Here is a 115,343-nt window from a genome sequence, read left to right on the forward strand (position 1 = left end):
ATCCAGAGTACGTTAAAGAGCTTGTGACTCATCATGTCGGCGGTTATCTGAAAATAGCGCCTGAACATACAGAGCGTGGCCCCCTTGATCATATGATGAAGCCAGGTATCGGTACTTATGATGCCTTTAAAAAGATGTTTGAACGTTTCTCAAAAGAGGCGGGCAAAGATCAATACCTCATTCCTTACTTTATCGCGGCGCACCCTGGCACAACTGATGAAGACATGATGAATTTGGCGCTCTGGTTAAAAAACAATGACTTCAAAGCGGATCAGGTTCAGGCCTTCTATCCATCACCGATGGCGACGGCGACGGCGATGTACCACACCGGTCGAAACCCATTAAAACGTCAGACCTACAAAAAGAGTGCTGAAAAAGTTGAGACTGTTAAGGGTGAGAAACAGCGCCGTCTACACAAAGCATTTTTACGTTGGCATGACCCAGAAAATTGGCCATTACTTCGCGAAGCTTTGAAAACGATGGGGCGTGCAGATCTTATCGGTGAGGGACCTAAGTGTCTGATACCATCGAAACAACCAGAAAGTGAAGCTTATCAAAGTCCTCGCAGAAAGAATTCGGTCGCGGGCAAAGGAGTGAAGCGAGGTCGTGTTCTTACTCAGCACACCGGTTTACCTCCAAGAGCGGGAAATAAGTCGCAGCATTCCAAATCTCGGAATACAAAAACGCGTCAACGTTAAATAATAGTTGTATTCGGCTAGGTTTGGACTAAACTGTCGTCAGCGTAAATAGTTACTAGCCTATCCGGCTCAGGGAAAAGTTTGCGAGAGAGTGTTTTTGTACCACCGGTTCTACCGTCTGATCAATCTTCCTCTACTGCTTCTGTTTTACTCTGCTGTACAGCTTAACTAGGAATGTTAGGCGACTGCTGTTGTAACAATTCTGTTACAGGCGTTCGTTATAAAGGTTTGGCTTATGTTCGCATAGGTCCAAAAAGCGACTTCGGTCGTAAGAAGGTTTAGCACATACGGTGTTAAACAGAATACCCCATTTGGGGCGCACAAATGTTCCACAGTGGAACACAGAAATAGAGGCAAAAGATGTCACAGATTCTTACCGGTACCGTTAAATGGTTTAACGATGAAAAAGGCTTTGGTTTTATCAAGCAGGAAAACGGCCCAGACGTGTTCGTACACTTCCGTGCTATCAACGGTACTGGCCGTCGTTCACTGGCTGAAAACCAGGAAGTAACTTTCGAAGTTACTCAGGGCCAGAAAGGACCGCAGGCTGAGAACGTTACTGTAGTAGCGTAAGCCACCTTGATTTGAAAGGGCGCCTTAGGGCGCCTTTTTGTTTTCTACAGAATCGATTTACAGGTGAATAGAGGGTATTGGAATGTCTAATCTATTGATTGCTGTTGGTACTGTTTATGGCTCAACGATAGATCTAGCAGAGGAGGCGATAGAGGTTTTGGCCGCCATGGGGCACTCGGCTGAGATGTTCATGGATTTCCAGACCAATCAACTCAACTCTGACTCAATTCTTTTGATTATGACCGCCTCCACCGGTATGGGGGATATCCCGGATAACCTGATGGGCTTCTATTGCGACCTTTTAGATGAAAAGCCCGATCTTAAGGATCAACGCTTTGCGATAGTGGGTTTGGGGGATTCTGGTTACGACTATTTCAACGGTGCAGCTAGACGTCTTAATGAGCTGCTCTTAGAACTTGGCGCTCAGCCTGTTGCCGAGACTCTGCTGGTCGATGCAAATGAGCACCCAGACCCAGCAGAACCTATCGCTAGCTGGTTGGCGACGTTTAACGCGTATTAAAACCCTGTCCGTTGAGTGATTTCATAAGGGTTGGTCGCGACTCTTTGCTTAGGCGTTTAGCCATCTGTTCACTCCAGGCTTCACTTACATCCCCATTGGTTCGTTCAATATAGTAGTCGCGCGTAGTCTTATCATAAGCGTTGCTATGCTCTGAGTAGCGATCGGCTTGGTAGCCATTGCTATGCAGTACCGCATTGAGTGGAAGTCGAGGCTTCAGGCCTGGGTCTTGATCTGGATAGCCGAGACACATTCCAAATAGTGGGTAGACATGCTTAGGAAGTGATAGCAGCTCAATCACTCGTTCAGGGTTATTGCGAAGTGCGCCAATATAGACCCCACCAAGTCCTAATGACTCCGCAGCGATAAGTATGTTTTGTGCTACCAATGCTGCATCAATCGATGAGTTGAGTAGCTGCTCTGCGTAGCCCGCATCTGGTGATAGACCAGCTTTTACTGCATTACCAATCAGACGGCTGTTATCAGCACAGAAGACTAAGAATCGTGGGGCTGAGCCAACATATGCCTGGTTGCTGGCACACTCCATCAGTCCGTTTCGAAGGGTCTGATCGGTGATGTCGATGATTGAGTAAGCTTGAATGAAACTTGAACTCGAAGCTGCCTGTCCTGCAAGAACGAGTTCCTGAAGTGTCTCATCAGAGATTGCATCAGGTTTGAATTTACGGATTGAACGGTGGCTCTTTAGGAGTTCGATTGTACTGTTCATGGCTGCTCTATATTGTAGATATATCGAAAGGTCAGATTAATTCTTGGCTGGCTTACTCGCAAGCGTTTTGGCAGTGCGTGTTGCCACTGTTGTTGCAGTTCAGGTCCCATGATTAGAAGGGATCCAGAGGCGAGCTCAATATCTATTCTCTGTTTTGGTGAGCGTCGATTTCGAAGTTGGAAGGTTCTCTCAGCCCCGAGTGAAAGCGAAGCAATCACCGGTGCGGCGCCTAACTCTCTCTCGTCGTCACTGTGCCACCCCATATGGTCTTTACCGTCTCTATAGAGATTCGCCAAAAGGGCGTTAAACCTTGAATTTGTAATAGATGAGATACGGTTTTTAAGTGTCTGAATGTAATCAGGAAATCCCGATCCATACAAAGTAAGACCAGAGTAGGTGTAGGTTATGCCCTCATCAGCAATAAATGCCTGCAGTCTGGGGATAGGGTATTGCTTACCATAGACACTGATTTTATCTTGGCGCCAGTCGATTGAACTCTTTAATTGATTAAAGAGCTGCTCGGCCTCGGACTGCGCTAGAAACTCTGGGATGTATTGGTAATCAGCTTGGTTGTTCAGCACGTTATTTTAAATAGTGGTTAATCTTCTCTGCCAAGGTGTACGTCAGATCCAACTTGTTAGATGAATGCGCAATGCTATTACAGGTAATCACTTCAGCTTTTTTAGCAAGTAATTTGTAAGCATCGCCAGCAAAAATCCCGTGAACCCCAATAATTAGCGCTTTAGGCATATCTGCACTTTCCAAGTGCTCTAGGGTCTTCAGCATGGTACGCCCACTGGAGATGATGTCGTCGACCAGTACCGGCCTGTGATTTGTCCAGTGGCTTAGATGGGGTGTTGAGACCTCTACATCGTAATCCCCAGAGCGCTCTTTAAGGAGAATCTCATACGGGAGTGATGCATCACTTGCGATCGTCGAAACCCACTGCTCACTTTCAGAATCTGGTCCGATCAAGAGTAGGGGATCATCTAGAGTTTTAAGGTATTCAACTATGACTTGGCGGGCAGTAGTGACCATCCCTTCAAGCGTGTATATGCAGTCAAGCGTTGGGTAACGATGAAGGTGAGGGTCAACGGTTACTAGGCCATCAAAAGCGAGTGAGAGGTGTTTAGCAAAATGGGCAGAGGTGATCGACTCTCCTGGATTAAAGCGTTTGTCTTGGCGCATGTAGGGTAAATAGGGGGTCACCAACAGGTTGCGCTTTGCACCAAGCTCACGGGCATTGTGTGCAAAGGTAAGTAACGGAAACAGTTTCTCGTTGGGTTGGTAAAGATCACAAAAAATGATCACATCCTGGTCAGTTACATCGGTAAGGATGCGCAAATAACTCTCTCCGTCCGGAAAAAGGCGCGTATCAAAGCTGCCGATGCTGGCACCAATATTTGAAGCTAATTTTTCACCAATCGGGTGGCCTGGGGATAGGTTAAAAAAGGTTCTTGGCAACATTTAAATCCCCTCGATTTTAACAATTGAAAGATGTTCAAGCAGGTAATCCACCGCGTAGTTTAGCTCTCCTACATGCTCTGCATGTACGGTTAGAAGGGGTTGGTCTTTAGCAACTTGATGTCCACACTTTACATGTAGATCAACGCCTGCGGCCAAATCTGCTGGCGCGCCTGCAAGTTTTGCAACCTTGGCAAGCAAGCGATTATCAATTTCAGAGACAACGCCTGCCACTTCGGAAAGCATCTCATATCGATAGTGGGCAACAGGTGGAGAGGTGAACTTCCCTTGAGCCTCACAGATCTTCACAAATTGGCTCCAGGCCTGTCCGTTTTTGATCAGTTCAAGCGCAAGGCCTTTCCCCTTGCCAGCAGCCACTTTCCCAGAGAGTTCAAGCATTGCACCCGCCAATAGGGTTGCTCGATCAAGTAGGTCTTGTGGTGCCTCCTCCTGGTTCTGCAGCACACGTAAAATATCGCGTGCTTCAAGTGCAGGGCCAATACCCTCACCAATAGGCTGCGATCCATCAGTTTTTAAGATGGCCAGTTTGATACCTAAGTTTTCGGCCACCCGTGAGAAGCTAGATGCTAATTGATCTGCCGCTTGTTGGCTGCGAACCTTAGCCGTTGGTCCGACTGGAATGTCGATGAGTACGTGCGTAGCACCTGCTGCGACCTTCTTAGAGAGTACCGAAGCGATTAGTTGACCTTCGCTGTCGATATCCAGCGCTCGTTCAACCTGAATGAGTAGGTCGTCGGCGGGGCTCAGTCTTACTGAACCGCCCCAGGCTAAGCATCCCCCTTGACTATTCACAACATCGCGCATCTGCTCCAGCGTTAGGCTGACATTCGTAAGTGTCTCCATTGTGTCCGCAGTACCAGCAGGTGAGGTGATGGCGCGAGATGATGTTTTGGGGATGGTGAGGCCGGCAGCCGTTAAAATTGAGACTACAATTGGAGTGGTCCTGTTACCCGGTAGGCCTCCAACACAGTGCTTATCAAGAACTTGATCCAAGCCCCAATCAATGGTGCTGCCTGCGTTGATCATGGCTCGAGTTAAATCTGTAATCTCTTGGTCATCGAGTTTGTCATCACCGCAAGCTGTGATGAATGCAGCTAGGTGGACGTCAGCATATCGCTCATCAACGATATCATTGATGATCTCTTGGAACTGTTCTGCATTGATACGGTGACCATACACTTTTGAGCGTACATAGGAGAGGGACTGCACTGGACGAGGGTGAGAGATCCAGATCGACTCTCCTCCTGTTAGCCCCATGCGCTCCCAGGCTGACTCAGAAAAGCCAACATGCCCCTCTTCAATGAGTGATTCTGTAACGATATTAAGTGTGGCGATGATGTGTTGAGATTCGCTGGCAACTAAAACTCGGGTCAGGCTATTAAAACCCTCCGACTTACAAACAGGGCTGTCACCTCTTAAGTAGATGTAGGGTTCATGATGGGTATCGATCCCTAAACGGCAAGCTCTAAGGGGATTCATCTTCTCTGGAAGCATGGCTTATCTCAACGACTTCTAACTCAACGACTAGCTTTCAGTGTAACTCACTCAATAAGATTAGCCAGTGACGTTTTTAAACTGTTTTCCCCAAACAAGCGCTGGTAAACTGTTAGGCCAATTTTGAGAACTGCCCATGCACCCGAACGAAAACCTACCTTTAACAGTCAATCCTCAGAAAGCACTCGCCTTTGGTGTCGAGAAAGCGCTGCTTGTTGAGTTGTTAGAGCAGTTCGCTGTGTTAACGCCAGATTCCCGTTTTACTATTTCTACCTCTCGGATTCAGCAACGTTGTCCTTTTTGGAGCAGCGCGCAAATCGCTCTGTACTTAGAGGAGCTTCTGCAGGCGGGAGTCTTTTCCGCATCGTCTGAGGGGGAGCTTTGGCACATCAGTTTCAATGATCAACTGCCTGTTCAGAGCGACTCTGTTGTAAGTTCACATCTTTCTGAAAATAGAGAGCGAGAGCCAGTTCTTAAGCCTGAACCTGTGGCTCCATCAGAAAAGATTCAGAAACCGCAAAGATCAAAAGTTCCGAGTTTTGGTGGCGGTTATCGTCGTTCTGCCAGTGAGTTGGATGAGATATTTGCCGCGGCAGAAGCGAAGAAGCGTCAGCAGATACGCATGGAGTTAAGCTGGCAGCCGACACAAGCATTTTTTGAACAACTGCAGATGCATGGCATTCAGAATGAGTTTGCCCAATCTTGCCTGCCAGAGTTCACGCTTTACTACCTGGATCAGTCTGATTCAGAGACGACTTGGAACCAAAAGCTTCTCGCTTGGGTGCGTCGTGCGGTTCGAGATGAGCAGAGCCGCACTTCAAAAGAGCAGCGTTTGAACAACCCTTCACATTCCGGTGGACACAATGAAAAAGGTCGACGAGATACTCGCGAGAACCGAAAGCGGGTTACCGCAGCAGTCATGGACCTCAAAAACCTCGACTGGTGATCTTTCCGAGGTAGCTGAAGAGTCTACTACACGTCGAGTGATCAGTGATCAGACCAAAGCCTTGGTCAATATGGTCTTTGCTCGCTTCATGGCTATCTATGGCCATAAGTTCAAAAGCGCCTTTGAGACTGAGCAAGAGATTATGCTCGCTAAGCGTGAATGGGCGATGAGCATTCAGCGTTACAGTGAAAATGAGCTGGTGGCTGCAGTAAATCGCTGTAAAGCAGAACTTGCTTGGATGCCCTCCATATCGGAATTTCTAAAATTGTTGAATGAGGTAGGTGGTGATCATGGCTTACCTTCTGCCTTCGCCGCTTATCAAGAGGCGTGCAAATCTGCAGAGCACCCTTTGCAGCACAGTTGGTCGCATCCCGCTATCTACTTTGCTGGTCGTGAGACGGGTTGGTTTGAGCTTCGTAGCGAATCTGAAAGTGAAATCTTTCCACGTTTCAGCTACCACTATGATCTACTCTGTCGACGCGTTCGCGAGGGTGAGCGACTAGATATCCCTAACCCTATTGCCATTGAGCAGAAGAGTGATGTGACGCAAGCTAACCAAATGCTTGAGTTTGCAAAGCGCTATCAGATTGATGAGAGTGAGGCGTGTCAATTGCTCTACTATTTGACCCTGCCTAAGGGCTCTAAAGTGCGCGCTCGTCAGTTTGCACTAAGTCAAGAAACTGCCAACACGCATGGGTGGCAGTTACCCACTGAGGCCTAACAGCCTCAGTTAAAATGCACTGCCGAACATTGCCGCCGTTGCAGACTTTAGCTCGGTGCTGGTCTCAGCTGATCGCAAAGCCTGAACAATCAATACACGATGTACCGGAAGATACATCAAATCCGCAAGAATTCGACTGAACCCCGTCTGCCCAGATTCCCCAACCGCTAGGCGCTCGAGGAAAAGTTTCAGCGTGCTAGGATCCATCAGGGCAGCTTCGCAGCGAGTCGCAATAGCTGATAGCACCTCTGCACTTTTTCCAGCTTCTGAATTCAGCACCTGTTGTAAGGAATCAATCAAAAGGGCGCTCACTTTGCTGCCGGAAAGTGCGCGCAGTAGCAGCGAAATTTTTATCGGATCACCACTGTTTTTAAGTGCATCTGTAAGGAGTTCAGCAAGCTTACTACTCAGTTCCTGGTCTGGTTGAGCATGTTCCAATAACGCTAGAATCTGAGCTGTTAATGCCTCCGGTAGGTTGGCAATTGAGCGCGCTAAGTTACTCTGATTATCAGTGGCATCGAGACGTACAATAAAGTCAGCGAGCCCCTGAAGAGATAGGTTTTCCCAGCCTGTAGTTAGCGTAGGATCTGCTATGAATTGTTGAACGGGTTCATAAAAAGCAGACGCAGCTAAGCCCTGATCGAGTGCCGCTTTTGCATGGAATATCGCCATCTTCTCATCCGATGGCTTGAACATGAATGGGTTCTCTTTAAGGCTGTCTTCAACTGGAACCCCATCAACACTATGTTGAACATTAGTCAGTAGACGATTGACAATATCATCGCGAACAGCGGGAATCATGAAGCCCTGTTCATCGAGAGGAAGCTTAAGGAACCAAACTGCGTTTTCACTGTTCTGCTTTGGATTCCATAGCACTAGAGCAATCCAGGCGTGGTGTAGATATGGAGTTGGGTAGGGGGTGGCGATCGCCTCTATACGTTCAAACTCATCGCGACCTAAACTGCGAATGCGACGCCCTAGGTCATAGATGCGCATTGCTGTTCCAGATTTGTTGAACAGTTCAGTTAGTGTGATCGCGTTTTCGCTCATCGCTCGACTCCAAATTCAGTGCCGGCGATTCTAACACTATCCAAAAACAGATGCAGTTTAGCCGAGCAAAAGTCGCTCTTCAGCAAGCTCAACTTCACTGGGTGAACCGGAGATGATTAGAGTATCTCCTGCAGCTAACACGCTTTGCAGGGAAGGGTTTTCTGTCTCTTCCCCTGCATGAATCAGTGCCACAATCGCTAGGTCGAAATCGAAATCTTCAATTCGCTTGCCACAGGCAAAAGCCGATTCACTGATCACAACAGCATGACGTTGGATGACCAAGCTCTCTTCGGTCGATAGCTTCTTCGAGTGGTCACCATGAACAAAACCGTGCAGGATTTGGTAGCGTTGACTACGAACCGTGCGAATACGCTCTTTGATCTCCTCTGTGGGTACGCCTAGAAGAGTCATGACGTGAGAGACGAGCATAAGACTTCCTTCAAGGGCCTCTGGAATCACCTCTGCCGCACCTGAACTTTGGAACTGCTCAAGGTGACTGTCATCTTGGGTTCTAACTAATACCGGTATGTTGCCAAATTCACGCTTAATGTTACGCAGTATCTCAAGCGCTGATTTAGGTGCAGGTATGGTTAAAATTACTAGTCGTGCTCGTTCCGTGCCGAGATTACGCAGAATATCGACACGCTTTGCATCTCCATAGTAAGCCGGCTCGCCGGCGGTAGAGGCCTCGCGGATTCTTACAGGATCAGGATCAACTGCTATGTAGGGGATATTCATCTGCTTTAAAAAGCGAGCAATGATCTGTCCAACACGGCCATAGCCACAGATGATTACATGCTTGTTAAGGTGAGCAAGTTTTGACTCAGATAGAGAGTCTACGCGCTCGATCTCACCATCCTGCTCAGTTGTGCTTAGAGGGAAAAATCTATTTGCCCAGCGTTCGGCCATATTCATGAGGGTAGGTGTTAACACCATAGATAGGATAATCGTCGAGACCAAAACAGCATTCAGGTCGGTATCAATCACCTGATAACTGAGTGCAACAGCCAGTAGTGCAAATCCAAACTCGCCACCCTGAGCAAGACTCACCGATGCTCGGAAAGCGGTGTTCGCTGGATGTTTAAAGAGTACGCCGACCATCAACACGACAACCAGTTTAGCGGTGATGAGAAGCAGGGTGGTTAAAACTACCCAATGTATATTCTCAACAAGAGCTGATAGATCGAGCTGCATCCCAACTGAGATAAAAAAGAGTCCGAGCAACACATCACGGAAGGGGCGTATATCACTCTCTAGCTGGTGTTTGAAATGGCTCTCGCCAAGCATCATGCCAGCCAAAAAACCGCCCAGCGCCATTGATAAGCCTGCTGCGTGTGTAAGCCAGGCGGCACCCATCGCGGTAACAAGCGCAACTAGAACGAACAGCTCATCAGAGCGCTCACGAGCGATCTCGTTAAATAGCGCTGGCAGTAGCTTATGGCCTAAAAAGAGGAGAGTTAAAAGAAGCCCACCACCTTGCATGAACACTAACCAAAGGGGCTCTGCATTATCCTCTACTGCGCTTGTGCCAAGTGCAGGTACCAGAATGAGGAAGATGACTGCGGCTACGTCCTGAAATAGTAGAATACCAAAACTTAACTGACCATGCGGCTCACTGAGATGCTGCATGCGAATCAGCTCTTTGGTCACTATCGCTGTAGAAGATAGCGCTAGGGCGCCAGCAATAACGATTGAAGCGTTAAAGTCCATTCCCATGAGGAGACTCATGCCAATGAATACTAGTGATGTAAGTAAAACCTGTGCAGATCCTAACCCCAGTACGGTTCTCCGCATGGCGATCATTTTAGGCAGTGAAAACTCGAGTCCCAGCATGAAGAGCAGGAAAACCACCCCCATCTCAGAGAGGAGTGCCATATTGCCGGGGTGCGAGAGTTGCATCGCGAAGGGGCCAATAAGGGCACCCAGAGCTAGGTAGGCAAGTATAGGCGGAAGTTTTAGTCGTCTAAACAGTGCTGTACCAACTACTGCACCGATTAGCATTAAGAGAATCTGCTCAAAGAGCCCGTAATCTTCCAAGCTGTAACCCTACCTTAAGCGGATGTAGATGTGTCTGGCGTAGCGCTGCGAATGCCTTTCAATGTTTTGAAACTTACATCACGTGCGGTAGCAAGGAAATCTGTCATAAAGTCAGAGTTTTGTTGGTCCTCTCGGATAGCTGCATAGAGGGTGCACCATAGACCTTTCTCTCCAAGCGGCCTCGCTTGAATGAAGTCACGCTCTAAGTACTCATGCATTGCCCAGTTGGGTAGGGCGGCAACGCCTCGGCCACTGGCCACAAGCTGCACCATCATGACCGTTAATTCGGCAGTGCGAATCTCTGCGGGTTCCACTTCAGCTGGATCAAGAAAACGGCTAAACAGATCGAGTCGGTTGGTATCAACGGGATAGGTGATGAGTGTCTCTTCTGCAAGATCGTCAGGTTGAATGAACTTACGAGCTACCAAACGGTGTTGTCGACTTAAGCCAAGCAGCGATTCATAACTGAAGAGGGGTTCGTAAACTATGCCGTTGCGTGGTTCTGGATCTGAAGTAATAACAAGATCTATATCGCCACGTGCCAATGCAGGTAGGGGTTGAAAACTAAATCCTGTGGAGAGATCCATCTCAACCTCTGGCCAGTTTTGGCGGAAGTGATCGATGGTCGGCATCAACCAGTCGAAACAGCTGTGACACTCGATGCAGATGTTCAGACGACCAGCCTCTCCGCCAGCTAAGCGAGCAATATCCCGCTCGGCTGTTTTGATCATTGGCAGTATGTCATCAGCAAGAGTTAAAAGACGTTGGCCAGCTGCGGTAAAAGTGATTGGCTTGGTTTTACGAATAAAGAGCGAGCAGTCGAGACGCTCTTCAAGGTCTTTAATCTGGTGTGAGAGAGCCGATTGGGTTAGATGAACACGCTCCGCAGCTTCAACTAGGCTACCTGCATCACGCAGTGCGGCAAGTGTTTTGAGGTGGCGTAGGTCGATCATTTCTGACTCCGAGCAGGTTTCTCTGGTCAGTATAATATAGAAAAGGCGCGACGATCACGTTACGCCTTTATATTGTTTTGGATTATTAATACCCGACGAGCAGAAACTCGAGTAGCGCTTTTTGCGCGTGAAGACGGTTTTCCGCCTCTTGGAATGCAATGCAGCGAGGATCATCCATCATATCTTCACTAACCTCTTCACCACGGTGCGCAGGCAAGCAGTGCATGAAGAGTGCATCTTGGTTTGCAAGGTCCATAAGTGCAGGATTGACCTGGTAGCCGTCAAAGCGCTTCATGCGAAGACGCTCTTCATCCTCTTGTCCCATTGATGCCCAAACATCAGTAACAACAAGGTCGGCACCCACTACTGCGGTGTCTGGATCTTGGAAAATATTAACGCGATCTGCGTTCTTAGCCACAAGCTCTGCGTTAGGCTCAAAACCTTTCGGACAGGCGATATTTAGGGTGAAATCAAATTGGCGAGCGGCGTTGATGTAGCTGTTACACATGTTGTTGCCATCGCCAACCCATGCGACTGTCTTGCCCTTGATAGAGCCGCGCGCTTCGAAGAAGGTCTGCATATCAGCAAGTAGCTGGCAAGGGTGGTAGTCATCGGTTAGAGCATTGATAACTGGCACTTGTGAATTAGCTGCGAAGTTCTGAATCAATTCATGGCTAAATGTGCGAATCATCACGACATCGACCATGCTAGAGATAACGCGCGCACTATCCTCGATAGGTTCGCCGCGACCCAGTTGGGTGTCACGTGGAGAGAGGAACATCGCATGGCCGCCAAACTGTGCCATGCCTGCTTCAAATGATACACGTGTACGGGTTGAGGCCTTCTCGAAAATCATCGCCATAACGCGGTTTTTCAGAGGCTCGTAAATTTCGCCAGCATTGCGCATACGCTTAAGTTCGATGGCGCGCTGTATAACTCGGTTTAATTCTTCTGGCGTTAGATCCAAAAGGGTTAGGAAATGTCTGGTTCCCATAAAAAATAAAGCGCCAGCTGAATTCAACTGGCGAGTTCCTGTATAAAGTTTTATTTGCTAGCAAACAGCGTATGTACGATGTTCGAAAGTGACTCGATGAGCTGCTCTACTTCTGATTCAGAGATGTTAAGTGCTGGAAGTAGACGGATAACCTTACCGCCTCCGTTCACATTGATCAACAACTGGTTATCAAGAGCCAATTTTGCCAAAGGTGCGATGTCAGCGTTGAACTGACAGCCAATCATGAGGCCCTTGTTACGCACTTCAACAAATTCAGGTATGTCGGCAAACTTAGCACGCAATCCCTGGCACAGTTGTTCACTGCGCTGTTTCACGTTTTCCATTAGGTTTTCTGACTTAATGGTGTTGTAAACAGCAAGACCTGCGGCACATACAAGTGGGTTACCACCGTAGGTTGAGCCATGGTTGCCCGGACCAAAGATATCCGTTGCCTTACCTGAAACTAGACAAGCACCAATCGGTACACCGTTGCCAAGACCTTTAGCCGTTGTCAGAACGTCAGGCTTAAAGCCCTCTTGCTGGAATGCAAAGTAGGTGCCAGTACGGCCATTACCTGTTTGCACTTCATCAAGCATCAATAGCCAATCGTTTTGATCACAGATCTCGCGAAGTGCTTTTAGGTAACCTGCATCAGGTACATGCACACCGCCTTCACCCTGAACAGGTTCAACCAAGATTGCTACAACGTTCTTGTTGTTGGCAGCGACAGTTTTAACTGCTTCAACATTGTTGTAAGGCACGCGTGAAAAACCAGAAACGAGCGGTTCAAATCCAGCTTGAATAGCACGGTTTCCAGTTGCACTTAATGTCGCCATGGTACGACCGTGAAAGCTCTGTTCCATCACGATGACAGATGGGTTTTCGATGCCGCGGCTATTGCCGTATTTGCGAGCAATCTTAATCGCAGCTTCGTTAGATTCAGCGCCAGAGTTACAGAAGTAGATCGCATCCATGCCACTCTCTTGGCAAAGTTTTTCACCAAGCTGCTGCTGTAGGGTGATCTCATACAGGTTAGATGTATGGATTAACGTACTTGCTTGGTCTGCAATCGCTTTAGCAACAGCTGGATGAGCATGCCCCAATCCTGTTACTGCAATGCCACACAGAGCATCAAAGTAACGTCGGCCCTCAGTGTCGTACAACCAGCTTCCTTCGCCTTTAGCGAATGCGACAGGTAGTCGAGCATAGGTGGGCATTACGGGGGTCATTGTCATTGCTAAATCTCCAAAAAACGCAAAAAGGCAGCCGAAGCTGCCGCTGAGGGGTAATAGTATTTTGAGTTGGGCAGGTTGGCAATCACTGGAGTGGCTAAATTGTGTGAATTTTGAACATTTTTAGCTTTTGCTGATGTGGATTAAATAAACCTGAGTATCTTAGTTGGTTTTGAGGTAATATCTGCGCACAGACTTTTTGATCAATCCAAGATTTATGAGGTAGGAAATGAGCGTAGTCGATACGATCAAAGAACAGATTGATAGCAACACTATTCTTCTTTACATGAAGGGTACTCCACGTTTTCCTCAGTGTGGTTTCTCTTCACGTGCTGTGGAAGCATTGATGTCATGTAATGAGCGTTTTGCTTTTGTAAATATTCTGGAAAACCCAGAAATTCGTGCAGAGCTACCAAAGTATGCAAACTGGCCTACATTCCCACAGCTTTGGGTGAATGGTGAGCTAGTTGGCGGTTGTGACATCATTTGTGACATGGCTGCATCTGGCGAGCTTCAGACACTTGTAGCGGAAGCTGCAAAAGCGGCTGACGACCAAGCCTAATCCCGCGTGATGCCCAGCTTGTGTTACACATGAGCTGGGCGTTACGAATTTACTCCTCTGCTTCCTCTTCACGCAGAGCAAGAACCAAATCCCATCCCCCCATCTCTTTCCACTGGTTAACCACAGAACAGAAAAGCTCGGCAGTTTTGGTGGTGTCGTAGAGTGCTGAGTGCGCTTGTTTATTATCAAACGGGATGCCCGCAATCTGACAGGCCCTGGCTAGCACGGTGTGGCCGTAGGCCAGGCCTGCAAGGGTTGCAGTATCAAAAGTTGAGAATGGGTGAAAAGGGTTGCGTTTGATGTCACACCTTTCAGCAGCCTGCGTCACAAAGCTGTGATCGAAATTTGCATTGTGGCCAACGAGAATAGCGCGTTTACAGTCGTGCGCTTTCACCGCTTTGCGAATAGGCTTAAAAATTCTCTCAAGGGCAAATAGCTCAGGTTCCGCTTCACGATCAGGGTCCCAAGGATCTATTCCGGTAAAATCTAGCGCGGATTGTTCTAGGTTGGCGCCTTCAAAAGGCTCAATGTGAGCCTCGATCGATTGGTCGATCATTAGGTAGCCACTCTCATCCATAGTAAGAGTTACTGCAGCGATCTCGAGAAGGGCGTCAGTTTGTGCATTAAACCCAGCGGTTTCGACATCAACGACCACGGGTAGGTAGCCTCTGAATCGGTCTGCCATTGGATGGCGCTGATTCGAATTGGACACAAAGTTTCCTTAGTTTTGAGCCTGTGATGACCCAGTGTACCAAATCCGGCTGATAAGGGGAGTGCAAATCTAGATCGCTTCATAATTAATCAGCTATCCCTCTAAATTAATGGATCAATTTCTGCTATTATTTTGCGCCATAAATTTAAGAGTTCGATTTTATCGGGCTCATGCTAGGTAAAAACGCCCTGTATTAGGGTTATAAACGGAGTTGGAGACGGAAATGTCCGACATTAAAAAGGTAGTTCTTGCGTATTCAGGTGGCCTTGATACCTCTGTAATCGTGCGTTGGTTACAAGATGAGTACAACGCTGAAGTTGTTACTTTTACAGCTGATATCGGTCAGGGTGAAGAGGTAGAGCCAGCGCGTGCAAAAGCACAGGCGCTAGGTGTTAAAGAGATCTACATCGAAGATCTTCGTGAAGAGTTTGTTCGCGATTACGTTTTCCCAATGTTCCGTGCAAACACAATTTATGAAGGTGAGTACCTACTAGGTACCTCTATTGCACGTCCATTGATTGCTAAGCGTCTTGTAGAGATCGCTAACGAGACAGGTGCGGATGCTATCTCTCACGGCGCAACGGGCAAGGGTAACGACCAGGTACGTTTTGAGTTGGGTGCATACGCACTTAAACCAGGCGTGCACGTAATCGCTCCTTGGCGTGAGTGGGATCTTAACTCTCGTGAAAAGCTAATGGCTTACTGTGAAGAGCGTAACATCCCTGTTGATTTCTCTAACAAGAAGAAAAAGTCTCCATACTCTATGGATGCTAACTTGCTACACATCTCTTATGAGGGTGGTGTGCTTGAAGATCCGTGGACTGAAGCTGAAACTGATATGTGGCGTTGGTCTGTCTCTCCTGAAGAGGCACCAGATCAGCCAACTTACCTTGAGTTGACTTACCGCAACGGCGATATCGTTGCGATCAACGGTGAACAGATGTCACCTGCAACTGTTCTTGCTTACCTGAACAAAGTGGGTGGTGAGAACGGCATCGGTCGTCTTGATATCGTTGAGAACCGTTTTGTCGGTATGAAGTCTCGTGGTTGTTATGAAACACCGGGCGGCACAATCATGCTGCCAGCACACCGTGCTATTGAATCAATTACGCTAGACCGTGAAGTTGCTCACCTGAAAGATGAGCTAATGCCACGTTACGCTAAATTGATCTACAACGGTTTCTGGTGGTCTGAAGAGCGTAAGATGCTCCAGACAATGATCGATGAGAGCCAGAAGTATGTGAACGGTGATGTTCGCGTTAAGCTCTACAAAGGTAACGTTACTGTTGTTGGTCGTCGTTCAGAAGATAGCTTGTTCGATGAGAGCATTGCGACATTCGAAGATGATGCAGGTTCATACAACCAGAAAGATGCTGCAGGCTTCATTAAGTTGAATGCACTGCGTATGCGTATCGCAGCAAGCAAAGGTCGCAAGTTCGATTAATATAAGTCGACTTATCTTTGCTTCATAAGAAGATCCCGTGGATTAAGAAATCCACGGGATTTTTTTTGCCTAAAAAATTTGATCATCCGAAAGGATGGTCTGCTCATCCTCGTCCGGTAATCCCTCCTCTTTGCGCATAATCTTACGCAGTAGTTTGCGCTCCAGTAGACGCTCCTGTGCAGGATTCGGTAGATCCGTAAATCGGATGACACCACGAGCAATTAGTGTATCTACAAGGTCTTCAATAATACGGACGCTATCTGCATCACTACTGCGTAGCTGTGCCCCAGCAGATATATCCGGATTGGCTTTGGTTAGGAACGCCTTTACGGCTGGATCAGAGGTGTCGGCAATCGTAGAGCCATCAGATGGCTCGAGAGAAATTGCGATCACCTCTCCGTTAGAGTCTTTTTTTACATACATGTCACAAAATTCACAGCAAAAGTTTTTTTATGGTCTACATTGAAATCAGTATTGTAGCTAAACCCCAATAGGTCAATTTCTGATGTCGATAAACGACTCACTTTTACAAACGCTAGTCTCACTAACACACCATTTCCATAAACCTCTCACGGCTGAGGTGTTGGTCGACGGGCTTCCGATTAATGGCGATATCACGCCAGAGCTGTTTGTTCGCGCGGCGCAGCGGGCAGGATTTTCTGCAAAAATCGCCCAGAGAAATCTCTCAGAACTGAGCAACCTGTTAATGCCCGTGGTGTTATTGCATCAAGATGGCAGCAGCTCACTGCTTCGTGAACGCAGGGGTTCAATTCTAGTCTTAGAGCAGCCTGAGTCAGGTGGAGTCGTTGAGATAGAAGAGGGCGAGCTTCGCAAATTAGTCTCTGGCACTGTCATCTTTGTTAAACCTGAATACAGATCGAGCTTGGGTGTTTCTGATGTTAATAGCAAAAACGATAAGCACTGGTTTTGGGGAACCGTGTGGCGCTCTAAAGCGATTTATCGTGATGTTTTAATAGCTTCGCTGCTTATCAATCTATTTGTTATCGCCAACCCACTCTTTGTAATGAACGTCTATGACAGGGTTGTGCCCAATTCAGCTGTCGATACCCTGTGGGTGCTGGCTTTAGGTGTAGGTCTTGTTTACCTCTTTGATTTTGGTCTGAAGCTGTTAAGGGCCTACTTTTTGGAGGTGGCTGCTAAGAAGTCCGACATCCTATTATCCTCAACAATTTTCCAAAAAGTGTTGGGGATGCGATTTGATGTGATGCCTGCTTCGGTCGGTGCTTTCTCATCTAACCTGCGTGAGTTCGATAGCATTCGTTCGCTATTTAGTGCAGGCAGTGTTGCTCTGTTAATTGATATCCCCTTTATGGTGATATTTATCTTGGTGGTTTGGTATATCGGTGGCTCGTTAGCGATGATTCCAATGATCGCTGTTCCACTCATTCTGCTCTACACCCTTGCGGTAAAGCCGGCTCTTAGATCTGCCGTTGAAAAGAGTTTTTCAGCGACAGCGCAAAAGAATGGGGCGCTTGTAGAGGCCTTGACGGCTATGGAGACAGTGAAAACACAGCGTGCTGTGTCGCCAATGGTAAGTCGTTGGGATGAGGCTGTGGGCCATATTGCGCGCTGGGGACTTAAAGCTCGGATACTCTCACTCTCTGTAGGCAGTTTTTCGGGCTTAGTGCAGCAAGTTGCCTCTATCGCGCTCATTATTCTTGGCGTCTATCTGATCATTGAACAGCAGCTCACCATGGGGGCCTTAATCGCTTGTAATATTTTGGTGGGGCGTGCCATTGCTCCTATGGCCCAAATCTCGAGTTTAGTAATTCAGTATGAGCAAGCAAGTAAAGCGCTCAAAACGCTCAATAGCATCATGGAGCTTCCAGACGAGCGCGAAGCGACAAAACACTATGTGCATCGTGAGAATTTGACGGGGCAGATGGAGTTTAAAAATGTCGATTTTACCTACCCTAATAGCGAGGTGGGTTCGCTTAATGGTGTGAGCTTTTCGATAAAGCAGGGAGAGAAGGTTGCCCTGATCGGCCGTATTGGATCAGGTAAATCGACCATTCAAAAGCTACTGGCGGGCCTTTATAAACCTCAAAGTGGAGCTATAACTTTAGATGGCATCGATATCAATCAAATTGACCCGGTCGACTTGCGTCGCAACCTCGGTTATCTCCCCCAAGATGTACTCCTATTTGCCGGTACGCTGCGTGAAAACATAGTTATCGGTCTCCCGTCGGTCAGTGACGAGCGTCTCTTGGAAGTGGCTAAGCTAACAGGTGTCGATCAGTTCGTAGCCCAGCATCCACTTGGTTTTGATATGCCGGTAGGCGAGCGTGGTGCAGGGCTCTCTGGTGGGCAGCGTCAGGCCATAGGGTTGGCACGATCTTTGCTACATCAACCAAACATGCTGCTGCTTGATGAGCCAAGCAACTCGATGGATAACGCTTCTGAAGAGTATCTACGAGGGCAGTTGGAAGATTTTATTAAGGATCGAACCCTGTTATTAGTGACACATAAGGTCTCACTACTGCAGTTGGTAGATCGAATTATTGTGGTTGATAGAGGCCAGATAGTTGCGGATGGTCCTAAAGAGACTGTGCTGGAAGCGTTGCGACAAGGGCGTCTTCAGGTTCGTCGGTAGGTGAGATGGTTAAGCCAAATAACATTAGAAGCGAAGATTTAGATTACGCAAACAGCGTCAATCAAGCCATTTTGGAGCAGGCGCCGCGAGGTGCAACGCTGTTGCTTTGGGCGATGGCGCTCTTTTTAACGGCTGCAGTCGTTTGGGCTAATTGGGCTGAGCTTGATGAAGTAGTACGTGGTCAGGGGGAGATAATTCCCTCTAAACAGCTTCAGGTAGTGCAAAACCTCGAAGGGGGAATTGTCTCGGAGATTCTAGTACGTGAAGGGGATCTGGTTGAAGCGGGTCAGGTAGTCATGCGTATCGAAGATCAGCGTTTCTCTAGTTCTGTCCGTGAGAACGAGGTTCGCTATTTCGAATTGGCTGCAAAGCTAGCTCGACTTAAAGCTGAAGCAGATGGTGCTGAGTATCAATCCCCCATTGAAATGCCTTCAGAATATCGTTCGCTTGAGGTTGAAGAGCTGGCGCTAATGCGTGCACGAGCTGATGAGCTAGATAGCAACTTAGAGGTGCTAACCTCTCAACAGAGCCAAAAACAGCAAGAGCTGATAGAGGCTAAAAGCCGGCTAGCTCAGGTCTCTGATAGCTATCAGCTGCTGTTACGTGAGCTTGAGATTACCGAGCCTCTACTCAAAGAGGGTGTTATCTCGGAAGTGGAGTTTTTGCGTCTTAAGCGTCAGGTGAATGATCTTAAAGGGGAGCGTTCTTCAATTCAGTTGAGCCTGCCAAGGGTTGAAGCTTCTGTAGCCGAAATTGAGAAGCGTATTAAAGAGCTGGGTCATCAATTCAAAAGCACGGCTCGAAGTGAATACAACGAGTTACTGGCTGAGCAGACGCGTCTCGAGCAGGCTCTCAGTGGTATGCAGGATCGCATGCGTCGAACAGAGGTTCGTTCACCGCTTAAGGGTACCGTAAAAGAGGTGATGGTGAATACGGTCGATGGTGTGGTGAAGCCGGGTGATTCGCTTATATCGGTTGTCCCTTGGGAGGATAAGTTGATAGTGGAAGCCAAGCTTTCACCAGCTGATATTGGCCATCTTCGCGTAGGGCAAAAGGCGGTCGTAAAGGTCTCTGCCTACGATTTTTCTATCTACGGTGGCGCTCCTGCAAATCTCAACTATATTTCAGCGAGTACCTTCTTAAACGAGAAGGAGGAGGCGTACTTTCTGGTGCGTTTAGAGACTGAGAATAGTTATCTAAATGAGCAGCAGAAGCTATTGCCTTTGATGGCAGGTATGACGGTTGATGTGGATGTATTGACTGGCAAAAAGACAGTGATGGATTACCTGTTGAAACCCATTCTGAAAGCGAAAAATAGCGCATTAAGGGAGCCTTAATCGTGTCGCTTGAGGTGAGTTTATACGCAACTAACGCGCGTGTATTGAAACGTTGGAGTGACGCTCTAACTAGCTCTGTAAATGAGTTTGCAGTAACGCAAGCGAGGCAGGTTAATCGGGTAAGTAGATCAGCTATTCAGCTTGTGCATCTGCAATCGTTGACTGAACCGGAGCGTCTAAAGCTTTTAAGTGAGCCCTGCTGTAACACCGTGGTTATGAGTGATATGCCCGATGTTGCTGAAGCGAAGCAGATGATCCTCTCGGGGATAAAGGGTTATGCCAATACCTATATCCACGACACGCTGTTGCCCGAGTTGGTGGTGCAGGTTGAAGCGGGGAATGTCTGGGCGGTTCCGGAAGTTTTGCAAAGCATTTTGCAAAGCTTTTTGCAAAATCAGCCGCGAGAGGTGAGTCGCTATGACACCTCTGAGCTGACCGAGCGAGAGCTTCAGGTGCTTGAACAAATGCGAAGTGGCGCAGGGAACCGCTTAATAGCCATTGCACTAGGAATTTCCGAGCGAACAGTTAAAGCACATGTGAGCTCAATATTGAATAAAACCGGCGCGCCAGATCGCGTCAGACTCATAATCGGTAATAGAGGCCAGGATGAGACGTATGAACACTAAACTTAAATTAATCTCTCTTATTGTCACTTGCCAGGTTTCTATGGCCAATGCGGATGCTTTCAGCGAAACACTCTCAAACTCACTCTTTAAAGCACCTCAGGTGGTTGAGGCTGTTAATGCCTATCAGGCATCGATTCATGCGATTGAGCAAGCAAAATCTGGCTACAAACCTAAGGTAGATATGACGCTGGGTTCCGGTTACGAATGGACTAAGGATGCGACGGACGATGAGCTGAATCGCCGTGAAGCGCGCCTTAATCTTTCTCAAATGCTTTACGATGGTGGTGCGACAGGCTCTGAAGTAGATCGCCAGGATGCTAAATCTCGCTCTGCCTATGCTCATCTATCTGATGTGGCTGATGATTATCTGCTTGAGGCTGGCCGCGCTTATTTAGAGTTGTTACGTCGTCAGCAACTTCGAAACAGTGCTGCAGCTACATTGGCTAACCACCAGAAACTGTTTGACCAGATCAAGCGTCGTGCTGAGATGGGAGTGGGTGCTGAGTCTTCAGTTAATCAGGCTCAGGGTCGTCTCTCACTTGCTGAGGTGAACTCATTGGTTGCAGAGAATAACTACCTTGATGCACTTGCAACCTATGAACGCGTATTGGGTCAGCCAGCACCGACAGAAGTGAGCCCTGTGCCAGCTCAGATTGGTGTGATGCCAAAAACAGTTCAAGAGGGGTTGGAGTTACTTCGAACTCAGCACCCTGTGATGGCGGTTGCCAGTGCAGACTTGGAAGCGTCCCTCGCACAACGTGAAGCTGCAAAAGCCAAATATCAACCGCGAGTTTACTTTGAGGTGGAGCGTCGCTGGGATCACAATTTAGATGGTACAGCTGGCGCTAATGAAGACCTTACGGCCATGGTTCGTCTACGTTGGAATCTCTACAATGGTGGCGCTGATGAAGCTTGGGAAGCAAATACCATTAAGCAGATTGGTCAGGCTCAGGCGGTGCAAGATGATGCGCTATTACAGGCAAATCAAAGTCTTAAACTGAGTTGGAATGCCTACACTGTCCTAGGCAAGCAGATTGGCTTCCTAGCAGATCACCTCAAGGCGAGCCGCGATACACGCGATGCTTACCAGAAGCAGTTTGATATTAACCAGCGCACGCTGCTTGACCTTTTAGATACTGAAAATGAGGTATTTACAGCGCAAAATCAGTTGGTTGATGCGCAAACAGATCATCAAATTGCGCAGTTGCGCGTACTCAATTCGATCGGCGGTTTGGCGGGTGCACTCGATATCACAATCACTCCAGATAATTTAAAAACCTCAGATGAACAGACTGTATGGGTGACAGAAACTGTACAGGAATCACCTGCATCCTGAGGTGAATCAATTGCATCCATAGGGGTGGACCGATAAAATCCATCTAAACCTATCGATAACGAATAAAGGGTTGTTATGACAGCCCTTTTTTATTGGATTTTCAGCGGATGAAGACACATAAAATTCTCCAAGCACCCATCCCTATGCGTTGGGTTGGACCGATGAAACTATCGGGTCACATTATTGAGGAGAAGTTAAGCGTACCGCTGGCGACCTATGAGACGCCGCTTTGGCCTTCGGTTGGCCGTGGCGCGCGCATCTCCACACTCTGCCCAGAAGGGATTAAAGTCAGCGTTATTGATGAGCGTATGACACGTTCAATCCTACTAGAGGCTGCTGATGCATACGCGGCACATCTAGCGATTCAATCCCTGCAGTCCCGTATGGATGACCTCAATGCAGTCGTAGCTAAATCGAGTCGCTTTGCGAAGTTGATCGATATGCACTCGCAAGTGGTAGGGAATTTAATTTATCTGCGCCTCGAGTTCACAACGGGTGATGCATCGGGCCACAACATGGTGACCAATGCTGCGGATCATCTAATCCCTTGGATTCTAGAGAACTACCCGCACCTGCAATACAGCTCTATTTCGGCAAACTACTGTTCCGATAAGAAAGCGACTGCGGTGAACGGTATTCTGGGACGTGGCAAGTACGTGGTGTGCGAGATCATCATTCCGCGTGATATCTGCGAGCGTCGTCTTCATACTACGCCTGAAAAAGTGGTTGATCTAAACATCAAGAAAAACCTTATAGGTACCATGATTGCGGGCGGTTTGCGCAGTGCTAATGCCCACTACGCCAACATGCTCCTAGCCTTTTATTTGGCTACAGGTCAGGACGCGGCGAACATTATTGAAGGGTCGCAAGGTGTGGTACATGCCGAGGTTCGTAATGGCGATCTCTACTTCAGCTGTACACTACCAAACCTGATCGTCGGTAGTGTGGGTAACGGCAAAGGAATCGACTTTGTAGAAGAGAATCTCCATAAACTGGGCTGTAAAGAAGATCGTGAACCGGGCGCTAATGCGCGTCGTTTAGCGGCTATCTGTGGTGCTACGGTTTTGTGTGGTGAGTTGTCACTGTTAGCGGCACAAACAAACCCAGGTGAACTGATGCAGTCTCATCTCAAAATGGAACGTTAATGTCAGAGCAGACCAACGATCGTAAGATCGAGCATATTCAGGCGATTCTTAATGATCCCATGACGGATCGTGACGGCCGCTATTTTGATGAAATAATGCTGACACATAGGGCGCTGCCACAGCTCAATCTAGCTGATATCGATACATCGATTGAGTTTCTAGGCAAAACCCTGAGCTTTCCATTATTGATCTCATCCATGACTGGTGGGGATCATGAGGTCGTAAGAAAGATCAATCGCAATCTTGCCGAGGCTGCAGAGCGCTGCCAGGTAGCTATGGCGGTTGGCTCACAACGTGTCATGTTCACTGATGCACAGTCGCGTTCAAGTTTTGAGTTGAGAGAAGTCGCACCTACGACAGTGCTTATTGGTAATCTTGGTGCTGTGCAGCTCAATTACGGTTTTAGTGAAAAAGAGTGCCAAGAGGCGGTTGATGTTTTAGGTGCTGATGCACTCTATCTTCACCTCAATCCGCTCCAAGAGGCGATTCAACCTGAGGGTGATACCAATTTCTCAAACCTTGCCGAGCGTATCGCAGAGCTTTCGAAATCTCTTTCAGTTCCACTCATGCTTAAAGAGGTCGGAAGTGGTCTGTCACCAGAGGATATCGAACTTGGCTATGAAGCCGGTGTGCGCTTTTTTGACCTTGCTGGCACTGGTGGTACCTCTTGGAGTCGTATCGAGCACCATCGACGTGAAGGAGATCAGCTCGGAATTAAATTCCAAGATTGGGGCGTGCCAACAACACTTGCCCTAATGCGTGCAGCTCACTGGAACGATCGAGCTACACTCATTGCCAGTGGCGGTTTGCGAGATGGGATTGATCTCGCGAAATCTGTTATACTCGGCGCCTCGCTTGGTGGGTTTGCTGCACCTCTTTTGAAACCCGCAATGGAATCTGCAGACGCTGTGGTTGCTGTCATTGAGCAGATTGAACGCGAGTATCGGACTGCCATGTTTTTGCTGGGCGTCCAAAATAGTAAAGCGCTGTTAGGTTGTCGCGCTTTGATTATCGATTAGTGTTAAGGATTATTGCACAGCATGTCAGTCGGTATAGACGAAATCAGTTTCTACACCTCGAGCTACTACCTCGATCTGCGCACCCTTGCTGAGCGTCAGGGTACCGATCCAAACAAGTACTATGATGGTATTGGCCAAGAGAAGATGGCCATGGCAGCGCACGATGAAGATATCGTTACACTTGCTGCCAATGCTGCACTTCCAATTGTTGAGCGCGTTGGCACTGATGCCATATCAGCAGTTCTGTTTGCGACAGAGACAGGGATTGACCAATCTAAAGCTGCAGGTGTCTATGTTCATCGCTTGCTGGGCTTAACCTCTAAATGTCGCGTTGTCGAGCTGAAACACGCCTGCTATAGCGCAACAGCTGCACTGCAGATGGCCTGTGCGTTGGTTGCCCGTCAGCCTGAAAAATCGATCTTGGTGATCGCCTCTGATGTTGCTCGTTATGATCTGGACTCGCCAGGTGAAGCTACTCAGGGCTGCGGCGCAGTTGCGATGTTAGTGCGTTCAAATCCTCGTGTTTTGGAGATTGATCCAGAAGCGGGTAACCACACTGAAGATGTGATGGACTTCTGGCGTCCAAACTACCGAACTACAGCCCTGGTTGATGGTAAATATTCAACGAAGATTTATCTCACCTCACTGAAACGCAGCTGGGAAGATTACACTGAGCAGTCCGGGGTAGGGTATGAAGATATCGACTACTTCTGTTACCACCTACCGTTTGGCAAGATGGCACAAAAGGCTCATTCACAACTCTCTCGTGTGAATAAAAGTGGTCAGACTCCAGATCAACTTGCAGCACAGATTGAGCCAACACTTATCTACAACCGTCTTATTGGTAACTGTTACACCGCCTCTATGTACATCGGACTCTGTTCGCTGCTTGAGAATGTAACTGACGATCTCGCTGGTAAGCGTATCGGTCTCTTCAGTTATGGCTCAGGCTCTGTATCTGAGTTTTTTGCAGGTCGCGTTGTGGCAGGCTATAAAGCAGCACTGAATACAACACGTCACGCAGAGCTACTGGCTGATCGTACTGAATTGAATTACGACGAGTACCTCAATCTATACCGCTACCCTGATCCGCGTGATGGTGGTGATCACCCAATCCCTGCGGATACCAAAGGTCGATTCCGTCTTGCTGCGATTTCAGCGCACAAACGAGAATACGTAGAGAACTAATATGTCCACATCGAGTGCACCAGGTAAGATCATCCTTAGCGGTGAGCACTCGGTGGTCTATGGCGCGCCGGCTCTAGCCTTTGCTGTAAAACAGCGCCTCAATGTCAGCTTCACTCCAGATCCTTTACCTCGTTTGAGCTGGTTCGGCCCAGACTCTGTGCATGAACTCGCCTTGGAAAAGTTCTCCACACTTCGGCATAAACTGGATGCAGCCTTTGAGGGTTATCTCAAGGGTGAACGTTCCATATCTGAGATCATTTCACGGCCTGCTGAACTCATTTTCTATACCGTTGATATAGCGCGCATGCTTGGCAATTTAGAGCGTCTGCCCCGCGGTAAAGTGAAGATTGAGTCTGAAATACCTGTGGGTGCTGGTATGGGGTCGTCAGCTGCACTGTTGGCAGCATTGTTGGCACTCTTCTCTAGACAGCGCTCGCCAGAACAGTTGATTGAACAGGTGCGTCATTGTGAGCGTTTGCAGCATGGTCGTGGTAGTTTGATTGATGCAGCTACTGTCTGTTTGGGTGGTCTCGTGCGGGTTGAGTCAGACAAGGCACTCCGTATGGGCGACCTGCCAAAAGCCCTAGGCCAAGATTGGTACTGGATCTTTACCGGTACCCCAGCAACCAGTACGGGGGTCTGTGTCGATCGTGTTCGTAGCCAGTTTGCGGACTCCTCAATTTGGAGCGAGTTCTCAGATGTAACGGCCGAAATAGGGCGCTCCCTAGATAGTTCTGAAGCATTAAGCCCACTGATTAAAGTGAACCACCGTTTGTTAAGCCGAATTGGAGTTGTGCCGAGTCGAGTTAACGCTCTAGTTGAGAAGATCGAAGATCTAGGTGGTGCTGCTAAAATTTCAGGTGCTGGCGCAGTCTCAGGGGATGCGGGTGGTCTCGTACTTGCCTATCTCCCCTCATGCACTCCGGAAGCGCTATCTCTCCCACTGGGTTCGCGTTGGGGCACAATTGCCGGTTCAAATACAGGGGTGATTGCACATGATTAAATACTCAGCCCCTGGCAATCTGATGTTGATGGGTGAGCACGCTATCCTGCATGGTGAGCCTGCATTGGCTATGGCGGTTACTAAGCGGATAGAGCTAACTCTTGAGCCACTAAACACTACCTCAATTGAGATAGTTTCTGGATTAGGTTACTACACCAGTGACCTTCGCCATATAGAACAATCAGATACCTTCGCGTTTTTGGTCGCAGCTATTGAGCAAGTGCCGGAGCTCAGTTCAGGTTTTAAAGTCTCTATCGAAAGCGAATTTTCACATCAGGTGGGACTTGGATCATCAGCGGCTGTCACTGCTGCCATGGTTGCGGCGCTTCTTGAATATGCATCAGTTTCTGTGACGCCTGAAGAGGTGTTTAAACGCGCGCTTGCAGCTGTTCATCAGGTTCAAAATGGGCGTGGTTCTGGAACTGATCTTGCTGCCTGTATCTATGGCGGTATTGTGGCCTACGAGATGGCAGAACGGGTTGTAAGACCACTGGCCTCGACCCCGGATATTGATCTCTATTTTGTGGGCTACAAGATGAAGACACCAGACGTGTTGGCACTGGTTGAGAGCTATGCTCAGCGTTCGCCTGAGATCTATGCCAACCTCTATCGTCTAATGGGGGATGTTACCCGTGCCACAGAAGTTGCTATCAATAAGAGTGACCTTGCACAACTAGGTCAGCTTATGAATCAATACTCGGGCTTAATGGAAGCTCTGGGTGTATGTGACCAACAGCTAGCCAAATTACAGTACCAGCTTCGCGCTGAACCAGATGTTATGGGTGTAAAGATTTCAGGTTCAGGGCTTGGCGATTGTGTTTTAGCTCTAGGGAAAGCTGATCCTAAGCGTATAGGTTTTGATCACATCCCTGTTTCAATTTCTAAAGATGGTTTAAGGAGAGAGTCGTGAATAAAGCTGAGGTTTTAGCCAAGGTTCTTCCTGATGTAACAGATGTGGTTGCCTCAGCAGAGCATTTCGCGCCAAGTAATATCGCGCTCTGTAAATATTGGGGGAAGCGAGATGCTGAACTCAATCTACCTATTAACCCATCGCTCTCGATTTCACTGCGTGACCTTGGTACCCACACTAAAGTTACACCGCTCGATCAACCCGTAGATCGCGTTATTTTGAATGGTCATGAGATGCACCCCGAGACCAAGTTCGCGCAGCGCATCTCTCGGTTTATTGATCTATTTCGTCGTGATTCTGCGATCGGTTTTTTAGTTGAAACACGCAATAACATCCCAACCCAAGCAGGGCTTGCGTCCTCAGCTTCGGGTTTTGCTGCTTTGACTTTGGCGCTGAATGATAGCTTCGGATTTAACCTCTCAAAAGAGGCGCTATCGATGATCGCGCGAATGGGCAGTGGCAGTGCGAGTCGTTCGATCTATCAAGGTTTTGTTGAGTGGCACATGGGGCATCGCGAGGATGGCCTTGATAGTCATGCTCACCCAATTGATATTCAATGGCCCGGACTGGCCGTTGGATTGATTAAGATCGATGTCGGCGAGAAGTCGATTGACTCACGCTCTGGCATGCAACGCACCATAGAGACTTCACACCTCTACAATAGCTGGCCTGCACAAGCCAATGCAGATTTAGCTAAATTGCATGAAGCACTGAATACACATAACTTTGAGCTGCTAGCATCCACGGCCGAGCATAATGCGATGTCAATGCACGCAACCTTCGCATCAAGCTGGCCACCACTCGTCTATTGGCTGCCAGACTCTTTAGCCGCGATGCATAAAGTATGGCAGCTTCGCCAACAGGGGCTAGCTCTCTACTTTACGATGGATGCAGGTCCTAACCTCAAACTGCTCTTTGAAAAGAGCTCACTTAACGACGTTGTTAGTCACTTCCCAGAGATGGAACTGGTTCTTCCTTTTGGCGAGTAGTCGGTGATTCAGGGATTTCCACTCACTCGCACACAACGTGATACATCCGCGGGTGTTGAGTATCAGTTCTGGCTCACTACCGATAATGGTGCTGAACGAGTTACAGTCGTTGGAGATCGCCCACTCTGTTTCGTAAAAGAGAGTGATGAATCCAAAATTCGTTCGCTGCTAGCCGATATTCAAGGTTGGGAATTAAAGCCTTTAGCGCTTAAAGATTTCGCTAAATCAACAGTGCTTGGCCTCTACTGCCAAACACTGCAGTGCTATTGGGAATCGGTCAGAATTCTCGGTGATGCGGGTGTCGCTTTGATGGAAGAGGATATCCGCCCGATAGATCGTTACCTAATGGAGCGCTTCATACGAACGGGTGCGCAGTTGGTTCAAGGGCGGCTGGGTGATGAACTTAAAGCCTGTGACTACTCACCTAAACTGTCGATGCTCTCCATCGATATAGAGACCACTTTAAATGCCGATAAAATTCTCTCGGTCGCTATGCAGATGGGGAGTCTTGAAACAGTTCTGTTTAATGGTGAAGCCCCAAATCTAAACTATTGTGAAAGTTGCGAAGGTGAGGCCGATCTCCTAATTAAGATGGTAGATCGAATCCTTCAGTGGGACCCAGACCTGATTATCGGATGGAATCTAATCGGTTTCGATCTGCGTGTTTTAGAGACGCGAGCACAAGCGCACAGCCTATCTCTGAAGTTGGGCCGTGATCGAACACCAATGAAGGTTGAGAAGGGGCTCAATGGTCGCTGGTTTGCACGTATTAGTGGTCGTGTTGCTGTAGATGGGATTGAAGCCTTAAAAGGTGCGACCTGGCACTTTAATCGTTTCAGTCTAGAGTACGTGGCCCAGGCTCTATTAGGGCGTGGTAAAGCGATTGATGATCCCTACGACAGGGGCGAAAAGATTCAGACCATGTACGCGACTGATCGGGCTTCGCTAGCAAAATATAATCTTGAAGATTGTCGTCTAGTGACTGAGATTTTCGAAAAGACAGCCGTTGTTGAGTACCTCATAGAGCGTGCTCGGCTTACCGGATTGCCGCTAGATAAGGTGGGTGGCTCGCAGCAGGCATTTGATAATCTCTACCTACCAAAGCTCCATCGTGCAGGTTATGTAGCGCAGCCCTATGCTTCTGGTCGTTCCGATCTCTCTGTGCCGGGCGGTTTTGTCATGGAGTCCAAGCCCGGTCTATATGACGATGTATTGGTCTTCGATTTTAAGAGTCTATATCCCAGTATTATTCGTACTTTCAGTATCGACCCTCTGGCACTAGCACTGGCTGATGAGGCAAATGAGAAATCCCGTGTAGTAGGTTTTTTTGAAGCCTCGTTTAACTCCGAGGTGGCGCTGTTACCCCAAATCATTGCTGACCTCTGGCACGCGAGGGATCAGGCAAAAGCGGCTGGCAATGCTGCGTTATCACAAGCGATTAAGATTCAAATGAACGCCTGCTACGGTGTGCTAGGCTCTAATGTTTGTCGCTTTTATGATCAGCGATTATCCGGCGCTATCACCCTTAGAGGGCATGAAATACTGCAACGAACAGCTCAACAGATTGAGCAAAGCTTTGGGCATCAGGTGATCTATGGCGACACAGACTCCGTCTTTGTCTGGATCAGAGAAAAGGCCTTAGATTGCAGCATGACTGAACATGGTGAGCAGATCGCTGCGCAGGTAAATAGCTGGCTAACTGAAACGCTAGCTAAAGAGTACGGTGTAGAGAGTGCCCTTGAACTTCAATTTGAGAGCCACTTTAGCCGATTCTTAATGCCAACAATGCGCCATTCAGAGCAGGGTACTAAAAAGCGCTACGCAGGTAAAAAGGTGTTGTCTGACGGTACAACAGAGATGGTTTTTAAAGGGTTAGAGACTGTGCGTAGTGATTGGACTGAGCTTGCCAAAACTTTCCAGGTCGAGCTATTTGAACGTATCTTTGCAGGCTTGCCCTGGCGAGAGCTTGTTACAGAGTATGTGGACAGAGTGCTAGCCGGTCAGGTCGATGAATTACTGGTCTATAAACGACGCTTAAGACGAGAGTTGTCTGAGTATGTTGCTTCCAATCCACCTCATGTTAAAGCTGCGCGCAAACTGCAAGCGCACCTTAAAGAGGTAGGTATCCGGGCCCAGTTAGGGCGCGGTGATGATATTGAGTATTTGATGACAGTTAATGGACCAGAGCCCGTTTCTATTCGAACGTCTGCAATCGATTACAACCACTACTTAGATAAGCAGCTTCGTCCAGTTGCCGATACTCTGCTACCCTTCGTAGGTACCAGCTTCGATCAACTGACTGAAAAACAGATAACCCTATTTTAAAATGCGTGAATCGAATACCCAAAGAAAAATGGCCCGCCTCTCGTCACACATGACCTGGATACTGTTGCTGGTCATGCTGACCTACGGTTTCAATAGCTACCTTGAGGGTAAGCGAAATCCAAATGGGGCACTGGTTACCTTAGAGGAGGGGACCGGCTCAGTCTCTTTGCTTGCAGATCGTCGTGGCCAGTATCACGCGCCAGGTCGTATTAATGGCGTCTCAGTAGGCTTAATTCTTGATACCGGCGCCACCTACGTTTCACTTCCAGAAGCGCTTGCCGATCAGCTTAACCTTCCCATAGAGGGTAAGGGATTTGCCCAAACAGCCAACGGCACCATCGCAGTCAAAATGACCACGCTTGAAAGTGTGCAGATCGGAGGTATTAAGATGGAGCGAGTACCCGCCATGATTAGCGCAGGCCTTGAAGGGGATGTACTACTTGGAATGAGCTTTCTTAAACATCTAGAACTTGTACAAAGCGACGGCAAATTGGAGCTTCGCGTCCCTTAGTAGCTACTTTTGCGTATTATCAGACTCGTTTTGGTAATAGCTGTCCTCGTAGTACTGCCCCTTGATGGCGAGTACCTTTTCAATCCAGCGGTTGAACAATTTCCAGATAAAAAAGCCGGGTGTCATCCAGATAATGATAGCGGCTGTAAATCCGGCGCCATTATGACTTGCGGGAAAGAGTTCGGTGATGGTTTGGAATAGGTCCATTTTTTGGCCCAATAGGTACCAAAGAATTAATCCAATAAAGCCAGCTCCGACGCCGATATGATGTACAATTTTATTGTTCAGTTTCATCTATTCTCACCTTGTCGAGTTGAGAGAATATAGATTCTGGATTTAAAAGAGTAGTTCTTAAAGCGAATAGGTTTCCGCGAGCCTTGATAATTGGTAAGTTAGAGGCTCTTCAAGCACGCATGAAAAAGGATTCTTAAACTGTGTTCACCCCGTTATCACTCTTCGTGGGCTGGCGTTATACGCGTGCAAATCGATCAAATCATTTTATTTCGTTCATATCCCTCGTCTCTACGCTCGGCTTAATGCTAGGCGTTGCTGCACTTATCGTTGTGCTCAGTGTCATGAACGGCTTCGACCGTGAACTAAAAGAGCGCATCTTGGGGATGGTGCCTCAGGCTTCGATTAACGGCTATGACGGTTCTTTGAGTAATTGGCAGCCGATCCGCGAGCAACTGCTAGTAGCCAAAGGTGTTGAAGGGGTAGCCCCATTTGTTCAAGCGCAGGGGATGTTAACCGCATCGGGACGCGTTCAACCCGTTTTGGTAACGGGTATTGACGCTGCACTGGAGGCGACTGTCTCTATTGCTGCCAATCAGATGAAGCAAGGCGACCTCAATTCACTGAAAGCGGGTGAGTACAATATAGTCTTGGGTGAACTATTAGCGCGTTTCTTGGGAGCTAACTTAGGCGATAAGGTGAATCTAGTACTACCTGAAGCCTCAGTGAGTGTTGCGGGCATTGTACCGCGTATGAAGCGCTTTACTGTGACAGGTATCTTCTCGGTAGGCGCTGAACTCGACGCTAACCTTGCCTATGTCGATATTGCAGATGCCGCGCGTTTAAAACGAATTCCAACGGGTGAAATTGAGGGGCTGCGTCTCAAGTTCGCTAATCTTTTTGATGCACCGAACACGGTTGTATCTCTAGCTCGTCAGCTCGATGCTAGAGTCTATACATCAGACTGGACTCGGACTCATGGCAACCTTTTCCAAGCGATTCAGTTAGAGAAGCGAATGATAGGCTTGCTGCTTTTCCTCATCGTTTTTGTAGCAGCGTTTAATATTGTATCTACGCTTGTGATGGTGGTGACCGACAAGCAGTCTGATATCGCAATTTTACGCACGCTGGGCGCAACACCGGGACGTATTCTTCGAATCTTCATGATTCAGGGCTCACTAATCGGATTCATTGGTACTCTGCTAGGTGCACTGTTAGGTGTCCTGCTTGCCCTGACAGTTTCAGACCTGGTCGCTTGGATTGAGAGCGTCTTTGGGATTCAATTCCTCTCGGCTGATGTCTACTTCATCAGTTACTTACCATCAGAACTACAAATGGGTGATCTGCTATTAATTATTGCGGTAAGTCTTGGGATTAGTCTGTTGGCAACACTCTACCCAGCTTGGCGTGCTGCTCGAGTTGAACCTGCGGAGGCCCTTCGTTATGAGTAACAGTGTATTGCAGGCGATAAATCTGGGCCGCAGCTTCAACGAAGCGGGGCAGACGCTATCTATTCTTGAAAACCTAAATCTTGATGTAAAAGCGGGAGAGCGTGTCGCAATCATCGGCTCCTCTGGGAGTGGTAAAAGTACACTGCTTAACCTACTAGCGGGCCTAGATACCCCAAGCAGTGGCGAAGTGCTAATTGGCGGCCAGTCGATTGCATTGATGAATGAGCAGCAGCGTGCGGCACTTCGTAATCGCCATTTAGGTTTCGTATTCCAGTTTCACCATCTGTTGCCTGAGTTCTCTGCATTGGAGAACGTCGCGATGCCGATGTTGTTAGGTGGAGTCTCAGTGGATGATGCATCATCGCGAGCACACACACTGTTGGAACAGGTTGGCTTAGCATCTAGAGCGTCACATCGTCCTGCTAAGTTGAGCGGTGGTGAGCGACAGCGTGTTGCAATTGCGCGTGCACTGGCTAATCAGCCCGATTGTGTATTGATGGATGAGCCAACCGGTAATCTCGATCCCAATACAGCTCGTGAGGTGGAGCAGCATTTAGCGATGCTAAATCAACATCAGGGCGTTGCTCAGATTATTGTAACCCACGATCACACACTGGCAGCCAAAATGGATAGAGTATTAACCCTAGTAGGTGGACAGCTAAGCTAACTAGCTCTTTACTAGCTAGCTAGCTAGTTTTGTTTTGGCGGATACGCAGTACGCGTTTCGCCCAGCGGCGGCGAACATGCCATACCCATACGCGGTTAATCACTACGTAGCTGATGCCAGCGAGTACAACCCCGCACAGAACTGAGCCAAACAACAGTGGCCACCAGATCGTTGCAATTTCAGATTGAATTGCAGCGAGCTCCCAATGCATCTCAACCGGTGGCGTTCCGAGAATCCAAGCCCCCAATTTATAGGTTGCATAGAAAATAGGCGGCATTGTTATTGGGTTGGTTAACCAAACTAAGCCCACAGAGATGGGAAGGTTAGAACCGATTAATATTGCCAACACAGCGGCAACTATCATCTGTCCTGGGATAGGCAGGAATGCACAAAAAATACCCACAAGAAAGGCTTTAGAGGCTGACTTTCGGGTTAGGTGCCAGAGGTCTGAGTTGTGTAGATGCGAGCCTAGCCAGCTCAAGTGCTTGTGGCTCTTGAGAACTTCTGGGTTAGGCATATAGCGTTTGAGTAATTTACGCGGCATATCTCTTCTTACTCACAGAGTCGCATCCATACGGTGAGTGGTGATTATGCCTACAAGATCAAGATAATCCAACTTACGAAAAGTTAAAGTTCTGCTAGGCTGATATAAAACACATTAGCTAGGATCAAGGATGATCTTCTACCTGCTAGGGCTATTTGCGGCTGCATGGATGCCATCGCTTAATGCAACTGCAATCGTTGCCCTGATAACGGCATTACTATCGGCGCTTACCCCTAAACCTTGGCGTAACCCTCTGCGTTTGCTTCTGATTGCGCTAGTGGTGAACTATATCTGGTCTGCGTATAGCCTAGCGCATCGCATTCCTCTCAATACCAAGCCTGTTGATGTTGAGCTGGCAGGCGAGATCATTAATCTTCAACCTGAAATTAATGATGGGTATAGGTCGCTGCTTATCAATTTAGATGTACCGCCTGCGGAATTACCAAATATCCGGCGCATCAAAGTGGGTCTGTATGACGCTAATCTGATAATCAAGGCGGGTGATAGGATCAATGCGACCGTCAGATTGAAGCCCCCTAATCGTTTTCGTAACGATGAAAGCCCAGATACAATTCTGCGCTCACTTCGCCAAGGGGTAGATACAACCGGATACATAAGAGAGGTTCATCAACTTAATGAATCCCCTAATTTTAGGCAGCTGATATTCGATCAATTAGGTGATCGCTTACACAAAAATGCGGTGCCAATCATAAGTGCTATTTTCCTGGGTGAGTCATCTCTGCTGGCCCAATCTGATTGGGCACTGCTTCGGCAGACCGGTACCATCCATCTTGCAGTTGTCAGCGGTATCCATTTAGCCGTGATAACACTTTCAATTTTACTAAGTATGAGAGGCGCCATATTTCTGCTCATCTATCTGGCCCCGCAAACTCGGGTCTCCTGGTTAGAGCGGTTGCCAATTCTACTATCGATGTTTGCTGCTACTGCCTATCTCTGGTTGGCAGGGGCTGGAATTCCACTGCAGCGTGCGTGGGTGATGGCTCTACTGCTCTTGGGTGGAATGTTATTTAAACGATCCCCCTCCGCAGTTAAGCGTCTACAAATAGCCTTAGTTGTTGTCACCCTGTTTGATCCCTTGGCTGTATTGGATCTCGGTTTCTGGCTCTCATTTGGATTGGTTTTCTTGTTGTTGGCGATGAATCGCTGGCGCCAAAACTACCCCTGGTGGCTATCGGTAATTCTAGTGCAGGTGCTTCTCACCTTATTGATGCTACCTCTGATCGTTGGCGGTACAGGGCAACTCACGCTAGTGGGAGTGGTTGCCAATATATGGGCTATTCCCTGGGTTTCACTTCTGCTCTATCTCTCACCCATTCTGTTTTTGCTTGGACAATTTACAGATCTGGCACTCTCCGTGGTTGAGTATTGGTCTATTGGTTTTTGGTCTGCGCTTAAATTGACCGCCACTATAGGCCTTTATACCGACTGGCCTTCATTAACACCCATAGCGCTGATGTTAGTTTTTATGGGTGTTTTGCTGCTTTTGCTGCCAACAGGTATTCGGCATTTTGGGTTGCTAATGTTAATGCCGTTAATTTTCCCTAGAGGGGAGTCTATGCAGAGTGGCGATTTCAAGATTGAGGTTTTGGACGTGGGGCAGGGGCAATCCCTGTGGATCCGCACGCAAAATCATCATCTTGTCTATGACCTTGGCGCTCGCTCGCAAAGCGGCTGGATGAGTGCCTCTATGACCTTGCTTCCAACGCTGCGTGCAGCGGGTGTAAATGAGGTCGATCTAATCATTAGTCACTCAGATGTGGATCATGCTGGTGGTTTCGATGCGCTTAAAGATGCGGTTACTTTGAGGAGTGTTACATCGGGTCAGCCAGAAAGAACTGGAGGTATGGTCTGTTCTAATCAGTTGGTTACACGTGATGGTGTGCAGTTTAGGACCTTGCATCTATCGGATGAAGAGAGTGATAACGACAACTCCTGCGTACTATTGGTGAATAATGGACAGTGCTCATTTCTTGTTGCGGGCGACCTCTCATCAGCAGCGGAGATTCGCTTGTTAAAGATGTATCAATTTCCAGCTATCACTTGGCTTCACCTGTCTCACCATGGAAGTCAGAGCTCAACTTCTGGTTACTGGTTAGATCAATTGAACCCCCAAGTGGCTTTGGTTTCGCGTGGGCTTAATAACCGTTTTAATCATCCCAATGAGCAGGTGTTAGGTAGAGTGAGTCGAAGGGGTATTGCGATTTTTGATACCGCAGTCGATGGGCAAATAAGCCTTATCGCGACTCAAAATAGATGTCGGGAAAGTCGATTTATTGAACGCGAGAGACGCTATTGGAACCAAGCAGCGTCGGGTGACTAGGAGTAACTTAGTGGCTGTGCTAGAGTCCGTTTAATAAGCTGTATTTCTGAGGTATTCCGTTGTTTGATCTAATCACCGCTGGCGGTTGGTTGATGATCCCCATCATTCTCTGCTCAATCGTCGCGCTCGCTATCTCCATTGAACGTCTACTTGCATTGCGTGCCGACAGAATCGTTCCGCCAGGACTTCTTGCAGATGTTTGGGGACTCTATAAGGGCTCAAAACTCACTGATGGGCGTCTGCGTGAAATTCGCCAGGCGAGTGCCTTGGGTACATTGGTTGTGACAGGTCTGGTCAATGCAAGACATGGTCGTGAAGCGATGAAGGCCTCGATCCAAGAGGCAGCAGGTGATGTAGTCCATCAGATGGAGCGCTACCTCAACACCTTAGGGACCATCAGTGTCATCACCCCTCTGCTAGGGTTGCTAGGAACCGTCATTGGTATGATCAAGGTCTTCTCACAGATTATGGTTGCTGGAACCGGCAATGCAAACCTACTGGCAGGTGGTATCTCCGAAGCGCTTTTAACGACTGCTGCTGGGTTGAGTGTCGCCATTCCTGCTCTCATCATGCATCGTTTCTTTCAGCGCAAAATCACCTCGTTGATTGTGGCTATGGAGCAGGAGTCCCTTAAGTTGGTCGACGTGATTCATGGGGATCGCGAGGTGGACTTTAAGTAACTATGCGATTTCCTCGCCAAACGACCGAAGAGGTCAGCATCAACTTAACTCCGCTTATCGACGTGGTGTTTCTTCTGCTGATCTTTTTTATGGTCTCGACAACCTTTTCGCGTGAGACGCGCTTGCAAATCGATCTTCCGCAAGCGAGTGATGCTGCGGAAGCTCGATATGAGGGTATAGAGGTGACTATTGATGCACAGGGTCGCTTCAGTGTAAATGATCAACTGCTCGTGAACAGCCAACCAAAAACACTTCATGCCGCCTTAATTAAGTTCAGCGAGGGTGAGTTCAACCAGCCACTTCGTATCTCTGCTGATGGGGTTACTCCACATCAATCGGTTGTGACTGCGATGGATGTCGCAGGGGCATTAGGCTTTAAACAGTTAAGTATCACAACGCGGGCAGGGGAGTGATATGTCATTAGAGCGTGCCTGGTATCAGCCAGCAGCTTGGCTCACACTGTTGCGTCCACTCTCACTGTTGTTTGGTTATTTAGCAAAACGTCGTCGTATACGTCTGAGTGCTGAAGCTCAGGGTCCTTGCAAACCAATTTTAATCATCGGAAATATCGCTGTTGGCGGTTCCGGCAAAACCCCTCTTATTCTTGCGCTAGCTGAGATAGCAAAGAGTCGTGGTATCAAGGTTGGTGTGATCAGTCGTGGATACGGTGGTCAAAGCAAGCACTACCCGTTAGCAGTTTCTCCATCGAGTAGTGCAGACCAGGTCGGTGATGAGCCGCTATTGATAGCGCGTAGGGCAGGTGTTCCAGTCGTAGTTGATCCTGATCGTGTCAGCGCAGCAAACTATTTAGCTGAAAACTTTCCAGTCGATCTGATTTTGAGTGATGACGGCTTGCAGCACTATGCCCTGAAGCGCAGCGCTGAGTGGATTGTTGTTGATGCAATGCGCGGTTTGGGTAATCAGAAACTATTACCTGAAGGACCTTTGCGAGAGCCAGTTAGCCGACTTAACGAGGCGGCCCTTGTGTTGCTCAATGGTGAGGGTGTGTTTGATTACCCTGGCGCTATAAGATTTAACTTAGTCCCAGATCAGCTTGTTTCCCTCAATACTGGTGATGCGCTGCCAGCCTCATTTGAGGTGCTGGGTTCGACTAGGGTGAATGCGGTAGCAGGTATTGGTGATCCGAATCGTTTTTTCAATACCCTAGAGCTACTTGGATTTAGCCTTAATCGCTACCCATTAAAAGATCATCAGAAAATTGATAGCGGCTTGTTAGCTCAAATTTCTAATGACCCTATAATTATGACTGAGAAAGATGCGGTAAAATGCGGATCAGAGATGCCAACCAACAGTTGGTATCTATCTGTTACAGCGCAGTTTGATGCAGCATCGGCAACACTATTAGCAGATACTTTATTAGATTTAATTAACGATTTCGGAGAACAACATGGATCCTAAACTGCTCGATATACTTGTCTGTCCAGTGAGTAAAGCTCCACTGGAGTGGGATAAAGAGAGCAACGAGTTGATCTGCCGTACAAGCGGTTTGGCTTACCCAATTCGTGATGGTATTCCGGTGATGCTTGAGTCTGAAGCACGCACCCTATCAAACGATGAGCGCCTACCGGAGGCTTGATCATGAGTTTTACGGTTGTTATTCCTGCCCGTTTTGCATCGACTCGATTTCCGGGTAAGCCGCTAGTTGAGCTAGCCGGTAAGCCGATGGTTCAGCATGTTTATGAGCGTTCGATGGAGAGTGGGGCAGATCGAGTGATCATCGCAACGGATGACCCACGCATTGAAGCAGCCGCAAAATCTTTTGGAGCTGAGGTTGTTATGACCTCTCCAGATCACCCCTCAGGTACTGACCGTCTGCAAGAGGTCGTATCCAAGTTACGCTTGGCGGACCATGAGATTGTCGTCAACGTGCAGGGCGATGAGCCATTGATTCCAGCTAAATTGATTAATCAGGTCGCAGATAATCTAGCAGCCCACCAGGATGCGGGTATCTCAACACTGGCTGAACCGATTGAGACCAAAAGTGATCTGTTAAACCCTAACGTGGTTAAAGTTGTTACCGATATCCGCGGCATGGCGCTCTACTTCTCACGCGCTCCCATTGCGTGGCCTCGCGATTTAATGGCGAGTGACAGCTTGCCTGAAGAGCTCCCTGCTCTATTTCCTTGGCGCAGGCATATTGGTATCTACGCCTACCGAGTGGGCTTTTTGAATGCCTACGTACAGTGGTCGCCAGCGCCTATAGAGAAAACGGAGTCACTTGAGCAGCTTCGCGCACTATTTAATGGTGTCTCCATTCACGTTGCCAACGCGGTTGAAGCGCCACCAGCAGGTGTCGATACGCCAGCCGATCTTGAGCGTTTGAAACGTTTGATGGAGGCCTAGTTTGTCTATCAAGGTCCTCTTTGTCTGTCTAGGTAACATTTGTCGATCTCCAACGGCAGATGCCGTGTTCCAGAAAAAAATAGCTGATCACGCCTGGTTATCAAAGCGTGTATCAATTGACTCTGCTGGAACCGCATCTTGGCATTTGGGTCGCTCTCCAGATCCGCGCTCTATCGCTGCCGGTAAAAGCCGTGGCTACGATCTCTCTCCTCTAAGAGCGCGCCAGGTAGTTGCTGAAGACTTCGAAACTTTTGACTACATTCTTGCGATGGATGAGTCGAATCTTAGTGACCTTAAAGCGATTCAGCCAAGCCAAGCTAAGGCTAAATTGAGTCTCTTCTTAGATTATGCCGAGGCCTCTGAAATGGAAGTGCCAGATCCCTACTACTCAGAGGGGGATAGTGGTTTTCATCATGTGATTGATCTAATTGAAGATGCTAGTGAGGGATTGATCGCTGAACTTGAGGCTCGTCTCGCTTGATCAAGTTTGAGCAGAACATCTCATTACAGGGTCTTAATACCCTCAATCTTCCTGCTGTGGCGGAGTACTTCGCTACACTTACCGACCCTGAGCAAGTCACTGAAATCGTAGAGTTTGCGCATAGCAATAATCTCTCCATTCTCTGGTTAGGGGGTGGGAGCAATCTTGTGCTTGCTGACCAGGTGCCTGGCTTGGTTGTGAAAATTGCCCTGAGTGGAGTTGATCTGTTAACCGAAGATGATGAGAAGGTTGTTGTTCGTGTAGGCGCAGGTGTCAATTGGCATCAATTTGTCGAGCAGAGTGTCGAAAATGGCTGGTTTGGTCTTGAGAACCTTGCATTGATTCCCGGTACTGTCGGTGCTGCGCCTGTTCAGAATATAGGTGCGTATGGAGCCGAGTTTGCTGACAGTTGTCACTCGGTTGAGGTGGTGGATCTCCTTGATCAATCACTACAACAACTCAAGGTAGAGCAGTGCCGATTTGGTTATCGCGATTCACTGTTTAAGCAAAATCCCGGTCGTTATCTCATCCTTAATGTGCAGCTTAAGTTGAGTAAACAATTTACCCCAAATCTTGGCTACACAGCGCTTGATAATCAGTTGCAAGCGATGGGTGTTGCTAGGCCGACTGCTGGGGATGTGTTTAATGCTGTTGTTCAGGTTCGCAGCTCAAAACTTCCCAATCCTGAAGAGCTTCCTAATGCAGGAAGTTTCTTTAAAAATCCTGTTGTCTCCGCCCAGCACTTTCAAAAGCTGAAAACTCGCTATCCATCCATGCCTAGCTATGCAGATGAGCTAGGGGTGAAATTGGCTGCGGGTTGGTTGATCGACCAGGCGGGTTTTAGAGGACTGCGTGATCATCATGTTGGGATGCATGCAGACCAAGCGTTGGTTCTGGTCAATCATAATGGCGCCACTCGAACCGATGTAGATCAATTCTCTGCTCGTGTTGCTGGCGCGGTCTTAGAGAAATTTGCAGTGCAGTTGGAACAGGAACCAGTTCCATATCCTTAATGGATAAAGTTGATATTGTAGATACGAAAAAGGCAGCCAATGGCTGCCTTTTTGATTGCTAGATCAGCAGATTACTCTGCTGCATCCTCTAGAGCTTGTTTGCGTTTAGCTCGTGGGTCGTTAGCTGCACGGCTACGGCGGCGAGGTTTAGGTGCTTCTTCAGCAGCTGATGGCTCTTCTTTCGCTGAAGGCTCTTCATCAGCTGATGGCTCTTCAGTCGCTGATGCTTCTTCAACCGCTGAGGGCTCTTCTGCTGCCGACTCTTCTGAAGTGGACACTTCAGAAGTCACTTCAACAGCTGCTTCAGCCTGAATTTCAACCTGTGATTCTACTACCTCAGATTCAACTGCTACTTCAGCGTTCTCTGCTACAGGCAGTTCCAGCTCACCTTGTACTTCTGTACTAGGGGTGTCAGTTGCAACACTCTCTTCAACAGCCGTTTCTGGTGCTTCGGTAGATGCTTCTGAGGTTAGATCGAACTCAGCCTGCTGTTCAGTTGATGCTTCAGTTGCCTGGACTTCAACAGTCTCGACCTCTACAGCTGAAGTTTCAGTGGTCACAGCTTCTGCTTCAGCGACGACTTCCACAGCGACCTCTTCAGGTTTGCTGAATAGCTCCTCTGGAATAGCAACGCTGCGTTCCGCTTCACGATCTTCGTTGGCACGGCGACGGCGACCACGGTTTTTACTGCGTTCTGGCTGATCTTTGTTGCCTTCGTTATTCTCGATAGAACCGTTTTCATTGGTTTCACCACGACGGCCACGGCCACCGCGACGGCGACGACGTGAACGGTTTGCGTTATCAGAGTCTTCCTCGTTACCGATTGGTGGGAGGTTGGTCTCTGCTTCAACAGTGATGATCTCATCAGAGTCACGGCGCTCATTACGACGACCATTTCCACGACGACGATCGTTGTTGTTGCCACGACGACGGTTACGGTTGTTGTTATTGCGAGAGTTGCGCTCTGAACGTTCTGATTTCTCTTTCTGTACAGGCTCCTCTTTCTTCTCGCCGAAGATTGCAGCAAGAATGCGAGAGAGTAGTGACGGTTTCTTAACTTTCGCTACTGTTTTAACAGGTGCTGGAGTTTCAGGTTTGGTCTCAGTTTCCACTGCTGCTGATGCAGGTGGTGGAGCCATTGATTTCAGTACACCTTGAACTGCAGCTTGCTCACGCGGTTTAGCAGCAACTGAAGTTGGCTCAACCTCTTCCTGAACTTCAGGTTGAAGTGTGTAGCTTGCATCATTGATGGTTGTCATCGTGTGGTCATCACGAAGGCGGACAACTTCGTAGTGCGGAGTCTCCATGTTCGGGTTTGGCACAACAACGATGCGAACACCGTGACGAAGTTCAACTTCATGAACCTGGTGACGTTTTTCGTTAAGTAGGTAGGTAGCAACGCTTACTGGAAGGATTGCACGGATCTGAGCGGTACGATCTTTAGCAGCCTCTTCTGCGATCAAACGCAGGATAGATAGTGCTAGAGACTCTGTATCGCGAATCGTGCCCTGGCCGTGACAGCGAGGACACACGTGACCGCGGCTCTCAGCAAGTGATGGACGTAGGCGCTGACGAGACATCTCAAGCAGACCAAAGCGAGAGATACGACCCATCTGAACACGCGCGCGGTCAAGTTTTAGTGCGTCGTTTAGACGCTTCTCAACTTCGCGCTGGTTTTTAATCGGCGTCATATCGATGAAGTCGATAACGACAAGGCCGCCCATGTCGCGAAGGCGAAGTTGGCGTGCGATCTCATCTGCTGCTTCTAGGTTGGTGTGAAGAGCTGTCTCTTCAATGTCACCGCCCTTAGTTGCGCGTGCAGAGTTGATATCGATAGAGACCATCGCTTCTGTTGGGTCGATAACAATAGAACCGCCAGATGGAAGTTTAACTTCACGCTCGAAAGCTGACTCGATCTGAGTCTCAATCTGGAAACGGTTGAATAGTGGTACAGACTCTTTGTACTGCTTGATGCGGCTTTCGTAGCTTGGCATTACCTGGCGAACGAATAGCTGAGCCTCTTCGAAGGTTTTAGTATCGTCGATAAGAACTTCGCCAATGTCAGCACGTAGGTAGTCACGAATTGCACGAATAACTACGTTGCTCTCCTGGTAGATCAGGAATGGAGCAGGACGGTCATCCACTTCAGTGATAGCAGTCCATACAGTAACTAGGTAGTTTAGGTCCCACTGCAGCTCTTCAGTAGAGCGGCCGATGCCGGCTGTACGAACGATAACGCCCATACCTTTTGGAATGTCTAGGCCGTTCATTGCATCTTTAAGCTCAGAACGCTCATCGCCTTCGATGCGACGTGAGATACCGCCAGCACGTGGGTTGTTTGGCATCAGAACCATGTATCGGCCAGCAAGGCTGATAAAGGTAGTAAGGGCAGCACCCTTGTTGCCACGCTCCTCTTTTTCTACCTGAACGATGACTTCAGAACCCTCTTTGATGAGGTCTCGGATGTTGGCACGCTGGCCACGTTCTGGTTGAGTTGCAAAGTACTCTTTGGCAATTTCTTTGAGGGGTAGGAAACCGTGACGATCTGCACCGTAATCTACGAATGCAGCTTCAAGGCTTGGCTCTACGCGACTAATACGGCCTTTATAAATATTGGCTTTCTTCTGTTCACGTGAGTTTGATTCGATATCCAGATCGTACATACGTTGGCCATCGACCAACGCTACGCGCAACTCTTCTGGTTGAGTTGCGTTAATGAGCATGCGTTTCATTGTAATTTCAATCTCTTAGCGCAACGCTCAGACTTTACGATGGGTCCTCTTTGGGTTCTCTTTTGGTCTTTATTGGCAATAACAAAAGCCCCCAGGCGATCTGCTCCGGGACGCTATGTTTGTTGTCAGCGGTGAAGGAAACACTAACCTATATCGTTATAAGTTCTAGCTGTTACTGCGACTCAGAAGGGTCGCAGGTTCCTGGTTAGTGTACGTCTCCACCTTCAACCAAAAGCGGGTTCCGCTTTTCGTAAAATTAGGCGTTACAACGTTAAATCTACCGCCACTTCTTGGTGGCGTTGTGGCTATCAGTGAGTCCGCGCAACCCGTTTTTTAGAGCACATTTTGGTGCTTTCTACCGGTCGTTGCAGGCGGTATTAATAAAAATAAAGCCTTCTGCTGATAGCGGCTGTAGAATATAGCAACTTCACACAATTTCAGCAATCGATTCATCTTAAGTTTATGTCTACAGAACAGCCCGCATCGGGTAGCTCCAGTAAAGTTCAATTTGTCACCATTGATGCCGATCAAGCGGGTCAGCGTATTGATAATTTTCTCCGCACTTTTCTTAAAGGGGCGCCTAAAACACTGATATATCGCTTGCTTCGTAAGGGTGAAATTCGTGTAAACAAAAAGAGAACCAAGCCTGACTATAAACTGCAAGCCCAGGATGAGATTCGTATTGCACCTATACGCCTGCCTGAGAAGGGTGAGGCAGCTCACGTTAGTGATAATCTCCTGGAGCTATTAGAGCGAGCAGTCCTGTTTGAAAACGACGCGTTGATGATCATCAATAAACCGTCTGGTTTAGCAGTTCATGGTGGTAGTGGTGTCTCATTGGGTTTGATCGAGGCTGTTCGCAAGCTTCGTCCAGATGCGCGGTTTTTAGAACTTGTACATCGACTCGATCGAGATACCTCGGGTTGTATCATGATCGCCAAAAAACGATCTTGGTTACGTTACCTTCATGAAGAGCTTCGTGAGCGTAGGGTGCATAAGATCTACAATGCCCTTGTGGTAGGTCGTTGGGAGTCTCGTCATAAGCGTATTGATGCGCCGCTGATTCGAGACGAGCTACGTTCAGGCGAGCGCTTGGTGAGAGTTGATGAATCAGGTAAGCCTTCGGTAACCGATTTCAAGGTGCTGCGCCGATTTGGTGACAGAGCAACATTGATCGAAGCGCGCCCTAAAACGGGTCGTACCCATCAAATTCGTGTACACACCCAATTTACTGGGCATCCCATTGTGGGCGATACTAAATACACGCCTGATGAGCAGAATATCGAATTTAAACAGATTGGGTTTCGTCGACTGATGCTTCATGCAGCGGGACTTGATCTTAATTTGCCAGATGGTGAAACTCTATCAGTGCGTGCTGCCTTAGATGACGCGTTACTAGAGTTAATGGATAAGTTGTAAATCCCCCAGTGTTTCGGGGAACCAAAGAGTTTTAAGGATTAATTGAATGGGTGATATTCAGTCACAAGTTGCGCAGTTAGCAGATCAGCTGTTGAGTGAGGGGGCTCTACCAACTCCTCAGATTCTTTCTGATCGTCTCGGTCTCTCCGCAGAAGAGGCCAAGACAGCAATAGAAGCTTGGGCTCACTCCTTGAAATCACAGCGTCTGCCTGAATTGCGTGCTGAAAGTAAATTGGCAAGTGCTGTTCCTGATGCACTCTCTAAAGGGCTACAGCAGATCTGGGAACTGGCTGTTCAGGAAGCACTGGCTGAAGTTAGGTCTGAACTTCACACCGAACGTATGGGTGATGAAGAGGAGCGAAAAGCTGCTCATGATATGGTGCGTGATGCTGAGTCTCTCTACCGTGATCTGGAAGTTAAGTACCGTGCCCAGAATCAGAATCTTGAGCGCACTGAACAAGCCGTGCGTGCGCTTGAGGCAGAGCTGAGCGTACTGAAGGCGAATATCGCCAGCGAAATTAATCAGCGCAAAAAGTCGGAACAGGAACGTTCTAACGCAGAAACAGAGCTGAATCAGATTCGTAAAATGTACGAAGAGGCTAAGAAGACCTTCGATAACCGCATTAAAACTGAACAGCAGCGCGCTCTTGAAAATGTGACTCGTGCCGAAGTAGAGGCGCGTCACTACCGTAATGCTCTTGAAAAGCTGCGTGATGAAGGTACTCGCAGCGAGTCAGAGATGACGCGCTCTATCCATGAAAACCAAGCGCAAATTGCCCGCAAAGATGCTCGCCTTGAGATGCAAGAGAAGACAATCAATGATCTTGAGGCTGAATTGGCAGAGCTGAAAGATGCAATGGGTAATGCAAGTCGTGATATCTCTAGCATCAACACACGCATGCTTCGTGAAAGTAATGCTAACCGTCGCCTAGAGTCACAGATTAAAGAGCGTGATGAGCAACTTCGTGTTCAGAATCAGAAGCTGACTGCCGCTACAACTGAGGCAGCAAAACGAGAAAGTACCCTGCGTCAGCAATTAAAAGAGAAGGATGAGAATCTGGCTCGCTCAAATGCGCGTATCAACACTCTAGAGAAGCGTATTACTCAACAGGAAGATCAGATTCGTCGTCTCAATGCTCGTCTTTAGTCGACAATTCAGCTATTAGTTTTGCCTTAGCTTATTCGATAGTGTTATATTTGACTCCGAATTTGATATTACGCCTTACATGCGGTGATTTGCCGTCGGTGAACTTCGGAGCCTTACATGAAACTTCAACAGCTGCGCTATATTTGGGAAGTATCGAAACACGATCTTAACGTCTCTGCTACAGCTCAGAGCCTCTATACTTCGCAGCCTGGTATCTCTAAGCAGATCCGTCTTCTGGAAGATGAGCTCGGTGTTGAGGTTTTTGCTCGAAGTGGTAAGCACCTGACGCGCGTTACCCCAGCTGGCAAAGCAATCCTTGAGATTTCCGGTGAGATTCTTCAGAAGGTCGATAGTATTCGTCAGATCGCCCAAGAGTTCAGTGATGAGCGTAAGGGTAGCCTCTCTGTAGCAACCACTCACACCCAGGCACGTTATGCGCTGCCGCCGGTTATAAATGAATTCATCAAGATGTACCCAGACGTGGCACTGCATATGCATCAGGGTACGCCTACACAAATTTCTGAAATGGCTGCGGATGGTACTGTCGACTTTGCAATCGCAACCGAAGCGATGGCAGGTTTCTCAGATCTGATCATGATGCCATGCTACAGCTGGAACCGCTCGGTGGTTGTTCCTAAAGACCACCCTCTGGCACAGGTTTCAAAACTGACTCTTGAAGAACTTGCCCAGTACCCAATCGTTACTTACACCTTTGGTTTCACTGGACGTGGTAAGCTGGACGAAGCGTTCCGTGAACGCGGCTTAGATCCTAAGGTTGTATTCACTGCTGTGGATACTGATGTTATCAAGACATACGTACGCCTTGGTCTAGGTGTTGGTGTTATCGCCAGCATGGCGGTTGATGAACAAGACTCAGACCTTGTTGCTATTGATGCTTCACACCTCTTTGAAGATAGCGTTACGCGCATCGGTTTCCGTCGCGGTACCTTCCTTCGTGGCTACATGTTCGACTTCATCGAGAAGTTTGCACCGCATCTAACTCAAGATGTTGTTGAGAAAGTGCAGGCGTGTAGTGGTCGTCCTGAAATCGATGAGATGTTCAAAGATTTCCAGATTCCGCGTTACTAATCACTTTTCTCTCCTCTATTAGCCGCTTTTCGCATTGAAAGGCGGCGAGTAAATCGCTAGAGTGACGCCTTCAAATTTGAAGGAGAGTCCCCGTGGAACTAGCATGTCTTGATCTTGAAGGTGTATTGATCCCAGAAATCTGGATCGCATTCGCTGAAGAGACCGGAATTGAAGAACTAAAAGCAACGACTCGTGATATTCCAGATTACGATGTGTTGATGAAGCAGCGTCTTCGTATTCTAGATGAGCACGGTTTGAAACTTCCTCAAATCCAAGAGACTATCAGTCGTCTAAGCCCACTCCCTGGTGCACAGGAGTTTGTAGATTGGTTGCGTGAGCGTTTCCAGCTAATCATCCTGTCAGATACCTTCTATGAGTTTGCTGCACCGCTAATGGCGCAGTTGGGTAATCCAACTCTCTTCTGTCATAAACTTGAGGTTGACTCTACGGGGCGCATCACTGACTACACGCTACGTCAACGCGATCCGAAACGTCAGTCAGTTCGCGCATTCCAATTGTTGAATTACCGTGTGATTGCGGCAGGCGATTCATACAATGATACGACCATGCTAGGTCAGGCCGAAGCGGGTATCCTTTTCCATGCACCGCAAAATGTTATTGATGAGTTTCCTCAGTTCCCAGCGGTGCATACCTACGAAGATCTCAAGAAAGAGTTTCTTAAAGCGAGCAATCGAGAGCTAACGCTTTAATCTCTAAGCCGATCCTTGATCGGCTTTTTAATGGAAAATTTATGGCCCGTGTAGCAGTTGAGATAGTGACTAGCTTTGTTCTAAATCAGGATCACAAGATCGCTTACCGCATCTACCGTCATCCTGATGCAACAACGGATCGTCGACTTTTGCTGATACACGGTGCAGGTGTTGCAGGGCGTTTTACTTGGGAGGCGATGCAGCACTTTTTGACCTCTTGGAGTGAAATCCTCGTCCCTGACCTGCGAGGTGCAGGTGAGACTCATCATCAGTTGGGGGAAGAGATTCCATTTACCGTGCATCAGTTGGTTGAGGACGTTGAAGCGCTAACCCAACAACTGGACTGGAGCTCTTTTGATCTGGGTGGCTACTCTTTAGGTGGTCTGGTTTCGATGCTCTATAAAGAGCGAAATCGAGAGAAAGTCGAGAAGCAGTTCCTGTTAGAGAGCGCCATACTTGATCGCACTGAGTGGCAAGAGACGGTTCAGATACGTGAGCAGTATGCCCAAGCTGCTGTTCATCTTCATGGTGATGATGCGGCAACAGGAATCAAAGCGTTTCTCGATACCATCTCGCCCAATCGTAGAGTTAGCCCTGCGGTTGAGAAGTTAACCATCGATCGACTTGGGGAGCGTGCTAAAGGTTTTGCACACTCTTTGGAGGCTGTTACTGCTGCTATTCGAGAGTTGGATCGAGAGAAATTATTAGCAGCACAAGGTGATGTCACCAGTTTTATTGGTGGTTTGAGTGTTGAACCTATGCACCACCTGCATCAATCTTTGGCAGACAGAATGCCCAACTGGCACTACTTTTTGGTGCCAGGGACTGATCATTCACTTCCATATCAAAAGCCTCGCCAAATCGCACGCATGATGGATGACGAGTTGCAGCGCTATCTATCAGCTTAAACTTTTAGCGCCAAAATACCGTTGATTAGCATCTGAACAGCGATTGATATCAGAATCATACCCATCAAACGTTCGATCGCTTTTAGACCGCGTTTACCCAAGACTTTGTAAAACCCTTGGCTCGCCAGAAGGATGAGGGCAGAAGCGCCCCATGCAATTAGCAGGGCTACTAACCAGTCTGTACTTCGCGTTGGATCGCTCTCAGCCAGAAGTACGAGTGTCGCCAATATTGAAGGACCCGCGATCATAGGTGTAGCTAAAGGAACAACTAGGGGTTCAGCGTCATACTCATCGTCACTAGAAACTCCACCTCTTGATGGGAAAATCATTCGCACGGCGATGATGAGTAGAATTAGACCCCCACTAATGGATACGGCCTCAGTGCTTAGTCCAAGCAGGGAAAGGATGTTTGGTCCCAGATAGAGGAATACCAGCATCAACGCTAGAGCAATGAATAGCTCGCGAATAAGCACCTTAACGCGGCGCTTAGCTTCAACTTGATTGAGGACCGATAGAAAGATTGGAATGTTTCCAAGCGGGTCCATAATCAAGAATAGTGTTAGTGCTGCAGCGTAAGTATCCAAACGGGTCTCCTTAAACATCTCTCTATAAAGCGAACCTCATTTTAACCCTATTTTTCGCTACATTGCCCGTTTAATACCCTAATGGCAGTGGGTAATAGCGCTTCAATCTATTAAAAACGTAAAATTGTCGACAATCTTAGCCTTTTTGTTGATTGTTAACCCTTATTAAGGCCGTTATCCTAGTCGCAACATAAATATTGTCGACAATTTAAATGACTTCACAACCACTCTACGCAATTGGAAACACCGAAACGAGCACGCTGGCTGATCGAGTTTGCCAACAGATCATTACTGCTATCGTTAAAGGTGAGATCAAGGCGGGTGAAAAAATCTCTGAGCCAGAATTAGCACGTACCTACGGCATTTCTCGTGGGCCACTACGTGAAGCTATTCGGCGCTTAGAGGGTCTTAGATTGGTTGAGAGCCGCCCTAATGTGGGTGCACGTGTCGTGCAGTTGAGTGTTAAAGAGCTGCTCGAAATATATCGAGTACGTGAAGCGCTAGAGGGTATGGCGTGTCGTTTGGCGGCTGTCAATATGAGTGATGATGAGATCAAAGCGTTGCGTACTTTGCTTGATCAGCATCAAGCGGGTATCGAGCAGCAAGAGGGGCAGGCCTACTTCCAAAAAGAAGGCGACCTCGATTTTCACTACCGTATCGTTATGGGCTCGGGTAACTCTAAGTTACAAGAGCTACTCGCAGCAGATCTTTACCATTTGGTACGTATGTACCGCTACCAGTTTAGTCTCTCTAGTTCGCGTCCAACTATGGCGCTGCGTGAGCATCACCAAATTTTAGATGCAATTGAATCACGCGATGAAGAGCTAGCAGAACTTCTAATGCGCCGACACATCAGTGCGTCGCGTCGCAATATCGAATCTAAATTAACTCAAGATAATTAACTCCAAGGAGAGATAGAGATGGCTCAATTATCCCCAGGTGCTAAGTTCCGCAAAGCGTTGGCTGACAACAGCCCACTTCAGGTTGTAGGTACTTTCAACGCATACAACGCAATGATGGCGACCCGTGTAGGTCACCAGGCTATCTACCTCTCTGGTGGTGGTATTGCGAACGCATCATACGGACTTCCGGATCTTGGTATGACATCGCTTAACGATGTGATGGAAGATGTGCGTCGTGTAACAGCCGCTTGTGATACTCCTTTGATGGTTGATATCGATACCGGTTGGGGTGGTGCATTCAACATCGCACGTACTGTTAAAGAGATGATTCGTGGTGGTGCAGCAGCATGTCACCTTGAAGATCAGGTTGCGCAGAAACGTTGTGGCCACCGTCCAAACAAAGAGATCGTATCTCTAAACGAGATGGTAGACCGTGTCAAAGCTGCGGTAGATGCGAAAACTGATGATGACTTCTTCATCATCGCACGTACTGACGCATTCCAGATGGAAGGTCTTAACGCTGCTGTTGAGCGTGCGCAGGCATGTCTTGAAGCGGGTGCTGACGGTATCTTTGCTGAAGCTGTTCACACGCTTGAAGACTACAAAGCGTTCTCTCAGGGTATCAATGGTGGTCACCTACTTGCGAACATCACTGAGTTTGGTGCTACGCCACTATTCAACACCAAAGAGTTGGCTGAAAACGGCTGTACGATGGTTCTTTACCCACTTTCAGGCTTCCGTGCAGCAAACAAAGCATCGCTAAACGTTTACGAAGCCCTTCTTCGTGACGGAGATCAGAAAGCTGTACTCGATACTATGCAGACACGTATGGAACTATACGATTTCTTGAACTACCACGACTTCGAACAGAAGCTAGACGCTCTGTTCCAGGAAGGCAAAAACAAGTAATTATTCATAGGTTCCCTAACTCTCGGACCCGTAGATGTATCGCGGGTCCATGTCATATAAGGAGAAAGAGATGGCAGAAGCAAAAGTATTAAGCGGTGCAGGCCTTCGTGGTCAGTCAGCGGGAGAAACTGCACTCTGTACCGTAGGTAAAACAGGTGCAGGTCTAACCTACCGCGGTTACGACATTAAAGAGCTTGCAGATAAAGCACAGTTCGAAGAGGTTGCATACCTACTTCTTTACGGAAAGCTACCAAACCAGGCTGAACTTACCGCATACAAAGCGAAGTTGAAGGGCATGCGTGCACTTCCAGCTGCGCTGAAAACTGTCCTAGAGAACATCCCTAAAGATGCTCACCCAATGGATGTGATGCGTACCGGTTGTTCTATGCTGGGTAACCTAGAAACAGAGATGGATTTCTCTGAACAGCATGACAAGATCGACCGCATGCTGGCTATCTTCCCAGGTGTCATCAACTACTGGTACAACTTTGCGCACAAAGGTATTCGTGTAGAGACAGAGACTGATGCAGACTCAATTGCAGAACAGTTCTTATGGACGCTACACAACAAGAAGCCAGAGCCACTTCACGTTCAGGTAATGCACGCATCTCTGATCCTTTACGCTGAACATGAGTTCAACGCTTCTACATTCACAGCGCGTGTATGTGCTTCAACGCTTTCTGATATCCACAGCTGTGTAACTGGTGCAATCGGTTCACTTCGTGGCCCACTGCACGGTGGTGCTAACGAAGCTGCAATGGCGATGATCGAGAACTGGAAATCAGCTGATGAAGCTGAAGAGGCGATCATGGGTATGTTGTCTCGCAAAGATAAGATCATGGGCTTCGGTCATGCTATCTACCGTGAGTCTGACCCACGTAACGCGATCATCAAAGAGTGGTCTGAGAAGCTATCTAAGCAGGTAGGCGATACTCACCTATACGCTGTTTCTGAGCGAGTTGAAGCAGTGATGTGGCGTGAGAAGAAACTTTTCTGTAACGCGGACTTCTTCCACGCATCGGCTTACCACTTCATGGGTATCCCAACTGAACTGTTTACGCCGATCTTTGTATGTTCGCGCGTTGCAGGTTGGACAGCTCACGTGATTGAGCAGCGTGCCAATAACCGTATTATCCGTCCATCAGCAGACTACACTGGCCCAGAGTCGGCAGAGTGGGTTGCGATTGAAGATCGTGCTTAATTAAGAGTAGGAACTGTATAAATGAATACTCAATACCGTAAATCTTTAACCGGCACGTCACTCGACTACTTCGATACGCGTGCAGCGGTTGATGCTATTGAAGCTGGCGCATACGCTAAACTTCCATATACATCTCGTGTCCTTGCAGAGCAGCTTGTACGTCGTTGTGAGCCAGAGGCGCTAACCGATTCACTAAAGCAGTTAATCGAACGTAAGCGTGACCTTGATTTCCCTTGGTACCCGGCTCGTGTCGTATGTCACGATATCCTTGGTCAGACTGCGTTAGTCGACCTTGCAGGTCTGCGTGATGCGATTGCTGATCAGGGCGGTGACCCATCTAAGGTTAACCCTGTTGTACCTACCCAGCTAATCGTTGACCACTCTCTTGCAGTTGAGGCTCCAGGTTTCGATCCAGATGCGTTCGAAAAGAACCGTGCAATTGAAGATCGTCGTAACGAAGACCGTTTCCACTTTATCGACTGGACCAAAACAGCGTTCGAGAACGTTGATGTGATTCCAGCGGGTAACGGAATCATGCACCAGATCAACCTGGAGAAGATGTCTCCGGTTATTCAGGCGCGTGAAGGTGTGGCTTACCCAGATACTTGTGTCGGTACTGACTCTCATACACCACACGTTGATGCACTCGGTGTTATAGCTATTGGTGTTGGTGGTCTAGAAGCTGAAACTGTAATGCTAGGTCACCCATCAATGATGCGTCTTCCAGACATCGTAGGTGTGAAGCTAACAGGTAAACGTAACCCTGGTATTACTGCGACTGATATCGTATTGGCACTTACAGAGTACCTACGTCAGGAGCGTGTAGTCGGTGCTTACCTAGAGTTCTTCGGTGAAGGTGCTGATTCACTATCAATCGGTGACCGTGCGACTATCTCAAACATGACTCCAGAGTTTGGTGCGACGGCTGCGATGTTCTACATCGATGGCCAGACGATCGACTACCTAAAACTTACTGGTCGTGAACCAGAGCAGGTTGCACTGGTAGAGCAGTACGCTAAAGAGACTGGCCTGTGGGCGACTGACCTTGTTGCTGCAGAGTACGAACGTGTTCTTGAGTTTGATCTATCAACTGTTGTTCGCAACATGGCAGGCCCATCAAACCCGCACCGTCGTCTACCAACTTCGGATCTAACAGATCGTGGTATCGCTGATGAAGCGAAATTGGCAGCAGCTAAAGCGGAAGAGGCTGAAGGTCTACTACCTGATGGCGCTGTTATCATCGCGGCAATCACCTCATGTACCAATACATCAAACCCACGCAACGTTGTTGCGGCAGGTCTTGTTGCTAAGCGCGCTAACGAGCTAGGCCTAGTGCGTAAGCCTTGGGTTAAATCTTCATTCGCACCAGGCTCTAAAGTTGCAAAACTCTATCTAGAAGAGGCGGGGCTTCTTCCAGAGCTAGAGAAGATGGGCTTTGGTATCGTCGCTTACGCATGTACAACCTGTAACGGTATGTCGGGTGCACTTGATCCTGTGATTCAGCAGGAGATTATCGATCGTGACCTATACGCGACAGCTGTACTATCGGGTAACCGTAACTTTGACGGCCGTATCCACCCATACGCTAAGCAGGCGTTCCTAGCGTCTCCACCACTTGTGGTTGCTTACGCTATTGCCGGTACTATGCGTTTTGATATCGAGAATGATGTACTGGGAACTGATACCAACGGTAACCCTGTAACACTTAAAGATATCTGGCCATCAGATGAAGAGATCGATGCAATCGTTGCTAAGGCCGTTAAGCCTGAACAGTTCCAGCAGATCTACATTCCGATGTTCGATCTAGGTGAAGTAGAGAAGGCGCCAAGCCCACTTTACGACTGGCGTGAAATGTCGACCTACATCCGTCGCCCTCCATACTGGGAAGGTGCATTGGCAGGTGAGCGTACCCTTAAAGGCATGCTGCCGTTGGCTGTGTTAGGTGACAACATCACCACTGACCACCTATCACCATCGAATGCGATTCTGGCTTCGTCAGCTGCCGGTGAATACCTTGCGAAGATGGGTCTTCCAGAAGAGGACTTCAACTCATACGCAACTCACCGTGGTGACCATTTGACAGCACAGCGTGCAACGTTCGCTAACCCGAAACTGTTGAACGAGATGTGTCGTGATGAGAACGGCGAGATCATTCAGGGCTCTCTAGCACGTCTAGAGCCTCAGGGTGAGCAGATGCGCATGTGGGAAGTTATTGAATCTTACATGGAGCGCAAGCAGAACCTAATCATCGTTGCTGGTGCTGACTACGGTCAGGGCTCGTCACGTGACTGGGCGGCTAAAGGTGTTCGTCTTGCAGGTGTTGAAGCGATCGTTGCTGAAGGCTTTGAACGTATCCACCGTACTAACCTTGTTGGTATGGGTGTGCTTCCGCTTGAATTCAAAGCGGGCGAGACACGCAATACGTACGGTATTGATGGTACAGAGTCTTATGATGTGGAAGGTGAGATTGCGCCACGTGCTGATCTAACCCTAATCATCAACCGTCGTAACGGTGAGCAGGTTCGCGTACCAGTGACGTGTCGTCTAGATACAGCAGCAGAAGTTCGTGTCTACAAAGCCGGCGGGGTGCTTCAGCGCTTTGCGCAGGACTTCCTAGAAAGTAATTCTTAAGAAGTTGATAGGGGGCGTTGTTCACGCCCCTATTTTTCAGACACGCCGTAACCCATCCATGGGGGCTCGGCAGTCGCCGTCCTGGCGACTGGCGGTCTGAAAAACAGGATCGTGCACCTGTGGTGCGCTAGAGATTCAACGGGGTGCATTTAGGCATCCTGTTTTATATGGAGAGTTTGAAATGGCATTTGTTCCTCAAATTCAGGTACGCGCGACCTATATGCGTGGCGGTACATCTAAGGGTGTGTTCTTCAATTTGAAGGACCTTCCAGAAGCTTGTCAGGTAGCGGGTGAAGCGCGTGATAAGTTGTTGATGCGTGTTATCGGATCACCAGATCCATACGGTGCTCAGATCGATGGCATGGGTGGGGCGACCTCATCTACATCGAAGACAGTCATTGTCTCTAAGAGCACGCAGCCTGGTCACGATGTTGATTACCTGTTTGGTCAGGTGGCGATCGATCGTCCATTTATGGATTGGTCGGGTAACTGTGGCAACTTGTCAGCTGCTATTGGTCCATATGCGATTCATGAAGGGCTCATCGACCCAGCAAAGATTCCTGAAAACGGTATCTGCGAAGTAAAAATTTGGCAGGCAAACATTAAGAAGACCATCATCGGTAAAGTTCAGATCACTAACGGTCAGGTACAAGAGACCGGTGACTTCGAGCTAGATGGTGTGACTTTCCCTGCTGCTGAGATTGAAGTCTCGTTCATGGATCCAGCCGATGGTGAAGGCTCAATGTTCCCAACGGGTAATCTAGTAGATGATCTAGATGTTCCAGGTGTGGGTACGTTTAAAGCGACGATGATTAACTCGGGTATCCCAACCATCTTCCTAAATGCTGAAGAGATTGGATACGAGGGTACAGAGCTTCGTGAAGCGATCAATAACGACCCTACAGCGCTTGCACGCTTTGAAACCATGCGTGCTTATGGTGCATTGAAAATGGGTCTGATCACCGATCTTAAAGAGGCTGAGACGCGTCAGCATACGCCTAAGATTGCGTTTGTTTCACCACCTAAAAACTACACAGCATCAAGTGGCAAAGCGATCACAACCGATGATGTGGATGTTCTTGTTCGTGCCCTCTCTATGGGTAAACTACACCACGCGATGATGGGTACAGCGGCAGTAGCTATTGCTACAGCAGCAGCTGTTCCTGGTACGCTGGTTAACCTTGCTGCAGGTGGCGGCGAGCGAGAAGCTGTTCGCTTTGGACACCCATCGGGCACTTTACGTGTCGGTGCTAAAGCAGAAGAGGTGAATGGTGAGTGGACAGCTAAAGCTGCCATCATGAGCCGCAGTGCGCGTCTTCTGATGACAGGGTTTGTACACGTTCCTGGTGATACCTTCTAAGCATCGCCCAGATCGGGGTCAGAGTAGTCTTATTAGACTACTCTGACCCCGGTTTTTTACACCAGTTTCTGTTCCATCTGGCTAAGGTTAGCCATCAGCTTGTGCATAGTCTGCGTAAAAGCTTCTAGCTCCGCTTCATCTATCCCTTTTGTCATCCCGGTATTGCGTACAATCACTGTCTTCAAAAAGCGTTCGTGTAATTCCCAGCCTGCTTCACTTAATGACCAGCGTTTCTGTTTACCTTTCGGGGACTCAGTCACTCCTACCAGAAAGCCCGCGTCAGCCAGTTTAGTGATTGCACGGCTTGCAGCAGCTTTATCGATAGATATAAGGGCGCATACTTCCACAGCCTTTTGGTGAGGCCGATAAGCAATAGAGGCGAGTACTCGCATCTCAACATGGCCAAAGCCAAACTGGCTGAGATACTGATTTGAGGAGATGCTGGTGATTTTGTTGCTGACAACAGATAGAAGGTGTTGGGGATAACACTCAAAATCGAGTACGTCTCGGTTATCTTGATTTAGCGTAATCTTCATGCGTCCCCTTCAAAATCTATCCATGAATAGTGGCAGGGTAAGCAGCAGAAATTGATATGTCAACTTTTGCTGCCCTAGCTTGATTTTGTTCTAGTAAAACCTTGGAAAAATAGCGTTATCTGAAGGTGATTCTCCAGCTTTGGCTCTTACTTCAGCAGGATTTACGCTGGGGTCTGTGCCAGGGCGAGGGTCCCATATCGCATCATCGCCAAGCCAGCGAGTAGAGATTGCATAGCGATCTTGAGTTGAAGAGCTATTGCCGGGCGCACCGTGAAGCGTCCAGGCTGAGAATAGTAGGGCATCTCCAGGCTCTAAGTCGTTTCCAACAATATCAAAACTACTGCGATCTGATTCAATATCAGGGCATGGGATACCTTCACCTGTGCCAGTCCATGAGTTCACTTTCGCACCTGAACTGCCAAAGGCCTCTGGTAGGTAAAATTGCTCAGTCTTATGGGAACCCCTAACAAACTCCAAGCCACTCCCTTCGACGGTGACGGGTGTTAGAGCAAGCCAAATAGAGGCGATCTGTTTCCCCCTAAATGGCCAGTAGGGTACATCTTGATGCCATGGGGTGGGAGTGCTGGTATCTCGCTTTTTGACGAGTAGGTGGTCGAAATAGAAACGCGCACTTTGACTCTGCATAGCTTGAGCTGCAAGACGAGCACAGCCGGATTGGCTGATGTAGTCGTAGATGACATCAGAGTTACGCCATAGGTATCTATCTGTAAACATGCGGCCCGTCTCTTTACCGGGATTGCCGTCATTCGAAAGTGTGCTTGGGCTGTTAAGCTGCTTATCTGCAAATTCAATAAGTGTGCCGATCCAAGAGGGGTCTACGGCATTTTTAACAAGCACCACACCATCTTGTTGGTAGCTCTCAATCTCTGCAGGGGTAAGGTCGCGCTGATACATAGAACATCTCTGTAACTGTTATTTTTATTGCTCCTACTCTATTCAATAGCGCTGTGTAATAAAACTCTTTATTCTCGATCAGGTATATTGCATCAATATTGAATATCTATACCTGATTGAGTTTGAGGGATTTATGGGCTCTACCGTTGTTTTAATTCCAGGTCTTATCTGCAACGAATTGGCTTGGGATGATGTTGCTAATCTATTGAGTGACATGGGTGTTGATGTCGTTATTGCTGATGTTTCAGAGCCCAATACAATCACAGCTATGGCGCAGAGCGTTCTAGATTCTGTTTCGGATGATTTGATACCGTTGGGTCACTCTATGGGAGGGCGAGTAGCCCTTGAGATGGTGCGTTTAGCTCCAGAGCGAATTAAAGGACTTGGACTGATTGCCACGGGTGCTCATCCACTTGCTGAGGGTGAGACTGAGAAGCGTGAATCTGTGATTGAGCTGGCTAATGAGCAGGGTATGCATGTTCTGGTGGAGAAGTGGTTGCCGCCTATGGTTGCGAAGGGTTTCCCTGAAGAGGAACCTGTACGCTACAAAAACCTCTTTGATAGCTGTGTGAGTGCAGGTGAAGAGCAGCACGAACGACAAATTAGAGCACTGGTTAATCGTCCTAATGCAGTGCCACTGTTAGCTGAGATTAATACCCCCACGATTCTTATTGCTGGTGAAGAGGATGCTTGGAGCACGCCACAACAACACGCAGATATGGAATCAAAAATGGTGAAGGCTCAAACTAAACTTGTAGTTCTGAATACCGGCCATTTTGTTCAGTACGAAGCGCCAGAACTATTTGCCCAGACTATTTCAGGTTGGTTGGATACGCTATAACTACATTTTGCTAGATGGAATACATAAGTCCTATGTATTTCTGTGCGGTTTTATAGATAATATTTTAACTATATTTCTTTTTTTGAGTCGTTATCGGTCCCTGAAACGATTCACATAACTATTTATAAAAAGTCCGCTGTTTAGGAAGTTAATATGTCCGTTATTTATGGAAAGAAAATCGATGTCCCAGCCGCATGGAAAGGCAAGGATATTAAAAACGATGACTCTTGGATCTATCACTGGTCTGATGAGCAGATCGCTATCCTTGAGAAGGGTCTTGCTGCAGTTAAAGCGAAAGGACTGACCTGTCCAGACTTCACCAAAGAGGACTTCCCGATCACTGAACTGGCTGATGCAATCAACCACTTCAATACAGAGCTAGAGGACGGCAAAGGCTTTATTCTAATTCGCGGGCTACCGATGGAACGTTACACCGACGAAGAGGCTGCAATTCTCTACTATGGTCTTGGTCTTCACATGGGTACGCCTGTATCTCAGAACATCAAAGGTGACATGCTAGGTCATGTGCGTGATGTAGGTGCTGCTGATCCGAAGAGCGTGCGTGTTTATGAGACTAGCGAGTACCTTCCATACCACGCTGATATGTCGGATGTGGTTGGTCTGCTAAGTCTTCGTAAAGCGAAATCGGGTGGTTTGAGCAGTATCTCTAGCGCTATGACACTCTTTAATGAGATTTTTGAAAATCATAAAGAGTACCTAGGTCTTTTGCACCGCCACTTCCTGATGGAGCACATCAATAACGGAAGTGCTGGTCCAACTCCAATCTTCAGTTACTACAAAGGTAAACTGAGCGCGATGCATCTGCGTCAGTACATTGAGATTGCGCAGAACAAAGCAGGGTTGCCGCTATCTCCAGTTGAGGTAGAAGCTTTCGACCTTGTTGATTCAATTCTGAATGACCCAGATATTCGCCTCGATATGATGATGGAGCCGGGCGATATTCAGTTCTGTAACAACTACACTATTTTCCACTCTCGTACTGGTTTTGAAGACTACCCAGAACCGGAGCGTAAGCGTCATCTCTACCGCCTATGGCTTAAAATGCCTAACGCGCGTGAGTGTGCTGATGACTTCCCAGGTAAGGATGGTATTGCTAAGCGCGATTAACGCTTAGCTTTAACAGACAAAAAAGGAGATCAATTGATCTCCTTTTTACGTTTAAGCGCTGATTATCGCTTAGGCAGAATATCCTTTAGTGCGTTGTCCATATCTATCAGGCAGCTCTCGGTTGCTTCCCAATCGATACAGGCATCAGTCACTGAAACACCGTATTTAAGCTCGCTTAGATCGGCAGGAATCGACTGGTTGCCCCAGTGAATGTTCGATTCGATCATCAGGCCTACAATAGAGCGGTTGCCTTGCACGATCTGGTGCGTCGCATCTTTAGCAACAAGAGGCTGACGACCTGGATCTTTGCTTGAGTTAGCGTGGCTACAGTCAATCATGATGTTCTCAGGAAGCTTAGCCTTCGCAAGTGCCTGCTCAGTGAGGCTTACGCTTACGGTATCGTAGTTAGGACGACCGGCACCGCCACGCAGTACTACGTGACCATACTTATTACCGCGAGTACGCACTACAGACACCTGACCATCGGCGTTGATACCTAAGAAGCTGTGTGGGTGGCTTACCGACTGCATCGCATTGATTGCAACATCTAGGCTGCCATCTGTACCATTTTTGAAACCGACAGCACCTGAAAGGCCTGAAGACATTTCACGGTGGGTCTGTGATTCAGTTGTACGTGCACCAATCGCAGACCAACTGATAAGGTCCTGCATGTACTGTGGAGAGATTGGGTCCAGTGCTTCTGTTGCTAGTGGTAGTCCCATCTCGGCAAGATCTAGAAGCAGTTTGCGACCAATCTTGAGACCCTCTTCAATCTCAAAGCTATCATTCATGTGAGGGTCGTTGATAAGACCTTTCCAGCCGACGGTGGTGCGTGGCTTCTCAAAGTAGACTCGCATCACAAGGTATAGGCTATCTTTCACCTGCTCTTGTAGCTTAAGAAGGCGACGACCATACTCAATAGCAGCTTCAGGATCATGAATTGAACATGGGCCTACCACGATAAAAAGACGTGGGTCTTCGCGCTTGAGAATGCGTTTAATCGTATCACGGCCATTCATAACACTCGTTGCTGCTTTATCTGAAAGAGGTAGATGATCTTTCAGGGCATCAGGAGTGATGAGCGGGGTGTTAGATTCAATATTTAGATCGTCTATGCGAGTATCAAACATAATGTCTTACCGAGAAATAAACTGCTGTAGAGGCGTCTTTTTAGCACATGCACAAAAGCGTGCAAGGTGAGAAACTACAAATTGATAGCAGAATAGTGATCTAATAGCAGGAAAACCGGATAATAGCTGTTATTGAGATACTTATATCGCATCTAAAGCTTTAGATACGTTTTAAAGAGAGGTTAATTTGTTACTGTTTCAGCGCTTAATTTTCGTATTTACGCTTCTGATCGTGTCGGTCACAGCAAGTCACGCCTCAATTTTTGGTGGTGCTGATGATGAGCCTTTGGATGTCGATCAGGCGTTTAAGTTTAGTGCATTACAACAGAGCGACTCCCAGGTTCTCCTAAATTGGGATATCGCTGAGCGCTACTACCTCTACCAAAACCGTATCGAGATTACCTTGCCTGAAGGGTTGGAGCTTATCTCGCGCAGCGATTCAAACACCGACACCAAAGATGACCCCGTATTTGGCAAGGTAGAGGTGTTTCATAATGTGGCTCGTGTTGAGCTACAGCTCGCTCGTAGGGATGCTCAGATACCTGCTGACGCTACAGTAAACCTTAGCTACCAAGGGTGTTGGGAAGGGGGGATCTGCTATCCGCCGGTTAGTGCGCAGTTTTCTCTGACTGATCTTGCGGTTAAATCTGCACTTGTAGCAAAGCAAACTGTTCAATCAACACCTGTAGCTGCAAGTGAGCAGGATCTCTACTTTGCGACCTTTGCTAACTCATCATTAGCCGCTCTGCTTGGGATTTTCTTCCTTGCTGGATTGGCCCTATCCCTCACACCCTGTGTGTTCCCGATGATTCCAATTCTGTCAGGAATTATTGCAGGGCAGGGGCATAGAGCGAATACGCGTCACGGCTTTACTCTCTCAGTTATCTACGTGTTGGCGATGGCGCTGACCTATACAATCGCCGGTGTCATTGCTGGTCTGTTTGGTGCGAATTTACAGGCTGCTCTTCAGGCACCTGCGGTTATTGTTATTTTCAGCCTAATTTTTGTAGCTCTGTCATTCTCGATGTTTGGCTACTATGAGTTGCAGATGCCGAGCAGCGTCCAAACCTGGCTGACGCGTAATAGCGATAAGCAGCAGGGCGGAACCTACGCTGGCGTAGCGATCATGGGCTTTCTATCGGCATTGATTGTAGGGCCTTGCATGGCAGCCCCTCTTGCAGGCGCTCTGATCTACATAGGCCAAACAGGGGATCCGGTGTTAGGTGGTGCTGCGCTCTTTGTGATGTCTTTGGGTATGGGCGTACCGCTTATATTGATTGGAACCTCTGCTGCTAAATTGATGCCGCGTGCTGGTGGTTGGATGGAGACAGTCAAAGCGGGCTTCGGTGTGATGTTGCTGCTAATGGCTGTTTGGATGCTGGATCGTATCGTGCCTGTTCAGGTCACTATGGGACTGGTTGCTCTGGTATTAATCGTTACTGCGGTTTTCATGGGTGTGTTGGAGTTTCATGCTCCAGAAGTGCACTCCATGCGTAAAGTAGGTAAGGGTGTTGGAATTATCTTCCTCATCTACGGTGCCTCTCTGGCAGTGGGTGTATTTGCCGGTAGCAGTAGTCTTCTATACCCACTCAAAGGGGGGATTGGCGGCGCTGCAGTTGCAGAAGATAAACTCCAGTTTAATACCGTGACTACGGTAGCAGGTTTAGATTCTCAGTTGGCAGAAGCCAAAGCACAACAGCGTGCTGTGATGTTGGACTTTTACGCTGATTGGTGTGTCTCTTGTAAAGAGTTAGATTATGTCACTTTTGCTGACCAAGAGGTGCGTGACCGTTTAGGTCAGATGCGATTGATAAAAGTAGATGTCACTGCAAATGATGAAGAGTCTGCTAAATTGAATAAACGGTTCGAAGTTTTAGGGCCGCCGACATTGATCTTTTATGATGGACAAGGTATCTATCATAAGGAGTTAACCCTAGTAGGTGTTCCACAGCCGGAGCAACTACTAACGATGCTAAACCGACTCTAAATTCCTTGAGTCTTAGGAGTGTAATAATGAAAAAAATAGCACTAATCGCAACGCTGTTAGTATCTCCATTAGCGCTAGCTTCTGGCGACCCTGAGAGTGGCCAAGATCTGTATGACAATACAGAGTTCTCACGCTCAATTAACGGTGAGATGCGTGATGATGTCACCTGTGCAACCTGTCACCAGCCATCGTTCTATACGCGCAAAGATCGCCTGGCAAGTAGCTTTAAAAATCTCGAGCAGGCTTGGGTGCAAGGGTGTAATGACACTATGAATGTGGGTTGGTTCCCAGAGGAGGTGACTGATGTCGCAACCTACCTCAACAGAAAGTACTACCACTTTGATGAGTAATTAAAACCAAAAAAAACCAGCATAAGCTGGTTTTTTTATCTTTGAAATTCGCGTCGCGACTATTTTCCAAGTTTAGCGATAAGTGCATCCACAGCTGTTTCAAGTGGAATGTCGCTCGCTTCAGCGTCTCGACGACCTTTGTACTCAAGTTGGCCACTGCCGATGCCGCGATCAGAGATAACCAAGCGGTGTGGAATACCTGTCAACTCCATGTCTGCAAACTTAACGCCTGGACGCTCTTTACGGTCATCCAGAAGCACGTCTACGCCCTTCGCTTTAAGCTCTTCATAGATGCGGTCTGCAGTCTCGCGGACCTCATCAGACTTATCGTAGTTCAGAGGTACTAGCGCAACAGTGAACGGCGCAATGGATTCTGGCCATATGATACCGTTTTCATCGTTGTTCTGTTCGATAGAAGAGGCCACCACACGGGTAATACCGATACCGTAACAGCCCATGGTCATTGGCACTGATTTACCATTAGCATCTAGAACGGTCGCATTCATCGCTTCTGAATATTTAAGACCAAGCTGGAAGATGTGGCCCACTTCAATACCACGACGAATATTAAGAGTGCCTTGGCCATCTGGACTTGGGTCGCCCGCTTTAACGTTACGAAGGTCAGCAACACGTGGTGTAGGTAGGTCACGCTCCCAGTTGATACCGAAGTAGTGCTTACCATCGATGTTGGCACCAGCGCCAAAGTCTGAAGCACAGGCAACAGCACGGTCGATGATGATTGGCATAGGTAGATTTACTGGTCCCAGTGAACCAGGGCCAGCTCCTACGATGGCACGAATCTCCTCTTCAGTAGCCATCACTAATGGTGAGGCAACCTCAGGCTGTTTCTCTGCCTTAATTTCATTAAGTTCGTGGTCGCCGCGTACAAGCAGAGCAACGATGGGTGAATCTACCTGATCGGATGCTTTAACCATAAGTGTCTTAATGGTCTTCTCGATTGGAACATTGTGCTGTTCAACCAGAGCTGCAATCGTCTTCGCATTGGGTGTGTCAACCAAACGCATCTCTTCAGTTGGCGCATCGGGTGCAGCCTTTGGAGCTACAGCTTCTGCCATCTCTACGTTAGCTGCGTAGTTGCTGCTATCAGAAAATGCGATGTCATCTTCGCCAGAATCGGCCAGTACGTGGAACTCGTGTGAACCTGTGCCACCGATAGAGCCGTTATCAGCTATTACTGGACGGTAATCTAGGCCTAGGCGATCAAAGATGCGCACGTAGGTTGCAAAGTAGGTGTCATAGGTCTCTTGCAGTGACGCCTGGTCAATGTGGAAAGAGTAACCATCCTTCATGATGAACTCACGTGAACGCATTACGCCAAAGCGTGGACGAATCTCATCACGGAATTTTGTTTGGATCTGGTAGAAGTTAGCTGGAAGTTGTTTGTAGCTCTTAATCTGACCACGTATCAGGTCGGTGATAACCTCTTCATGTGTAGGACCAACACAGAACTCACGGTTGTGGCGGTCATGTAGACGAAGTAGTTCTGGGCCGTACTGCTCCCAGCGACCAGACTCCTGCCATAGCTCTGCTGGCTGAATAGCAGGCATGAGAACCTCTTGTGCGCCAGACTTATCGAGCTCTTCACGGACAATCTGCTCAACTTTACGAAGTGTACGCAGGCCCATAGGTAGCCAGGTGTATAGACCTGAAGCCAATTTACGGATCATCCCAGCACGTAGCATCAGCTTGTGGCTGATAACTTCCGCATCTGCTGGGGTTTCTTTAACTGTAGCGATTAAAAATTGGCTGGCGCGCATGGGCTTTAGGTTCCGGCAATGAGTTTTGTAAACAAAAAGAGCCCATATTTTAAGGATGGGCTCTTCTCGCTACAAGGTTTGTGATGAAAGTTAAGCGGATTCTGCAACAAAATCGAGCTGATTTAGGATTTCAGCAAGCTCATCGAGCTGAGTTTCATCGTAAACGGGTATGCCTGACTGAATAAGCTCTTGCGCGGCAATGCCTGCCCCATCAGAAGGTTTCCCGCTAAATGCAGCGCCAGAGATGTTGCGGCTGCCACAAGCTGGACTGCCCGATTTTAACAGAGCAACAGTGCAACCCTGGCGTTTTGCCTCTTCAACAGCAAGCTCAGCGCCCAATAAAAACTGAGGTGTCACATCATCGCCATCTACCGTGATGACCTGCATTGGGATGCGCTGTTTGATCTCAGCATAGGCGCGCGGAACTGATAATCCGCCTAAGAGTTCTGGGCACACCTTAACGAGTCTGCCTTCAGCATCGAGCTTTTCAATTAGAGAGTGATTAATTGGATTGCTGCGTCCGTCATAACGAACGTTGTCGCCCATAAGGCAGGCGCTAATGAGTATCTTATTCACGATAAAACCTAGGTAACGATTTATTATTTTTTTATTAAAACTAAGACGGTGGTTGTCTTAAGTGGCGCGAATGATACATAAGTTAGAGTGAGAAGTCAGCCGACCTTTGTATAAGATCGGCTAATCAGTGTGACGAAGTCTATTTTTTAGCTCGCTTTTGAGTCGACCATGAATGTTGCTTCACCCACGGCGATCGCTTTGTCGCCAACGTAGACATAGGTATCGCAGATTACACGGCGGCGTTTTTCGTTAATCTCTTTTACAGTGATCTCAGCTCTTGCGGTCTGGCCGATGAAAAGGGGAGCTTTAAATTTGATCTGCTGATCGATGTAGATACAACCTGGTCCTGGAAGTTTGGTGCCTGCTACGGTTGAGATTAGCGCCGCACTTAACATGCCATGAGCAATGCGCTGGCCAAACGGAGTGGTCGCTGCATACTCTTCATTAATGTGGACTGGGTTCATGTCGCCAGAAATGCCCGCAAAGCCATAGACATCTGATTCTGTAATGGTTTTTGCGAAGCTTGCGCTCATTCCAACTGATAGATCTTCAAGGTAGTAACCGTGTAGTTCTTGCATACATCCTCCAAAATAATTTGAGAGATAATCCCTTTCTTCTAGTGCACATTGCAAGCGCTACTGTGCCTAGAAGAAGAAATCGGTTATCTTAACGCCTTCGATTTATTGTATGGATTAGTGAAAAGAGCATGATCATTACGCCTAAAATCCGTGGTTTCATCTGTACCACAACACATCCAACTGGTTGTGAAATGAACGTTCGCGAACAGATCGCAAAAACTGAAGCACAGGGCAAAATTGATGGCCCTAAACGTGTACTTATTGTAGGTGCTTCAAGTGGTTACGGTCTAAGTTCACGTATCACTGCTGCATTCGGTGCAGGTGCTTCAACCATTGGTGTCTTCTTTGAAAAAGAGGGTACAGATAGAAAACCAGGTACTGCGGGATGGTACAACTCGGCAGCTTTCGACAAGCTTGCTCAGGAGGCGGGCCTGTACGCTAAATCTATCAATGGCGATGCCTTCTCGCATGAAGCTAAACAGCAGGTTATCGATCTAGTGAAAGAGGATCTAGGTCAGATCGATCTAGTTATTTACTCACTCGCATCACCTGTTCGCAAAATGCCAGATAGCGGTGAAGTGATTCGCTCGGCGCTAAAACCAATCGGTGAGGTTTATCGTTCAACTGCAATCGATACTAACAAAGATGTGATTACAGAAGCTGAAATTGAGCCAGCTGTGCAGGAAGAGATCGACTCTACTGTCAAGGTCATGGGCGGTCAGGACTGGGAACTTTGGATCGACGCTCTGGATAAAGCAGGTGTGCTAGCAGAAGGCGCTAAGACTGTTGCTTACAGCTACATCGGTACTGATATCACCTGGCCAATCTACTGGCACGGTACGCTTGGTAAGGCTAAGCAGGATCTAGATCGCGCAGCGAGTGAATTGAATGCGCGCCTTGGTCAGCATGGCGGTCAGGCAAATGTTGCGGTACTTAAGTCTGTTGTGACTCAGGCCTCTTCAGCTATCCCTGTTATGCCTCTCTACTTGGCTATGGTATTTAAAATCATGCGAGCTGAAGGTGTGCATGAGGGTTGTCAGGAGCAGATCGATCGTCTGTTCCGTACTGGCCTCTATGGCGATTCAGTGGTGATGGATGAGGGTAACCGCTTCCGTCTTGATGATTGGGAACTACGTGATGATATCCAGACTGCCTGCCGTGATCTATGGCCGCAGGTTACGACTGAGAATCTCTTCGATATGACTGACTACCAACTCTACAAAGATGAATTCTTGAAACTCTTCGGGTTTGGAGTTGCGGGTGTTGATTACGAAGCTGATGTCGACACATTAGTGCCATTCAAACCTATCGAACTCGCTTAAAACGATTATCCAATATCGATTCGTTCAAAGGGTCAGCTTAGTGCTGGCCCTTTTGTTTTGCGCGATTAAGTGATCTCAATTAAAAAGGGGTGCGTAATCAACCCTTTATTGGATAGTCCTATCCCATTTTGTTCGCTACACTTCCAGCAATAACTGTTAAGGCTTAAATCATGAAGTACAAAGGTTTTCCAGAGTTTTCCCACAGTCAACGTGACAAGGTGGGGGTGTTGCTGACTAACTTAGGTACTCCTGATGCTCCAACTAAACAGGCGCTGCGTCGTTATCTAAAAGAGTTTCTCTGGGACCCGCGTGTTGTCGAAGTGCCGCGTCCTATCTGGTGGGCAATCCTAAACCTCATTATTCTTAATGTCCGTCCAAAACGTTCTGCTGCAGCCTACGCTAGTGTCTGGACAGAGCAGGGGTCGCCACTACTGATTCACACCAAGGCTCAAACTGAGGCGGTGCGTGAGAAGTTGCAGGGTGAGTTCGGTGATCGTGTCGTGGTCGAATTCGCGATGCGCTATGGCAATCCATCGATTGAGTCAGTTTTAGATAAGATGCAGGCAGAGGGAGTGCGTCAGTTGGTCGTGTTACCTCTGTATCCGCAGTACAGTGGTTCTACAACTGCCTCTACCTTTGATGCGATTGCAGCAGATTTTCAACAGCGTCGCTGGATTCCTGATCTACGCTTCATACAGCAGTATGCAGATGATGCAGGCTATATCTCTGCTCTAGCTAACAAAATTCAATCGCACTGGGCCGAACATGGTCGTACAGATAAGTTGATCTTCTCTTATCACGGAGTGCCTAAGCGCTATCTGATGAGTGGCGATCCTTACCACTGTCAGTGTCACAAAACGACGCGTCTTGTGGCTGAGCAGCTTGGTCTCACTAAAGATGAGTACATGACCTGTTTCCAATCTCGCTTCGGTCGTGAAGAGTGGTTGAAACCCTACACCGATGAGACCTTGAAGTCTCTGCCGGCACAGGGTGTGAAATCTGTCCAGGTCGTTTGTCCCGGATTCTCTTCTGACTGCCTTGAGACGATCGAAGAGATTGGTGAAGAGAACCGTGAGTACTTTATGAAGTCGGGTGGTGAGCGCTATGAGTACATTGAAGCGCTAAATTCAGATGCTGCTCACATTGATGCTCTTGCTGCGATTGTTAAGCGTGAGATGGCTGGTTGGCTTGCGAAGCCAGAAGCTGATGTCACACTTCGGCATCAACTTGCAGATAAAATTAGCTAAATAATTGCTTGTTTCTCGCTGTCGGTTAAACTGTCTCTGTTAAGTATTTGGGAGGTCTATTATGTCGTCAACTAAACCACACCCTAAGTTTATGGAAGCGATGCGCCAACTTTCCCAAATGTCTGAAGAGGAGCGTCTCTCAGAACAAAACAGAGAGCTCTTTGATGAGGCTATTCGATACGCTCCTTTGGATATCCAACCGCAGCTTATCGCTATTCAGAAGAAGTACGAACAGACACTTCACTGATCAGATTTAATCAAGTTACGCCTCGTTTTTGGGCGCGCTATTTATTCCAATTTAAATGGCAGGTACTGCGCAAGTTGTTCGCGAGTCTCTGCCAAATAGTCCCGCTCTTCATTACAAAAATCACCTATCGCCTCACGGAATTGTGGGTGTGCAATAAAGTGCACGGAATGTGTGGTGATAGGTTCAAAACCACGTTGTATCTTATGTTCACCCTGTGCACCTGGGTCAAACCGTTTAAGCCCTTTAGCGATGCAGTGATCTAACCCTTGGTAGTAGCATGTCTCAAAATGCAGGCTGTGGTACTCATCCTCGCACCCCCAATATCGACCATAGAGTGTCTCCCCATTTTGAAGTGAAAGTGCAGCAGCGACAGCATTCTCTTCAAGATAGGCGAAAACAAATAGAAGCTGCTCTGGCATCGTCTCGCAGAGTTGTCTGAAGAATGCTTCAGGCAGATAGGGATTACGGCCGCGTTTGAAGTAGGTGAGTGCGTAAAAGTGGTAGAAAAGCTTCAGTTGCTCATCGCTGATTTCATTGCCATTTAGGTGGATAAAATCGAACTCTGCCGTGCGGTTTCGCTCTTTTCGAATCTCTTTGCGCTTGCGTGATTTAAGGTGATCTAAGTAGTGGTCAAAGCTCTGATAGTCACGATTGAACCAGTGATACTGAACACCTTCCCGGATCAATAGATCAGACGACTCCTGAGGTAAGCTCTCCGGAAAGAGTAGATGCCAACCACTTAAATTGTGCTCATTCGCTAGCGCTTCAACTGCAGAGGTGATGTAAGGGTATGCTTCATCGTTCGGAAGTTTTGTCAGCCAGCGTGGGCCGGTGCTGGGTGTAAATGGGATCGCAGTGAGTAGTTTTGGGTAGTACGCCAAGCCATTTCTCGAGTAAGCATCCGCCCAAGAGTGATCAAAAACATACTCTCCCCAGGAATGGTGCTTCAGATAGAGAGGCATCAGAATTAACGTTTCTGAGTTCTTGCTGATTTCAATATGAATCGGTTGCCAGCCGCTTTTGCTGCTCACGGCGCCGCTTGCTTCTAACGCATAGAGAAACTCATAACTTAGGAAGGGGTAGTCGTTTGAGCGTAGCCTATTCCAACGCTCTACGCCGATTTCGCTAATTGCGTTGTACGTCCTAACTTCTATCATCTACTATGAAACCAAGATAAATATTTACCTCTTAAGAGGTCACAAAATGAGTATATCGAAAATGGATGAATTAGAGCTCGAGTTTTCGTTAGCCCCGCAGCTTCAAGCTGATACCCACAAACTGGGTGATTTTCCACTTTGTACGTTACTTTTGATGAATGACGTTCACTACCCTTGGTTCATTTTAGTACCACGTCGTGCCGGAGTGACAGAGATCTACCATCTCAGCGAAGCTGATCAAGTCCAGCTGCTGCATGAAAGCTCCGCCTTAGCCCAGACTGCATCTGACCTATTCGCGGCGAAGAAGATGAATGTCGCAAACTTAGGGAATATGGTTTCGCAATTGCATGTCCATGTCATTGTGCGAAAAGAGGACGATGCTGCTTGGCCTGGTCCTGTTTGGGGTAAGGTTCCTGCAGAGCCCTACAGCGATGCGCAGCTTGCCGATATTAAGCAGCGATTGGATGGGTTGTTGAGCCAGCTGAAAATGTAATTTCTATTTTCGGTTGTAGGAGGGATTGGCCTGAAGGGACAACCCCGATCCAGCATCAGATATATATTTCGCGGTCTTTCGCTTCGCTCAAGATCACTCCTACAGAAGAGTGCTGTTCATAGCCCGGTTCTAGGAGTGCATTACCCGCAGGGTAAGCCGCGATCGATTCGCATAGCGAATCGTTTTTCAAATTCACTTCCTATACCCTGAAATACCACAAAAATGCCCTGTAATAGCCCGCCAATTCAGGTATAATTCGCGCCTTTATGTCCAGGCACTTCTTGGACAATCGATTTTTGTGATCGGAATATCACCTTAGATTTAGATAGGACAGCTTAACTATGCGTAGCCACTACTGCGGCGACCTTCGCGAAGAACATATTGGACAAGAGATTACATTAACAGGTTGGGTGCACCGTCGCCGTGACCACGGTGGTGTTATATTCCTTGATCTGCGTGACCGTGAGGGTATCACTCAGGTTGTATTTGACCCAGATCGTGAGCAGAGCTTTGCCCTTGCAGATAGCTGTCGTAACGAGTTCGTAGTTAAAGTTGATGGCCTTGTACGTGCGCGTCCAGCAGGCACAACCAATGCTGATATGTCTACTGGCGCTATCGAAGTGCTAGGTAAGGATCTTGTTATCCTTAACAAAGCTGAGACGCCTCCATTCCAGTTGGATGAGCACCAGCACGTAGGTGAAGACGTACGTCTTCGTCACCGTTACATCGACCTACGTCGTCCAGAGATTCAAGAGAAGCTTCGTTTCCGTTCTAAAGTGACTCACAACGTGCGTTCTTACCTTGAAGAGAACGGCTTCCTAGATATCGAAACTCCGATTCTAACGCGTGCGACTCCAGAAGGTGCACGTGACTACCTTGTACCTAGCCGTACACACGAAGGTAGCTTCTTCGCACTGCCACAGTCACCTCAGCTATTCAAACAGCTACTTATGGTCTCTGGCTTCGATCGTTACTACCAGATCGCTAAGTGTTTCCGTGACGAAGACCTACGTGCTGACCGTCAGCCTGAATTCACTCAGATCGACATCGAAACTTCGTTCATGAGCGAAGAGGAAGTGATGGCGATGGCTGAGAAGATGATCCGTGGTCTATTCATGGATCTATTGGGTGTTGATCTTGGTGACTACCCACGTATGCCATACTCAGAAGCGATGCAGCGTTTTGGTTCGGATAAGCCAGATCTTCGTATCCCAATGGAGTTGGTTGACGTTGCAGATCTCGTTGCTAGCGTAGATTTCAAAGTATTTGCTGGTCCTGCAACTGATCCTAAGGGTCGTGTTGCAGCACTTAAAGTGCCAGGCGGTAGTGAACTTACACGTAAGCAGATTGATGACTACACCAAGTTTGTATCAATCTATGGCGCTAAAGGTCTAGCTTGGATCAAAGTTAACGATCTAGCTGCTGGCGAAGAGGGACTTCAGTCTCCAATCGTAAAGTTCCTTGGTGTTGATGTCGCTATGGCGATCATGGAGCGTCTAGGAGCACAGAACGGAGATCTAGTATTCTTCGGTGCAGATAAAGCGACCATCGTTAACGAAGCACTTGGTGCACTTCGTATTAAAGTGGGCGAAGATCTAAACATGATCGAAAAAGAGTGGGCGCCGCTATGGGTTGTCGACTTCCCAATGTTCGAAGAGAACTCAGATGGCAGCATGACCGCACTTCACCACCCATTCACATCTCCAAACTGTTCACCTGCAGAGCTGATTGCACAGCCTGAAGGTCAGCTATCTCGTGCATACGACATGGTACTTAACGGTTGTGAGCTTGGTGGTGGTTCGGTTCGTATTCACGATCAAGAGATGCAGAAAGCGGTATTCAAAGTACTGGGTATCTCTGATGAAGAGGCTGAAGAGAAGTTTGGCTTCCTACTTAACGCGCTTAAGTTTGGTGCGCCACCACACGCAGGTTTGGCGTTCGGTCTAGACCGCCTCATCATGCTGATGACCGGCTCTTCATCAATCCGTGAAGTAATCGCATTCCCTAAAACTCAGTCTGCTGCTTGTCCAATGACAGAAGCACCAGGTGAAGTGAGCGCAGCTCAGCTTCGCGAGTTGAACATCAAACTTCGCAAAACACCTTAATTGGGTGTTTAGTTAAGAAAACCGGCTTTTTAGCCGGTTTTTTTGTGTCTGGACTGAGTCTCTGGAAAATGCTGATAAAGCGAGTGACAGGCTGAAGGCCGGTCACCGCCACTCCGTAGCCAGTTCATCGCATCGGTGACAGGCCTTCAGCCTGTCATCCGCTTTCTACACAACTGACGGGATCAGTTTTGAACAGCTTTAGCTGGCCCGAAGGGTGAGGGCAGGATAGCCCGAGTAATTACGCTCCAAACCCACAACAACACACCTATTGGTCTCAATTAAAACTACTGTTATTATGTACAGGTATTTAAATCTGACATAAGGCTTTGCATGCTGATACTTGGGATCGACCCGGGCTCGCGAATTACTGGTTATGGCATCATCGATGCGCAGGGCAGTAAGGCGGAGTACGTCACTAGCGGTTGTATCCGTATCGCTGACGCGAGCCTTCCGGAAAAATTGCGCCAGGTCTTTGAAGGTATCTCCCAGCTGGTAGAGCAGTTTCAGCCACAAGAGGTTGCGATAGAGCAGGTCTTTATGGCGCGTAATGCTGACTCAGCACTGAAGCTTGGTCAGGCACGTGGTGCTGCGATTGTTGCTGCTGCCTCTAAGGGGTTAGAGGTGCATGAGTATGCCGCGCGTTTGGTTAAGCAAGCTGTGACAGGTACCGGTGCTGCAGATAAAGGGCAGGTGCAATCGATGGTTGCGCGTATTCTTTCGCTACCCGGTTTACCCCAGGTCGATGCCGCCGATGGTTTGGCGATTGCACTCTGTCATGCTTATACCCGTCAGGGGTTAATTGCGACTGCAGGTTCACGTCGATCATCACGTGGTCGCTGGCGTCTGTAGATAAGTTTAAAAAGCGCCTAATCCGCTGTAGTTCTGCAAAGCAAAGTGGGATAGGATCAACCTTACTATTTGTTGAGGATTTCGTGTGATTGGTCGTCTAACCGGTGAGTTGGTTGAGAAAACTCCCCCTGAGTTGTTAATTGATGTTTCAGGTGTGGGTTATGAAGTTGAAGCCTCAATGAACACCTTCTACAAGCTGCCGGATATCGGCACATTTGTGACCATCTATACCCACTTTGTTGTCCGTGAAGATGCTCAGCTACTTTATGGGTTTGCTGATAAACAGGAGCGTTCGCTTTTCAGAACACTGATTAAAGTGAACGGCGTTGGTCCTAAGCTAGCTCTCACTATCCTCTCCGGCATCTCTGCCCCTGAGTTTATCCGTACTGTTCATAATGAGGATGTTTCAGCTCTGACGCGCCTACCGGGTGTTGGTAAAAAGACGGCTGAGCGTTTGATCATTGAGATGAAAGATAAGCTCTCTAAACTTGAATCGCCCACTGCGATTGAATTTGAGCTATCTGGACAGGGTGTTGGTGCACCGGTTCAGCCTAAACAAGATCATCGAGCGGATGCAGAGACTGCACTGATAGCCCTAGGTTACAAACCGATGCAGGCTACCAAAGCGATTGAGCAGGCAGCTAATACTCTAGGCGCTGACGCTGAGACTGAAGCACTTATTCGTCAGGCCCTGAAAATGATGGTGGCGGGTTAAGATGCAGATCGAACAAGACCGCTTTATCTCCCCTGTGGGTGCGCCTGGAGAAGAGGTTCAGGACAGAGCTGTTCGTCCGAAATCACTCCAAGATTATGAAGGGCAACCGCAGGTGCGAGAGCAAATGGAGATCTTTATCCATGCTGCTCGAAAACGAAATGAAGCGCTTGATCACACCCTGATCTTCGGACCACCAGGACTCGGTAAAACAACACTCGCCAACATCATTGCGAACGAGATGGGAAGTGAGATCAAAACGACCTCAGGTCCTGTTCTCGAGAAAGCGGGTGACGTAGCGGCTCTACTTACCAATCTTGAGCCGGGTGATGTTCTATTCATCGATGAGATCCATCGACTCAGCGCCAGTGTTGAAGAGGTGCTCTATCCCGCAATGGAAGATTACCAGCTCGATATTATGATCGGGGAGGGGCCTGCAGCGCGTTCAATAAAACTTGAGCTGCCACCTTTTACGCTTGTTGGTGCAACGACGCGTGCGGGCCTTTTAACATCCCCTCTGCGTGACCGCTTTGGTATTGTGCAGCGCTTAGAGTTTTACTCTGTTGCTGATCTCACCAAGATTGTGATGCGCACTGCACGCCTCAGTGGCTCAGAAATTGATGAGGCGGGTGCGCATGAGATCGCTCGCCGCTCACGTGGAACGCCGCGTATTGCAAACCGTCTATTAAGACGTGCCCGTGACTACTCTGAAGTGAAGGGCGATGGCCGTATTACTGCCGAAATGGCTGACTTGGCATTGAATATGCTCAATGTCGATCAACACGGTTTTGACCACATGGACCGCCGTATGCTGCTGGCTATGTTAGAGAAATTCGGTGGCGGTCCCGTGGGTGTCGATAGTTTGGCTGCGGCTATCAGTGAAGAGCGAGACACCATTGAGGATGTCTTGGAACCTTACCTGATTCAACAGGGTTTTGTGATGCGCACGCCACGTGGCCGAGTGCTTACAGATCATGCTTATCGATACTTCGGTGTCGACAAACCTGAGGTTTAATGATGGCGTTTAAGTGGCCTGTAAGGGTTTACATTGAAGATACCGATTTTGGTGGTATCGTCTACTACGTCAACTATCTAAAGTTTATGGAACGTGCACGCACTGAGCTTTTACGCAGTGCGGGTTGGTCGCAACATGAGTTGGCAGCGAATCATCTGATTTTTGTGGTGGGATCTGTGGAAGCGCAATATTTAGCACCTGCAAAATTAGATGATCAGTTAATCGTTCACACCACCATTAAAAAACCACAGGGTGCACGAATTAAGTTTCTGCAAGCTGTTGTTAAGGAGGGCTCTGATAGAGTCCTTTGCCAAGCCGAAATTGAGGTGATTGCAGTGACGCCGGCGATGCGTCCCAAGCGATGGCCTAAAGAGTTAATTACAACAATTGATCAAACCCATCCCGAGGTTTGGAGCTAACAGGAGTAGATAGTGGAAGATAAATTGTCGATCTGGAGTCTCGTTCTCAACGCGAGTTTCGTTGTCCAGTTAGTCATGTTGCTGTTGTTAGCGGCATCTTTCCTCTCTTGGGTGGTGATTTTTCAGCGTCGCAAGGTGATCTCTGGTGCGCAGAAAGCATTCAAACAGTTCGAAGATCGTTTCTGGTCTGGTGCTGATCTTGGGCAGCTCTATCGCGAAGTTAACGCCGAGCCTGATCCAGACAGCGGTGCCGAAAATCTATTCCGTGCTGGTCTTAAAGAGTTTACTCGCCTTACCCAGCAATCAAGTGCTGATCCAGATATGGTCATGAACGGTGTGCAACGCGCAATGCGTGTAGCCATGTCTCGTGAAGAGGAGCGTCTACAAGCGCATCTTCCTTTCCTGGCAACAGTGGGTTCTACCAGTCCGTACGTCGGTCTATTCGGTACTGTGTGGGGTATCATGAATGCCTTCCGTGGTCTTGCGAACGTACACCAAGCGACGCTCGCATCTGTAGCGCCAGGTATCTCTGAAGCGCTCGTTGCAACCGCGATTGGTCTATTTGCAGCAATTCCTGCTGTAGTTGCCTACAACCGTTTCTCAGCTCAATCAGAAGCGTTGTTGGCTAATTACGAAACCTTTGCTGAAGAGTTCTCAAGCATTCTCTACCGTCGTGTTCACGCTCGTTAAGGTTTGTTGAGATGATTAGGCGTCAACGCAATAAGCGTAAGTTGAATGCAGAGATCAACGTCGTTCCATATATCGACGTCACGCTCGTGCTACTTATCATCTTTATGGTGACAGCTCCTATGCTGACGCAGGGGGTTGATATTGAACTTCCTAAGGCGGCATCAGAGCCGGTAGATACCCAGGATAACGAGCCGCTCATTATCTCAGTTGATGCAGAGGGTAATTACTACATCAACCTAGGTCAGGATGAGACTCAGCCTAAGAGTGCAGAGCAGATAGCGGCCCAAATCAAACAGATTCTCTCAGTTAACCCTGCAAAATTGATGCTTGTTCGTGGTGATAAGTCTGCCAGCTATGACCAGGTGGTTCAGTTGATGGTGTTGATGCAAGGTGCTGGTGCCGAACGAGTTGGTTTGGTGACGGAGTAAGGTTTTGTTCGATCGTAGTTACCTACTGCCGATTGTTTTTGCCACGCTTGTTCACGCACTGGTGATGTTGGTGATCTCGGGTGTCTGGATAGGGCAGGAGCGAGATCGAACTATACAGCCGCGCCATATCGAAGCGAAGATGGTGGATCTTAAAGCTCTCGCTGATAAGCGTGCAGCTGAAGAGCAAGCTGCAAAAGAGAAAGCGAAACGCGAAGCGGCTAAGAAAAAGGCTGAGGCGGATAAGAAGCGAAAAGCAGCAGAGGCTAAGAAGAAAGCTGAAGCTAAGCGTCGTGAAGATGCCAAAAAAGCGGCGGACGCTAAGAAAAAAGCGGAAGCTAAAAAAACAGCAGATGCTGAAGCTAAGAAGCTCGCCGATGCTAAGAAAAAAGCCGAAGCTGCTAAGAAGAAAGCTGATGCTGATGCAAAAAATGCTGAGCTGAAAGCGGCTGAGAAAGCCAAAGCTGACGCTAAGAAAAAGGCTGATGCTGAGGCAAAACGCAAAGCTGAAGCAGATGCTAAGCGAAAAGCTGATGAGAAGCGTAAAGCGGATGATGCAGCAAAAGCTAAAGCGGAAGCTGATCGTAAGGCTGAAGCAGATCGTAAAGCGGCTTTAGAGAAGCAGCGAGCGGCAGCAGAAGAGCGTGCCAACCAGATGGTGGGGGATATACAGTCCTATATTCAGGCGCTGCTTCAGGATAGTTGGAATATCCCATCTACAGCTCGAAATGGGATGCGAGCTGTCGTGGAGATTCGCTTTTTCCCGAATGGCCAGGTAGATCAGGCAAACATTACGACCAGTAGTGGAGATCAGGCATTTGACCGATCGGCACTACAAGCTGTACAACGTGTTGGAACATTTGAACGAATTGCCGATGTAGATCCGCTCACCTTTGAGCGAAGGCTGCGTCGAGTACTTGTGGAATTTAGACCAGAGGGGTTGAGATGGTAAGTTTAAAAGTGCTGCGTCGATTAGTGGTATCTGTTTTGTTGTTACCGGCGTTAGCTCAGGCAGAATTAGTAGTCGAGGTGACTCAGGGTTCAACTGAGCCGACCCCAGTTGCTGTCGTACCATTTAAGTGGGCTGGTAAAGCCGCTCTTCCTGAAGATGTTGCTGAGATTATTGACCAAGATTTAAGTCGTTCAGGTCTATTCACAACACTTCCTCGTGCTGCGATGTTAAGTCTTCCTTCAGAGCGCTCACAGATCTTTTTCCGTGACTGGCGCATGACTAAAAGTGACTTCTTGGTTGTCGGTAAAATCGAACCGGTCAGTGCTACACGCGTGGCGTTGAAGTATGAGCTTTACGATGTTCTCAAAGAGGAGAACATCATGATTCAACCGCTAGAGTCAGAGATCTCTCAGCTACGTGATGCAGCACACTTTATCGCTGATCAAATCTATCAGGCTTTAACAGGCAACCGTGGAGCCTTCTCTACACGTATCGTTTATGTAACCGCAGAGCGTGTTACTAGTCAGACTGCGCGATACCGTCTTGAGATGGCGGATTGGGATGGTAATCGTCCACGTGTCATTCTTGAGTCTCGTGAACCGATCATGTCACCAAGCTGGTCGGCAGATGGAAAGAAAATTGCGTATGTCTCGTTTGAGACAGGTCGTCCATCAATCTATGTTCAGTATCTTGCGACCGGTAAGCGTGAGCGCATTCAGTCTTTCAAAGGTTTGAATGGTGCGCCTGCTTGGTCACCGGATGGAACCAAGCTTGCGCTGGTGCTATCTAAAGATGGCAACCCTGAAATCTATGTGTTGAATGTCGTAAATGGTGACCTGCAGCGTGTCACTAACCACTACGGTATCGACACTGAGCCAAGTTGGGCGCCGGACGGTCAGTCGCTGGTGTTTACCTCTGATCGCGGTGGTTCGCCGCAGATTTACCGTCTCTACCTAGCAACGCGTCAGATGGAGCGTCTAACCTATGAGGGTAACTACAATGCTCGTGCAAGTATTACCCCAGATGGTCGCTTCCTTGCGCTTATCCATCGCTCTTCAGGCTCGGGTAATAAATTTGCTGTCTCTGTGCTGGATCTTAAAACGCAGCGTCTAGATATTCTGACTGAAACAGGTCTAGAGGAGTCGCCAACTATCGCACCTAATGCAAGTGTTGTGCTGTACGCAACTCAAGAGGGTACGCGTGGTGTGCTGTCAGCAGTATCGCTTGATGGTCAGGTACGTTTCCGTATGCCAAGTACGGGTGGCGATGTTCGTGCACCTTCTTGGAGTCCGTACCTCTACTAATCCTGCTTTAACTTACCCTACACTACGAGCGGTTTTATTACCGCTCGTAATAATGAAACTAACTCCCCGTTTTAAAAAACTCTCTCAAAGTAGCTATATAACTTTCAGTTAACTTTATATTCAAAATTAGTTAGCTGAAATCTATGTAAAACAACTACATATTGTCCGATGTGCCGCCCGCCGATATAGCGGGTCAGACCCTCTGTCAGGTATAATCTGGCGGATTTTTGGGTGAGTCTGTCCAATTACTACAAGCCCCATAAGGGTTGAGTACTTGGGGAGGGCTCAAAGAAATTTCTAGCGGATTGGAATAAATAAGCAATGATCAAGATCAAAAAAGGTCTGGATCTACCGATCACAGGGTCACCGCAGCAGAGCGTAACAGCTTCGCCAGCGGTTAAGTCTGTGGCGCTTCTCGGTGCTGACTATGTTGGTCTAAAACCAACTATGCAGGTGCGCGAGGGTGATCGAGTGAAACTCGGTGACGTGATCTTTACCGATAAGAAAAACGAGGGAGTGCAGTTTACTTCACCAGGTGCTGGTGTTGTCTCTGCTATCAATCGTGGCGAACGCCGCGTCCTGGAATCTGTAGTGATCGAACTTGATGCTCAGGAAGAGTCAGTTGAGTTTGCAAGCTACCCAGCTGCTGATCTGGCCAGCCTTACAGCAGAACAGGTTAAAGAGAACCTGATCGCGTCAGGTATGTGGACAGCGATGCGTGCACGTCCTTTTGGTCGTGTTCCAGCAGTCGATGCTACTCCAAGCTCTATTTTTGTTACTGCGATTGATACCAATCCGTTAGCGCTAGATCCAGCAGTGGTTATTGCAGAAGAGCAAGAAGCTTTTGCACAGGGTCTGACCGTCCTAACACGCCTTGGTGCTGGCAATGTCTTCCTATGTGCTGCTCCAGGTACTTCAGTACCTTCAGTTAGCGGCGTGACTACTGAGACGTTTGAAGGTCCACACCCAGCAGGTAACGTTGGCACTCACATCCACATGCTTGACCCAGTAAGCCGCAATAAACAGGCTTGGTACTTGGGTTACCAGGATGCGATTGCGATCGGTAAGCTGTTCACTTCGGGTAAGATCAGCGTTGAGCGTACAATCGCTCTTGCAGGTCCTCAGGTTGAAGCTCCTGCACTGGTTAAAACACGCGTTGGTGCAGATACTGCGGAAATGACTGCAGGTCTTCTTAAATCAGGTAGTAACCGTGTAATTAATGGTTCTGTCTGGAACGGCGCTATCGCAAACGGCTCTACTGGTTACCTAAGCCGCTATGCAACTCAGATCTCGGTACTTCGTGAAGGTAACGAGCGAGAGTTCATGGGTTGGGTTGCACCAGGTACAGATAAGTTCTCTGTAATGAACATGTTTGCTTCTGTATTTAGCCCAAGCAAGAAATTTGCATTCACAACGACAACTAACGGTTCGGAACGTGCAATGGTTCCTACCGGTCAGTTCGAGCGTTTGATGCCACTAGATATCCTTCCTACTCAGCTACTTCGCTCACTTGTTGTTGGCGATATCGCAACTGCGATGCAGCTTGGCTGTCTTGAGCTTGAAGAGGAAGACCTAGCACTTTGTACATTCGCATGTGCTGGTAAGTACGAGTACGGTCCTATCCTTCGCGATAACCTAACTCGCATTGAGAAAGAAGCATAAGGGAGATAGATGATGAGTTTACGTTCTGTTCTAGATTCTCTTGAGCCGCATTTCCACAAAGGCGGTAAATACGAGAATTGGTACGCGCTGTACGAAGCAGTTGATACCATTTTCTACACACCAGGTACGGTAACTAAGGCTGCTTCACACGTACGTGATGCTGTAGACCTTAAGCGTATGATGATCCTGGTTTGGATGTGTACCTTCCCAGCAGTATTTGCAGGCCTATACAACGTAGGTTTCCAGGCGAATACAGCAATGGAAGCACTTGGTCTTGCTGAAGCTGAAGGCTGGCGTGGTGCGATTATCTCTGCACTCGCGGGATATGACGCTACTAGCGCTTGGGACAACATCCTACACGGTGCCATGTACTGGCTACCTATCTATGCAACTACCTTTATTGTAGGCGGCTTCTGGGAAGTACTGTTTGCAATGAAACGTGGTCACGAAGTCAACGAAGGTTTCTTCGTAACATCTATCCTATTCTCTTTGATTCTTCCGCCAACAGTTCCACTTTGGCAGGTAGCACTGGGCATCAGCTTCGGTGTTGTGATCGGTAAAGAGGTGTTTGGTGGTACGGGTAAGAACTTCCTTAACCCAGCACTAACTGGTCGTGCATTCCTATTCTTCGCTTACCCAGCGCAGATGTCTGGCGATGCTATCTGGACTGCGGTTGATGGCTTCTCAGGTGCTACTCCACTAGGTCTTGCAGCAGCGGGTGGTGTTGAAAACATCCTTGCAGCTAATGTGACTTGGATGGATGCCTTCCTAGGTTCAATTCAGGGTTCTATCGGTGAAACCTCAACGCTGGCGATTATGATTGGTGGTGCGGTTCTACTATTTGCTCGTGTTGCTGCATGGCGCATTGTTGCTGGCGTATTTGCTGGCATGGTGGCTATGTCATTGATCTTCAATGCAATCGGCTCTGAAACTAACGCAATGTTCAGCGTGCCTTTCTACTGGCATCTTGTTATGGGCGGCTTCGCGTTCGGTATGTTCTTCATGGCTACCGATCCAGTGTCAGCTTCGATGACAGATAAAGGTAAGTGGGTATTCGGTGCTCTTATTGGTGTAATGGTGGTTCTAATCCGCGTTGTGAACCCAGCATTCCCAGAGGGCATGATGCTTGCGATCCTATTCGGTAACTTGTTCGCGCCACTAATCGATAACTTTGTGGTGCAGGCGAACATCAAACGGAGGATGGCACGTAATGTCGGCTAATAACGATACTATCAGCAAAACGATCACCGTATCGGTCGTGCTGTGTGTAATCTGTTCGGTTGTAGTATCAGCAGCTGCTGTCATCCTTAAACCAAAACAGGTTGCTAACAAAGACCTAGACCGTAAGACCAATATTCTTGCGGCTGCAGGTCTTCTTCAACCAGGTAAAACAGTCGATGAGATGTTTGCTCAGATCACAACTAAAGTTGTTGATATGGAGACAGGCAAGTTCACGACGGCTGTGAATGGCGAAACTTTCGATATCCAGAAAGCGTCAAAAGACCCTGCGCTGTCAGTTTCGCTTTCTCGTGAAGATGACAAAGCGTCTATCAAGCGTCAGCCTAAATTTATGCCAGTCTACGTAGTAGAGGGTGCGAATGGCGGACTAGATAAGGTGATCCTGCCTGTTCACGGTTACGGTCTATGGTCAACTCTATACGGTTTCTTGGCGCTGGAAGGCGACTTGAACACTGTAGTAGGTCTAGGCTTCTACTCACATGCTGAGACTCCGGGTCTTGGTGGTGAGGTTGATAACCCAGCTTGGAAAGCGATTTGGCCAGGTAAGAAGGTCTATGCAGACAACATGCAGAAGCCTGAGATTCAGCTGATCAAGGGTAAGGTTGATGCTTCTACCCCTAAGGGTGAGTACAAAATCGACGGCCTTTCAGGTGCAACGCTTACTTCAGTTGGTGTAACTAACCTTGTCCAGTTCTGGATGGGTGAGAATGGTTACGCTCCTTTCCTAGCTAACCTACGTGCGGGAGGTGCCTAAGCATGTCTGATACACGTGAAATTTTGACGGGACCTATCGTCAAAAATAACCCAATCGCGCTGCAGATCCTGGGTGTATGTTCGGCACTCGCTGTAACATCAAACTTGGGTACTGCATCCGTTATGGCCTTGGCGGTTATTGTGGTGACAGCGTTCTCAAACCTGTTTATCTCTCTAATTCGCAACCATATTCCGGGTAACATTCGAATCATCGTTCAGATGACGATCATTGCTTCATTGGTAATTGTCGTAGACCAGATCCTTAAAGCTTTCGCTTACGAAATTTCGAAGCAGCTTTCGGTATTCGTAGGTCTAATTATTACCAACTGTATCGTAATGGGTCGTGCAGAAGCGTTCGCTATGAAAAACCCACCAGTACCAAGCTTCCTAGATGGTATCGGTAACGGTCTTGGCTACGGTGCAGTACTTCTGTTCGTTGGCTTCTTCCGAGAGCTTTTCGGTGCAGGTTCGCTATACGGTATTGAAATCCTACCGCTGATTAACAACGGTGGTTGGTACCAGAGCAATGGTCTTCTACTGCTTCCGCCAAGTGCGTTCTTCCTGATCGGTCTTATGATCTGGTTGATCCGTTCTTACGATCCGAAGCAGGTTGAGAAACCAGATTTCGAGATGGCACCAAACACTAAAGGAGCGTCGCACTAATGGAACAGCTCATTAGCCTTGCCGTTAAGGCGATCTTCGTTGAGAACATGGCGCTCGCATTCTTCTTGGGGATGTGTACGTTCCTTGCGATCTCTAAAAAGGTTCAGACAGCACTAGGTCTGGGTATCTCAGTTGTCGTGGTTCTCGCGATCACTACACCTGTAAACAACCTTCTATACAACCACCTCCTTCGTGAAGGTGCGCTTGCATGGGCGGGTTACCCAGAAGTAGATCTTAGCTTCCTAGGTTACATCTCTTACATCGGCGTTATCGCTGCGATCGTACAGATCCTTGAGATGTTCCTAGATAAGTTCGTCCCATCGCTATACAACGCATTGGGTGTCTTCCTACCGCTGATCACAGTTAACTGTGCAATCATGGGTGCTGCACTGTTCATGGTAGAGCGTGACTACACTTTCTCTGAAAGTGTCGTTTACGGTACCGGTGCAGGTGTAGGTTGGGCGCTAGCGATTACAGCACTTGCGGGTATCCGTGAGAAGCTGAAATACAGCGATGTACCGCCGGGTCTACGTGGTCTTGGTATTACCTTTATCACTGTAGGTCTGATGTCACTAGGCTTCATGTCATTCTCTGGCGTGCAGCTCTAATCGGACTATCAGAAGAGGAACGGATTAAGCTATGAATGCAGAAATCATCCTAGGCGTGGTGATGTTTACAGTAGTGGTACTAGCACTGGTTGCTATTATCCTTGCTGCCCGCGCTAAGCTGGTAAGTACCGGCGATGTAACAATTCAAATCAACGGTGATCCTTCTAAAGCGATCACAGTACCTGCTGGCGGTAAGCTGCTGCAGACACTGGCTGATAAAGGTGTATTCCTTGCATCAGCTTGTGGTGGCGGTGGTACCTGTGCCCAGTGTAAGTGTCAGGTATTCGACGGTGGCGGCTCTATGCTTCCTACTGAAGAGTCTCACTTCAACATGCGTGAAGCGAAAGAGGGCTGGCGTCTAAGCTGTCAGGTAGCTGTTAAGCAGGATATGTCTATCCACGTAGAAGATGATGTCTTCGGCGTTAAGAAGTGGACCTGTACTGTAGACTCTAACCCTAACGTAGCGACATTCATCAAAGAGCTGACGCTGCGTCTGCCTGAAGGTGAAAACGTAGACTTCCGTGCTGGTGGTTATGTTCAACTTGAGTGTCCACCACACGAAGTGAACTACAAAGACTTCGATATTCAGGAAGAGTACCACCCAGATTGGGACAAATTTAACATCTGGCGTTACGTATCTAAGGTTACTGAACCGACGATTCGTGCCTACTCAATGGCTAACTACCCAGAAGAGAAGGGCGTGGTTAAGTTCAACATCCGTGTTGCTACACCACCTCCAGGTCGTGACGATCTCCCTCCAGGTATCATGTCATCATACGTGTTCAGCCTTAAACCAGGCGATAAGATCGATGTGTACGGTCCATTCGGTGAGTTCTTTGCTCGTGATACTGAAAACGAGATGGTATTCATCGGTGGTGGTGCGGGTATGGCACCAATGCGCTCGCACATCTTCGATCAGCTTAAGCGTCTAAACTCTAAGCGTAAGATCTCGTTCTGGTACGGTGCTCGTTCAGTACGTGAAGCCTTCTATAATGAAGAGTTTGACCAGCTACAGGCTGAAAATGAGAACTTCCAGTGGCACCTAGCACTGTCAGATCCACTTCCAGAAGATAACTGGACGGGTCTAACAGGCTTCATCCACAACGTTCTTTATGAGAACTACCTACGTGACCACGAAGCGCCAGAAGATTGTGAGTACTACATGTGTGGACCTCCAATGATGAACCAAGCAGTGATCAACATGCTGCTGGATCTCGGCGTTGAACGTGAAAACATCATGCTTGACGACTTTGGTGGTTAATCGATGTTAAAAGGCTTACAGAGTCTTATTAAATGGCCGGTAGCATTGCTACTGGCCGTTTTTGTTCTAGCGGGCTGCCAACTGTTCGAACGTGACAAGGTTGTTGGCTTCGATGGACAAACCATGGGGACAACGTTCAGCGTCCGCTGGGTTGATACCAACGAAGATCGTATTCAGATGCTGCGTAACCAAGCTGGCAAAGTGCTGGCTACAGTAAATCAGCAGATGTCGACCTACATCTCTGACAGTGAACTCTCGCGTTTCAATAAACTTCCAGCAGGTGCTGAGATGGAAGTCTCGGCCGCTCTAGCAGAAGTTGTATCTGAAGCACTTTCGATCAGTGATCGCTCTGGTGGCGCCTTCGATGTGACAGTTGGACCGTTGGTCAATCTTTGGGGCTTTGGTCCTAATGGCCGTATTGAGAAAGCGCCAACTGATCAAGAGATTGCTCAGCTTCAAGAGCGTATTGGTTACCAAAAAGTCGAGGTTTTAAATAACCCCATTCGTCTGCGAAAATTAGGTCAGCAGTATGTTGATCTCTCTGCTATCGCTAAAGGCTACGGAGTAGATCAGCTAGCAGCAGTGATGGAGCAGAACGGTATCAATAACTACCTGGTTGAGATTGGCGGTGAGTTGCGGGCTAAGGGTGTTAAACCTGATCAGAGCCACTGGCGAATTGCGATTGAGTCTCCAGCTACAATTGAGCGTAGTGTAGGCAAAATCATCAATGTGAAAGATACCGGTATCGCAACATCGGGTGATTACCGTAACTATTTTGAACAAGATGGTATTCGTTTCTCGCACACCATCGATCCATCGACGGGTAAACCGATTACTCATAAGTTGGCATCCGTAACTGTGTTACGTCCAACCTGTGCAGAGGCGGATGCTCTGGCGACCACGTTGATGGTGTTGGGTGAAGATAAGGGTTATCAATTTGCTAAAGAGCAGGGTATCGCTGCTTACTTCCTGGTAAAGGCAGATGGCAAAGATAACTTTATTGAGAAAGCGACCACTGAGTTTGAACAGTTCGTTCAGGCTGAGGAGTAGATAATGGAAATTATGTTTTTTACCTTTGCGGCACTTATGATCGTTGTTATCGCGATGTCGGTAGGGGTTTTGTTGGGGCGTAAGCCAATAAAAGGCTCATGTGGCGGCATGACAGCACTGGGAATGGACACTGTCTGTGATATCTGTGGCGGTAACCCAAACGAGTGTGAAAATGAGCAGGATGGCGCTCAGAAAAAAGATAAACAGGATGATCTCTCTTACGAAGTGAAGTAGAGAATTAATCCGAACAGCTAGGAAGTTAAGGGGAAAGTAATGGCAGTATTTGACTACGACGTGGTTGTTATCGGGTCAGGGCCAGCAGGCGAGGGTGCCGCAATGAACGCGGCTAAACGTGGTAAGCGTGTTGCTATCATTGAAGAGCAGCCCACTGTAGGTGGTAACTGTACGCACAAAGGTACAATTCCATCGAAAGCACTGCGTCACTCGGTGAAACAGATCATCGAATTCAATACCAACCCTATGTTCCGTGACATCGGTGAACCGCGTTGGTTCTCTTTCCCTAAAGTTCTAAGTCGTGCTGAGAAAGTTATCTCTAATCAGGTCATGCTGCGTACTAACTTTTATGCGCGTAACCGTGTCGATATCTTCTTTGGACAGGCACAATTCCTAAGCAAGAATGAAGTATCTGTTAGCGGTAGCAAGGGTGGTGCAGAGACACTGCGTGCTAAGAATATTGTTATCGCGACAGGTTCTAGCCCTTACAATCCACCTGACGTTGATTTCAACCACCCACGTATTTACAACTCAGATACCATCCTTAAGTTGTCACATACGCCACGCACCCTTGTTATCTACGGTGCAGGTGTAATCGGTTGTGAATATGCATCGATCTTCTCGGGTCTAGGTGTAAAGGTTGATCTTATCGATAACCGTGATCGTCTCCTCTCATTCCTTGATGGCGAGATCTCAGATGCATTGAGCTACCACCTGCGAAACAACGGCGTGATGATTCGTCATAACGAAGAGTACGAATCGATCGAAGGTACTGAGAACGGTGTCGTTGTGAAACTTAAATCGGGTAAGGTGCTACGTACAGATGCCTTCCTATGGTCAAACGGCCGTACCGGTAATACCGCTGGTTTAGGTCTGGATAAGATTGGTCTGCAGGCAAATGGTCGTGGGCAGCTTCAGGTTGATGGCCACTATCGCACCAAAGTAGATGGTATCTACGCAGTAGGTGACGTCATCGGCTGGCCAAGCCTTGCATCTGCAGCACTGGATCAGGGCCGTGCAGCCTCTGAAGATATGCTCCAGGCAGAAGACTTCCACTTTGTTAGTGAAGTACCAAACGGCATCTACACTATCCCAGAGATTAGCTCGGTGGGTAAAACAGAAGAGGAACTCACGCGAGACTCTATCCCTTATGAGGTAGGTCAGGCCTTCTTTAAAGATACGGCGCGCGCTCAGATCTCAGGGGAGCCGGTTGGCATGCTTAAGATCCTTTTCCACATGGAGACTTTAGAGATTCTAGGTATTCACTGTTTCGGTGACCAGGCTTCGGAGATCATTCACATCGGTCAGGCGATCATGGCACAAGAGGGTGCAGCGAATACTGTGAAGTACTTTGTTAATACCACCTTCAACTACCCAACCATGGCAGAAGCTTACCGTGTTGCTGCACTTGCGGGTCTTAACCGCTTAGAGCACCGCTAAGTTCACTATCAACAGAAAGGGCAGCTGATTAGCTGCCTTTTTTCTATCTATAACCTTATAACCAAATTCGCTACAATGGTTCATCAATTCACCTGACGGGTTTGTACTGTGAGCGAGCTGACACCACTGCATGAGTTAAGGTCTAAAATCGAAGAGATCATCGTTGGTCAGGAGTCTGTCATCGATCGACTTCTTATTGCATTGCTCAGTGGCGGGCATCTGCTGCTGGAAGGCCCACCGGGTCTTGCTAAAACGACCCTGGTGCATGCGCTTGCAGCTGGAATGAGTGCGAGTTTTCAGCGTGTTCAATTTACCCCGGATCTGATGCCGGCTGATTTGACCGGTAGTGAAGTATTTGATGCTCCTACTGGCAGTTTTCGTTTTATCAAAGGGCCTCTGTTCCATGAGGTGTTGCTGGCTGATGAGATCAACCGCGCACCCCCTAAGGTGCAATCCGCGCTGTTGGAAGCCATGGCCGAACATCAAATCACTGTGGCAGGCAAAACCTATCCATTGCCTCCCGTTTTTATGGTGCTGGCGACTCAAAACCCGCTAGAACAGTCTGGAACTTACCCCCTACCTGAAGCCCAGCTGGATCGTTTTCTCTTTAAGATCCTATTGGACTATCCGAGCATCGAGGAGGAGATCGAGATCACGCGTCGCGCGCGTGCCGCACAAGAGGGACATGTCGAGGCTAATATGCAGGCTTTGCTAACACCGACTGAGCTTCTGGCCTTAAGAGCGAGGTTAAACACTGTCTTTATTGAGGAGCGGGTCGAGCGTTTTGCGATTGAGCTGGTCTCTGCCACGCGGCGTTTAGATCAACACCTTCCAGAATGGGGCGCTTATGTCAAAGCAGGTGCATCACCCCGAGCGTCAATCGCTCTGCTTCAGGCCGCCTCAGCAAGAGCCTTATTGAATCAGCGCGACTACGTAATTCCCGAGGATATTCATGCGCTAGCCGTTGATGTGCTTCGCCATCGTCTGGTACTCAGCTTCTCGGCTAAAGCGGACGGGGTCACAGAGGAGGCTGTCATTCATCGCATATTAGACACGCTTCCAGCGGTATGACCAGACTCTTGTGAACAGGTTAGTGGACCAGCCACTGCTGGATAGTGACGAGATTGCGCAACTGATTGCTGGCGGTGCTGCATTGGCCTCCCAATCACCGGTTCAGATCAATCAACGTTTGAACACGGGGTCTAGTCAATCGGGTTTAATCGGCTGTGGTACAGAATTTGATGACCTGCGTCTTTTTCAGTTTGGAGACGACCTGCGTCAAATCGATTGGCGTGCCACTGCGCGATCACAAGAGCGGCTGGTTAGAACCTACCGCAGTGAGTTTCAGCAACCCTTTCAGTTGGTCGTGGATCGTAACTCAACCATGCGTTTTGGCACAAAGAGGCGTCTTAAGGTCACCCAAGCGGCTCGATTGTCACTCTGGTTTTTAGGCATCTACCATCAACAAAATTATGCATTGGGTGCGCTCTTGTTAGAGCAGGAGTCTAAGATATTTGATTGCAGGGTCGGGGGCGAATGGCTCAATTTTCTCTGTGAAGCCTTGGTATCCCCCGCACCTCCAACGCAGAATCCACCGATCAACTGGCAGGCTGTATTAACTCAACTGCTCTCTGAGACCCCCCTAGGCGCTAGGGTTATATTGATTTCGGACTTCAGTTCGCTGACCTCAGCAGATCGAGCTCTCATCACTGAACTAGCAGAACGGACATCATTGAGCGCACTCTGCATTAGCGACCCAATGGAGCGAGACCCACAGCCGCTCTTAGCGAGTGATTTGATCTGGGGCCGAACCAGGTTCTTTGTCGACGGACAGGAGTCGGTTTCGCGTATTAAACAAGCCTACTCGAATCGACGCTCCGCGATTAAAGAGCTCATGTCACAATCTGGCACTCCTCTGTTTGAGATCTGTAGTTCGCTCGATCAGTTTGCCCTTAGCCTGTTGGGGGGTGATGATCATGAATGATGCACCCTTAAGACTGTTTGATATTTTGCCCATGGTTGACCACTCATCCCATGCTGCGCTAATGCTTATAGTCGCTCTAACACTCCTGTTCACCCTCTCTATTGCGCTTTGGTACCGCTACTTCACTCCGCTTGCGAAGTTGCAACGTGCACTCTTAAACCACTCGATCACGCCGCGACAGGGCTGTCATCAGTTAGCTGGCATGATGACCATAAATAGTGCCATGGTGCAGGAGATTAACAGGTTGCGGTTTCAAGCTGCTGAACCGACGCTTGTCGAGGTTCAGCGTTTCATCAAGAGGGCGCGAAATGTTCTCTGATTGGGATATCTTACAACCCCTATGGTTGTTGCTAACGCCTTTGATACTGCTGCTCTTTGGACGTCGCATAAGGACTGATGCACCTTGGCCAAACCTCATGCACAGGGAGCGAATTCGTTACCCTCTGTATGGTGAACTTGCCCATGAACAGCCCGAGGTTGCCAATGTCCAGCCTCATCGTGAAGGGCTGCTACTCTTTTCATTGACCCTATTCACTCTGGCGTTGGCTCAACCCGTTATCTTTCGTGACAGCATTGAGTTACCGGATCAGCAAGACCCTGTAGATCTAGTGCTTTTGGTGGACACCAACATCACCATGGTGCTTAAAGACTATTTTGACGGCGAACAGTCCATTGAGAGAATGAGCCTCACCAAAGAGCTCTTGTCAGAGTTTGTTGAAGGTTTTCAGGGTAATCGCATCGGTCTGAGTATTATGGGTAACCCCCCCTTTCATTGGTTGCCCTTTACCGATGATCGAGAGGCTGTGAGGCATGCCATCTCTCGTATTAGGTTGACCTTGGGCGGGCGCTTAAGTGACATGTCTGCGTCACTTAAGTTAGTCAGTGACCATTATTCAACGGATCTCAATCCTGTTGTCGTGATGGTGACCGATAGCAGTATGCAATTGGGTCAAACCTCGCCACAAACCGCTGCCAAAAGCCTAGCGGATGCCGGTTTTACACTCTATGTCATTGCAATAGGATCCACAGAACTCTCTCAAGAGCAGAGGGCGCGTGCTGGATTTGTCTATGATCCCGTGGACCTCAGCCTCTTGGATGAAGTGGCTAAGGCCGGCGCTGGCAAACTGTTTCACGCCTTAACCCGAGATACATTTGAAGAGGCTTTGCAAACCATCTCATCGGAGCAGAGGCGTGACAAAAGGTCTATTCAAAGGCTGTCTCTAGTGGAGCCGCTCTATCCTTGGTTGATTCTGATTGGACTCGCACTGCTGATACTCGCTTTTACTAGGAGAGGCGGCTAATGGTTTATTGGCGCGAACCCCTTCTGTTATGGCTGATGATGTTACCCTTGGCGATTCACTTTGTTTCTGCTTTTAGCGAGAAAAAACGACTGGCTCAGATGGTCGATGCTGAACTACTCCCTTGGGTTAGGCCACCCCGTCGCTCTGGACATGAACGCTTAAACTCTCTGCTAGTCTCAGCGGTTTGGACTCTCTTGATCCTTGCTTTAGCGGGGCCAAGAACACCCCAATTTATCCCACAGGATCTCACAACAGCGCAGGATCGTGTCATTATCCTGCTCGACTACTCAGACTCCATGCGGGCGAAAGATGCGGCAGGGGCAAGAGGGGTGGTGCCTCGAATAACCGCGGCTACCCAGTTGGTTAACTCCTGGTTGGATCCTGATGCACGGAAGGTTGAAACGGGTCTGTTGGTCTTTTCAGGCAGAGCTCACTGGTTATTAAAGCCGACCTTAGATAGCCATCTCATCCAACATTTCCTCGCCCAAGGTGATGAACTCAGGCTTCCGACCCTCGGGAGTAACCTTGTTGATGCACTGAATCTCATTCAATCCCTACCTAGAGAGGCTGATACAAAGACGCACATAGTGCTGTTAACGGATGGTGAGGTTGCGCAGAATAACAGAGAGAGCCTAGAGTCCTCTCTATTTGCACTGCAAGCCTCTATGCCGATGAGCCTGAATCTCATAGGCTTGGGCAGTGCAGAGCCTATTCAAGTTCCCGGTCACCCCAGTGTAAACACCCAAATGAACAGCAGGCTGCTTAAGTCGCTGGCGTCATTGCATCCAGATTTTAGTTACACAAGGCCGGAATCCTTGTTTGGCCAGCCATTGGTGGAGTGGCTTAATATTGAGTCAAAGCCTATTGCTCCAGAGAATGCTGCCCGAGTCGTCTGGTATGAGTGGTTTGCGATACCGCTTTTGATAGCGCTATTTCTCACGCTGGTTGTGATTCATCCTTCAACATGGAGGCGGTCGCATGTTTAGCCTCAAGCGAACGGCGCTGCTCGGTTATAGCCTCTTGTTGTTTTCAGCTGTACTGACGTATTGGGTGATTCCCCAAACAGTTGCTCCTTCGAAATATGCATCACAATTTCAGCAAGCTGAAGCCTGTTATCGTCAGCAAGATTGGGAGTGTGCTCAGCTCAATTTTGCGGCGGCTGTCTGGAGCTCTGAATCTGATATTGATCGGGCAATTGCTCTTTTTAACTTGGCGAATACCCACTTCTTTCGCGGCGAGTACACGCAAGCGAGATTGCTCTACCAAGAGGCTCAAGCCTATGGTGTTGATGCACAAAAAATAGCGGTGAATCTCTCCTTCGCTCGTTCACTTGAAGCCTCAATGAAGCAGTTGTTGGTTGATATGCAAAAGAGTGCCGATAAAGCCGATTGGCACAACGCTTCAGGTAACCTCCCTGTTGACCTTCTGGATCAAGTCGCTGACTCTGTCTATCTGGGTGTAGGTCAGGTGCTTCCTGAAAATAGGCTTAGGCTATCTGCCGATCAGATTAAACCGCTGCTCATGGCCTCCATCGATCAGCATCTAGCTAGACAGGGCGAACTGGCCTATCAGCCTCGTTGGGTTAAAACGGATTCGACCGCTCCGAGAACCACCGCTTCGTTAATGAGCCGTGTGATGCGTCTTGAGTTGGAGCTACCCAATACAATCGATCCCAACCCTGTCACCCTAGAGGGGGTGCAGCCATGGTAAAACTGTTTTTTATTCTGCTTATCAGCATGGGGCAACTGCATGCGGCGAGCTTGTCATTGATACCCGAACAAAGTCAGATCGAGCAGGGGCGTTCGTTAACCCTCAATATGCGCTATGTTGGTCCAACCTCACCGGATGAGTTGAATGTAAAATCTTGGCAAACTCAGGCGTTTATCGAAAAACGAGATCGACAGGAGACGCGCCTAGCTGACGGGCAAATAGAGGTTAAGCAGCGCCTGACTCTCTTTCCGAGAAAGACGGGTTTACTGGCGCTAGGCCCCCTAGCACTGGGTGGGGCCAAGTCGAAACCTGTTGATCTGATGGTGACACCTGCTCTAGTCAATCGCGTAGATATCACACCGAGTTGGGCCCCATTGCCCAGTCAGCTCTGGCAGGGTGAGTCATTTGAGACCTGTGTCCATATGCCCCTGTCTGAACAGCGCAACCGTGTCAAAGTTGAGTTACCAGAGATACAGGGGTTCGCTTGGGAGCAGACGCAAAATAGACGCTTGCAACTGGACGGGCAATTAATCGCTGAGCGATGTTGGCGTGTATCCTCTCAGCTGCCTGGAGACTATCGCATTGAATTACCCCCTATTATTCAGAGAGGGCGCGGCAGGTGGACCTTCTATCTGCCCTCTCAGAGCGTTGAAGTTTTGCCGCTGCCAAGCTACCTGCCAAACAGCATCAGTGTCGGTAAGCCGGATATTCGAGTTCAAACCGGCGAACAAGGTTGGAATGTCAGCATCCAAGTGGTTGGCGGGCAGGTGACGCAACCCCTTTGGGGTGTAAGAAGTGCGCTAGCCAAAGCGACGGGAATCGCTGCCGATCAAATGGTAGTTGTTAATGAGACGATTTTTGTGCCCTTTAAGCACTGGTCCTTTGGTCAGATTAGCAGAGCTAAAATTCCATTCTTCAACACAGAAACGGGGCGATTAGACGCTGTCGATCTGCCACTTAAGGCACCCTGGAAATTGCCTATCATCGGCATTGTACTCTTATCGATTCTAGCTATGGCTATCTTGGTTAAAGCGACCTGTTTAGTGCGAGGATTCATGCAACGAAGAGCGAAACTGCAGGCGTTTAAAGCTGCGATCAACTCAGCGACCACGGCCAATCAACTTAGAACCTCCTTGTTAGCGGCGGCTAGCCCAGAGGCTAGTCCCCGTTTTAAAACCCTGCAGCAGTGGGCAGAGGCGCAAGCTGATCAAGAGGCGACTCTGCTGGCTCATCACATTAACCAGTTGGCCTTTAGTCCACACGCCGACACGCCTCTTAATGAGCTCAAGCAACGCGTGATCAATCGATTGACGCTTTAGGCTGTCCATCGATTGATCAATCTGTTTAGAGTTCACCTTTGATGACGATGTCATCTTTACTCACTTCAGCGATGTCGCGATGTCCCATAAAGGCCATGGTCAATTCGGCTTCTTCGTGGAAGATCTCTAGCATGCGAGTGACACCCGCTTTACCCATAGCGCCAAGGCCGTAAACCATTGGGCGGCCAACCATCACACCCTTAGCACCAAGTGCACGTGCACGAATAACATCCTGACCAGAACGAATACCGCCATCGAGCCAAACCTCAATCTGGCTACCCACTGCATCGACGATCTCAGGCAGTACGCTAATAGAAGAGCGCGCTCCGTCTAGCTGGCGACCACCGTGGTTAGAGACAACAATCGCATCTGCCCCCAACTCTACACACTTGCGTGCATCATCCGCTTCCATAATGCCTTTGATGATCAATGGGCCGTCCCAGAGTTCACGGAAGAATTTGAGATCTTCCCAGCTCAGCTTTGGATCGAATGAGTTGGCGGTCCACTTCATGAGATCGTTCATATCATCGACACCCGTAGCACAGCCCTGAATGTTGCCAAACTCACGGTTCTTAGTGCCTAGCATGCCCAGCGCCCAGCGTGGGCGACGTGTTATATCGATGATGTTTGGAATCGTCAGGCGAGGCGGTGCAGTCATGCCATTTCGATGGTCAGCATGGCGCTTGCCGATAATCTGTAGATCAAGAGTTACGACCAGAGCTGAACAGCCTGCGGCTTTAGCACGTTCAATTAACTTCTTGGTAAATTCACGATCTTTCTGAACGTATAGCTGAAACCAGAATGGTTTAGAGGTCGCTTCGGCAACCTTCTCAATTGAGCAAATACTCATCGTAGATAGCGTAAACGGAACGCCAAACTCTTCAGCTGCCTGTGCCGCTTTTATTTCTCCATCAGCATGCTGCATACCGAGCAGACCAACTGGTGCCATTGCAACAGGCATCTTCACATCCTGGCCCACAAGGGTGGTTGCGAGACTGCGTGGTGCAAGGTCACGAGCTACACGTTGGCGGAATAGAATCTTCTGAAAGTCAGACTTATTCATTGCCAGTGTGTGTTGAGTCCAGGATCCAGACTCTGCATAGCCTTGGAACATTTTAGGAACACGTTTGTGGTATAGGCGCTGAAGGTCAGTAAGTTCGCAAATTACGCTCATGGGTATCTCCAAATTATTTCTTTGCACTCTAGCGATTGGCTGGATAATCTTGCATCAATTAATGATAACCTGTCAGACCAGTTAAGCTCGACAAAGGTGTACATGCAGAGAACAGAAGCGATCTATAACCATCTCATCGCACATGCTAGGCGAGGGGAAGGACTCCCCTCAGAGGCGGCTTTACAGCGTGAGTTTCAACTCTCTCGAAGTGCTGTCAGGGAGGTGCTTGCGCAGTTGGTTGCTAAGGGTGTGCTCTTGAAGTCTAAGGGGCGCGCGACTCAGTTGATCAATCCTATGGAGTCACTCATCGCTGCACTCCCTCTCAATGCAGATCCCAACTTAGAGCAAATACGAGAGGTGTTAGAGTTTCGTGCCTTTCTGGAGGGGAGTGCGGCTTCGGCCTGTGCAAGGTCAGCAACGGATCTGCAGTTACAACTAATCGATCAGGAGTACCAGCGTATGAGGGATCGTAACCGGGGAGCAACAACACTTGCTAAAGCGAAGGCAGATCTACAATTCCACATGCTAATTGCCAAGTACAGCCACAACCTGGTCATCGCAAGTCTCAGTGAGCTCTTCTATAACCGCTACTTTGCCGCTATCTATAAAGCGTTAGATTTAACCTTGAAGCGTTACGGGCGCTACCCTGAAAGAATAGGTGGTCAGCATCAGGCGATACAGACAGCACTTTTGGCCAGAGATCCAGGTAAAGCTGAAGAGGCAGCTAGAGAGCACGTACTATACACGCGCTCGCTGCTCGATAATATGCGCTAGTGTAAAGCGTGCTTGTGGAGGTTTAATTCGATCGCCGAGATCAGCTTCTCTCTATCGATCGGTTTAGCCACATAGTCATTCATGCCTGCAGAGCGCATCTTCTCTATCTCATCCTCGAAGGATGCGGCCGTTAGTGCAACGATCGGAATATGATCAAACTTAGATTGTTTACGCAGCTCCCGTGTTGCAGTTAGACCGTCCATGATAGGCATCTGAATATCTGTAAGGATAAGGTCATAAGCATTGCGTTCTGCTTCATGAACTAACTCTTGGCCGTTCTCAACGATCAGATATTCCAGTGGCAGTTTTTTGAGCAATTTCTCAATCACCATGCGGTTGATTGGGTTGTCCTCTGCTACAAGAATTTTAGCTGCATCCATGCTCCTTTTGGGTTCTGTAATGAGGGTTGTGCCATCATCCGCACTCAAGAAACGGTGGTGAACGGGTGCTTCTAATTTAGGTAACCAAAGGTTAAAGCTGAAGATCGATCCCTTGCCAATGGTCGACTCGATCTTCAATTTAGAACCCATCTTCTCTAAAAGTGAAGAGACAATGGTTATACCAAGTCCTGTCCCCTTGCCTGCACGAGTTAGCGAGTTATCAAGTTGAGTAAAGGGCTTACCTAGCTCATTGATAAGATGGGCAGGAATACCGCTACCGGAATCCTCGATCTTAAATCCTAGGCAGATAGAAGCTTCCGTCTCATCCTGCTTCTCGATAGAGAGTGCTACAAATCCATGATCAGTAAATTTAATTGCGTTGTTGCAAAGGTTGCTGAGTATTTGAACTAAGCGAACACTGTCGACATTGATCCACTGATTTCGAACTTTATTATCTACGTCGATAGAGAATCGTATCTTTTTGGCTTCTGCTGTTGCAGCAAATGTTGTCTCCACTAATGAGGTGATTTCGTTAATTTCATTGCTACTTGGATGCATTTCGATGCCATTTTCACGCAGCTTTGCAGCATCCAAAATGTCATTCAAAATCGCCATCAGTTGGCGTCCTGAACCGTCCAGCATTTTGATGTAGCCGAGTTGTTCAGCGTTAAGATCGGTGTCACGCAGAAGATCGATCATCCCGAACATGCCAGTAAGTGGGGTGCGAATTTCATGAGAAGCTGTTGCCAGGAATAGATCCTTAGATTCAGAGGCCATGTTGACCTGTTTCATCGCCTTCTCAAGCTCAATATTGGTCTCTTCAAGGGTGATCAGCGTGCGCGCAATCTCATCCCTTTGGGCGGTGATTTCTGAAAGATCTACAAGAATACCTGCATAGTGCTTCTTATCATTGAGCGTGAACTCCGTAATAGAGAGGTGCACATCTATCTCTTTGCCACTCTTGTGTACCGCCCGCACCTCACGCCCAATACCAATAACATTGGCTGTCCTTGTGCTGTGGAAGTTGTGAAGGTACTGGTCGTGCTGCCGAGCGTGATGGTCTGGCATCAGCATATTTACTTTCTGATGGATAATCTCTTCGGGCGCGTAACCGAGTAATTTCTCGGTTGCTGGGTTGGAGTTCTGTATTTCACCGCGTTCGTTGATAGTGATAACAGCGACTGGAAGTGCGGTAAATAGGCGCTCTGCATAGGCGGCATGCTCAGCTAATGATCGCTCGCTATCCAAACGAAGTAGTGTGTTCTCGTGGGCTTTAAATGCCTCTCGTTCTAAGCCTCTCAGGTGTCTAATAAATAGAAGACCCGTTGTAATAAGGAGTAGGGTAATGGTCCAGCCGTAGATTGACTCTGTTGTGAGATTTTCAAAAAGACGCTGATTTTTTGACTCTAGATTTCGAAGGGATTCACTCGTCCGTGAACGCAAAGTCTCGATCTGTGTCTGAAACTGCTTAACTAAAACAGGGTCGTAAAGGGCTAGCGTTTTCACACTACTCATTGCGCTTTGCATTACTAGAGTATCGTCACGTTCTGTGACTTCAACTGCTGCAAGTTCGCTAAACCCACGCTCAAGATGTTCGATCAACCCAAGTGAGTAGCTATCTTCCGTGACCCCTTTAAGCGTCTGCAGAGCGTTAAGTGCCTTCTCAGCTTCGGAGATAGCGCTTTTCAGGAAGTCTGAATCACCTTCAAGTGCATAATAGAGAAGGAGATCAGGAGTGTTGCCCGGTTCTAGTGTCTCTTCAAGCGTATAGATACTTGATGATCCGCTTTGATATGCGTTTGACGCTTTTGCCCAGGTTTCACTGGATTCATTGAGCTTATTCGAAAAATCATAAAGACCAGCAATCAGCAAGGAAGAAAACAGTAGGCTGAACGCGGTAAACAGTAGGGTAGAGCGGTTTTTCTTAAACATATTCCACTATTCTAAAAGTAATTAAACTTAGTGCCTTTTAAAGAGATATTTATGCAAGATATAGGCCAAAATTACAGGGTTTATAAAAATAATCACGTGAACTTTATGAACAAAAGGTGCGCAAATTACACAATAAAACTTATGCCCCTAAGCTTCTGAAAAAGTCTGGCTAGCGTTATGGTTTTCGCAACTGCCATCACAATCCCGGCAGGGTTTATCTTGTAGGAGAACAATAATGAAACTAGCTAAACTTAAATTTCTAGCAGCAGGCGTGGCAATGAGCGTTGCTTCAAGTGCAATGGCTGCTGAGTGTATCGCACCAGCTAACCCAGGCGGTGGTTGGGACTTTACTTGTCGTCAGATCGGTAAAATCATGTTCGATATCGGTGCTGTAAAAGATCCTATTCAGGTGACCAACATGGCTGGTGCTGGTGGTGGTCTTGCTTACGCTCACGTTGTAAACGAGCGTAACACTGACGGTGATGTGATTGTTGCAGCTTCAACTGCTACAGCGACTCGCCTTGCACAGAATGCATACTCTGGCATGACATCTGATCAGGTTCGTTTCCTAGGTGCGATTGGTGCTGACCCAGGCGTTATTGTAGTAGCAGCTAACTCACCATACAAAACACTAAACGACCTTCTAGACTCAGTAATCGCTGATCCATCAAAACATGCCTTCGCGGGCGGTTCTGCAGCAGGCGGTTACGATCACCTTAAAGTGCTAATGGCGCTTAAACGTAAAGGCTTCACTGATATCCGTAAAGTGAAATACATTGCAGTGGATGGTGATGCGGATGCGATCACTCAGACCGTAGGTGGCTTCACTTCAGCGATGACAGGTGATATCTCAGGTGTTGTTAGCTTCATCAAGAGCGGTGAAGTTCGTGTGCTTGCATCATTCACTGATGAGCGCATTGAGATCCCAGGTCTAGATGCTGTAATTCCAACGGCTAAAGAGCAGGGTATCGATGTTGTCGCTGTTAACTGGCGTGGTCTATACACTCCAAAAGGTGCTTCTGAAGCCTCTTACAAACAGTGGAGTGACAACCTGGCTAAAGTAGCAGCCTCTAAAGAGTGGGCAGATGCTATGCAGGCTAACGGTCTTGTGAAGTTCACTAAAGTAGGTCCTGACTTCCAGAACTACCTAGATGGTGTGATGAAAGAAGTACAAGATATGTCTAAAGAGCTAGGTGTTCTTAAGTAATGACTGATCGCATAACGGGATTAATTGTCGTTGTGCTAGCGCTCGCGTATTTCGCGGGCGCTACCTCTTTAGAAGAGCCTTTCTTTGCAGACCCGCTCGGCCCTAAAGCCTTTCCAATGGGTATTGCAATCGTTGCAGCAATCTGTGGCCTCGTGATGATCATGAAGCCGGATCAAGAGCCTGCATGGCCTGGTTTAACAACGTTAATGCATATCGGTTTCGCGATCGTAGCGTTAATTTTGTATGCCTACGGCCTCAAACCGCTTGGTTTTCTTCTATCAACGGCACTGGTGGGTGCAGCGGTATCCTATCTGATTCAACCAAACCTAAAAACGTCGCTTTTTACCGGTGTGGGTATGTCAGTGGGGTTGTTCCTTCTCTTTAAATTTGTCTTTGGACTTAGCCTATTCGCGATTCCGCGTTGGCTGATGGGGTAGGGCATATGGATCTATTTGCCAACTTGGCACTGGGCTTCGATGTTGCCCTTACGCCATTTACGCTGGCGCTCGCTGTGGCGGGCTGTATTATCGGAACGATGGTGGGCTCCCTGCCAGGTCTTGGGCCATCGAATGGTGTAGCCATACTCATTCCGCTCACGTTTTCCTTTGGATTAGATGCAACACAAGCACTGGTGTTGATGACTAGCGTCTACTACGGGGCTATGTACGGCGGTCGTATCTCATCCATTCTTCTCAATATTCCCGGTGACGAGCCAGCTATGATGACCTGTTTAGATGGTTATCCTATGGCAAAAGCAGGCCGTGCTGGTGATGCGCTTGTACTCTCAGGTGTCGCATCGTTTGTCGGTGCGCTATTGGCGACCTTCGGTTTGATGTTGCTAGCGCCGCTGCTTGCGCGTGTCGCTTATCTGTTTGGCCCTGCTGAGTACTTTGCACTCTATATGCTCGCCTTTGCGACCTTAGGTGGTATAGGTTCAAACAACCAAGCTAAAGCGGCTCTTGCTGTCTGTATAGGTCTTGGTATTGCAACAATCGGTGTTGATGCGACTACAGGTCTGACCCGCTTCACCGGCGATAATATGCACCTGTTTGACGGTATCGACTTTTTGGTTGCTATTGTTGGTCTTTTCGCTGTCTCTGAAGTTCTAGTCTTCATCGAGTCTCACGGTAAAGACTCTGCAATTGGCGTTAAGCTTGAGAAGATAACTATCCCTTGGCGTGATATTGCATACACTAAATTTGCGATGCTAAGAGCGACAGTGATCGGCTTCATTGCAGGTCTCCTGCCTGGTGCTGGCGCTTCGCTAGGTAGCTTTATGGCTTATATGGCTGAGAAGTCATCTGCTAAAGATAAGTCGCAGTTTGGTAAGGGTGATCCACGCGGTATTGCGGCGCCAGAGGCAGGTAATAATGCAGCAGCGGGCGGTGCGCTTGTACCTATGCTAACGCTGGGTGTTCCAGGTTCTGGTACTACAGCCGTTCTCTTGGCTCTCCTTATGACGCTGAATATTACACCTGGACCGACGCTATTTAATGATCGTCCAGAGGTTGTTTGGGGTCTGATAGCATCTCTGTTGATCGCTAACGTTGTGCTACTCATCCTCAACGTGCCTATGGTTAAGATCTTCAGTCGTGTGCTACAGGTGCCGCCAGCCATTCTATTACCGGGTGTGACGCTGGTATCGTTTGTAGGTATCTACTCACTGACGGGCAGTTACTTCGACCTTTTGCTAATGATCGGTTTTGGTGTGCTGGGTTATCTGCTTCGTAAGATGGATATCCCATCAGTACCGGTGATTCTTGGCATCCTGTTGGGTGGTCATATGGAAGTTAACCTGCGTCGTGCCATGGTGCTTTCGGACGGTGATTGGGGATACCTATTCTCGAGTAACATCGCTATTGGTCTTTGGGTCTTTGCAGTTGCTGGCTTCTTGGCACCCTTCTTCTTCCGTAATAAGTTGCGAGTGCCAACTCAAAGTAACTAAAAGCGAAACTAACCGTTTGCGCTTGAACTTAAAAGGGAGGCTATTGAGCCTCCCTTTTTTATAGGATTGGGTTTTAGCTCTTAGAGTAGAGGCGCTCAGGTCGGCCTACAGTGCCGTAATTTATATCAGCCCTTAGCTCATTGAGACCTGCCAAAAACTCTAGGTAGCGTCTTGCGGTTGTCCGGCTGGATCCAATCTTCTCTCCAACCTGTTCTGCACTTAAAGGGTGAGATGTATTTGCAAAGGTTGCCCGAATCTTGTCTAAGGTGATCTGGTCGATACCCTTAGGTAGTCTTGGATTTTTTGACTCTTCTTGGGTGTTGTTTCTGTTGCGAGGTAATAGTCTATCTACCTCTTTTTGTGAGAGTTCTTGTGAGCTGTTTAGACTTGTGACGTGCTCTTTGTACTGTGTTAGTGCCTGTTCTAGACGGTCAAATACCAAAGGCTTTAACACGTAATCGAATACACCAAGACGAAGTGCTTCAGAGAGGCTATCCACCTCTTTTGCAGCGGTGATCATGATGACATCGGTATTCATATCGCCGGTTCGTAATGATCTGAGAAGATCCAGTCCATTCCCGTCTGGGAAGTGAATATCGAGTAACACAAGCTGGGGCTGAAATACCTCAAGCATATCTTTAGCATCGCGGGTCGAATGGCTGATGCCGACCACTTCAAACCCCTCAACGCGCTCAACAAAACGGCGCTGTATCTCAGCAATCTGAGGATCGTCTTCAGCTATCATCAAACGTATAGGCGTGCTCATGATGGGATCCTCGGTAGATAAACGGTAAATCGGCTGCCACCGGTGCTGATATGTTCGATGGTGAGCTGTCCATTCAAAGTGGAAATGGTTTCAGATACAAGGAATAGGCCGATGCCACGTCCTTCACCTTTGCTACTGACACCTGATTTAACAATCTCTTCAATCTGTTCTGGAGCAATGCCAATACCATCATCCTCAACTTCGATAACGATCTCTGAACCGATATCGGTCATCGATAGGCGAACCTCGTCAGAGTTGTTGGCAAGTGATGCTTCCAAGGCGTTATCGATCAGGTTGCCGATAATAGTCACCAGTTGTTGTGCTTCAATTCGCTCTGGAAGGTCGCCTAGATGAGATTCTCGGTCGATCTCAAGGGATAAGCCTAGCTCACTGGCGCGATTGAATTTGCCCAATATGCAGCCAGCAACCACCGGATCAGTTACAGAGTCTTTTAGCCACTCAAGAAGCGCTTGGTGCTCTGCAGTCTCCTGGCCAATTAGGTCAAGTGCCTCCTGCTTTGCCCCAAGGCTGATAAGCCCGGCAATCGTGTGAAGTTTGTTTGCATACTCATGTGCTTGGGTACGAAGAGCTTCTGCGTATTGGCGAATTCGGGTGAGTTTACGGCTCACTTCGGTCAGCTCATCTTTGGGGCGGAAACTGGCTACTACACCGACTAGTTGCTCATCACGAATAATGGGTAGGCGGTTGATGATAATGTGTCGACCGTTAACCAGTGTCTCTCGGTCATACTCTGGTTCACCCGTATCGAGCAGGGCGAGCATGCGTGAATCGGGCAGTACCTGATTGAGCGGTCTGCCGGCTAGGTCTTCAATTTCAAGCCCTAGGGTATTGATTGCAGCGCGGTTAAAGGTGGTGATAATCCCTTGAGCATTGATCGCAATGACGCCTTCGCGAATCGATTCAAGCGTTGCGTTTCGTTCTAAGAAGAGAGTGGCGATCTGGTGTGGTTCTAAGTCAAAGATAGCTGCGCGGAAACGGCGAGCGATCCACGTCGCTAATAGAATCGAAATGATAAGCAATGCCAGCGTAGCGATAATGACGGTGCGTTGATATGCAGCAACGGTCTCATCAATTTCAGTTGTTAGGTAGCCAACCGATACGACGCCGACCACAAGGCCACGATCATCAAAAACGGGGGTTTTGCCACGAATTGACTCCCCTAAGCTACCTACCGCTTTTGATATGTAGCTCTCACCAAGCTCAAGGGCGCGGTAGTTGTCACCGCCTACCATCGGTTTCCCTATGCGCTCTGGAATAGGGTGGACAAGTCGTATCCCTTGTCGGTCTCCGATGGAGATAAAGCTTGCGTCTGTCGCAAGGCGTAAATCCGCAACGATTGTCTGCACTGTCTGTGAGTCGCTGTTGGCCACGGCGTCGCGAATAGATGGGGTTTGCGAAATCATAGAGGAGAGTTGCAGAGCGCGTTGCCCGATCTGCTCTTCCAGAGAATTGGCAAAATAGCGCAGTGTGAAGAAGCCCAAAACCAGTGCTTGCGTTAGGATCAGCAGACTCACCAGAAGGGTTAGGCGGGTACTGATTTTTAGTCGAGGTGTCTTCATCCCTGAGCTCTTATCGTTATTTGTCCACTATGATGCCATGTAAGCACTAAAAATCTACATTTGAAGTGGCTGTTATTTGAGGAATGGAGGATAAAAGCGTATAATTTCGCCCTTCAATTGAGATGTGCCTTGCACAATGATTTAGCTTAAGTGGCCTTTGGTAGGGGTCACCACTGAGAACTAGGATTTGCATTAATGCCTGTTATTACCCTCCCTGATTCAAGTAAACGCGAATTTGCTGCGCCATTGTCTGTATTTGATTTGGCAATGGATATCGGTCCTGGCCTTGCTAAGGCGACCCTTGCTGGTCGTGTAAATGGCGAGCTAGTTGACGCCTCTTTCGTTATCGAATCAGACGCAGATGTATCACTTATCACCGCCCGCGATGAAGAGGGTGTGGATATTATTCGCCACTCAACAGCTCACCTTATGGCGATGGCTGTTCAGGATCTATTCCCAGGCGCACAGGTGACTATCGGTCCTGTTATAGAAAACGGTTTCTACTACGACTTCGCTTACGAGCGCCCATTCACTCCCGAAGATCTCGAGAAGATCGAAAAGCGTATGAATGAGCTTGCTAAAGCTGCGCTACCCGTTGAACGCTCTGTGATGAGCCGTCCTGACGCAATTGCGATGTTCGAGAAGATGGGTGAGAAGTACAAGGTAGAGATCATTGACTCTATCCCAGGTACTGAAGATCTATCTTTCTACAAGCAGGGTGATTTCATCGACCTATGTCGTGGCCCACACGTGCCAAATACTAGTCACCTGAAAGTGTTTAAGCTGATGAAGGTTGCTGGCGCATACTGGCGTGGCGATGTGAAGAACGAACAGCTTACTCGTGTTTACGGTACAGCTTGGGGCGATAAGAAGGATCTTAAAGAGTACCTGCACCGTCTTGAAGAGGCTGAGAAGCGTGACCACCGCAAACTGGGTAAACAGCTAAACCTATTCCACCTTCAGGAAGAGGCACCAGGTATGGTGTTCTGGCATCCAAATGGTTGGACGCTTTGGCAGGCTGTTGAGCAGTACATGCGTACTGAGCAGCGTAAGCGCGGCTACCTAGAGATCAAAACCCCACAGGTTGTAGAACGCACCCTTTGGGAGAAGTCAGGTCACTGGGATAAGTTCCAAGAGCAGATGTTCACAACTCACTCAGAGAGCCGTGACTTTGCCGTTAAGCCGATGAACTGCCCATGTCACATTCAGGTATTTAACCAGGGTCTGCGCTCATACCGTGACCTACCTTTGCGTATGGCTGAGTTTGGCTCATGTCACCGTAACGAACCTTCAGGTGCACTGCACGGTATCATGCGTGTGCGCGGCTTTGTTCAGGATGACGGTCACACCTTCTGTGCGGAAGACTCAATCCAGACTGAAGTGGCTGAATTTATTGATTTCTTGCACTCTGTATATGCAGATTTTGGTTTCAGCGACATCATCTACAAACTATCTACTCGTCCAGAACAGCGTGTTGGTTCTGATGAAGTTTGGGATAAAGCTGAAAAAGCACTGGCGGATGCACTTGATGCTGCTAATTTGGATTGGGAAGAGCTACCAGGTGAAGGTGCCTTCTACGGTCCTAAGATCGAGTTCTCGCTACGTGACTGTCTAGGTCGTGTTTGGCAGTGTGGTACGATTCAGGTCGACTTCTCTATGCCAGGCCGTCTTGATGCACAGTTTGTGAATGAGAAGGGCGATCGTGAAACACCGGTAATGTTGCACCGTGCAATCCTCGGTTCGTTCGAGCGATTCATTGGTATTTTGATTGAACACTACGCTGGTGCGCTACCAACTTGGTTGTCGCCAGTACAGGTTGCAGTGATGAATATCACTGATAAACAGGCTGATTTTGTCAACGAAGTTGTAGGTAAGCTACAAAATTCGGGCGTTCGAGCTGTCTCGGACTTGAGAAATGAGAAGATCGGCTTTAAAATCCGCGAGCGCACTCTGCAGAAAATCCCATATCTTTTGGTAATTGGCGATAAAGAGGTCGAAACCGGCTGTGTTGCTGTACGCACACGCACAGGTGAAGATTTGGGTGTAATGAGTGTAGAAAACTTTGCTAACTTGTTGATTTCAGACATTAATCGCAAAGGTCGCGGCGAGTAAACGCTTTAGGAGAAATAGCTATCAAGCGTGATAACAAACAGGGTGGACGTAAGAACCTCCCCCCTATTAATGAAAATATTCGTGCTCGTGAGTGTCGTCTAATCGGCGCTGACGGTCAGCAAATTGGGGTTGTGTCGATTCAGGAAGCACTTCGTGCTGCTGAAGAGGCAGAGTTGGATCTGGTTCAGATCTCCGACTCCGACCCAATCGTATGTAAGGTGATGGACTACGGTAAGCACCTATACGATCAGAAAAAACGTGCAAATGAGGCTAAGAAAAAACAGACTCAGATGCAGGTTAAAGAGATCAAGTTCCGTCCAGGGACTGATGTGGGGGATTATCAGGTAAAACTACGCAACCTGATACGTTTCCTAGAAGGTGGAGACAAAACCAAGATCACTATCCGCTTCCGCGGTCGTGAAATGGCGCACCAGGAGCTCGGAATGGAGCTTCTAAATCGAGTTGAGGCTGATTTGACAGACTACGGTACTGTTGAAGCGCGTCCTAAACTTGAAGGTCGCCAGATGGTCATGGTGATTGCTCCTAAGAAAAAGTAGTCGAACATCGATTGCAAACCCGCAAAGCCACCTAGGTGACGCTGTGGGTTTTCGTCTTTTCGACAGATAACTAACGAATGCGTGGAGAAAGTAAATGCCAAAGATTAAATCTGTCCGCGGTGCGGCAAAGCGTTTCAAAAGAACTGCTAATGGCTTCAAGCACAAGCAGGCCTTCAAAAGCCACATTTTGACCAAGAAGACTACTAAGCGTAAGCGTCAGCTTCGCCCAATGCTTCAGGTACACGCAGCTGATCAGGCTCTGATCAAGCGCATGCTACCTTACATCTAATTGGTTACGAATTAAGCGAATAGGAAGGACTAAATATGCCTCGCGTAAAACGTGGTGTACAAGCTCGTGCACGTCATAAAAAGGTTTTGAAACAGGCTAAAGGTTACTACGGCGCTCGTAGCCGTGTATTCCGTGTAGCTAAACAAGCTGTCATCAAGGCAGGTCAGTACGCTTACCGCGACCGTCGTCAGCGTAAACGTCAGTTCCGTGCTCTGTGGATTGCGCGTATTAACGCTGCAGCTCGCATCAACGGTCTGTCATACAGCCGTCTGATCGCTGGCCTGAAAAAGGCTAACGTTGAGATCGACCGTAAGGTACTGGCTGATCTAGCTGTGCACCAGCAAACAGCGTTTAGCGCTGTTGTTGAAAAAGCAAAAGCAGCACTAGCCTAAGATAGTTAACCCCCTTTGGTGGTTAATTAATCGACTCAGATAGGGGAAGAGTGCTCGCTCTTCCCCTATTTTTATATTTGGACCCAGAGATTGGAGCCGTAAATGGAAAATCTTGACGCTCTCTTAGCGGAAGGAAAAGCCGCTGCCGAAGCAGCGAGCGATGTAAAAACACTTGATGATGTTCGTGTTCAGTACCTAGGTAAGAAGGGGCACCTTACCCAGTTATTGAAAGGACTAGGTCAACTCACAGCAGAAGAACGTCCAGCCGCTGGCGCTCGAATCAACGAAGCTAAAGAGGCGCTCTCTGATGTGCTAAATGCACGCAAAGAGTCACTTGAAGGCGCAGAACTTGAAGCGAAGCTAAGCGCAGAGAAGATCGACGTGACCTTGCCAGGTCGTCAGGGTCAGCTTGGTGGTCTACACCCAGTGACTAAGACAATGGATCGTATCGAAGCGTTCTTTAGCCGAATTGGCTACTCAGTCGCTGAAGGTCCTGAGATCGAAGATGACTACCACAACTTCGAAGCGCTCAACATTCCATCGCACCACCCAGCGCGTGCGATGCATGACACCTTCTATTTTGATGCGCACCAACTACTGCGTACTCACACCTCACCGGTGCAGATTCGTACGATGGAAGAGCAGAAGCCGCCAATTCGTATCATCTGTCCAGGTCGTGTGTACCGTTGCGACTATGACCAGACTCACTCACCAATGTTCCATCAGGTTGAGGGTTTGATCATCGATAAAGGAATCAGCTTTGCCGACCTTAAAGGCACGCTAGAGCAGTTCCTTCGTGAATTCTTTGAAGAGGATGTAAAAGTTCGCTTCCGTCCATCGTACTTCCCATTCACGGAACCATCGATCGAAGTTGATATCGATCGCGGTGATGGCAAATGGTTGGAAGTACTAGGCTGTGGCATGGTGCATCCTAAAGTACTTGAGATGTCGGGTATCGACTCTGAAGAGTACACAGGTTTTGCCTTTGGTATGGGTGTAGAGCGTTTCGCAATGCTGCGTTATGGCGTTGACGATCTGCGTCTATTCTTTGAAAACGATCTGCGCTTCCTAAGCCAGTTCAACTAACCAATACCGAAGTAGGATTATAGATATGAAATTCAGTGAACAGTGGTTGCGTGAACTGGTTCAGCCTGCGATTGAGACTCAGGCACTTGCTGATCAGCTTAGCCTTGCCGGACTTGAAGTCGATGATATCGAATCGGTAGCAGGTGAATTTTCAGGCGTTGTTGTTGGTGAGATTCTGAGTGCCGAGCAGCACCCAGACGCAGACAAACTGCGCGTATGCCAGGTAAGCGATGGTAAAGAGACTTTCCAAGTAGTGTGTGGTGCCCCCAACGCTCGCGGTGGTCTTAAAACTGCATTTGCAACCGTTGGTGCAGTACTGCCTGGTAACTTCAAAATTAAGAAAGCCAAGCTCCGTGGCGTCGAGTCTATGGGTATGCTTTGTGCAGAAGATGAGCTAGGTCTTTCTGATGATCATGGCGGCATCATGGAGCTACCTGCAGATGCACCTGTAGGTCAGGATGTTCGTGAATACCTAAACCTAAACGACATGATCATCGACGTTGATCTAACACCTAACCGTGGTGACTGTTTAGGTATGGTCGGTATGGCTCGTGAGGTGGGCGTGCTTAACAAAGCCCCTGTTGCAGAGGTTGTTTGTACACCTGTGTCTGCAACTATCCAGGACGCGATCTCTATCGAGCTACAGGCGCCGGCTGCTTGCCCGCGCTACCTAGGCCGTATCATCCGTAATATCGATATCAACGCAGCAACCCCAGCATGGATAGTTCAGCGTCTTGAGCGATCAGGTGTTCGCTCAATCGACCCAGTCGTGGATGTTACAAACTACGTACTACTTGAACTTGGCCAGCCAATGCACGCATTCGACCTCAATAAACTTGAAGGTGGAATTCGCGTTCGTATGGCGCAGCAAGATGAGCCGCTTACACTGCTTGATGGAAGTGAAGTTAAATTGAATGCCGATACCCTGGTTATTGCCGATCACAATAAAGCGGTCGCTATGGCTGGCATTATGGGTGGTGGCAACTCTGAAGTGTCTGAAGAGACTAAAGATATCCTGCTTGAGTGTGCCTACTTCGATCCTATCGCAATTGCTGGCCGTGCACGTAACTACGGTTTGCACACTGATGCATCACACCGTTACGAGCGTGGTGTAGATTGGCAGCTTCAGGCGCGTGCTTTAGAGCGTGCTACCCAGCTGCTTATCGATATCGTCGGTGGTGACGTTGCGCCTGTTGTTGAAGCTGTTTCTGAAGCTGATCTTCCAAAACCAGTTACGCTAACACTGCGTCATGCGCGTGTAACCGAAATGCTTGCGGTTGAACTTCCAGCTGCAGAGATTGAAGAGATCCTAACGCGCTTAGGTCTTCAGTTGACTGCTGAGGGCGATAACAGCTGGTCTGTTGCTGTACCGAGCTACCGTTTCGATATCAGCCTAGAGGTTGACCTGATCGAAGAGATTGCTCGTGTATATGGATACAACAACCTGCCATCGAAAACGCCGCGTGCAGAGCTACCAATCCCGACCATTAAAGAGTCTAAACTGACGCCTGCAGTGGTTCGTCGTCATATGGTATCGCGTGGCTACCAGGAAGCTGTGACTTACAGCTTCATTGAAGCGGGACTGGCGAAGCAGTTTGACAGCAAGCACGAAGCGGTTGCTTTGGCTAACCCTATCTCTGCAGAGATGGCGGTCATGCGTACTACCATCTGGCCAGGTCTATGTAAGGCAGTCGCATACAACCAAGCACGTCAGCAGTCACGTGTACGTCTATTTGAGATCGGCCAGTGCTTCATCTCTGAAGGAGACGAACTAACCCAAGAGAACGCCTTGGCAGGTGTTATCAGCGGTAATCGTCAGCCTGAATCTTGGATGGGTAAGAGCGAGAAGGTCGATTTCTTTGATATCAAAGGTGACCTTGAATCACTGCTTTCATTAGGTGGTGATGCTGCAAGCTTTACGCTAGTTGCAGATCAGCACGAAGCGTTGCACCCAGGCCAAACAGCCCGTATCGAAAAGAACGGTGTCACAGTGGGTTGGATCGGTGCATTGCACCCAACACTTCAGAAGAAGTTGGACCTTGCTGGCCCAATCTACCTATTCGAATTGAAACTTTCTGCACTGGTTGATGGTCGTCTACCACGCTTTAGCTCGCTCTCTAAATTCCCAGAATCACGTCGTGATTTGGCGATGCTGATCGATGCTGAAGTGAGTTTCGATGCGGTACGCACAGTTGCGCAAAGTGAAGCAGGGGAGTTCCTAAAAGATATCATCCTGTTTGACGTATATACCGGGCAAGGTATTGAACCAGGAAGAAAAAGTCTTGCGCTTGGCTTGACCTGGCAGCATCCATCGCGCACTCTTAACGATGATGAGATCAATGCATCAGTTCAGTCTGTTGTAGCGAAATTGACCTCTGAGTTGGGCGCAGTGCTGCGAGACTAACTAAGCAAAGGTGTTGATATGAGCGCATTAACCAAAGCTGAAATGGCCGAGCGACTTTTTGAAGAGCTAGGTCTGAACAAACGTGAAGCGAAAGAGATGGTTGAATCCCTGTTTGATGAGATTCGTGCCAGCCTATCGCACAACGAAAATGTGAAGCTTTCAGGCTTTGGTAACTTTGACCTGCGCGATAAACGCCAACGTCCTGGCCGTAACCCTAAAACAGGTGAAGAGGTTGCTGTTTCGGCTCGCCGAGTAGTGACCTTCCGTCCAGGACAAAAGCTTAAAGAGCGCGTAGAACTCTACTCAGCAGCCCAATCAAATGCCGACTGAACTCCCTCCAATTCCCAATAAACGCTATTTCACCATCGGTGAAGCGAGCAAGTTATGCGACCTAAAACCGCATGTCATGCGCTATTGGGAACAGGAGTTCGATCAAATCGAACCGGTAAAACGCAATAACCGCCGTTACTACCAACAACAAGACCTACTACTCATACGCCAAATCCGCGGCCTACTATATGACCAAGGCCTCACGATTCAAGGTGCAAGACAGTGGCTAAAGGGCGATAACGGCAGCGACGATCAAAGCCAGTACAAACAACTACTGCGCCAATCGATCACCGAACTTGAGGATATCCTCAAGGGTATGAAGCAAATCTCCTAAACCGCTTTAAACCACCTATAGCATCCTGTACTATTCGCGTCATTCGGAATGTAGCGCAGCCTGGTAGCGCACTTGCATGGGGTGCAAGGGGTCGGAGGTTCGAATCCTCTCATTCCGACCATATAAATAGAAAAGGGCTTCCCGAAGGGAGGCCCTTTTCTATTTATCAGTCTAAGCGATACGTTCTCTAGCGAGCGGCAAAGCCGTCCCCCCTACCTCTCCACCTCTACCTCATTTGTAACAACACAATTGCGTCCAGAATTTTTTGCTTGGTATAGGCAATCATCTGATCGTTTCAAACATTCAGAAAAAGTTTCTCCATGCTGGTATAAAGCTACACCGAAGCTAGAGGTGGTCCGTATTTCAGCACTCTTTTCAATTTTACTTCGGAGCTCTTCAGCTAAATTTAAAGCACCTTTAAGATCAGTATCGTGAAGAATCAACAAAAACTCCTCACCACCCATGCGATAGGCCATGTCAGTTTTTCGAATTCGCTCAAGTAAGAGTTTTGCCAATGCTTTTAAGGACTCATCTCCCTCTGCATGCCCATAGGTATCATTGATACGTTTGAACAGGTCTAGATCGAGAGAAATCAGCGATGTAGGCGTTTTTGCTCGGTTTGCTAGAGCCAATAGCTCCTCAACTTTTGCGTGTAGGTGAGTCCGATTACGCAATCCAGTCAGTTGGTCAGTTAAGGCAAGATGTTTTAAGTATCGTTGTTGCGCTTCGAGTACAAAAATGAAACCTGCGATAAAGACATTTACAGCGGTTAACGATGCGACTAGACGTATAGCGATATCTGTATCAAGTAAATTGATCGCCATAAGTGTTACTGCAATCACTAGAACTACATTGATTATCAGTGCAGGAATGATAGGAATAACAAGGTAAAGAACAATAACGGCGGGGTAGAGCCAGAGCGCACCTTTGATTCCAAGCTGGCTAAATGCGAACAGGAGTATAGGTAGCATTATCGGGGCTATGATCCATCCAACTAATTTTACACGTTTGTGATTTCTACGAATGATGAAGTTGAGGTAGATAAAGGTGACAACGACTACAAAAATACCAGAGGCAAGCAGATAGTTACTGTTCACTAAATTCACGATGATAAAAGGTGCGAGTAAAAAGACACCAAGAAGCGCCAGCAACATCGCGAACTGCGGGCGAAAATCGTTGATCCCTATTTTTAATCGTGAAGCGAGCGACATAAACGCTCCTGATGATAATTTCTGTCCAACGTTACCATGCCTTGTAATAAAAGATATATTTTTAATTACACTTAATGACCTACCTCAATTTATACCCCGGGGTCAGAGTAGTCTTATTAGACTACTCTGACCCCGGTGTGGTGATCTAAAGCGGTTGAATATTTGTATACCTGTTTCAAACTGGCTGGAGCAATTATGCAAAATCTAACTGAAGAGGATCGTTCTCGCATCGTTGAGATGGCATGGGAAGATCGCACTCCCTTTGAAGCAATTGAGAAACTCTACGGTACTAATGAATCCGCTGTGATCCGAATTATGCAGCGAGAGATGAAACCGAGCTCGTTTCGTATGTGGCGTGAGCGGGTCTCTGGACGAGCAACTAAACATCTTAAATTGCGCAGCAGTGATGTAGATCGTGGCTACTGCTCAAGGCAGTACAAACCTGTCAGCAAGCCAAAACGCTAATATAGTTCTGATAGATTTCGGCGTATTATCCCTATACAAAGTATGGTTTTGAGTAGCCGGTTAATGGAATCGAACAATCTCGTCAAAGTAGTCTGGGATGCTATGTGCAGTGCGCCTGCGTCTGTAGGTGATGCTCTACGTACTCCAGCTCTCGCAACCGTTGATCAGTCAGGTGGCCCGCAAGTTAGAACTGTCGTGCTTAGAGAGGCTAGCAGGCCTGCAAAGTCGCTCACCTTTTTTACTGATACCCGCAGCCCTAAATGGATGCAGTTGAAAGATTCGCCCGATGTGCAATTGCTCTGTTGGTGTCCTGAGCGTAAATGGCAGTTACGTATCTCAGCGCAGGCGGAAACCACACAGGTGGGAAGTCGAGTTGATGCATTCTGGCAGACTATTCAGTCAACCTCTCAGGCAGCGGACTATATGTCACTTCTGCCACCAGGTAGTGAACTGGCAAGTGTTACGCCAGATCAAATAGATGGGCACTATCTCGGCATTGTTGATCTTTATGTCGAAGAGATCGACTTCTTAATGCTAAGTAGAGAGGGGCACAAACGGTTTCGCATTACTGGCGAGCAGGTAACCGAGCTAGCGCCCTGATACAATTCCTGGGTCAGAGTAGTCTTATAAGACTACTCTCTTTAGGCTTTTGGGACCCCGATGTTTTTTGAAGTTACTCGGATTCCTGTTGAAGCTGCCACATCGTTTTGTAGCGGCCATTCTTAGCCAAGAGCTGTTGGTGCGTGCCCTGTTCAACTATCTCACCGTGATCCATCACTAGAATTTGATTCGCATCGATAATCGTTGAGAGACGGTGTGCAATCACTAGACTAGTGTGCCCCTCTGTAAGGGTATCGAACGAGCGAAGAATAGACTTCTCAGTGGCACTATCAAGTGCGGAGGTTGCTTCATCAAACAGCAGGATAGGGGGCTTCTTCAAAATTACACGTGCGATTGCAATGCGCTGTTTCTCACCACCAGAGACCTTCAAACCACGCTCACCCACTTTGGTGTTCTCTTTCTCAGGCAATGAGTCAATAAACTTATCGAGGTTGGCCAGACGAATCGCCTCTTCAACTTCTGCACGACTCGCTTCAGGGCGACCATAGGCTACGTTGTTGTAGATGGAGTCGTTAAATAGCACCGTGTCTTGTGGCACTACGCCAATGGCTTGTCGAAGTGATAGCTGTGAAACCTGATCGATCGGTTGCCCATCAATTAGAATCTGGCCGCTACCCACATCATAAAAACGGAATAGAAGCCTGGCGATGGTCGACTTGCCAGAACCACTCGCGCCCACAATCGCAACCTTTTCCCCTGCGGCCACTTTAAAGCTGAGGTTTTTAAGGATAGGGCGCTCGCTATGGTATGCAAAGTTGATATCTTTAAACTCAATTTCACCTTTTTGAACCGAAAGGTTTTGTGCATCTTTTACATCAGAAACCTTCGGCTGCTTTTTCAAAAGGGCGAACATGTTCTCAATATCAGTAAGGGCGCGGCGCACTTCACGGTAGACCATGCCTAAGAAGTTGAGAGGCAGGAATAGCTGTAAGATGTAGGCATTAATCATGACTAGAGAGCCGATAGTCATATTGCCATTCACTACATCCTGCGCAGCCATCCACAGTAGTGCCACCATCCCGAAGGCGATGATCAGTGCCTGACCACTGTTGAGTAGCATCAGTGTCATACGGGTTTTTAGACGCGAGGTCTCCCATTGAGCTAGGTTGTTGTCGTACTGGCCCGCTTCGTGCTCTTCGTTGTTAAAGTACTTTACGGTCTCGTAGTTCAAGAGACTGTCGATGGCACGCGTATTGGTCTGCGAGTCGAGTTGATTCATCTCACGTACAAAACGGTTACGCCACTCTGTAGTGACAACGGTGAAGTAGATATATATCCCAACGCTGACCAAA

At 48.2% G+C, this 115,343-nt stretch carries 115 protein-coding genes and 1 tRNA gene (2 of these 116 cut by a window edge); 87 read left to right on the top strand and 29 right to left on the bottom strand.

Annotated features, from left to right (window positions below):
• From HH196_RS01365 to HH196_RS01375, 3 genes are all read left to right on the top strand, one after another.
• Positions 1-698 carry the 3' end of a YgiQ family radical SAM protein gene (locus HH196_RS01365; protein ID WP_169450313.1) on the top strand. 1,501 nt of this gene lie to the left of the window's left edge, so only the last 698 of its 2,199 coding nucleotides appear in the window; its start codon lies off the left edge, out of view; it ends in the stop codon at positions 696-698.
• 360 nt (positions 699-1,058) lie between these two features.
• A complete protein-coding gene (locus HH196_RS01370) occupies positions 1,059-1,271 on the top strand; it encodes a cold-shock protein (protein ID WP_169450314.1) in 213 nt (70 codons plus the stop codon).
• An 82-nt stretch (positions 1,272-1,353) separates the two neighbouring features.
• Positions 1,354-1,791 (top strand): flavodoxin domain-containing protein, encoded by a 438-nt coding sequence (locus HH196_RS01375; protein ID WP_169450315.1) that lies wholly within the window; start codon positions 1,354-1,356, stop codon positions 1,789-1,791.
• Here HH196_RS01375 and nfsA read toward each other — a convergent pair.
• From nfsA to HH196_RS01395, 4 genes are read right to left on the bottom strand one after another with little or no spacing between them, the layout of a single operon-like run.
• Complete coding sequence (gene nfsA / locus HH196_RS01380; RefSeq protein ID WP_169450316.1) at positions 1,778-2,515, bottom strand: oxygen-insensitive NADPH nitroreductase; 738 nt, start codon at positions 2,513-2,515, stop codon at positions 1,778-1,780. The two genes, HH196_RS01375 and nfsA, sit on opposite strands and share 14 nt — an antisense overlap.
• On the bottom strand, positions 2,512-3,096 hold the full coding sequence (locus tag HH196_RS01385; protein WP_169450317.1) for an alpha-ketoglutarate-dependent dioxygenase AlkB: 585 nt from the start codon (positions 3,094-3,096) through the stop codon (positions 2,512-2,514). The genes nfsA and HH196_RS01385 overlap by 4 nt, the downstream gene beginning before the upstream one ends.
• A gap of 1 nt (position 3,097) precedes the next feature.
• Positions 3,098-3,982, bottom strand: a complete 885-nt coding sequence (locus tag HH196_RS01390) for a ribose-phosphate diphosphokinase (RefSeq protein ID WP_169450318.1) — start codon at positions 3,980-3,982, stop codon at positions 3,098-3,100.
• Positions 3,983-5,479 (bottom strand): thymidine phosphorylase family protein, encoded by a 1,497-nt coding sequence (locus HH196_RS01395; protein WP_248276870.1) that lies wholly within the window; start codon positions 5,477-5,479, stop codon positions 3,983-3,985. It abuts the gene before it with no gap.
• A 151-nt stretch (positions 5,480-5,630) separates the two neighbouring features.
• Here HH196_RS01395 and HH196_RS01400 point away from each other — a divergent pair, with 151 nt between their 5' ends.
• Positions 5,631-6,440 carry a DnaT-like ssDNA-binding domain-containing protein gene (locus tag HH196_RS01400; RefSeq protein WP_169450320.1) on the top strand — a complete coding sequence of 270 codons (810 nt, stop codon included), beginning with the start codon at positions 5,631-5,633 and terminating at the stop codon, positions 6,438-6,440.
• On the top strand, positions 6,358-7,161 hold the full coding sequence (locus HH196_RS01405; RefSeq protein ID WP_248276871.1) for a replication protein P: 804 nt from the start codon (positions 6,358-6,360) through the stop codon (positions 7,159-7,161). Before HH196_RS01400 ends, HH196_RS01405 begins: the two co-directional genes overlap by 83 nt.
• Positions 7,162-7,170: 9 nt before the next feature.
• Here the strand turns inward: HH196_RS01405 and HH196_RS01410 are convergent, their stop codons facing one another.
• The 5 genes from HH196_RS01410 to HH196_RS01430 all read right to left on the bottom strand — a co-directional run bounded on the left by HH196_RS01410 (position 7,171) and on the right by HH196_RS01430 (position 13,430).
• Complete coding sequence (locus HH196_RS01410; protein WP_169450321.1) at positions 7,171-8,211, bottom strand: DUF3549 family protein; 1,041 nt, start codon at positions 8,209-8,211, stop codon at positions 7,171-7,173.
• Between the two features lie 57 nt (positions 8,212-8,268).
• On the bottom strand, positions 8,269-10,248 hold the full coding sequence (locus tag HH196_RS01415) for a monovalent cation:proton antiporter family protein (protein WP_248276872.1): 1,980 nt from the start codon (positions 10,246-10,248) through the stop codon (positions 8,269-8,271).
• 14 nt (positions 10,249-10,262) lie between these two features.
• Positions 10,263-11,201: a LysR family transcriptional regulator gene (locus HH196_RS01420; protein ID WP_169450322.1), complete on the bottom strand. Its 939-nt coding sequence runs from the start codon at positions 11,199-11,201 to the stop codon at positions 10,263-10,265.
• A gap of 85 nt (positions 11,202-11,286) precedes the next feature.
• Entirely contained in the window at positions 11,287-12,195 is a 909-nt protein-coding gene (argF, locus tag HH196_RS01425; RefSeq protein ID WP_169450323.1) for an ornithine carbamoyltransferase, read from the bottom strand.
• A 50-nt stretch (positions 12,196-12,245) separates the two neighbouring features.
• Positions 12,246-13,430 (bottom strand): aspartate aminotransferase family protein, encoded by a 1,185-nt coding sequence (locus HH196_RS01430; protein ID WP_169450324.1) that lies wholly within the window; start codon positions 13,428-13,430, stop codon positions 12,246-12,248.
• Positions 13,431-13,656: 226 nt separating this feature from the next.
• Here HH196_RS01430 and grxD point away from each other — a divergent pair, with 226 nt between their 5' ends.
• On the top strand, positions 13,657-13,989 hold the full coding sequence (gene grxD, locus HH196_RS01435; protein WP_169450325.1) for a Grx4 family monothiol glutaredoxin: 333 nt from the start codon (positions 13,657-13,659) through the stop codon (positions 13,987-13,989).
• Between the two features lie 49 nt (positions 13,990-14,038).
• Here grxD and rnt read toward each other — a convergent pair whose 3' ends face one another.
• Complete coding sequence (rnt, locus tag HH196_RS01440) at positions 14,039-14,674, bottom strand: ribonuclease T (RefSeq protein WP_211160830.1); 636 nt, start codon at positions 14,672-14,674, stop codon at positions 14,039-14,041.
• A 250-nt stretch (positions 14,675-14,924) separates the two neighbouring features.
• Here rnt and HH196_RS01445 point away from each other — a divergent pair, with 250 nt between their 5' ends.
• Complete coding sequence (locus HH196_RS01445; protein WP_169450327.1) at positions 14,925-16,145, top strand: argininosuccinate synthase; 1,221 nt, start codon at positions 14,925-14,927, stop codon at positions 16,143-16,145.
• A gap of 69 nt (positions 16,146-16,214) precedes the next feature.
• Here the strand turns inward: HH196_RS01445 and HH196_RS01450 are convergent, their stop codons facing one another.
• A complete protein-coding gene (locus HH196_RS01450; RefSeq protein ID WP_169450328.1) occupies positions 16,215-16,538 on the bottom strand; it encodes a hypothetical protein in 324 nt (107 codons plus the stop codon).
• A gap of 112 nt (positions 16,539-16,650) precedes the next feature.
• Between HH196_RS01450 and HH196_RS01455 the strand changes: the two genes are divergently transcribed.
• From HH196_RS01455 to HH196_RS01510, 12 genes are all read left to right on the top strand, one after another.
• Positions 16,651-18,759: a type I secretion system permease/ATPase gene (locus HH196_RS01455; protein WP_169450329.1), complete on the top strand. Its 2,109-nt coding sequence runs from the start codon at positions 16,651-16,653 to the stop codon at positions 18,757-18,759.
• Between the two features lie 5 nt (positions 18,760-18,764).
• Positions 18,765-20,096 (top strand): HlyD family type I secretion periplasmic adaptor subunit, encoded by a 1,332-nt coding sequence (locus HH196_RS01460; RefSeq protein WP_169450330.1) that lies wholly within the window; start codon positions 18,765-18,767, stop codon positions 20,094-20,096.
• A gap of 14 nt (positions 20,097-20,110) precedes the next feature.
• Positions 20,111-20,722 carry a LuxR C-terminal-related transcriptional regulator gene (locus HH196_RS01465; protein WP_169450331.1) on the top strand — a complete coding sequence of 204 codons (612 nt, stop codon included), beginning with the start codon at positions 20,111-20,113 and terminating at the stop codon, positions 20,720-20,722.
• Positions 20,712-22,058 carry a TolC family outer membrane protein gene (locus HH196_RS01470; protein WP_169450332.1) on the top strand — a complete coding sequence of 449 codons (1,347 nt, stop codon included), beginning with the start codon at positions 20,712-20,714 and terminating at the stop codon, positions 22,056-22,058. Before HH196_RS01465 ends, HH196_RS01470 begins: the two co-directional genes overlap by 11 nt.
• Positions 22,059-22,165: 107 nt before the next feature.
• Positions 22,166-23,203, top strand: a complete 1,038-nt coding sequence (locus tag HH196_RS01475) for a hydroxymethylglutaryl-CoA reductase (RefSeq protein WP_169450333.1) — start codon at positions 22,166-22,168, stop codon at positions 23,201-23,203.
• Positions 23,203-24,222: a type 2 isopentenyl-diphosphate Delta-isomerase gene (fni, locus tag HH196_RS01480; RefSeq protein ID WP_169450334.1), complete on the top strand. Its 1,020-nt coding sequence runs from the start codon at positions 23,203-23,205 to the stop codon at positions 24,220-24,222. Before HH196_RS01475 ends, fni begins: the two co-directional genes overlap by 1 nt.
• Positions 24,223-24,243: 21 nt before the next feature.
• Positions 24,244-25,410 (top strand): hydroxymethylglutaryl-CoA synthase, encoded by a 1,167-nt coding sequence (locus tag HH196_RS01485; protein WP_169450335.1) that lies wholly within the window; start codon positions 24,244-24,246, stop codon positions 25,408-25,410.
• Position 25,411: 1 nt separating this feature from the next.
• Positions 25,412-26,413, top strand: coding sequence for a mevalonate kinase (locus HH196_RS01490; protein WP_169450336.1), 1,002 nt, complete (start codon positions 25,412-25,414; stop codon positions 26,411-26,413).
• Positions 26,406-27,323, top strand: coding sequence for a mevalonate kinase (gene mvk, locus HH196_RS01495; RefSeq protein ID WP_169450337.1), 918 nt, complete (start codon positions 26,406-26,408; stop codon positions 27,321-27,323). Before HH196_RS01490 ends, mvk begins: the two co-directional genes overlap by 8 nt.
• The gene (gene mvaD / locus HH196_RS01500) at positions 27,320-28,312 is read left to right on the top strand and encodes a diphosphomevalonate decarboxylase (protein WP_169450338.1); all 993 of its coding nucleotides are present in this window, start codon (positions 27,320-27,322) and stop codon (positions 28,310-28,312) included. The genes mvk and mvaD overlap by 4 nt, the downstream gene beginning before the upstream one ends.
• A 3-nt stretch (positions 28,313-28,315) precedes the next feature.
• Positions 28,316-30,637, top strand: coding sequence for a DNA polymerase II (locus HH196_RS01505; protein ID WP_169450339.1), 2,322 nt, complete (start codon positions 28,316-28,318; stop codon positions 30,635-30,637).
• A 28-nt stretch (positions 30,638-30,665) separates the two neighbouring features.
• Positions 30,666-31,148, top strand: coding sequence for a TIGR02281 family clan AA aspartic protease (locus HH196_RS01510; protein ID WP_169450340.1), 483 nt, complete (start codon positions 30,666-30,668; stop codon positions 31,146-31,148).
• A gap of 3 nt (positions 31,149-31,151) precedes the next feature.
• On the opposite strand, the gene HH196_RS01515 is transcribed toward HH196_RS01510, so the two are convergent.
• Positions 31,152-31,442 (bottom strand): hypothetical protein, encoded by a 291-nt coding sequence (locus HH196_RS01515; RefSeq protein WP_169450075.1) that lies wholly within the window; start codon positions 31,440-31,442, stop codon positions 31,152-31,154.
• Between the two features lie 140 nt (positions 31,443-31,582).
• On the opposite strand from HH196_RS01515, the gene HH196_RS01520 reads away from it, so the two are divergent.
• Together HH196_RS01520 and HH196_RS01525 are read left to right on the top strand one after the other, a co-directional pair.
• Entirely contained in the window at positions 31,583-32,830 is a 1,248-nt protein-coding gene (locus HH196_RS01520) for a lipoprotein-releasing ABC transporter permease subunit (protein WP_169450341.1), read from the top strand.
• Entirely contained in the window at positions 32,823-33,497 is a 675-nt protein-coding gene (locus HH196_RS01525; RefSeq protein WP_169450342.1) for an ABC transporter ATP-binding protein, read from the top strand. The genes HH196_RS01520 and HH196_RS01525 overlap by 8 nt, the downstream gene beginning before the upstream one ends.
• A 19-nt stretch (positions 33,498-33,516) precedes the next feature.
• Here HH196_RS01525 and HH196_RS01530 read toward each other — a convergent pair whose 3' ends face one another.
• A complete protein-coding gene (locus tag HH196_RS01530; RefSeq protein ID WP_169450343.1) occupies positions 33,517-34,041 on the bottom strand; it encodes a DUF2062 domain-containing protein in 525 nt (174 codons plus the stop codon).
• A 130-nt stretch (positions 34,042-34,171) separates the two neighbouring features.
• Here HH196_RS01530 and HH196_RS01535 point away from each other — a divergent pair, with 130 nt between their 5' ends.
• The 8 genes from HH196_RS01535 to murB are packed head-to-tail and all read left to right on the top strand — an operon-like array spanning position 34,172 to position 40,920.
• A complete protein-coding gene (locus HH196_RS01535; protein ID WP_169450344.1) occupies positions 34,172-36,382 on the top strand; it encodes a DNA internalization-related competence protein ComEC/Rec2 in 2,211 nt (736 codons plus the stop codon).
• Between the two features lie 59 nt (positions 36,383-36,441).
• Positions 36,442-37,062 carry a MotA/TolQ/ExbB proton channel family protein gene (locus tag HH196_RS01540; protein WP_169450345.1) on the top strand — a complete coding sequence of 207 codons (621 nt, stop codon included), beginning with the start codon at positions 36,442-36,444 and terminating at the stop codon, positions 37,060-37,062.
• A 2-nt stretch (positions 37,063-37,064) separates the two neighbouring features.
• The gene (locus HH196_RS01545; protein WP_169450346.1) at positions 37,065-37,475 is read left to right on the top strand and encodes a biopolymer transporter ExbD; all 411 of its coding nucleotides are present in this window, start codon (positions 37,065-37,067) and stop codon (positions 37,473-37,475) included.
• A gap of 1 nt (position 37,476) precedes the next feature.
• A complete protein-coding gene (gene lpxK, locus HH196_RS01550) occupies positions 37,477-38,481 on the top strand; it encodes a tetraacyldisaccharide 4'-kinase (RefSeq protein WP_169450347.1) in 1,005 nt (334 codons plus the stop codon).
• Complete coding sequence (locus HH196_RS01555; protein ID WP_169450348.1) at positions 38,471-38,659, top strand: Trm112 family protein; 189 nt, start codon at positions 38,471-38,473, stop codon at positions 38,657-38,659. Before lpxK ends, HH196_RS01555 begins: the two co-directional genes overlap by 11 nt.
• A 2-nt stretch (positions 38,660-38,661) precedes the next feature.
• Positions 38,662-39,426 carry a 3-deoxy-manno-octulosonate cytidylyltransferase gene (kdsB, locus tag HH196_RS01560; RefSeq protein WP_211160802.1) on the top strand — a complete coding sequence of 255 codons (765 nt, stop codon included), beginning with the start codon at positions 38,662-38,664 and terminating at the stop codon, positions 39,424-39,426.
• A 1-nt stretch (position 39,427) separates the two neighbouring features.
• Positions 39,428-39,907, top strand: coding sequence for a low molecular weight protein-tyrosine-phosphatase (locus tag HH196_RS01565; protein ID WP_169450350.1), 480 nt, complete (start codon positions 39,428-39,430; stop codon positions 39,905-39,907).
• Positions 39,904-40,920, top strand: coding sequence for a UDP-N-acetylmuramate dehydrogenase (gene murB, locus HH196_RS01570; RefSeq protein WP_169450351.1), 1,017 nt, complete (start codon positions 39,904-39,906; stop codon positions 40,918-40,920). The genes HH196_RS01565 and murB overlap by 4 nt, the downstream gene beginning before the upstream one ends.
• Before the next feature lie 71 nt (positions 40,921-40,991).
• Here the strand turns inward: murB and rne are convergent, their stop codons facing one another.
• On the bottom strand, positions 40,992-43,652 hold the full coding sequence (rne, locus tag HH196_RS01575; RefSeq protein WP_169450352.1) for a ribonuclease E: 2,661 nt from the start codon (positions 43,650-43,652) through the stop codon (positions 40,992-40,994).
• Between the two features lie 462 nt (positions 43,653-44,114).
• On the opposite strand from rne, the gene rluC reads away from it, so the two are divergent.
• From rluC to HH196_RS01600, 5 genes are all read left to right on the top strand, one after another.
• Positions 44,115-45,071 (top strand): 23S rRNA pseudouridine(955/2504/2580) synthase RluC, encoded by a 957-nt coding sequence (rluC, locus tag HH196_RS01580; RefSeq protein WP_169450353.1) that lies wholly within the window; start codon positions 44,115-44,117, stop codon positions 45,069-45,071.
• A 46-nt stretch (positions 45,072-45,117) separates the two neighbouring features.
• Complete coding sequence (locus HH196_RS01585) at positions 45,118-46,218, top strand: DNA-binding protein (protein ID WP_169450354.1); 1,101 nt, start codon at positions 45,118-45,120, stop codon at positions 46,216-46,218.
• 117 nt (positions 46,219-46,335) lie between these two features.
• Complete coding sequence (cysB, locus tag HH196_RS01590; RefSeq protein WP_169450355.1) at positions 46,336-47,307, top strand: HTH-type transcriptional regulator CysB; 972 nt, start codon at positions 46,336-46,338, stop codon at positions 47,305-47,307.
• 92 nt (positions 47,308-47,399) lie between these two features.
• Complete coding sequence (gene thrH, locus HH196_RS01595) at positions 47,400-48,017, top strand: bifunctional phosphoserine phosphatase/homoserine phosphotransferase ThrH (protein ID WP_169450356.1); 618 nt, start codon at positions 47,400-47,402, stop codon at positions 48,015-48,017.
• Between the two features lie 41 nt (positions 48,018-48,058).
• Entirely contained in the window at positions 48,059-48,925 is an 867-nt protein-coding gene (locus tag HH196_RS01600; RefSeq protein WP_169450357.1) for an alpha/beta fold hydrolase, read from the top strand.
• Here HH196_RS01600 and HH196_RS01605 read toward each other — a convergent pair.
• Complete coding sequence (locus HH196_RS01605; protein WP_169450358.1) at positions 48,922-49,509, bottom strand: YhgN family NAAT transporter; 588 nt, start codon at positions 49,507-49,509, stop codon at positions 48,922-48,924. The genes HH196_RS01600 and HH196_RS01605 overlap by 4 nt on opposite strands.
• A gap of 212 nt (positions 49,510-49,721) precedes the next feature.
• Here HH196_RS01605 and HH196_RS01610 point away from each other — a divergent pair, with 212 nt between their 5' ends.
• From HH196_RS01610 to prpF, 5 genes are all read left to right on the top strand, one after another.
• Positions 49,722-50,411 carry a GntR family transcriptional regulator gene (locus HH196_RS01610; protein ID WP_169450359.1) on the top strand — a complete coding sequence of 230 codons (690 nt, stop codon included), beginning with the start codon at positions 49,722-49,724 and terminating at the stop codon, positions 50,409-50,411.
• A gap of 18 nt (positions 50,412-50,429) precedes the next feature.
• The gene (gene prpB / locus HH196_RS01615; protein WP_169450360.1) at positions 50,430-51,320 is read left to right on the top strand and encodes a methylisocitrate lyase; all 891 of its coding nucleotides are present in this window, start codon (positions 50,430-50,432) and stop codon (positions 51,318-51,320) included.
• A gap of 70 nt (positions 51,321-51,390) precedes the next feature.
• Complete coding sequence (gene prpC, locus HH196_RS01620) at positions 51,391-52,521, top strand: 2-methylcitrate synthase (RefSeq protein ID WP_169450361.1); 1,131 nt, start codon at positions 51,391-51,393, stop codon at positions 52,519-52,521.
• A gap of 21 nt (positions 52,522-52,542) precedes the next feature.
• A complete protein-coding gene (acnD, locus tag HH196_RS01625) occupies positions 52,543-55,152 on the top strand; it encodes a Fe/S-dependent 2-methylisocitrate dehydratase AcnD (RefSeq protein ID WP_169450362.1) in 2,610 nt (869 codons plus the stop codon).
• A gap of 181 nt (positions 55,153-55,333) precedes the next feature.
• On the top strand, positions 55,334-56,512 hold the full coding sequence (gene prpF / locus HH196_RS01630) for a 2-methylaconitate cis-trans isomerase PrpF (protein ID WP_169450363.1): 1,179 nt from the start codon (positions 55,334-55,336) through the stop codon (positions 56,510-56,512).
• Between the two features lie 56 nt (positions 56,513-56,568).
• Here prpF and HH196_RS01635 read toward each other — a convergent pair whose 3' ends face one another.
• Positions 56,569-57,048 carry a MarR family winged helix-turn-helix transcriptional regulator gene (locus HH196_RS01635; RefSeq protein ID WP_169450364.1) on the bottom strand — a complete coding sequence of 160 codons (480 nt, stop codon included), beginning with the start codon at positions 57,046-57,048 and terminating at the stop codon, positions 56,569-56,571.
• Positions 57,049-57,138: 90 nt separating this feature from the next.
• A complete protein-coding gene (locus HH196_RS01640) occupies positions 57,139-57,963 on the bottom strand; it encodes a phytanoyl-CoA dioxygenase family protein (protein WP_169450365.1) in 825 nt (274 codons plus the stop codon).
• 133 nt (positions 57,964-58,096) lie between these two features.
• Between HH196_RS01640 and HH196_RS01645 the strand changes: the two genes are divergently transcribed.
• Together HH196_RS01645 and HH196_RS01650 are read left to right on the top strand one after the other, a co-directional pair.
• Entirely contained in the window at positions 58,097-58,804 is a 708-nt protein-coding gene (locus HH196_RS01645; protein ID WP_169450366.1) for an alpha/beta fold hydrolase, read from the top strand.
• 153 nt (positions 58,805-58,957) lie between these two features.
• Positions 58,958-59,932: a TauD/TfdA family dioxygenase gene (locus HH196_RS01650; RefSeq protein WP_169450367.1), complete on the top strand. Its 975-nt coding sequence runs from the start codon at positions 58,958-58,960 to the stop codon at positions 59,930-59,932.
• A gap of 62 nt (positions 59,933-59,994) precedes the next feature.
• Here the strand turns inward: HH196_RS01650 and HH196_RS01655 are convergent, their stop codons facing one another.
• Positions 59,995-61,062, bottom strand: coding sequence for a 3-deoxy-7-phosphoheptulonate synthase (locus HH196_RS01655; RefSeq protein ID WP_169450368.1), 1,068 nt, complete (start codon positions 61,060-61,062; stop codon positions 59,995-59,997).
• A 187-nt stretch (positions 61,063-61,249) separates the two neighbouring features.
• On the opposite strand from HH196_RS01655, the gene dsbD reads away from it, so the two are divergent.
• A complete protein-coding gene (gene dsbD, locus HH196_RS01660; RefSeq protein WP_248276873.1) occupies positions 61,250-63,049 on the top strand; it encodes a protein-disulfide reductase DsbD in 1,800 nt (599 codons plus the stop codon).
• A gap of 26 nt (positions 63,050-63,075) precedes the next feature.
• A complete protein-coding gene (locus HH196_RS01665; protein ID WP_169450369.1) occupies positions 63,076-63,399 on the top strand; it encodes a hypothetical protein in 324 nt (107 codons plus the stop codon).
• 59 nt (positions 63,400-63,458) lie between these two features.
• Here HH196_RS01665 and HH196_RS01670 read toward each other — a convergent pair whose 3' ends face one another.
• From HH196_RS01670 to HH196_RS01680, 3 genes are all read right to left on the bottom strand, one after another.
• Positions 63,459-65,177: a proline--tRNA ligase gene (locus HH196_RS01670; protein WP_169450370.1), complete on the bottom strand. Its 1,719-nt coding sequence runs from the start codon at positions 65,175-65,177 to the stop codon at positions 63,459-63,461.
• A 90-nt stretch (positions 65,178-65,267) separates the two neighbouring features.
• Positions 65,268-65,753, bottom strand: coding sequence for a DUF523 domain-containing protein (locus HH196_RS01675; RefSeq protein WP_169450371.1), 486 nt, complete (start codon positions 65,751-65,753; stop codon positions 65,268-65,270).
• A gap of 146 nt (positions 65,754-65,899) precedes the next feature.
• The gene (locus tag HH196_RS01680; RefSeq protein WP_169450372.1) at positions 65,900-66,331 is read right to left on the bottom strand and encodes a MaoC family dehydratase; all 432 of its coding nucleotides are present in this window, start codon (positions 66,329-66,331) and stop codon (positions 65,900-65,902) included.
• 128 nt (positions 66,332-66,459) lie between these two features.
• Between HH196_RS01680 and fabV the strand changes: the two genes are divergently transcribed.
• From fabV to HH196_RS01695, 3 genes are all read left to right on the top strand, one after another.
• A complete protein-coding gene (gene fabV, locus HH196_RS01685; RefSeq protein WP_169450373.1) occupies positions 66,460-67,653 on the top strand; it encodes an enoyl-ACP reductase FabV in 1,194 nt (397 codons plus the stop codon).
• Positions 67,654-67,823: 170 nt separating this feature from the next.
• The gene (gene hemH / locus HH196_RS01690) at positions 67,824-68,900 is read left to right on the top strand and encodes a ferrochelatase (RefSeq protein WP_169450374.1); all 1,077 of its coding nucleotides are present in this window, start codon (positions 67,824-67,826) and stop codon (positions 68,898-68,900) included.
• A gap of 61 nt (positions 68,901-68,961) precedes the next feature.
• Positions 68,962-69,147, top strand: coding sequence for a hypothetical protein (locus tag HH196_RS01695; protein ID WP_169450375.1), 186 nt, complete (start codon positions 68,962-68,964; stop codon positions 69,145-69,147).
• Positions 69,148-69,188: 41 nt separating this feature from the next.
• Here the strand turns inward: HH196_RS01695 and HH196_RS01700 are convergent, their stop codons facing one another.
• Positions 69,189-70,304, bottom strand: a complete 1,116-nt coding sequence (locus HH196_RS01700; RefSeq protein WP_211160804.1) for a GNAT family N-acetyltransferase — start codon at positions 70,302-70,304, stop codon at positions 69,189-69,191.
• A 61-nt stretch (positions 70,305-70,365) separates the two neighbouring features.
• On the opposite strand from HH196_RS01700, the gene HH196_RS01705 reads away from it, so the two are divergent.
• Positions 70,366-70,797, top strand: a complete 432-nt coding sequence (locus HH196_RS01705) for an HIT domain-containing protein (RefSeq protein ID WP_169452273.1) — start codon at positions 70,366-70,368, stop codon at positions 70,795-70,797.
• 55 nt (positions 70,798-70,852) lie between these two features.
• Here the strand turns inward: HH196_RS01705 and HH196_RS11595 are convergent, their stop codons facing one another.
• Complete coding sequence (locus HH196_RS11595) at positions 70,853-70,987, bottom strand: hypothetical protein (protein ID WP_256366880.1); 135 nt, start codon at positions 70,985-70,987, stop codon at positions 70,853-70,855.
• A 151-nt stretch (positions 70,988-71,138) separates the two neighbouring features.
• Here HH196_RS11595 and aspS point away from each other — a divergent pair, with 151 nt between their 5' ends.
• From aspS to HH196_RS01830, 25 genes are all read left to right on the top strand, one after another.
• Positions 71,139-72,902: an aspartate--tRNA ligase gene (gene aspS, locus HH196_RS01710; protein WP_169450376.1), complete on the top strand. Its 1,764-nt coding sequence runs from the start codon at positions 71,139-71,141 to the stop codon at positions 72,900-72,902.
• Between the two features lie 330 nt (positions 72,903-73,232).
• On the top strand, positions 73,233-73,751 hold the full coding sequence (ruvC, locus tag HH196_RS01715; RefSeq protein ID WP_169450377.1) for a crossover junction endodeoxyribonuclease RuvC: 519 nt from the start codon (positions 73,233-73,235) through the stop codon (positions 73,749-73,751).
• An 85-nt stretch (positions 73,752-73,836) separates the two neighbouring features.
• Positions 73,837-74,466, top strand: a complete 630-nt coding sequence (gene ruvA / locus HH196_RS01720; protein WP_169450378.1) for a Holliday junction branch migration protein RuvA — start codon at positions 73,837-73,839, stop codon at positions 74,464-74,466.
• A 1-nt stretch (position 74,467) separates the two neighbouring features.
• Complete coding sequence (ruvB, locus tag HH196_RS01725; RefSeq protein ID WP_169450379.1) at positions 74,468-75,478, top strand: Holliday junction branch migration DNA helicase RuvB; 1,011 nt, start codon at positions 74,468-74,470, stop codon at positions 75,476-75,478.
• Positions 75,478-75,897: a tol-pal system-associated acyl-CoA thioesterase gene (gene ybgC / locus HH196_RS01730; protein ID WP_248276874.1), complete on the top strand. Its 420-nt coding sequence runs from the start codon at positions 75,478-75,480 to the stop codon at positions 75,895-75,897. Before ruvB ends, ybgC begins: the two co-directional genes overlap by 1 nt.
• Positions 75,898-75,909: 12 nt before the next feature.
• The gene (gene tolQ / locus HH196_RS01735) at positions 75,910-76,587 is read left to right on the top strand and encodes a protein TolQ (RefSeq protein WP_169450380.1); all 678 of its coding nucleotides are present in this window, start codon (positions 75,910-75,912) and stop codon (positions 76,585-76,587) included.
• 11 nt (positions 76,588-76,598) lie between these two features.
• Positions 76,599-77,015, top strand: a complete 417-nt coding sequence (gene tolR / locus HH196_RS01740) for a protein TolR (RefSeq protein WP_169450381.1) — start codon at positions 76,599-76,601, stop codon at positions 77,013-77,015.
• A gap of 4 nt (positions 77,016-77,019) precedes the next feature.
• A complete protein-coding gene (tolA, locus tag HH196_RS01745) occupies positions 77,020-77,964 on the top strand; it encodes a cell envelope integrity protein TolA (protein WP_169450382.1) in 945 nt (314 codons plus the stop codon).
• On the top strand, positions 77,958-79,268 hold the full coding sequence (tolB, locus tag HH196_RS01750) for a Tol-Pal system beta propeller repeat protein TolB (protein WP_169450383.1): 1,311 nt from the start codon (positions 77,958-77,960) through the stop codon (positions 79,266-79,268). The genes tolA and tolB overlap by 7 nt, the downstream gene beginning before the upstream one ends.
• Before the next feature lie 321 nt (positions 79,269-79,589).
• Positions 79,590-80,930, top strand: a complete 1,341-nt coding sequence (locus HH196_RS01755) for a Na(+)-translocating NADH-quinone reductase subunit A (RefSeq protein WP_169450384.1) — start codon at positions 79,590-79,592, stop codon at positions 80,928-80,930.
• Between the two features lie 12 nt (positions 80,931-80,942).
• Positions 80,943-82,151, top strand: a complete 1,209-nt coding sequence (locus tag HH196_RS01760; RefSeq protein WP_169452275.1) for an NADH:ubiquinone reductase (Na(+)-transporting) subunit B — start codon at positions 80,943-80,945, stop codon at positions 82,149-82,151.
• Positions 82,141-82,923, top strand: a complete 783-nt coding sequence (locus HH196_RS01765) for a Na(+)-translocating NADH-quinone reductase subunit C (RefSeq protein ID WP_169450385.1) — start codon at positions 82,141-82,143, stop codon at positions 82,921-82,923. The genes HH196_RS01760 and HH196_RS01765 overlap by 11 nt, the downstream gene beginning before the upstream one ends.
• Positions 82,924-82,925: 2 nt before the next feature.
• A complete protein-coding gene (locus tag HH196_RS01770; RefSeq protein ID WP_169450386.1) occupies positions 82,926-83,585 on the top strand; it encodes an NADH:ubiquinone reductase (Na(+)-transporting) subunit D in 660 nt (219 codons plus the stop codon).
• Positions 83,585-84,193, top strand: coding sequence for an NADH:ubiquinone reductase (Na(+)-transporting) subunit E (gene nqrE / locus HH196_RS01775; protein ID WP_169450387.1), 609 nt, complete (start codon positions 83,585-83,587; stop codon positions 84,191-84,193). The genes HH196_RS01770 and nqrE overlap by 1 nt, the downstream gene beginning before the upstream one ends.
• 31 nt (positions 84,194-84,224) lie before the next feature.
• Positions 84,225-85,454 (top strand): NADH:ubiquinone reductase (Na(+)-transporting) subunit F, encoded by a 1,230-nt coding sequence (gene nqrF, locus HH196_RS01780; protein WP_169450388.1) that lies wholly within the window; start codon positions 84,225-84,227, stop codon positions 85,452-85,454.
• A 3-nt stretch (positions 85,455-85,457) separates the two neighbouring features.
• Complete coding sequence (locus tag HH196_RS01785) at positions 85,458-86,504, top strand: FAD:protein FMN transferase (RefSeq protein WP_169450389.1); 1,047 nt, start codon at positions 85,458-85,460, stop codon at positions 86,502-86,504.
• A gap of 3 nt (positions 86,505-86,507) precedes the next feature.
• Positions 86,508-86,738, top strand: coding sequence for a (Na+)-NQR maturation NqrM (gene nqrM / locus HH196_RS01790; protein WP_169450390.1), 231 nt, complete (start codon positions 86,508-86,510; stop codon positions 86,736-86,738).
• Between the two features lie 39 nt (positions 86,739-86,777).
• Entirely contained in the window at positions 86,778-88,178 is a 1,401-nt protein-coding gene (gene sthA / locus HH196_RS01795; RefSeq protein WP_169450391.1) for a Si-specific NAD(P)(+) transhydrogenase, read from the top strand.
• A 108-nt stretch (positions 88,179-88,286) separates the two neighbouring features.
• Positions 88,287-89,249, top strand: a complete 963-nt coding sequence (locus HH196_RS01800; RefSeq protein ID WP_169450392.1) for a MoxR family ATPase — start codon at positions 88,287-88,289, stop codon at positions 89,247-89,249.
• 22 nt (positions 89,250-89,271) lie between these two features.
• Entirely contained in the window at positions 89,272-90,162 is an 891-nt protein-coding gene (locus tag HH196_RS01805; RefSeq protein WP_169450393.1) for a DUF58 domain-containing protein, read from the top strand.
• Positions 90,155-90,481, top strand: coding sequence for a hypothetical protein (locus tag HH196_RS01810; protein WP_169450394.1), 327 nt, complete (start codon positions 90,155-90,157; stop codon positions 90,479-90,481). Before HH196_RS01805 ends, HH196_RS01810 begins: the two co-directional genes overlap by 8 nt.
• Positions 90,471-91,463: a VWA domain-containing protein gene (locus HH196_RS01815; RefSeq protein ID WP_169450395.1), complete on the top strand. Its 993-nt coding sequence runs from the start codon at positions 90,471-90,473 to the stop codon at positions 91,461-91,463. The genes HH196_RS01810 and HH196_RS01815 overlap by 11 nt, the downstream gene beginning before the upstream one ends.
• Positions 91,463-92,449 carry a VWA domain-containing protein gene (locus HH196_RS01820; RefSeq protein WP_169450396.1) on the top strand — a complete coding sequence of 329 codons (987 nt, stop codon included), beginning with the start codon at positions 91,463-91,465 and terminating at the stop codon, positions 92,447-92,449. Before HH196_RS01815 ends, HH196_RS01820 begins: the two co-directional genes overlap by 1 nt.
• Positions 92,442-93,173 (top strand): tetratricopeptide repeat protein, encoded by a 732-nt coding sequence (locus tag HH196_RS01825; RefSeq protein WP_169450397.1) that lies wholly within the window; start codon positions 92,442-92,444, stop codon positions 93,171-93,173. The genes HH196_RS01820 and HH196_RS01825 overlap by 8 nt, the downstream gene beginning before the upstream one ends.
• The gene (locus HH196_RS01830) at positions 93,167-94,492 is read left to right on the top strand and encodes a hypothetical protein (RefSeq protein ID WP_169450398.1); all 1,326 of its coding nucleotides are present in this window, start codon (positions 93,167-93,169) and stop codon (positions 94,490-94,492) included. The genes HH196_RS01825 and HH196_RS01830 overlap by 7 nt, the downstream gene beginning before the upstream one ends.
• Before the next feature lie 25 nt (positions 94,493-94,517).
• Here the strand turns inward: HH196_RS01830 and HH196_RS01835 are convergent, their stop codons facing one another.
• Positions 94,518-95,666: an alpha-hydroxy acid oxidase gene (locus tag HH196_RS01835; protein WP_169450399.1), complete on the bottom strand. Its 1,149-nt coding sequence runs from the start codon at positions 95,664-95,666 to the stop codon at positions 94,518-94,520.
• A 102-nt stretch (positions 95,667-95,768) separates the two neighbouring features.
• On the opposite strand from HH196_RS01835, the gene HH196_RS01840 reads away from it, so the two are divergent.
• Complete coding sequence (locus HH196_RS01840; RefSeq protein WP_169450400.1) at positions 95,769-96,440, top strand: FadR/GntR family transcriptional regulator; 672 nt, start codon at positions 95,769-95,771, stop codon at positions 96,438-96,440.
• On the opposite strand, the gene HH196_RS01845 is transcribed toward HH196_RS01840, so the two are convergent.
• A complete protein-coding gene (locus HH196_RS01845) occupies positions 96,437-98,752 on the bottom strand; it encodes a response regulator (RefSeq protein ID WP_169450401.1) in 2,316 nt (771 codons plus the stop codon). The genes HH196_RS01840 and HH196_RS01845 overlap by 4 nt on opposite strands.
• Positions 98,753-98,987: 235 nt before the next feature.
• Between HH196_RS01845 and HH196_RS01850 the strand changes: the two genes are divergently transcribed.
• The 3 genes from HH196_RS01850 to HH196_RS01860 are packed head-to-tail and all read left to right on the top strand — an operon-like array spanning position 98,988 to position 101,904.
• Positions 98,988-99,959, top strand: a complete 972-nt coding sequence (locus tag HH196_RS01850) for a tripartite tricarboxylate transporter substrate binding protein (RefSeq protein WP_211160805.1) — start codon at positions 98,988-98,990, stop codon at positions 99,957-99,959.
• Positions 99,959-100,396 (top strand): tripartite tricarboxylate transporter TctB family protein, encoded by a 438-nt coding sequence (locus HH196_RS01855; RefSeq protein WP_169450402.1) that lies wholly within the window; start codon positions 99,959-99,961, stop codon positions 100,394-100,396. Before HH196_RS01850 ends, HH196_RS01855 begins: the two co-directional genes overlap by 1 nt.
• A 5-nt stretch (positions 100,397-100,401) precedes the next feature.
• On the top strand, positions 100,402-101,904 hold the full coding sequence (locus tag HH196_RS01860) for a tripartite tricarboxylate transporter permease (protein ID WP_169450403.1): 1,503 nt from the start codon (positions 100,402-100,404) through the stop codon (positions 101,902-101,904).
• Positions 101,905-101,977: 73 nt separating this feature from the next.
• Here the strand turns inward: HH196_RS01860 and HH196_RS01865 are convergent, their stop codons facing one another.
• Both HH196_RS01865 and HH196_RS01870 read right to left on the bottom strand, forming a co-directional pair.
• The gene (locus tag HH196_RS01865) at positions 101,978-102,670 is read right to left on the bottom strand and encodes a response regulator (protein WP_169450404.1); all 693 of its coding nucleotides are present in this window, start codon (positions 102,668-102,670) and stop codon (positions 101,978-101,980) included.
• The gene (locus HH196_RS01870; RefSeq protein ID WP_169450405.1) at positions 102,667-104,250 is read right to left on the bottom strand and encodes a sensor histidine kinase; all 1,584 of its coding nucleotides are present in this window, start codon (positions 104,248-104,250) and stop codon (positions 102,667-102,669) included. Before HH196_RS01870 ends, HH196_RS01865 begins: the two co-directional genes overlap by 4 nt.
• 195 nt (positions 104,251-104,445) lie before the next feature.
• Here HH196_RS01870 and thrS point away from each other — a divergent pair, with 195 nt between their 5' ends.
• The 9 genes from thrS to HH196_RS01915 all read left to right on the top strand — a co-directional run bounded on the left by thrS (position 104,446) and on the right by HH196_RS01915 (position 111,875).
• The gene (gene thrS / locus HH196_RS01875) at positions 104,446-106,362 is read left to right on the top strand and encodes a threonine--tRNA ligase (protein WP_169450406.1); all 1,917 of its coding nucleotides are present in this window, start codon (positions 104,446-104,448) and stop codon (positions 106,360-106,362) included.
• A 20-nt stretch (positions 106,363-106,382) separates the two neighbouring features.
• Positions 106,383-106,919 (top strand): translation initiation factor IF-3, encoded by a 537-nt coding sequence (gene infC, locus HH196_RS01880; protein ID WP_248276911.1) that lies wholly within the window; start codon positions 106,383-106,385, stop codon positions 106,917-106,919.
• Positions 106,920-107,013: 94 nt separating this feature from the next.
• Entirely contained in the window at positions 107,014-107,208 is a 195-nt protein-coding gene (gene rpmI / locus HH196_RS01885) for a 50S ribosomal protein L35 (RefSeq protein ID WP_169450407.1), read from the top strand.
• 35 nt (positions 107,209-107,243) lie between these two features.
• Positions 107,244-107,600 (top strand): 50S ribosomal protein L20, encoded by a 357-nt coding sequence (rplT, locus tag HH196_RS01890; protein WP_169450408.1) that lies wholly within the window; start codon positions 107,244-107,246, stop codon positions 107,598-107,600.
• 102 nt (positions 107,601-107,702) lie between these two features.
• A complete protein-coding gene (pheS, locus tag HH196_RS01895) occupies positions 107,703-108,686 on the top strand; it encodes a phenylalanine--tRNA ligase subunit alpha (protein WP_169450409.1) in 984 nt (327 codons plus the stop codon).
• 25 nt (positions 108,687-108,711) lie between these two features.
• A complete protein-coding gene (gene pheT / locus HH196_RS01900) occupies positions 108,712-111,090 on the top strand; it encodes a phenylalanine--tRNA ligase subunit beta (RefSeq protein ID WP_169450410.1) in 2,379 nt (792 codons plus the stop codon).
• A gap of 18 nt (positions 111,091-111,108) precedes the next feature.
• On the top strand, positions 111,109-111,420 hold the full coding sequence (gene ihfA / locus HH196_RS01905; protein ID WP_169450411.1) for an integration host factor subunit alpha: 312 nt from the start codon (positions 111,109-111,111) through the stop codon (positions 111,418-111,420).
• A complete protein-coding gene (locus tag HH196_RS01910; protein ID WP_169450412.1) occupies positions 111,410-111,754 on the top strand; it encodes a MerR family transcriptional regulator in 345 nt (114 codons plus the stop codon). Before ihfA ends, HH196_RS01910 begins: the two co-directional genes overlap by 11 nt.
• 44 nt (positions 111,755-111,798) lie before the next feature.
• Positions 111,799-111,875 (top strand) — tRNA-Pro (locus HH196_RS01915).
• 91 nt (positions 111,876-111,966) lie between these two features.
• Here the strand turns inward: HH196_RS01915 and HH196_RS01920 are convergent.
• Positions 111,967-112,965, bottom strand: coding sequence for a GGDEF domain-containing protein (locus HH196_RS01920; RefSeq protein WP_169450413.1), 999 nt, complete (start codon positions 112,963-112,965; stop codon positions 111,967-111,969).
• 195 nt (positions 112,966-113,160) lie between these two features.
• Here HH196_RS01920 and HH196_RS01925 point away from each other — a divergent pair, with 195 nt between their 5' ends.
• Together HH196_RS01925 and HH196_RS01930 are read left to right on the top strand one after the other, a co-directional pair.
• Positions 113,161-113,430, top strand: a complete 270-nt coding sequence (locus tag HH196_RS01925; protein ID WP_169450414.1) for a TIGR03643 family protein — start codon at positions 113,161-113,163, stop codon at positions 113,428-113,430.
• A gap of 63 nt (positions 113,431-113,493) precedes the next feature.
• Positions 113,494-114,030: a pyridoxamine 5'-phosphate oxidase family protein gene (locus HH196_RS01930; RefSeq protein ID WP_169450415.1), complete on the top strand. Its 537-nt coding sequence runs from the start codon at positions 113,494-113,496 to the stop codon at positions 114,028-114,030.
• 73 nt (positions 114,031-114,103) lie between these two features.
• On the opposite strand, the gene HH196_RS01935 is transcribed toward HH196_RS01930, so the two are convergent.
• Positions 114,104-115,343, bottom strand: partial view of an ABC transporter ATP-binding protein/permease gene (locus HH196_RS01935; protein WP_248276875.1) — the 3' portion only. Its footprint extends 566 nt past the window's final position; 1,240 of the gene's 1,806 nt are visible here — the last part of the coding sequence; its start codon lies beyond the right edge, outside the window — the gene reads right to left on this strand; the stop codon is at positions 114,104-114,106.

Origin of the sequence: Marinobacterium sp. LSUCC0821 (assembly GCF_012848475.1) — a bacterium.
GTDB lineage: Bacteria > Pseudomonadota > Gammaproteobacteria > Pseudomonadales > Balneatricaceae > Marinobacterium_E.

Excerpts from the sequence above, each read along its gene's own strand:
- lpxK (WP_169450347.1), top strand. The coding sequence starts at position 37,477 with ATGTCATTAGAGCGTGCCTGGTATCAGCCAGCAGCTTGGCTCACACTG.
- HH196_RS01375 (WP_169450315.1), top strand. The coding sequence starts at position 1,354 with ATGTCTAATCTATTGATTGCTGTTGGTACTGTTTATGGCTCAACGATA.
- HH196_RS01860 (WP_169450403.1), top strand. The coding sequence starts at position 100,402 with ATGGATCTATTTGCCAACTTGGCACTGGGCTTCGATGTTGCCCTTACG.
- ybgC (WP_248276874.1), top strand. The coding sequence starts at position 75,478 with ATGATGGCGTTTAAGTGGCCTGTAAGGGTTTACATTGAAGATACCGAT.
- cysB (WP_169450355.1), top strand. The coding sequence starts at position 46,336 with ATGAAACTTCAACAGCTGCGCTATATTTGGGAAGTATCGAAACACGAT.
- HH196_RS01600 (WP_169450357.1), top strand. The coding sequence starts at position 48,059 with ATGGCCCGTGTAGCAGTTGAGATAGTGACTAGCTTTGTTCTAAATCAG.
- HH196_RS01760 (WP_169452275.1), top strand. The coding sequence starts at position 80,943 with ATGAGTTTACGTTCTGTTCTAGATTCTCTTGAGCCGCATTTCCACAAA.
- hemH (WP_169450374.1), top strand. The coding sequence starts at position 67,824 with ATGAAGTACAAAGGTTTTCCAGAGTTTTCCCACAGTCAACGTGACAAG.
- HH196_RS01910 (WP_169450412.1), top strand. The coding sequence starts at position 111,410 with ATGCCGACTGAACTCCCTCCAATTCCCAATAAACGCTATTTCACCATC.
- prpB (WP_169450360.1), top strand. The coding sequence starts at position 50,430 with ATGGCTCAATTATCCCCAGGTGCTAAGTTCCGCAAAGCGTTGGCTGAC.
- HH196_RS01920 (WP_169450413.1), bottom strand. The coding sequence starts at position 112,965 with ATGTCGCTCGCTTCACGATTAAAAATAGGGATCAACGATTTTCGCCCG.
- HH196_RS01645 (WP_169450366.1), top strand. The coding sequence starts at position 58,097 with ATGGGCTCTACCGTTGTTTTAATTCCAGGTCTTATCTGCAACGAATTG.
- HH196_RS01475 (WP_169450333.1), top strand. The coding sequence starts at position 22,166 with ATGAAGACACATAAAATTCTCCAAGCACCCATCCCTATGCGTTGGGTT.
- rne (WP_169450352.1), bottom strand. The coding sequence starts at position 43,652 with ATGAAACGCATGCTCATTAACGCAACTCAACCAGAAGAGTTGCGCGTA.
- HH196_RS01525 (WP_169450342.1), top strand. The coding sequence starts at position 32,823 with ATGAGTAACAGTGTATTGCAGGCGATAAATCTGGGCCGCAGCTTCAAC.
- prpF (WP_169450363.1), top strand. The coding sequence starts at position 55,334 with ATGGCATTTGTTCCTCAAATTCAGGTACGCGCGACCTATATGCGTGGC.
- HH196_RS01665 (WP_169450369.1), top strand. The coding sequence starts at position 63,076 with ATGAAAAAAATAGCACTAATCGCAACGCTGTTAGTATCTCCATTAGCG.
- HH196_RS01530 (WP_169450343.1), bottom strand. The coding sequence starts at position 34,041 with ATGCCGCGTAAATTACTCAAACGCTATATGCCTAACCCAGAAGTTCTC.
- pheT (WP_169450410.1), top strand. The coding sequence starts at position 108,712 with ATGAAATTCAGTGAACAGTGGTTGCGTGAACTGGTTCAGCCTGCGATT.
- HH196_RS01460 (WP_169450330.1), top strand. The coding sequence starts at position 18,765 with ATGGTTAAGCCAAATAACATTAGAAGCGAAGATTTAGATTACGCAAAC.
- HH196_RS01485 (WP_169450335.1), top strand. The coding sequence starts at position 24,244 with ATGTCAGTCGGTATAGACGAAATCAGTTTCTACACCTCGAGCTACTAC.
- rpmI (WP_169450407.1), top strand. The coding sequence starts at position 107,014 with ATGCCAAAGATTAAATCTGTCCGCGGTGCGGCAAAGCGTTTCAAAAGA.
- nqrM (WP_169450390.1), top strand. The coding sequence starts at position 86,508 with ATGGAAATTATGTTTTTTACCTTTGCGGCACTTATGATCGTTGTTATC.
- HH196_RS01410 (WP_169450321.1), bottom strand. The coding sequence starts at position 8,211 with ATGAGCGAAAACGCGATCACACTAACTGAACTGTTCAACAAATCTGGA.
- sthA (WP_169450391.1), top strand. The coding sequence starts at position 86,778 with ATGGCAGTATTTGACTACGACGTGGTTGTTATCGGGTCAGGGCCAGCA.
- HH196_RS01640 (WP_169450365.1), bottom strand. The coding sequence starts at position 57,963 with ATGTATCAGCGCGACCTTACCCCTGCAGAGATTGAGAGCTACCAACAA.
- prpC (WP_169450361.1), top strand. The coding sequence starts at position 51,391 with ATGGCAGAAGCAAAAGTATTAAGCGGTGCAGGCCTTCGTGGTCAGTCA.
- HH196_RS01855 (WP_169450402.1), top strand. The coding sequence starts at position 99,959 with ATGACTGATCGCATAACGGGATTAATTGTCGTTGTGCTAGCGCTCGCG.
- mvk (WP_169450337.1), top strand. The coding sequence starts at position 26,406 with ATGATTAAATACTCAGCCCCTGGCAATCTGATGTTGATGGGTGAGCAC.
- HH196_RS01670 (WP_169450370.1), bottom strand. The coding sequence starts at position 65,177 with ATGCGCGCCAGCCAATTTTTAATCGCTACAGTTAAAGAAACCCCAGCA.
- HH196_RS01870 (WP_169450405.1), bottom strand. The coding sequence starts at position 104,250 with ATGAAGACACCTCGACTAAAAATCAGTACCCGCCTAACCCTTCTGGTG.
- pheS (WP_169450409.1), top strand. The coding sequence starts at position 107,703 with ATGGAAAATCTTGACGCTCTCTTAGCGGAAGGAAAAGCCGCTGCCGAA.
- HH196_RS01840 (WP_169450400.1), top strand. The coding sequence starts at position 95,769 with ATGCAGAGAACAGAAGCGATCTATAACCATCTCATCGCACATGCTAGG.
- HH196_RS01830 (WP_169450398.1), top strand. The coding sequence starts at position 93,167 with ATGGTAAAACTGTTTTTTATTCTGCTTATCAGCATGGGGCAACTGCAT.
- HH196_RS01455 (WP_169450329.1), top strand. The coding sequence starts at position 16,651 with ATGTCGATAAACGACTCACTTTTACAAACGCTAGTCTCACTAACACAC.
- HH196_RS01835 (WP_169450399.1), bottom strand. The coding sequence starts at position 95,666 with ATGAGCGTAATTTGCGAACTTACTGACCTTCAGCGCCTATACCACAAA.
- tolB (WP_169450383.1), top strand. The coding sequence starts at position 77,958 with ATGGTAAGTTTAAAAGTGCTGCGTCGATTAGTGGTATCTGTTTTGTTG.
- aspS (WP_169450376.1), top strand. The coding sequence starts at position 71,139 with ATGCGTAGCCACTACTGCGGCGACCTTCGCGAAGAACATATTGGACAA.
- nqrE (WP_169450387.1), top strand. The coding sequence starts at position 83,585 with ATGGAACAGCTCATTAGCCTTGCCGTTAAGGCGATCTTCGTTGAGAAC.
- kdsB (WP_211160802.1), top strand. The coding sequence starts at position 38,662 with ATGAGTTTTACGGTTGTTATTCCTGCCCGTTTTGCATCGACTCGATTT.
- HH196_RS01930 (WP_169450415.1), top strand. The coding sequence starts at position 113,494 with ATGGAATCGAACAATCTCGTCAAAGTAGTCTGGGATGCTATGTGCAGT.
- HH196_RS01395 (WP_248276870.1), bottom strand. The coding sequence starts at position 5,479 with ATGAATCCCCTTAGAGCTTGCCGTTTAGGGATCGATACCCATCATGAA.
- HH196_RS01515 (WP_169450075.1), bottom strand. The coding sequence starts at position 31,442 with ATGAAACTGAACAATAAAATTGTACATCATATCGGCGTCGGAGCTGGC.
- HH196_RS01445 (WP_169450327.1), top strand. The coding sequence starts at position 14,925 with ATGTCCGACATTAAAAAGGTAGTTCTTGCGTATTCAGGTGGCCTTGAT.
- tolR (WP_169450381.1), top strand. The coding sequence starts at position 76,599 with ATGATTAGGCGTCAACGCAATAAGCGTAAGTTGAATGCAGAGATCAAC.
- argF (WP_169450323.1), bottom strand. The coding sequence starts at position 12,195 with ATGGGAACCAGACATTTCCTAACCCTTTTGGATCTAACGCCAGAAGAA.
- ihfA (WP_169450411.1), top strand. The coding sequence starts at position 111,109 with ATGAGCGCATTAACCAAAGCTGAAATGGCCGAGCGACTTTTTGAAGAG.
- HH196_RS01430 (WP_169450324.1), bottom strand. The coding sequence starts at position 13,430 with ATGACAATGACCCCCGTAATGCCCACCTATGCTCGACTACCTGTCGCA.
- HH196_RS01470 (WP_169450332.1), top strand. The coding sequence starts at position 20,712 with ATGAACACTAAACTTAAATTAATCTCTCTTATTGTCACTTGCCAGGTT.
- HH196_RS01545 (WP_169450346.1), top strand. The coding sequence starts at position 37,065 with ATGCGATTTCCTCGCCAAACGACCGAAGAGGTCAGCATCAACTTAACT.
- HH196_RS01585 (WP_169450354.1), top strand. The coding sequence starts at position 45,118 with ATGGGTGATATTCAGTCACAAGTTGCGCAGTTAGCAGATCAGCTGTTG.
- HH196_RS01400 (WP_169450320.1), top strand. The coding sequence starts at position 5,631 with ATGCACCCGAACGAAAACCTACCTTTAACAGTCAATCCTCAGAAAGCA.
- nqrF (WP_169450388.1), top strand. The coding sequence starts at position 84,225 with ATGAATGCAGAAATCATCCTAGGCGTGGTGATGTTTACAGTAGTGGTA.
- HH196_RS01865 (WP_169450404.1), bottom strand. The coding sequence starts at position 102,670 with ATGAGCACGCCTATACGTTTGATGATAGCTGAAGACGATCCTCAGATT.
- grxD (WP_169450325.1), top strand. The coding sequence starts at position 13,657 with ATGAGCGTAGTCGATACGATCAAAGAACAGATTGATAGCAACACTATT.
- HH196_RS01655 (WP_169450368.1), bottom strand. The coding sequence starts at position 61,062 with ATGTTTGATACTCGCATAGACGATCTAAATATTGAATCTAACACCCCG.
- HH196_RS01535 (WP_169450344.1), top strand. The coding sequence starts at position 34,172 with ATGATCTTCTACCTGCTAGGGCTATTTGCGGCTGCATGGATGCCATCG.
- nfsA (WP_169450316.1), bottom strand. The coding sequence starts at position 2,515 with ATGAACAGTACAATCGAACTCCTAAAGAGCCACCGTTCAATCCGTAAA.
- HH196_RS01420 (WP_169450322.1), bottom strand. The coding sequence starts at position 11,201 with ATGATCGACCTACGCCACCTCAAAACACTTGCCGCACTGCGTGATGCA.
- HH196_RS01845 (WP_169450401.1), bottom strand. The coding sequence starts at position 98,752 with ATGTTTAAGAAAAACCGCTCTACCCTACTGTTTACCGCGTTCAGCCTA.
- rluC (WP_169450353.1), top strand. The coding sequence starts at position 44,115 with ATGTCTACAGAACAGCCCGCATCGGGTAGCTCCAGTAAAGTTCAATTT.
- HH196_RS01850 (WP_211160805.1), top strand. The coding sequence starts at position 98,988 with ATGAAACTAGCTAAACTTAAATTTCTAGCAGCAGGCGTGGCAATGAGC.
- HH196_RS01925 (WP_169450414.1), top strand. The coding sequence starts at position 113,161 with ATGCAAAATCTAACTGAAGAGGATCGTTCTCGCATCGTTGAGATGGCA.
- HH196_RS01370 (WP_169450314.1), top strand. The coding sequence starts at position 1,059 with ATGTCACAGATTCTTACCGGTACCGTTAAATGGTTTAACGATGAAAAA.
- HH196_RS01635 (WP_169450364.1), bottom strand. The coding sequence starts at position 57,048 with ATGAAGATTACGCTAAATCAAGATAACCGAGACGTACTCGATTTTGAG.
- HH196_RS01405 (WP_248276871.1), top strand. The coding sequence starts at position 6,358 with ATGAAAAAGGTCGACGAGATACTCGCGAGAACCGAAAGCGGGTTACCG.
- rnt (WP_211160830.1), bottom strand. The coding sequence starts at position 14,674 with ATGGCAGACCGATTCAGAGGCTACCTACCCGTGGTCGTTGATGTCGAA.
- HH196_RS01820 (WP_169450396.1), top strand. The coding sequence starts at position 91,463 with ATGGTTTATTGGCGCGAACCCCTTCTGTTATGGCTGATGATGTTACCC.
- HH196_RS01695 (WP_169450375.1), top strand. The coding sequence starts at position 68,962 with ATGTCGTCAACTAAACCACACCCTAAGTTTATGGAAGCGATGCGCCAA.
- HH196_RS01510 (WP_169450340.1), top strand. The coding sequence starts at position 30,666 with ATGGCCCGCCTCTCGTCACACATGACCTGGATACTGTTGCTGGTCATG.
- HH196_RS01610 (WP_169450359.1), top strand. The coding sequence starts at position 49,722 with ATGACTTCACAACCACTCTACGCAATTGGAAACACCGAAACGAGCACG.
- HH196_RS01650 (WP_169450367.1), top strand. The coding sequence starts at position 58,958 with ATGTCCGTTATTTATGGAAAGAAAATCGATGTCCCAGCCGCATGGAAA.
- HH196_RS01680 (WP_169450372.1), bottom strand. The coding sequence starts at position 66,331 with ATGCAAGAACTACACGGTTACTACCTTGAAGATCTATCAGTTGGAATG.
- HH196_RS01825 (WP_169450397.1), top strand. The coding sequence starts at position 92,442 with ATGTTTAGCCTCAAGCGAACGGCGCTGCTCGGTTATAGCCTCTTGTTG.
- HH196_RS01700 (WP_211160804.1), bottom strand. The coding sequence starts at position 70,304 with ATGATAGAAGTTAGGACGTACAACGCAATTAGCGAAATCGGCGTAGAG.
- HH196_RS01770 (WP_169450386.1), top strand. The coding sequence starts at position 82,926 with ATGTCTGATACACGTGAAATTTTGACGGGACCTATCGTCAAAAATAAC.
- fni (WP_169450334.1), top strand. The coding sequence starts at position 23,203 with ATGTCAGAGCAGACCAACGATCGTAAGATCGAGCATATTCAGGCGATT.
- HH196_RS01810 (WP_169450394.1), top strand. The coding sequence starts at position 90,155 with ATGAATGATGCACCCTTAAGACTGTTTGATATTTTGCCCATGGTTGAC.
- HH196_RS01785 (WP_169450389.1), top strand. The coding sequence starts at position 85,458 with ATGTTAAAAGGCTTACAGAGTCTTATTAAATGGCCGGTAGCATTGCTA.
- ruvB (WP_169450379.1), top strand. The coding sequence starts at position 74,468 with ATGCAGATCGAACAAGACCGCTTTATCTCCCCTGTGGGTGCGCCTGGA.
- ruvC (WP_169450377.1), top strand. The coding sequence starts at position 73,233 with ATGCTGATACTTGGGATCGACCCGGGCTCGCGAATTACTGGTTATGGC.
- HH196_RS01390 (WP_169450318.1), bottom strand. The coding sequence starts at position 3,982 with ATGTTGCCAAGAACCTTTTTTAACCTATCCCCAGGCCACCCGATTGGT.
- HH196_RS01765 (WP_169450385.1), top strand. The coding sequence starts at position 82,141 with ATGTCGGCTAATAACGATACTATCAGCAAAACGATCACCGTATCGGTC.
- HH196_RS01555 (WP_169450348.1), top strand. The coding sequence starts at position 38,471 with ATGGATCCTAAACTGCTCGATATACTTGTCTGTCCAGTGAGTAAAGCT.
- HH196_RS01705 (WP_169452273.1), top strand. The coding sequence starts at position 70,366 with ATGGATGAATTAGAGCTCGAGTTTTCGTTAGCCCCGCAGCTTCAAGCT.
- acnD (WP_169450362.1), top strand. The coding sequence starts at position 52,543 with ATGAATACTCAATACCGTAAATCTTTAACCGGCACGTCACTCGACTAC.
- HH196_RS01490 (WP_169450336.1), top strand. The coding sequence starts at position 25,412 with ATGTCCACATCGAGTGCACCAGGTAAGATCATCCTTAGCGGTGAGCAC.
- rplT (WP_169450408.1), top strand. The coding sequence starts at position 107,244 with ATGCCTCGCGTAAAACGTGGTGTACAAGCTCGTGCACGTCATAAAAAG.
- HH196_RS01815 (WP_169450395.1), top strand. The coding sequence starts at position 90,471 with ATGTTCTCTGATTGGGATATCTTACAACCCCTATGGTTGTTGCTAACG.
- thrS (WP_169450406.1), top strand. The coding sequence starts at position 104,446 with ATGCCTGTTATTACCCTCCCTGATTCAAGTAAACGCGAATTTGCTGCG.
- HH196_RS01755 (WP_169450384.1), top strand. The coding sequence starts at position 79,590 with ATGATCAAGATCAAAAAAGGTCTGGATCTACCGATCACAGGGTCACCG.
- fabV (WP_169450373.1), top strand. The coding sequence starts at position 66,460 with ATGATCATTACGCCTAAAATCCGTGGTTTCATCTGTACCACAACACAT.